At 41.8% G+C, this 115,343-nt stretch carries 103 protein-coding genes and 3 pseudogenes (2 of these 106 only partly in view); 53 read left to right on the plus strand and 53 right to left on the minus strand.

Annotation, left to right across the window (positions count from 1 at the left end; all coding sequences use genetic code 11):
- Positions 1-818 carry the 5' portion of an endonuclease/exonuclease/phosphatase family protein gene (locus tag MCT08_RS15675; protein WP_274678829.1) on the minus strand. Its footprint begins 85 nt before the window's first position, so only the first 818 of its 903 coding nucleotides appear in the window; its start codon is at positions 816-818; the stop codon falls past the left edge of the window.
- Positions 819-1,111: 293 nt separating this feature from the next.
- On the opposite strand from MCT08_RS15675, the gene nrdD reads away from it, so the two are divergent.
- From nrdD to MCT08_RS15695, 4 genes are all read left to right on the plus strand, one after another.
- Positions 1,112-3,232, plus strand: coding sequence for an anaerobic ribonucleoside-triphosphate reductase (gene nrdD, locus MCT08_RS15680; protein ID WP_168787026.1), 2,121 nt, complete (start codon positions 1,112-1,114; stop codon positions 3,230-3,232).
- A 21-nt stretch (positions 3,233-3,253) separates the two neighbouring features.
- The gene (gene nrdG, locus MCT08_RS15685; RefSeq protein WP_053310637.1) at positions 3,254-3,721 is read left to right on the plus strand and encodes an anaerobic ribonucleoside-triphosphate reductase-activating protein; all 468 of its coding nucleotides are present in this window, start codon (positions 3,254-3,256) and stop codon (positions 3,719-3,721) included.
- A 62-nt stretch (positions 3,722-3,783) separates the two neighbouring features.
- Entirely contained in the window at positions 3,784-4,965 is a 1,182-nt protein-coding gene (locus tag MCT08_RS15690) for an amino acid aminotransferase (protein WP_053310638.1), read from the plus strand.
- 28 nt (positions 4,966-4,993) lie between these two features.
- Positions 4,994-5,617, plus strand: a complete 624-nt coding sequence (locus MCT08_RS15695) for an ATP-dependent zinc protease family protein (protein ID WP_053310639.1) — start codon at positions 4,994-4,996, stop codon at positions 5,615-5,617.
- A 193-nt stretch (positions 5,618-5,810) separates the two neighbouring features.
- Here the strand turns inward: MCT08_RS15695 and fruA are convergent, their stop codons facing one another.
- The 3 genes from fruA to fruB are packed head-to-tail and all read right to left on the minus strand — an operon-like array spanning position 5,811 to position 9,681.
- The gene (fruA, locus tag MCT08_RS15700) at positions 5,811-7,562 is read right to left on the minus strand and encodes a PTS fructose transporter subunit IIBC (RefSeq protein WP_274678830.1); all 1,752 of its coding nucleotides are present in this window, start codon (positions 7,560-7,562) and stop codon (positions 5,811-5,813) included.
- A gap of 18 nt (positions 7,563-7,580) precedes the next feature.
- Positions 7,581-8,534, minus strand: a complete 954-nt coding sequence (gene pfkB, locus MCT08_RS15705; protein WP_274678831.1) for a 1-phosphofructokinase — start codon at positions 8,532-8,534, stop codon at positions 7,581-7,583.
- Positions 8,535-8,544: 10 nt separating this feature from the next.
- On the minus strand, positions 8,545-9,681 hold the full coding sequence (gene fruB, locus MCT08_RS15710) for a fused PTS fructose transporter subunit IIA/HPr protein (protein WP_171980491.1): 1,137 nt from the start codon (positions 9,679-9,681) through the stop codon (positions 8,545-8,547).
- 162 nt (positions 9,682-9,843) lie between these two features.
- Here fruB and cra point away from each other — a divergent pair, with 162 nt between their 5' ends.
- From cra to MCT08_RS15730, 4 genes are all read left to right on the plus strand, one after another.
- On the plus strand, positions 9,844-10,977 hold the full coding sequence (gene cra / locus MCT08_RS15715; protein ID WP_274678832.1) for a catabolite repressor/activator: 1,134 nt from the start codon (positions 9,844-9,846) through the stop codon (positions 10,975-10,977).
- A 106-nt stretch (positions 10,978-11,083) separates the two neighbouring features.
- Complete coding sequence (locus MCT08_RS15720) at positions 11,084-12,226, plus strand: exonuclease SbcCD subunit D (RefSeq protein WP_274678833.1); 1,143 nt, start codon at positions 11,084-11,086, stop codon at positions 12,224-12,226.
- Positions 12,226-15,267, plus strand: a complete 3,042-nt coding sequence (locus tag MCT08_RS15725) for an AAA family ATPase (RefSeq protein ID WP_274678834.1) — start codon at positions 12,226-12,228, stop codon at positions 15,265-15,267. Before MCT08_RS15720 ends, MCT08_RS15725 begins: the two co-directional genes overlap by 1 nt.
- A gap of 141 nt (positions 15,268-15,408) precedes the next feature.
- Positions 15,409-17,460, plus strand: a complete 2,052-nt coding sequence (locus MCT08_RS15730) for a hybrid sensor histidine kinase/response regulator (RefSeq protein ID WP_274678835.1) — start codon at positions 15,409-15,411, stop codon at positions 17,458-17,460.
- Between the two features lie 59 nt (positions 17,461-17,519).
- Here the strand turns inward: MCT08_RS15730 and cqsA are convergent, their stop codons facing one another.
- The 3 genes from cqsA to clcA all read right to left on the minus strand — a co-directional run bounded on the left by cqsA (position 17,520) and on the right by clcA (position 21,423).
- Positions 17,520-18,707, minus strand: coding sequence for an alpha-hydroxyketone-type quorum-sensing autoinducer synthase (gene cqsA / locus MCT08_RS15735; protein ID WP_338062591.1), 1,188 nt, complete (start codon positions 18,705-18,707; stop codon positions 17,520-17,522).
- A 199-nt stretch (positions 18,708-18,906) separates the two neighbouring features.
- Entirely contained in the window at positions 18,907-19,860 is a 954-nt protein-coding gene (locus MCT08_RS15740) for a TDT family transporter (protein ID WP_274675650.1), read from the minus strand.
- Between the two features lie 165 nt (positions 19,861-20,025).
- Positions 20,026-21,423 carry a H(+)/Cl(-) exchange transporter ClcA gene (gene clcA, locus MCT08_RS15745; RefSeq protein ID WP_274675649.1) on the minus strand — a complete coding sequence of 466 codons (1,398 nt, stop codon included), beginning with the start codon at positions 21,421-21,423 and terminating at the stop codon, positions 20,026-20,028.
- 472 nt (positions 21,424-21,895) lie between these two features.
- On the opposite strand from clcA, the gene MCT08_RS15750 reads away from it, so the two are divergent.
- Positions 21,896-22,882 (plus strand): CobW family GTP-binding protein, encoded by a 987-nt coding sequence (locus tag MCT08_RS15750; RefSeq protein WP_274678837.1) that lies wholly within the window; start codon positions 21,896-21,898, stop codon positions 22,880-22,882.
- A 70-nt stretch (positions 22,883-22,952) separates the two neighbouring features.
- Here MCT08_RS15750 and ylqF read toward each other — a convergent pair whose 3' ends face one another.
- Entirely contained in the window at positions 22,953-23,897 is a 945-nt protein-coding gene (gene ylqF / locus MCT08_RS15755; RefSeq protein ID WP_053310650.1) for a ribosome biogenesis GTPase YlqF, read from the minus strand.
- 503 nt (positions 23,898-24,400) lie between these two features.
- Between ylqF and MCT08_RS18710 the strand changes: the two are divergent.
- From MCT08_RS18710 to MCT08_RS15775, 4 genes and pseudogenes are all read left to right on the plus strand, one after another.
- Positions 24,401-24,559: pseudogene (locus MCT08_RS18710) on the plus strand (DUF4123 domain-containing protein); the annotation flags it as partial.
- Positions 24,549-24,842 (plus strand): annotated as a pseudogene (locus MCT08_RS15765) (lipase); the annotation flags it as partial. The pseudogenes MCT08_RS18710 and MCT08_RS15765, both read left to right, overlap by 11 nt.
- A complete protein-coding gene (locus MCT08_RS15770) occupies positions 24,839-25,561 on the plus strand; it encodes a hypothetical protein (protein ID WP_274678839.1) in 723 nt (240 codons plus the stop codon). The pseudogene MCT08_RS15765 and the gene MCT08_RS15770, both read left to right, overlap by 4 nt.
- A gap of 408 nt (positions 25,562-25,969) precedes the next feature.
- A complete protein-coding gene (locus tag MCT08_RS15775) occupies positions 25,970-27,085 on the plus strand; it encodes a carbohydrate porin (protein ID WP_274678840.1) in 1,116 nt (371 codons plus the stop codon).
- Positions 27,086-27,189: 104 nt separating this feature from the next.
- Here the strand turns inward: MCT08_RS15775 and MCT08_RS15780 are convergent, their stop codons facing one another.
- Entirely contained in the window at positions 27,190-27,921 is a 732-nt protein-coding gene (locus MCT08_RS15780; protein ID WP_274678841.1) for a dienelactone hydrolase family protein, read from the minus strand.
- A gap of 285 nt (positions 27,922-28,206) precedes the next feature.
- Here MCT08_RS15780 and MCT08_RS15785 point away from each other — a divergent pair, with 285 nt between their 5' ends.
- The 6 genes from MCT08_RS15785 to MCT08_RS15810 all read left to right on the plus strand — a co-directional run bounded on the left by MCT08_RS15785 (position 28,207) and on the right by MCT08_RS15810 (position 35,158).
- Positions 28,207-28,866 carry an SH3 domain-containing protein gene (locus MCT08_RS15785; RefSeq protein WP_274678842.1) on the plus strand — a complete coding sequence of 220 codons (660 nt, stop codon included), beginning with the start codon at positions 28,207-28,209 and terminating at the stop codon, positions 28,864-28,866.
- Positions 28,867-28,980: 114 nt separating this feature from the next.
- On the plus strand, positions 28,981-29,526 hold the full coding sequence (locus MCT08_RS15790) for a hypothetical protein (RefSeq protein ID WP_274678843.1): 546 nt from the start codon (positions 28,981-28,983) through the stop codon (positions 29,524-29,526).
- 194 nt (positions 29,527-29,720) lie between these two features.
- Positions 29,721-31,559 carry a protein translocase subunit SecD gene (secD, locus tag MCT08_RS15795; RefSeq protein ID WP_274675457.1) on the plus strand — a complete coding sequence of 613 codons (1,839 nt, stop codon included), beginning with the start codon at positions 29,721-29,723 and terminating at the stop codon, positions 31,557-31,559.
- Between the two features lie 2 nt (positions 31,560-31,561).
- Entirely contained in the window at positions 31,562-32,464 is a 903-nt protein-coding gene (secF, locus tag MCT08_RS15800) for a protein translocase subunit SecF (protein ID WP_172533563.1), read from the plus strand.
- 347 nt (positions 32,465-32,811) lie between these two features.
- Positions 32,812-33,420 carry an outer membrane beta-barrel protein gene (locus MCT08_RS15805; protein ID WP_274678844.1) on the plus strand — a complete coding sequence of 203 codons (609 nt, stop codon included), beginning with the start codon at positions 32,812-32,814 and terminating at the stop codon, positions 33,418-33,420.
- Positions 33,421-33,505: 85 nt separating this feature from the next.
- Positions 33,506-35,158 (plus strand): ABC transporter substrate-binding protein, encoded by a 1,653-nt coding sequence (locus MCT08_RS15810; RefSeq protein WP_274678845.1) that lies wholly within the window; start codon positions 33,506-33,508, stop codon positions 35,156-35,158.
- A 54-nt stretch (positions 35,159-35,212) separates the two neighbouring features.
- On the opposite strand, the gene MCT08_RS15815 is transcribed toward MCT08_RS15810, so the two are convergent.
- The 6 genes from MCT08_RS15815 to napF form a co-directional block, all read right to left on the minus strand.
- Complete coding sequence (locus MCT08_RS15815) at positions 35,213-35,341, minus strand: TIGR02808 family protein (protein WP_071233051.1); 129 nt, start codon at positions 35,339-35,341, stop codon at positions 35,213-35,215.
- 12 nt (positions 35,342-35,353) lie between these two features.
- Complete coding sequence (locus tag MCT08_RS15820) at positions 35,354-35,932, minus strand: NapC/NirT family cytochrome c (protein WP_053310660.1); 579 nt, start codon at positions 35,930-35,932, stop codon at positions 35,354-35,356.
- Between the two features lie 33 nt (positions 35,933-35,965).
- Positions 35,966-36,421, minus strand: coding sequence for a nitrate reductase cytochrome c-type subunit (locus tag MCT08_RS15825; RefSeq protein ID WP_053310661.1), 456 nt, complete (start codon positions 36,419-36,421; stop codon positions 35,966-35,968).
- A 73-nt stretch (positions 36,422-36,494) separates the two neighbouring features.
- A complete protein-coding gene (gene napA / locus MCT08_RS15830; RefSeq protein ID WP_274678846.1) occupies positions 36,495-38,984 on the minus strand; it encodes a periplasmic nitrate reductase subunit alpha in 2,490 nt (829 codons plus the stop codon).
- Complete coding sequence (locus tag MCT08_RS15835) at positions 38,981-39,286, minus strand: chaperone NapD (protein WP_168524595.1); 306 nt, start codon at positions 39,284-39,286, stop codon at positions 38,981-38,983. The genes napA and MCT08_RS15835 overlap by 4 nt, the downstream gene beginning before the upstream one ends.
- 2 nt (positions 39,287-39,288) lie before the next feature.
- Complete coding sequence (gene napF, locus MCT08_RS15840) at positions 39,289-39,783, minus strand: ferredoxin-type protein NapF (protein ID WP_274678847.1); 495 nt, start codon at positions 39,781-39,783, stop codon at positions 39,289-39,291.
- 250 nt (positions 39,784-40,033) lie between these two features.
- Here napF and narQ point away from each other — a divergent pair, with 250 nt between their 5' ends.
- Together narQ and MCT08_RS15850 are read left to right on the plus strand one after the other, a co-directional pair.
- Entirely contained in the window at positions 40,034-41,752 is a 1,719-nt protein-coding gene (narQ, locus tag MCT08_RS15845) for a nitrate/nitrite two-component system sensor histidine kinase NarQ (RefSeq protein WP_168524597.1), read from the plus strand.
- On the plus strand, positions 41,739-42,371 hold the full coding sequence (locus MCT08_RS15850; protein ID WP_168780678.1) for a response regulator: 633 nt from the start codon (positions 41,739-41,741) through the stop codon (positions 42,369-42,371). The genes narQ and MCT08_RS15850 overlap by 14 nt, the downstream gene beginning before the upstream one ends.
- 59 nt (positions 42,372-42,430) lie before the next feature.
- Here MCT08_RS15850 and dcuC read toward each other — a convergent pair whose 3' ends face one another.
- Positions 42,431-43,798 carry an anaerobic C4-dicarboxylate transporter DcuC gene (gene dcuC, locus MCT08_RS15855; RefSeq protein WP_261916281.1) on the minus strand — a complete coding sequence of 456 codons (1,368 nt, stop codon included), beginning with the start codon at positions 43,796-43,798 and terminating at the stop codon, positions 42,431-42,433.
- A 296-nt stretch (positions 43,799-44,094) separates the two neighbouring features.
- Positions 44,095-45,222, minus strand: coding sequence for an acyl-CoA desaturase (locus tag MCT08_RS15860; protein ID WP_053310668.1), 1,128 nt, complete (start codon positions 45,220-45,222; stop codon positions 44,095-44,097).
- Between the two features lie 176 nt (positions 45,223-45,398).
- On the opposite strand from MCT08_RS15860, the gene MCT08_RS15865 reads away from it, so the two are divergent.
- A complete protein-coding gene (locus tag MCT08_RS15865) occupies positions 45,399-45,932 on the plus strand; it encodes a GNAT family N-acetyltransferase (RefSeq protein WP_053310669.1) in 534 nt (177 codons plus the stop codon).
- A gap of 125 nt (positions 45,933-46,057) precedes the next feature.
- On the opposite strand, the gene MCT08_RS15870 is transcribed toward MCT08_RS15865, so the two are convergent.
- Positions 46,058-46,324, minus strand: a complete 267-nt coding sequence (locus MCT08_RS15870; protein WP_053310696.1) for a putative hemolysin — start codon at positions 46,322-46,324, stop codon at positions 46,058-46,060.
- Between the two features lie 227 nt (positions 46,325-46,551).
- On the opposite strand from MCT08_RS15870, the gene MCT08_RS15875 reads away from it, so the two are divergent.
- Both MCT08_RS15875 and MCT08_RS15880 read left to right on the plus strand, forming a co-directional pair.
- Positions 46,552-47,499, plus strand: a complete 948-nt coding sequence (locus tag MCT08_RS15875) for a DHH family phosphoesterase (RefSeq protein ID WP_053310670.1) — start codon at positions 46,552-46,554, stop codon at positions 47,497-47,499.
- Between the two features lie 105 nt (positions 47,500-47,604).
- Positions 47,605-48,123 carry an NUDIX hydrolase gene (locus MCT08_RS15880; protein WP_168787038.1) on the plus strand — a complete coding sequence of 173 codons (519 nt, stop codon included), beginning with the start codon at positions 47,605-47,607 and terminating at the stop codon, positions 48,121-48,123.
- A gap of 64 nt (positions 48,124-48,187) precedes the next feature.
- Here MCT08_RS15880 and MCT08_RS15885 read toward each other — a convergent pair.
- Together MCT08_RS15885 and MCT08_RS15890 are read right to left on the minus strand one after the other, a co-directional pair.
- Positions 48,188-48,331 (minus strand): annotated as a pseudogene (locus tag MCT08_RS15885) (site-specific integrase); the annotation flags it as partial.
- Positions 48,332-48,494: 163 nt separating this feature from the next.
- Positions 48,495-48,722, minus strand: coding sequence for a hypothetical protein (locus tag MCT08_RS15890; protein WP_274678849.1), 228 nt, complete (start codon positions 48,720-48,722; stop codon positions 48,495-48,497).
- Between the two features lie 122 nt (positions 48,723-48,844).
- Between MCT08_RS15890 and MCT08_RS15895 the strand changes: the two genes are divergently transcribed.
- Positions 48,845-49,684 (plus strand): alpha/beta fold hydrolase, encoded by an 840-nt coding sequence (locus MCT08_RS15895; protein ID WP_168524605.1) that lies wholly within the window; start codon positions 48,845-48,847, stop codon positions 49,682-49,684.
- Between the two features lie 95 nt (positions 49,685-49,779).
- On the opposite strand, the gene MCT08_RS15900 is transcribed toward MCT08_RS15895, so the two are convergent.
- Positions 49,780-50,664, minus strand: a complete 885-nt coding sequence (locus MCT08_RS15900) for a helix-turn-helix transcriptional regulator (RefSeq protein ID WP_168780424.1) — start codon at positions 50,662-50,664, stop codon at positions 49,780-49,782.
- Between the two features lie 303 nt (positions 50,665-50,967).
- On the opposite strand from MCT08_RS15900, the gene MCT08_RS15905 reads away from it, so the two are divergent.
- The 4 genes from MCT08_RS15905 to MCT08_RS15920 are packed head-to-tail and all read left to right on the plus strand — an operon-like array spanning position 50,968 to position 56,515.
- Positions 50,968-52,785 (plus strand): extracellular solute-binding protein, encoded by a 1,818-nt coding sequence (locus tag MCT08_RS15905; RefSeq protein WP_168787039.1) that lies wholly within the window; start codon positions 50,968-50,970, stop codon positions 52,783-52,785.
- A 9-nt stretch (positions 52,786-52,794) separates the two neighbouring features.
- A complete protein-coding gene (locus tag MCT08_RS15910) occupies positions 52,795-53,880 on the plus strand; it encodes a microcin C ABC transporter permease YejB (RefSeq protein WP_274678850.1) in 1,086 nt (361 codons plus the stop codon).
- Entirely contained in the window at positions 53,880-54,923 is a 1,044-nt protein-coding gene (locus MCT08_RS15915) for an ABC transporter permease (protein WP_168787041.1), read from the plus strand. Before MCT08_RS15910 ends, MCT08_RS15915 begins: the two co-directional genes overlap by 1 nt.
- Positions 54,920-56,515, plus strand: a complete 1,596-nt coding sequence (locus MCT08_RS15920) for an ABC transporter ATP-binding protein (RefSeq protein ID WP_176313650.1) — start codon at positions 54,920-54,922, stop codon at positions 56,513-56,515. Before MCT08_RS15915 ends, MCT08_RS15920 begins: the two co-directional genes overlap by 4 nt.
- An 18-nt stretch (positions 56,516-56,533) precedes the next feature.
- Here the strand turns inward: MCT08_RS15920 and MCT08_RS15925 are convergent, their stop codons facing one another.
- Entirely contained in the window at positions 56,534-57,325 is a 792-nt protein-coding gene (locus MCT08_RS15925; protein WP_168524610.1) for an EAL domain-containing protein, read from the minus strand.
- 419 nt (positions 57,326-57,744) lie between these two features.
- Positions 57,745-58,380, minus strand: coding sequence for a hypothetical protein (locus tag MCT08_RS15930; RefSeq protein WP_053310677.1), 636 nt, complete (start codon positions 58,378-58,380; stop codon positions 57,745-57,747).
- Between the two features lie 161 nt (positions 58,381-58,541).
- Between MCT08_RS15930 and MCT08_RS15935 the strand changes: the two genes are divergently transcribed.
- The 3 genes from MCT08_RS15935 to MCT08_RS15945 all read left to right on the plus strand — a co-directional run bounded on the left by MCT08_RS15935 (position 58,542) and on the right by MCT08_RS15945 (position 60,046).
- Positions 58,542-58,787 carry a DUF2164 domain-containing protein gene (locus MCT08_RS15935; protein ID WP_053310678.1) on the plus strand — a complete coding sequence of 82 codons (246 nt, stop codon included), beginning with the start codon at positions 58,542-58,544 and terminating at the stop codon, positions 58,785-58,787.
- A gap of 153 nt (positions 58,788-58,940) precedes the next feature.
- Positions 58,941-59,480: a cytochrome b gene (locus MCT08_RS15940; RefSeq protein ID WP_053310679.1), complete on the plus strand. Its 540-nt coding sequence runs from the start codon at positions 58,941-58,943 to the stop codon at positions 59,478-59,480.
- Complete coding sequence (locus MCT08_RS15945) at positions 59,477-60,046, plus strand: YceI family protein (protein ID WP_053310680.1); 570 nt, start codon at positions 59,477-59,479, stop codon at positions 60,044-60,046. The genes MCT08_RS15940 and MCT08_RS15945 overlap by 4 nt, the downstream gene beginning before the upstream one ends.
- Before the next feature lie 155 nt (positions 60,047-60,201).
- Here MCT08_RS15945 and MCT08_RS15950 read toward each other — a convergent pair whose 3' ends face one another.
- On the minus strand, positions 60,202-61,980 hold the full coding sequence (locus MCT08_RS15950) for a methyl-accepting chemotaxis protein (RefSeq protein WP_274678851.1): 1,779 nt from the start codon (positions 61,978-61,980) through the stop codon (positions 60,202-60,204).
- Positions 61,981-62,150: 170 nt separating this feature from the next.
- Here MCT08_RS15950 and MCT08_RS15955 point away from each other — a divergent pair, with 170 nt between their 5' ends.
- Positions 62,151-62,753 carry a beta-phosphoglucomutase family hydrolase gene (locus tag MCT08_RS15955; RefSeq protein WP_274678852.1) on the plus strand — a complete coding sequence of 201 codons (603 nt, stop codon included), beginning with the start codon at positions 62,151-62,153 and terminating at the stop codon, positions 62,751-62,753.
- A gap of 31 nt (positions 62,754-62,784) precedes the next feature.
- Here MCT08_RS15955 and bamJ read toward each other — a convergent pair whose 3' ends face one another.
- Positions 62,785-63,258, minus strand: coding sequence for a BamJ family beta-barrel-assembly machinery protein (gene bamJ, locus MCT08_RS15960; protein WP_168524613.1), 474 nt, complete (start codon positions 63,256-63,258; stop codon positions 62,785-62,787).
- 16 nt (positions 63,259-63,274) lie between these two features.
- On the minus strand, positions 63,275-63,901 hold the full coding sequence (locus tag MCT08_RS15965; RefSeq protein WP_274675368.1) for a thiol:disulfide interchange protein DsbA/DsbL: 627 nt from the start codon (positions 63,899-63,901) through the stop codon (positions 63,275-63,277).
- 154 nt (positions 63,902-64,055) lie between these two features.
- Here MCT08_RS15965 and MCT08_RS15970 point away from each other — a divergent pair, with 154 nt between their 5' ends.
- Positions 64,056-64,670, plus strand: coding sequence for an OmpA family protein (locus tag MCT08_RS15970; protein ID WP_274672732.1), 615 nt, complete (start codon positions 64,056-64,058; stop codon positions 64,668-64,670).
- Positions 64,671-64,761: 91 nt separating this feature from the next.
- Here MCT08_RS15970 and tkt read toward each other — a convergent pair whose 3' ends face one another.
- Together tkt and tal are read right to left on the minus strand one after the other, a co-directional pair.
- Positions 64,762-66,756: a transketolase gene (tkt, locus tag MCT08_RS15975; RefSeq protein WP_274678853.1), complete on the minus strand. Its 1,995-nt coding sequence runs from the start codon at positions 66,754-66,756 to the stop codon at positions 64,762-64,764.
- Positions 66,757-66,833: 77 nt separating this feature from the next.
- The gene (gene tal / locus MCT08_RS15980) at positions 66,834-67,784 is read right to left on the minus strand and encodes a transaldolase (protein WP_053312033.1); all 951 of its coding nucleotides are present in this window, start codon (positions 67,782-67,784) and stop codon (positions 66,834-66,836) included.
- A gap of 457 nt (positions 67,785-68,241) precedes the next feature.
- On the opposite strand from tal, the gene MCT08_RS15985 reads away from it, so the two are divergent.
- Positions 68,242-69,240: a sugar-binding transcriptional regulator gene (locus tag MCT08_RS15985; RefSeq protein WP_168524617.1), complete on the plus strand. Its 999-nt coding sequence runs from the start codon at positions 68,242-68,244 to the stop codon at positions 69,238-69,240.
- Between the two features lie 73 nt (positions 69,241-69,313).
- Here the strand turns inward: MCT08_RS15985 and MCT08_RS15990 are convergent, their stop codons facing one another.
- The 3 genes from MCT08_RS15990 to moeA form a co-directional block, all read right to left on the minus strand.
- Positions 69,314-70,144 (minus strand): sulfurtransferase, encoded by an 831-nt coding sequence (locus tag MCT08_RS15990; RefSeq protein ID WP_274679076.1) that lies wholly within the window; start codon positions 70,142-70,144, stop codon positions 69,314-69,316.
- A 139-nt stretch (positions 70,145-70,283) separates the two neighbouring features.
- Positions 70,284-71,045 carry a molybdopterin-synthase adenylyltransferase MoeB gene (moeB, locus tag MCT08_RS15995; RefSeq protein WP_053312035.1) on the minus strand — a complete coding sequence of 254 codons (762 nt, stop codon included), beginning with the start codon at positions 71,043-71,045 and terminating at the stop codon, positions 70,284-70,286.
- Between the two features lie 8 nt (positions 71,046-71,053).
- Positions 71,054-72,289, minus strand: coding sequence for a molybdopterin molybdotransferase MoeA (gene moeA / locus MCT08_RS16000; RefSeq protein ID WP_274678854.1), 1,236 nt, complete (start codon positions 72,287-72,289; stop codon positions 71,054-71,056).
- 152 nt (positions 72,290-72,441) lie between these two features.
- Between moeA and folE the strand changes: the two genes are divergently transcribed.
- A complete protein-coding gene (gene folE / locus MCT08_RS16005; RefSeq protein ID WP_053312037.1) occupies positions 72,442-73,095 on the plus strand; it encodes a GTP cyclohydrolase I FolE in 654 nt (217 codons plus the stop codon).
- Positions 73,096-73,176: 81 nt separating this feature from the next.
- Here the strand turns inward: folE and msrB are convergent, their stop codons facing one another.
- On the minus strand, positions 73,177-74,310 hold the full coding sequence (gene msrB, locus MCT08_RS16010; protein WP_274678855.1) for a peptide-methionine (R)-S-oxide reductase MsrB: 1,134 nt from the start codon (positions 74,308-74,310) through the stop codon (positions 73,177-73,179).
- 136 nt (positions 74,311-74,446) lie between these two features.
- Positions 74,447-76,195, minus strand: coding sequence for a formate--tetrahydrofolate ligase (locus tag MCT08_RS16015; protein WP_274678856.1), 1,749 nt, complete (start codon positions 76,193-76,195; stop codon positions 74,447-74,449).
- A 254-nt stretch (positions 76,196-76,449) separates the two neighbouring features.
- Here MCT08_RS16015 and yjjG point away from each other — a divergent pair, with 254 nt between their 5' ends.
- Both yjjG and phnR read left to right on the plus strand, forming a co-directional pair.
- On the plus strand, positions 76,450-77,124 hold the full coding sequence (gene yjjG / locus MCT08_RS16020; protein ID WP_168524621.1) for a pyrimidine 5'-nucleotidase: 675 nt from the start codon (positions 76,450-76,452) through the stop codon (positions 77,122-77,124).
- A 135-nt stretch (positions 77,125-77,259) separates the two neighbouring features.
- Complete coding sequence (gene phnR / locus MCT08_RS16025; RefSeq protein ID WP_176246483.1) at positions 77,260-77,964, plus strand: phosphonate utilization transcriptional regulator PhnR; 705 nt, start codon at positions 77,260-77,262, stop codon at positions 77,962-77,964.
- Between the two features lie 34 nt (positions 77,965-77,998).
- Here the strand turns inward: phnR and MCT08_RS16030 are convergent, their stop codons facing one another.
- The 5 genes from MCT08_RS16030 to MCT08_RS16050 form a co-directional block, all read right to left on the minus strand.
- Positions 77,999-78,793 (minus strand): siderophore-interacting protein, encoded by a 795-nt coding sequence (locus tag MCT08_RS16030; protein WP_274678857.1) that lies wholly within the window; start codon positions 78,791-78,793, stop codon positions 77,999-78,001.
- 302 nt (positions 78,794-79,095) lie between these two features.
- Positions 79,096-79,806, minus strand: coding sequence for a YrhK family protein (locus MCT08_RS16035; RefSeq protein WP_274675358.1), 711 nt, complete (start codon positions 79,804-79,806; stop codon positions 79,096-79,098).
- A 420-nt stretch (positions 79,807-80,226) separates the two neighbouring features.
- Positions 80,227-83,106: an aminomethyl-transferring glycine dehydrogenase gene (gene gcvP, locus MCT08_RS16040; protein WP_274678858.1), complete on the minus strand. Its 2,880-nt coding sequence runs from the start codon at positions 83,104-83,106 to the stop codon at positions 80,227-80,229.
- An 82-nt stretch (positions 83,107-83,188) separates the two neighbouring features.
- A complete protein-coding gene (gene gcvH / locus MCT08_RS16045) occupies positions 83,189-83,569 on the minus strand; it encodes a glycine cleavage system protein GcvH (RefSeq protein WP_053312046.1) in 381 nt (126 codons plus the stop codon).
- Positions 83,570-83,622: 53 nt separating this feature from the next.
- Positions 83,623-84,930 carry a serine hydroxymethyltransferase gene (locus tag MCT08_RS16050; protein ID WP_274678859.1) on the minus strand — a complete coding sequence of 436 codons (1,308 nt, stop codon included), beginning with the start codon at positions 84,928-84,930 and terminating at the stop codon, positions 83,623-83,625.
- A gap of 396 nt (positions 84,931-85,326) precedes the next feature.
- Here MCT08_RS16050 and MCT08_RS16055 point away from each other — a divergent pair, with 396 nt between their 5' ends.
- The 4 genes from MCT08_RS16055 to MCT08_RS16070 all read left to right on the plus strand — a co-directional run bounded on the left by MCT08_RS16055 (position 85,327) and on the right by MCT08_RS16070 (position 91,895).
- On the plus strand, positions 85,327-85,950 hold the full coding sequence (locus MCT08_RS16055; protein ID WP_168780690.1) for a helix-turn-helix domain-containing protein: 624 nt from the start codon (positions 85,327-85,329) through the stop codon (positions 85,948-85,950).
- Positions 85,951-86,239: 289 nt separating this feature from the next.
- Positions 86,240-87,373 (plus strand): glycine cleavage system aminomethyltransferase GcvT, encoded by a 1,134-nt coding sequence (gcvT, locus tag MCT08_RS16060; RefSeq protein ID WP_274678860.1) that lies wholly within the window; start codon positions 86,240-86,242, stop codon positions 87,371-87,373.
- A 76-nt stretch (positions 87,374-87,449) separates the two neighbouring features.
- Positions 87,450-88,451 (plus strand): S1 family peptidase, encoded by a 1,002-nt coding sequence (locus MCT08_RS16065; protein ID WP_171981313.1) that lies wholly within the window; start codon positions 87,450-87,452, stop codon positions 88,449-88,451.
- 288 nt (positions 88,452-88,739) lie between these two features.
- A complete protein-coding gene (locus MCT08_RS16070) occupies positions 88,740-91,895 on the plus strand; it encodes a chitinase C-terminal domain-containing protein (protein ID WP_274678861.1) in 3,156 nt (1,051 codons plus the stop codon).
- Positions 91,896-91,967: 72 nt separating this feature from the next.
- On the opposite strand, the gene glgC is transcribed toward MCT08_RS16070, so the two are convergent.
- The 4 genes from glgC to MCT08_RS16090 all read right to left on the minus strand — a co-directional run bounded on the left by glgC (position 91,968) and on the right by MCT08_RS16090 (position 96,475).
- Complete coding sequence (gene glgC / locus MCT08_RS16075) at positions 91,968-93,212, minus strand: glucose-1-phosphate adenylyltransferase (protein WP_274678862.1); 1,245 nt, start codon at positions 93,210-93,212, stop codon at positions 91,968-91,970.
- Between the two features lie 144 nt (positions 93,213-93,356).
- Positions 93,357-95,261 carry a sensor domain-containing diguanylate cyclase gene (locus MCT08_RS16080; protein WP_274678863.1) on the minus strand — a complete coding sequence of 635 codons (1,905 nt, stop codon included), beginning with the start codon at positions 95,259-95,261 and terminating at the stop codon, positions 93,357-93,359.
- Positions 95,262-95,437: 176 nt separating this feature from the next.
- Positions 95,438-95,962 carry a hypothetical protein gene (locus MCT08_RS16085; RefSeq protein WP_168787074.1) on the minus strand — a complete coding sequence of 175 codons (525 nt, stop codon included), beginning with the start codon at positions 95,960-95,962 and terminating at the stop codon, positions 95,438-95,440.
- Between the two features lie 135 nt (positions 95,963-96,097).
- Positions 96,098-96,475, minus strand: a complete 378-nt coding sequence (locus tag MCT08_RS16090) for a YgiW/YdeI family stress tolerance OB fold protein (RefSeq protein ID WP_274678865.1) — start codon at positions 96,473-96,475, stop codon at positions 96,098-96,100.
- A 157-nt stretch (positions 96,476-96,632) separates the two neighbouring features.
- Here MCT08_RS16090 and MCT08_RS16095 point away from each other — a divergent pair, with 157 nt between their 5' ends.
- From MCT08_RS16095 to modC, 4 genes are read left to right on the plus strand one after another with little or no spacing between them, the layout of a single operon-like run.
- Entirely contained in the window at positions 96,633-98,099 is a 1,467-nt protein-coding gene (locus MCT08_RS16095) for a cobyric acid synthase (RefSeq protein ID WP_261916355.1), read from the plus strand.
- Positions 98,100-98,127: 28 nt separating this feature from the next.
- Positions 98,128-98,901 carry a molybdate ABC transporter substrate-binding protein gene (modA, locus tag MCT08_RS16100; RefSeq protein ID WP_274678866.1) on the plus strand — a complete coding sequence of 258 codons (774 nt, stop codon included), beginning with the start codon at positions 98,128-98,130 and terminating at the stop codon, positions 98,899-98,901.
- Complete coding sequence (gene modB, locus MCT08_RS16105; protein WP_274678867.1) at positions 98,882-99,580, plus strand: molybdate ABC transporter permease subunit; 699 nt, start codon at positions 98,882-98,884, stop codon at positions 99,578-99,580. Before modA ends, modB begins: the two co-directional genes overlap by 20 nt.
- Positions 99,577-100,686, plus strand: a complete 1,110-nt coding sequence (modC, locus tag MCT08_RS16110) for a molybdenum ABC transporter ATP-binding protein ModC (RefSeq protein ID WP_425609366.1) — start codon at positions 99,577-99,579, stop codon at positions 100,684-100,686. The genes modB and modC overlap by 4 nt, the downstream gene beginning before the upstream one ends.
- A 95-nt stretch (positions 100,687-100,781) precedes the next feature.
- On the opposite strand, the gene MCT08_RS16115 is transcribed toward modC, so the two are convergent.
- The gene (locus tag MCT08_RS16115; protein ID WP_168524698.1) at positions 100,782-101,219 is read right to left on the minus strand and encodes a DUF3069 domain-containing protein; all 438 of its coding nucleotides are present in this window, start codon (positions 101,217-101,219) and stop codon (positions 100,782-100,784) included.
- Between the two features lie 136 nt (positions 101,220-101,355).
- Between MCT08_RS16115 and MCT08_RS16120 the strand changes: the two genes are divergently transcribed.
- Complete coding sequence (locus tag MCT08_RS16120; RefSeq protein ID WP_274679077.1) at positions 101,356-102,342, plus strand: GGDEF domain-containing response regulator; 987 nt, start codon at positions 101,356-101,358, stop codon at positions 102,340-102,342.
- 73 nt (positions 102,343-102,415) lie between these two features.
- Here the strand turns inward: MCT08_RS16120 and MCT08_RS16125 are convergent, their stop codons facing one another.
- On the minus strand, positions 102,416-103,489 hold the full coding sequence (locus MCT08_RS16125) for a GGDEF domain-containing protein (protein WP_274678869.1): 1,074 nt from the start codon (positions 103,487-103,489) through the stop codon (positions 102,416-102,418).
- 326 nt (positions 103,490-103,815) lie between these two features.
- Between MCT08_RS16125 and MCT08_RS16130 the strand changes: the two genes are divergently transcribed.
- Positions 103,816-104,064 (plus strand): DUF3297 family protein, encoded by a 249-nt coding sequence (locus tag MCT08_RS16130; RefSeq protein WP_053312061.1) that lies wholly within the window; start codon positions 103,816-103,818, stop codon positions 104,062-104,064.
- A 275-nt stretch (positions 104,065-104,339) separates the two neighbouring features.
- Here the strand turns inward: MCT08_RS16130 and MCT08_RS16135 are convergent, their stop codons facing one another.
- The 5 genes from MCT08_RS16135 to ohr form a co-directional block, all read right to left on the minus strand.
- Positions 104,340-104,672, minus strand: coding sequence for a PBPRA1643 family SWIM/SEC-C metal-binding motif protein (locus tag MCT08_RS16135; protein ID WP_172532702.1), 333 nt, complete (start codon positions 104,670-104,672; stop codon positions 104,340-104,342).
- 158 nt (positions 104,673-104,830) lie between these two features.
- Positions 104,831-106,435: an ABC-F family ATPase gene (locus MCT08_RS16140; RefSeq protein ID WP_420918601.1), complete on the minus strand. Its 1,605-nt coding sequence runs from the start codon at positions 106,433-106,435 to the stop codon at positions 104,831-104,833.
- A 202-nt stretch (positions 106,436-106,637) separates the two neighbouring features.
- On the minus strand, positions 106,638-106,937 hold the full coding sequence (locus MCT08_RS16145; protein WP_274678870.1) for a hypothetical protein: 300 nt from the start codon (positions 106,935-106,937) through the stop codon (positions 106,638-106,640).
- 3 nt (positions 106,938-106,940) lie between these two features.
- Positions 106,941-107,234: a hypothetical protein gene (locus MCT08_RS16150; RefSeq protein WP_274678871.1), complete on the minus strand. Its 294-nt coding sequence runs from the start codon at positions 107,232-107,234 to the stop codon at positions 106,941-106,943.
- Positions 107,235-107,514: 280 nt separating this feature from the next.
- Positions 107,515-107,937: an organic hydroperoxide reductase Ohr gene (gene ohr / locus MCT08_RS16155; RefSeq protein ID WP_053312065.1), complete on the minus strand. Its 423-nt coding sequence runs from the start codon at positions 107,935-107,937 to the stop codon at positions 107,515-107,517.
- Between the two features lie 145 nt (positions 107,938-108,082).
- Between ohr and ohrR the strand changes: the two genes are divergently transcribed.
- The 3 genes from ohrR (at position 108,083) to MCT08_RS16170 (ending at position 110,075) form a co-directional block, all read left to right on the plus strand.
- Positions 108,083-108,526 (plus strand): transcriptional regulator OhrR, encoded by a 444-nt coding sequence (gene ohrR, locus MCT08_RS16160; RefSeq protein ID WP_274671862.1) that lies wholly within the window; start codon positions 108,083-108,085, stop codon positions 108,524-108,526.
- 129 nt (positions 108,527-108,655) lie between these two features.
- Positions 108,656-109,171: a lipocalin family protein gene (locus MCT08_RS16165; protein ID WP_053312067.1), complete on the plus strand. Its 516-nt coding sequence runs from the start codon at positions 108,656-108,658 to the stop codon at positions 109,169-109,171.
- Positions 109,172-109,313: 142 nt separating this feature from the next.
- Positions 109,314-110,075, plus strand: a complete 762-nt coding sequence (locus MCT08_RS16170) for an EAL domain-containing protein (RefSeq protein WP_053312068.1) — start codon at positions 109,314-109,316, stop codon at positions 110,073-110,075.
- Between the two features lie 400 nt (positions 110,076-110,475).
- Here the strand turns inward: MCT08_RS16170 and MCT08_RS16175 are convergent, their stop codons facing one another.
- Together MCT08_RS16175 and MCT08_RS16180 are read right to left on the minus strand one after the other, a co-directional pair.
- Positions 110,476-110,868 (minus strand): PPC domain-containing DNA-binding protein, encoded by a 393-nt coding sequence (locus tag MCT08_RS16175; protein WP_274678872.1) that lies wholly within the window; start codon positions 110,866-110,868, stop codon positions 110,476-110,478.
- Positions 110,862-111,449 (minus strand): TetR/AcrR family transcriptional regulator, encoded by a 588-nt coding sequence (locus tag MCT08_RS16180; protein ID WP_274678873.1) that lies wholly within the window; start codon positions 111,447-111,449, stop codon positions 110,862-110,864. Before MCT08_RS16180 ends, MCT08_RS16175 begins: the two co-directional genes overlap by 7 nt.
- Before the next feature lie 105 nt (positions 111,450-111,554).
- Here MCT08_RS16180 and MCT08_RS16185 point away from each other — a divergent pair, with 105 nt between their 5' ends.
- Positions 111,555-112,166, plus strand: coding sequence for a glutathione S-transferase family protein (locus MCT08_RS16185; protein ID WP_274678874.1), 612 nt, complete (start codon positions 111,555-111,557; stop codon positions 112,164-112,166).
- A gap of 187 nt (positions 112,167-112,353) precedes the next feature.
- Complete coding sequence (locus MCT08_RS16190) at positions 112,354-112,797, plus strand: RNA-binding S4 domain-containing protein (RefSeq protein WP_274679078.1); 444 nt, start codon at positions 112,354-112,356, stop codon at positions 112,795-112,797.
- Between the two features lie 92 nt (positions 112,798-112,889).
- Here the strand turns inward: MCT08_RS16190 and MCT08_RS16195 are convergent, their stop codons facing one another.
- Both MCT08_RS16195 and MCT08_RS16200 read right to left on the minus strand, forming a co-directional pair.
- Entirely contained in the window at positions 112,890-113,060 is a 171-nt protein-coding gene (locus MCT08_RS16195) for a hypothetical protein (RefSeq protein ID WP_168524685.1), read from the minus strand.
- Positions 113,061-113,094: 34 nt separating this feature from the next.
- Positions 113,095-115,343 carry the 3' portion of a fatty acid cis/trans isomerase gene (locus MCT08_RS16200; RefSeq protein ID WP_274678875.1) on the minus strand. The gene runs 106 nt beyond the window's last position, so only the last 2,249 of its 2,355 coding nucleotides appear in the window; its start codon lies beyond the right edge, outside the window; the stop codon is at positions 113,095-113,097.

Genomic DNA, 115,343 nt, shown 5'->3' on the forward strand with positions numbered 1-115,343 from the left:
GTTTGTGATGTTTCTAATGCGCGACTGACAATCACATGATCAATCAGAGAACGAAACTGATGAGTTTGTTGTGGGTTTTTGTTAGAGCGTACCTTACAAACCGCGGCTGTATGTTGACTAGCCAGTAGTGGGGATTGAGCTGTCCCCTCGGTTATTACCTGCCATAACCAGTCGTTGGAGTAGGCCAAGTTGTGATTGAAATCGCCGAGGATGACATAGGCTTGATTCAATCGCTCTTTTTCTAATAGCCATTGATTGAGCACTAGGCCTTGTGCTTTCAAGGTTGTGCAGTTGGCTGAGTTCGCTCGGTATTTTCCGCTACAACCTGCTTTGAGGTGTACCGATAGCAAATGAATCTGTCGTGGAGTGTTTGGATAAAGAACCACATAGCTCGCAAAGCGAAGCTTATGCTTGTTGTTGGGCGTGAGGTTGAGATCGTCAGGATCAGAAAAAGGAATGCCTTGGCGTATAGCAAAACCTGTGTATTGATTCTGGTCGTTAAACTGATAATGGCGGTTGTCTTTGCTTGAGCGATCAGAGATAAGCACATCATATTCCATCCCTACCACGCGCTGTATTGCTTCTTGGCTATCGACTTCCTGAAATGCCAGCACATCGGGTGCAACATGTTGAAAATGGTGGTTTAGAGCCGATAAATCTTGTTCAGTTCGTTGTGACTCGGTAATTTTTGCCGACGGTGTCAGCGACAACCACTCTATATTCCATGTCGCTAATTTGAGATTTTGTGCCCATCCACAAAAAGAGATCGTAAAAAGTATTCCTGCCGTTAAAACACGTCGAATTTTTGATTTTTTCATACGAATATTTTGCCTGCCTCATCTAAGCCTTTAGCCTAGCAGGTTTTGTGAAAATTCAAGAAAAAAATCACCCAAAATTGCAATTTTCATCGTTTCTTTTCTAAGTGAGAAGTAACACTCTAAGATCGAATTGATCTTGTACGATGCTTGTTATTTGTTGATCTAAATCAATACGCTGGAGTAGTCGTTCTCGTTAAATACGCCACAACATATTGTGTCAGTCGGATAATAAACTGCTCTATATAGTGTATTTGTGGATAAGTCTGTGGGTATGCTCGGGGTAAGGAGAAATGGTGAAACCTATCGTAATCAAACGTGACGGATCGAGAGCCCCGTTCAACCGTGATCGCATTCAATCTGCTGTTGAAAGTGCTGCTGAGCATGTCGACCAAGAGATCGCTATTTATGCGTTAAATGTTGCTCTGGCGGTTGAAATAAAGCTGAAAGATTACGATGAAGTCCATATCGCTGAAATTCAAACTCTGGTAGAGAACGAGCTAATGCAAGGTCCTTATAAAGCATTAGCTCGTTCATACATTGAATACCGCCATGACCGTGATATCGCACGTGAAAAACAGAGTGCTTTAACACAAGAAATTGAAGGCTTAATTGAAGAAAGCAACGCAGATTTGCTCAATGAGAATGCCAACAAAGACGGTAAAGTGATCCCTACACAACGTGATTTATTAGCGGGTATTGTGGCTAAGCACTATGCAAAAACGCGCATTTTACCTCGCGATATTGTGCAGGCTCATGACGAAGGTGATATTCATTATCACGACCTTGACTACGCTCCATTTTTCCCGATGTTCAACTGCATGCTGATCGATTTGAAAGGGATGCTAACCCACGGCTTTAAAATGGGTAATGCAGAAATTGACACCCCAAAATCGATTTCGACGGCAACGGCGGTGACTGCGCAAATTATTGCTCAAGTGGCGAGTCACATTTATGGTGGCACGACCATCAACCGTATTGATGAAGTGCTTGAACCGTATGTGATCACCAGTTACGAAAAACATTTAGAAATCGCCAAAGAGTGGGATATCCATAATCCTGAAGATTTTGCTATTTCACGTACTGAAAAAGAGTGTTACGACGCGTTCCAATCGCTTGAGTACGAAGTCAATACACTGCATACCGCGAATGGGCAAACACCGTTTGTTACTTTCGGTTTTGGTTTAGGGACGAGCTGGGCATCAAAACTGATCCAGCAATCGATTCTTAAAAATCGCATTGCGGGTTTAGGCAAAAATCGCAAAACCGCAGTGTTCCCTAAATTGGTCTTTGCTATCAAAGACGGCTTAAACCACAAAGCGGAAGATCCAAATTACGACATCAAACAATTAGCTCTAGAGTGCGCGACTAAGCGTATGTACCCAGATATTTTAAACTACGATAAAGTGGTTGAAGTGACAGGTTCATTCAAAACCCCAATGGGTTGTCGCAGTTTCTTGAATACTTACGAAGAAAATGGTGAGTTACTCCACGAAGGGCGCAACAACTTAGGCGTGGTTAGCATGAACTTACCACGTATCGCGTTAAAAGCGGGTGGCGATGTGACCAAATTCTACGCATTGTTGGATGAAAAACTAAAACTTGCTCGTCGTGCACTCGAAACGCGTATTAGCCGTCTTGAAAAAGTGAAAGCACGAGTTGCGCCAATCCTATATATGGAAGGGGCGTGTGGTGTGCGCTTGAAAGCTGATGATTCTATTGCGGATATTTTCAAAAATGGTCGCGCTTCAATCTCACTAGGTTATATCGGTGTTCATGAAACTATCACCGCATTGTTTGGTCAGCAGAAGCATGTGTATGACGATAGTGAATTGCGCGAGCAGGCGTTAAATATCATTAAACACTTAAAAGATGCCGTAGAGTTGTGGACTGAAGAAACCGGTTATGCATTTAGCTTGTACGGCACGCCTAGTGAAAACCTTTGTAGCCGTTTCTGCCGTATTGATGCTAAAGAGTTTGGTGTTATTGAAGGGGTCACAGACAAAGGCTATTACACCAACAGCTTCCACTTAGATGTTCAGAAGAAAGTAAACCCGTACGATAAAATTGACTTTGAGATGCCTTACCCAGACATTTCTAGTGGTGGATTTATCTGTTATGGCGAGTTTCCAAACATGCAGAGAAACGTGGAAGCGTTGGAAAATGTGTGGGATTACAGCTATAGCCGCGTGCCTTATTACGGTACAAATACGCCTATCGATGAATGCTATGAATGTGGTTATACCGGTGAGTTTGAATGTACAAGCAAAGGTTTTACTTGCCCTAAATGTGGTAACCATGATTCCTCTAAAGTATCGGTGACTCGTCGAGTGTGCGGCTACTTGGGTAGCCCAGATGCACGCCCATTTAACTTCGGTAAGCAAGAAGAAGTTAAACGACGCGTGAAGCATCTGTAATACTGGGTCAGTGAGATTTCAATGCATTATCATCAATATCACCCGATTGACGTAGTCAATGGCCCAGGGACACGCTGCACGCTGTTTGTCTCTGGGTGTGAACATCAATGTAAGGGGTGTTATAACCAAGGAACGTGGTCTTTGCGATCTGGTCATGCTTATTGTGCGGCATTAGAAGATCAAATCATTGCTGATCTCAACGATACTCGCATTAGACGTCGCGGGTTGTCATTGTCTGGCGGAGACCCACTGCATCCACAAAATGTCGCTTCCATCTTACACTTGGTTAAGCGAGTTAAAGCTGAATGTCAGGGTAAAGATATCTGGCTATGGACCGGCTACACGTTAAATGAACTCAGTAATGAACAGCAGCAAGTCATTGAATATATTGATGTGTTAGTCGATGGTAAATTTGAACAAGATAAAGCCGATCCAAGCTTGGAATGGCGTGGTAGTTCCAATCAAATAATCCATCAATTTAGACTGTAAAAATTCTGTATCTAGTGTTAACGTGAAGGTCATTGCTTGAATTTCAAAGGGTTGTGACTTTCATGTTTTCACACTTACCAACACCAACACTTGATCCAATACTTTCATTATCCGTTGCATATCGTAACGATCCTCGCGCTGAAAAGGTTGACCTAGGCATTGGCGTTTACCGCAATAGCCAAGGTGAAACGCCAATCATGCGCTCAATCGCTAAAGCGCAAGACATTGTTGTCGCTACACAAACCACCAAAGCTTATGTTGGACTTGCTGGCTGCGAAGAGTTTAACCAAAGCATGGTTAATTTACTGCTTTCAGGAACATCAGCGATGGATCGCGTAGCTGCAATTCAAACTCCTGGTGCCAGTGGTGCGCTGAGAATGCTTGGCGATCTCATGCGTATTGCTCAACCTGAAACTACAATATGGATCACCGATCCTAGCTATGTGAACCACAAACCTGTAATGGAAGCCGCTGGCCTGAAAGTGAGATACTATGCTTACTTCAGCCGTGATACTAAACAAGTAGATACCGCACGTATGCTTGAAGATTTAGCACAAGCAGGGCCAAAAGATGTGGTGCTTTTACATGGTTGTTGCCATAACCCAACAGGTGCTGATATCGATTTTGCTGCATGGCAAGAAATTACTAAGCTTGCGCAAAAGAACGGATTTATTCCGTTTGTTGATATTGCATACCAAGGTTTTGGCGATGGTTTAGAAGAAGATGCTCAAGGTCTTCGCTATATGGCTGATAACATAGAAGAAATGTTGATTACTACTTCATGTTCGAAAAACTTTGGCCTGTATCGTGAACGGACGGGAGCGGCCATTGTTGTGGGTAAAAATGCGCAAGATGTGGCGAATGCAAAAGGCAAACTTCTGACGCTAGCGCGTTCCACGTACACCATGCCACCTGACCATGGCGCAGCATTGGTGAAAACGATTTTGCAAAATCAAGAGTTAACTGCAATTTGGAAGCAAGAGTTAAGTGAAATGCAGCAGCGTTTGTTAAACCTGCGTAAAACCTTGTGTAATCAATTGAGAAATCAACATAATACTTCACAATTCGACTTTATCGAAAGTCACAAGGGCATGTTTACTGTGCTAGGCTTTACTGTAGACCAGATGACTCAGCTACGTGAGCAATATGGTATTTATGGGGTGGGGGATGGTCGAATTAATATTGCAGGTCTATCTGAAAAACACATTCCTTATGTAGCAGAAGCGATAGTAAACATCTCTTAAATTTTTATCAGTTTGATTAGGTGAATGAATGAAACAGCAATGGAAAGTTATTGTTCCTTTAATGCTCAGTGGCAGTTTAATGGCGTGTAGTACTACCAGCCAAATACCCGTTGAACCGGAGCAAAAACCTAAAGTTGAACAACCCAAACCAGAAACTGAACAGCAAACGAAACCGGCTGAAAAGCCGGTCGAAAAACCAGCGATTGTCCTCAAGGCGAAAAAAACGTCAGATGGCAAGTTGATTCTGGGTGAAAAAGAGTGGGTGTATGTCCCCGGCTTAAACGAAAATTTCAGAGCGCGTGTTGATACAGGCGCGACGACTTCTTCAATCAGTGCGGTTGATGTTGTTAACTTTGAGCGCGACGGGAAAGATTGGGTTAAGTTCAGAATTGAGCATGATAATGTTAAAAGTGACGAGATCAGCTTACCAGTTGAGCGTTGGGTGAATATCCGTCAATCTAGTGCTGAAGGTACACAACAGCGTGCCGTGGTAGTGGCATGGATAGAAATCGGTGATCTTAAAGAGAGAACGGAATTTACGTTGGCCGACCGCACTCACTTAACATTTCCGTTGTTATTGGGGCGCAGCTTCTTTAAAGATGTTGCCGTTGTTGATGTGAGCCGTAAATACGTCCAGGACAAGCATAAGTAACGACTTATTTTCTGTCTTATTAATGCATTAAATAGACCAGCACTCTGTTGCTGGTTTTTTTATTACGTAATTAAAGGGAGTTACAGACATAAAAAAGCCAGTGAAAGGAGCCATTCACTGGCAAGTTAGTCGAGGGGGACTAAGAAAAAAATAAGTGAGCAGCATGCTGCTCACTGGTTCAATCTCATCGCTTTTAAGCGGTTGCAGCAGACTTATCATCCGCTTTAGCACGGTTTTTCAAGAAAGCGTAACCAAAGCCTGTCACTGCGGTACCTGCTGCAATGGCAACTAGGTACATCAATACTGGTGTGATTGCATTTGGGATTAGTAGTACAAACAGACCGCCATGTGGAGCCATCAATTTAGCACCAAACAGCATAGACAGCGCACCTGTTAATGCCCCACCCGCCATACATGCAGGGATGACTCGCATTGGGTCTTTCGCTGCAAATGGGATAGCACCTTCAGAGATAAAGCATAAGCCAAGAACAAATGAGGCTTTACCTGCTTCACGTTCACCCGCTTCAAATTTATCTTTCGCTAGGAAGGTTGCTAAACCCATACCCAATGCAGGTACCATACCGGCGGCCATGATGGCAGCCATCGGGGCGTAAGTTTGTGAAGCCAATAGACCAACACCAAAAGTGTAAGCCGCTTTGTTGATTGGGCCACCGAGGTCGAAACACATCATCGCACCAAGAATAACACCGAGTAAGACCGCGTTAGCAGAACCCATGTTGTTCAGGAACTCTGTCATTGCTGTCATGATACCAGCTACAGGACCACCGACGACGTAAATCATTACCAAGCCAGTAATCAAAGTCGCAATAAATGGAATGATTAGAATTGGTTTCAATGCTTCCATTGATTGAGGTAATGAGACTTTATCAGCAATAAATTTGGCTGAGTAACCGGCAATGAAACCGGCTGCAATACCGCCAAGGAAACCAGCGCCAGTAGAGCTTGCCAACATACCGCCAATCAAACCAGGAGCAAGGCCAGGGCGGTCTGCAATAGAAAACGCAATGAAACCCGCAAGTACAGGGATCATCAAAGCAAAGGCAGAACCACCACCAATAGTCATTAACGCGGCGGCTAATGTGCCTTCTTCTTTAAACGCTTCTATACCGAAAACAAAGGATAGCGCGATGATCAAACCACCTGCGACCACGACTGGAAGCATGTGTGAAACACCAGTCATCAAGTGTTTGTAAACACCTTTTTTCTCTTCAGTTTGATTACTATTGGCTGATGAAGAGTGCGTGTAAGTAGCCGCTTGATTAAAGGCATTAGTAATTTCTTGCTCGGTTTTCTTCAGTGCAAGGCTGGTGCTGGTTTTGTACAATTTTTTGCCATTAAAGCGTTCAAGTGGTACTTCAATGTCTGCTGCAATGATAACCAGATCAGCATCAGCAATTTCTTCGGTTGTTAATTGATTTTTTGCACCGACTGAACCGCGGGTTTCAACCTTAATTTGGTGGCCAAGGCGCTTACCGTGTTCTTCCAAAGCCTCTGCAGCCATAAATGTATGAGCGACACCTGTTGGGCAAGCCGTAATTGCAACAATCTTTTTAATGGCATTGGCTGCAGTATTTGTCGCAACAGGAGCCGATAAAGTGGTAGCAGTTTGCGCGGTTAGTTCAGTCGCTTCGTTTACCGCTTTGTTCAAAAAAGCACTAGGATCTGAGGTACAAGCGGAAATCTCACTTTGATACACTTTTTTGCCGATGAAGCGAGTAGTATCTAGCGGTGTGTTTGCCGCAATAATAACGACGTCTGCGTTAGTAATGTCACTATCGGAGAGCGTATTACCTTGAATGACACTTGAATGACATTCAACGTTAGCAGTCCAATTAAGGGATTTTGCTGCTTGTTCAAGTAATCCGGCAGCGATAATGCTGTTTGCGACGCCACTAGGGCATGCAGTGATAATGGCAATATTCATAGTTACGACCTTCTGTCCTTATGAGTTAGCACTTTGACTAACGGGTTGTAATTGGATTTGTTGTTGTAGGGTTTCTAATTGTTCAGGGTTTGACATACCAACGCCCACTTGAGTGACAGCAAGTGCAGAAAGTGCTGTAGCGAATGTGAGTAGCTGAGTTTTTTCCATGTTTTGCATGTGTCCCCAGCAAAGTCCGGCGACGAGTGTATCTCCCGCACCCACAGTGCTGACTACTTGCATGCGGGGTGGTTTCGCATGTAGCCATTGGTTTTGATTGAGCCACATCACACCATTAGCGCCCATGGAAACCACAATATTGTCGATACCTTTCTCAGCGAGTTGCGCGGCAGCCTGTTGACATTGTTCTGGTGAGTGAAGATCTCGTCCGACAAATTGAGACAACTCTTCATCATTCGGTTTGATAAGCCAAGGATGTGCATCTAGGCCTGCTTTGAGGGCTTCACGGCTGCTATCAAACAGCACTTTTTTACCCATAGAGTGCAGTTTTTCAATCCATGATGCACAAAGCGCAGGTGAGATGCCTTGTGGTAAACTACCCGCTAACACAAAGAAATCATGATCCTCGGCAAGTCTTAGTAGTGTTCGTTCAAACTGTTCAATAGCAACTGGTGTGACAGCAACACCAGGGAAATTGATATCACTCACTTCACCGGAGGCTTCTACCAATTTAACGTTGATTCGAGTTGAACCATCAACACGGACAAACTCATCTTTTGCGCCTATTTCTTCAAATAACTGACAGAACATTTCTTGATTATCACTGCCAAGAAAGCCCGTGACGGTCACTTGAGCACCTAAATCACTCAGTACTTTTGCAACGTTTACGCCTTTACCTGCGGCATGAAGTGAACCTTGCTCAACCAAGCTAACAGAGCCGGTATTGAGTGTGTTCAGGCTACCAGTTAAATCAAGTGCTGGGTTGAGAGTGATAGTGACAACTTTATTGGTCATAATTATGCCCTCAACCTTCACCTAAGCCAGAAGCAATCGCTTTACCGATGGATTCTAAGGCCAGAGCCGCGTCTGGACCTTCTGCTGAGAATTGAAGTTGATGGCCATGCTTGACACCAAGCGCAATCACTTTCATCAAACTTTTTGCGTTCACAACTTTACCGTCACCATCAAGATTGGAGACCTTAATGGCCGACTCAAATTTTTTCGCTTCTGCAACCAACATTGCACCGGGGCGAGCATGCAGACCGTGAGCATTCTTAATTTTGAATACCGCTACGTTTCCAGAGTTGCTTTCTTCAGCAGTAGCTGTTTCTTCATTGTTGAAGAACGCTAAAAGTTGCTCAGTCGTTGCATTGAGTAAAGTATCTTGCTGTTGTTGGAAGATCAGTTGTGAAATTTTACTCAGTATATTTTGGTGAGCACTGTTACATGCCGCAAGTGCAATCAATGCTTTAACTGGAATTTGGTTGTATTCGCAAGCATTAGCTGTGGAGACAAAAGCCATCGCCGTACGCTTCACGGACTTATCACTGCTGACTAGCCATAAACCTTTGCCTAAATGTGTCGGTTCTTTAGTCACCAGTTCCGCAACAAAGTCATTTTCAGCGCAACCGGTGTTGCGCAGCAAGCCACCAGCAACCGCGCTCAGTTGCACCATATCACTGGCAGGGAAAAGTAGTTGAATAAGAGATGCATCAAAATCAGTCTCAAATTGAACTTCACCATTAAGTAAAGCGATAACGTCGTTTTCGGTTCTTGCTTGCTTTAGTTTTTCTTCCACGCCATCGGCTGAAAGTACTTTGGTAAGTTGTTTAAGAATACCTAAATGTTCGTCTGATTTTGCTGCGATACCGATAGCAACATAAACCGTATTACCATCCCCCCAATCAACACCTGAAGGAAAATGATGAACAGCCACACCTGTCTGTTTAACCAATGAACGTGTGTCAGTAGTTCCGTGTGGAATAGCGATACCATTGCCAAGGAACGTAGAATTCTGTGCTTCGCGGTTGAGCATTCCTTCAACATAGCCAGAATCGACCAGTCCTTTTTCAGCAAGATCGGCAGCGATAGCTCGAATCGCATCTTGTTTATTGGCTTGCGATTGGCTCAATTTAATATTATTTGAGGTGAGTTGCAGCATGTTGGCCCCTTGTTGCCTTGCGGCTTATTCGTTATCACTAATAGAAATAAAATCAGTAATAGTTTAATAATCGTATTTCATCAGGCTGAATCGATTCAGCTTTCAGTCCAAAAAAATTCAGCAAACGCATTTATTATCAAAAAAATGGTGCTGTTGATTGAAATGAGTACTAAATGTCGTGCTGTTTATCATTTCTTTGTTTTGCTGAATCCTTTCAGCTTTAATACTGAATCGATTCAGCGTATAATTCAACCTCATCAGAGAACGAATGATTGTTTCTATGATCAGACGCACATAATAAGAGTAGTTGATATGACACTAGATGAAATAGCCAAGTTGGCTGGTGTTTCTAAAACCACGGCCAGTTATGTAATTAATGGCAAAGCTCAGAAGTATCGAATTAGTGAAAAAACACAGCAAAAAGTGATGGACGTGGTCAATGCTCATAACTATCGCCCAGATCATGCTGCCTCTGCATTAAGAGCTGGCAATAGCCGATCGTTTGGGTTGATTATTCCTGATCTCGAAAACACCAGTTACGCTCGTTTAGCTAAATTGCTTGAGCAAAACTCTCGCCAGGCGGGCTACCAAATTTTGATCGCCTGTTCTGATGATGACGTTCAAACTGAAATGTCGGTTGCGGATGCCTTAGTTTCTCGTCGAATTGAGGCGCTTTTTGTTGCTAGCGCAATTCCTAATGCCAGTGATTTTTATCAAAAATTACAAAATGCAGGTACGCCAGTCATTGCAATTGACCGCCCGTTAGATGATGAATTTTTTGCTTGTGTTATCAGCGAAGATTTTAGCGCTGCTTATGAATTGACCCATTCTTTACTTAACCAAGAGATAAAAACCGTAGGACTGGTTGGCGCATTGCCAGAACTTAATATTTCTCAAGAACGTCAATTAGGCTTTGAGTCGGCGCTACGTAGCCAAAATATTGCAAGCATTGTAGGTTATGGCGAACACTTTAACCGTGAAGAAGGCAAAAAAGTGGTATTGAATTGGCTAGAGAACGATCAAATGCCAGATGCTATTGTTGCGACCTCTTATACTTTGTTAGAGGGAATCCTCGATGTGTTACTCGAGCAACCTCAATTGGTCAATAAAGTTAAGTTGTCTACTTTTGGTGACAATCGATTACTTGATTTTCTACCGTTCAAAATTAACTCATTGCCACAGCAATTTGAACTCATTGCAGACAGCGCATTAGCCCTTGCATTAAACGCTTCAGCAAAGCGTTATCAATCGGGCATTGAATTAATACCTCGAAAATTGAAGGTGCGATCTGCGTAACGACAAACAATGCCTCTAGCGGACAAGTTTTGAGAGCTGTTAGATCGCATTTCTTTGCTAATCGGGTATCATAGAGCGACGCGTACCACTGTATTTTAGGGTTGGAATGAAGTTTCTTCACACCTCTGACTGGCATCTCGGCCGACAATTCCATAATGTGTCTCTATTAGACGATCAACGAGACGTACTCAACCAATTGATTACGTACTTACAAGATAACCCGGTCGATGCTTTGGTCGTGGCGGGGGATATCTATGATCGTTCTGTGCCGCCAACCTCTGCGATTGAATTGTTAGATGACGTGGTGACGCGTGTATGTCATGACTTAAGTATCCCGATGATTCTCATCCCTGGCAACCATGACGGTGCGAAACGGCTTGGTTTTGCGGCTAAGCAGATGCAGCATTCCGGCCTACACATCATCAGTAATTTTGAGCAGATGATGCACCCTGTGGTGTTGCGAACAGCATTGTCAGGCGAAGTCGCTTTTTACGGAATACCGTATAACGACCCCGAATCGGTTCGTCACCATTTTTCAGTGTCAGTGGCTGATCACAACGAAGCCCATCAATATCTTGCTACACAAATCACCGAACAATGGGACACAACACAACGCCATGTTTTGATCAGTCATTGCTTCGTCGACGGAGCAATCGAGTCTGAATCTGAACGTCCTTTATCAATTGGTGGTTCGGATCGCGTCAGCCATGAACATTTCACGCCATTTGATTATGTTGCTCTTGGACATTTACATCAGCCACAGAAAAAAGGTGAAGAGTACATTCGTTATTCTGGCTCGTTGATGAAATACAGTTTTTCCGAGCAACACCAAAAGAAAGGTGCAACACTGGTTGAATTGGATAGCAACGGTTTTGTAAGTGCAACCCACGTCCCGCTGAGTGCTCCTCATAGTATGCGAATTATTGAAGGCGAACTGGATGAGGTGATTGAACAGGGTAAGACCGATCCAAACAGCCATGATTATGTATTGGTTCGTTTAACGGATAAACACGCGATACTTGACCCTATGGAGAAACTTCGTAAGTCATACCCCAATGTATTGCATCTTGAAAAACCGGGTATGCTGATTGGTGTGGATCAGGAGATGAGGCGTGCTCGTCTTGCACGTGGTGAAGTTGATATGTTTCGAGATTTCTTTTTAGAAGCGAAACAAGAGGCATTGACACCTGCTCAAGAACAAGCTGTGGTTGAAGTTATCCAAGCATTAAAACCAGGAGTTGAACGGTAATGCGTCCATTGAAGTTGACTTTGCAAGCTTTCGGCCCTTTTGCTAAACAAGAAATCGTTGATTTTACCGTTTTGGGAGCATCTCCATTATTTCTGATCAATGGGCCTACCGGGGCAGGAAAGAGCTCGTTGCTGGACGCTATTTGCTATGCGTTATACGGCGAAACGACGGGCAGTGAACGTACGGGTGACCAGATGCGTTGTGACTATGCTGACCCTCATACTTTTACCGAAATTATTTATCGCTTTGAATTGGGTGGTCGAACTTTCCAAGTGGTGCGTTCTCCTGACCAAGAGGTGCCCAAAAAGCGCGGTGAAGGTACAACGAAAAAAGCACATGCTGCCTCGTTATACGAACTGGTTGATGATGAGCTAAAACTGCTGGCCAATCGCCCGAATCCGGTGGCTAAAGCAATGGTCGATCTGATTGGCTTGGATGTTAAACAGTTTCGACAAGTGATGGTTATTCCACAAGGAAAATTTCGCGAACTATTGACGGCAAATTCTAAAGAACGTGAGCAAATTTTCGGTCAATTATTCCAAACCCATATTTACAGCCAAATTGAGCGTGCGCTTTTTGATAAAGCAGCAGGTATTCGTAAAGAGAAAGAAGAATTTGATAACCAAATCAAAGGTGCTCTGGACGTTGCTAATGTGGATAGCGAACAGCAACTGCAAGAGAGTATTGAATCGCTCAAGCCTGAACTAGAAAGCGCTCAGTTGGCCTACCAAAACAGTCAAAAAGCACTTGAGGTCATCAGAGCCGAGCAAAAAAGTGCTCAAGTTTTAGCACAACAATTTCAGATGCAGCATACATTGCTAGAGCAGCAAGCGGTTCATCTTTCGCAAACAGAGGAGATAGATAGGTTACGATTGCAGCGCCAAAATGCGTTGAAAGCGACTCACCTAGACTCGCTCTACAACACTTTTCTTGCTTCTCAACGCCAATTGGAAGAAGCCAATGGTGTATTGATCGAAAAAGAAAAAGCGTTTTCAGCGGCAAAGCAGTATTTGCTTGAAGCGAAAACAGAGCAACAACGTGTCACCGAACAAATAAAAGTCATTCCAAGTCTGACAAAGAAAATATACGACTTGAATGTGATCAAAACAAAGCTAATTGAACGCGATAGTCATCAGCAAGCATTACAGAGAGCGCTGCGCGATGTTGATATTGCGACCCAAAATAAGCATAACCTGCAAGCTGCGCTCACTCAGTTTGAGCAACAAATAGTTGATAAACGCAAAGAGCTAGAGCATGTTGGTCAACAATTGGCAGAGTTAAGCACCAAGCGTTTAGAGCTTAGCAATATCAATGTATTGATTGATGTTCACCACAAAATAGAACAAACAACACAAAAGCTGAGTGCTGAAAATGCGCAGCTAAAGCAAATCTTGTTACAAGTTGAACAAGCGCAACAAATGACACAACAAGCGAAAAGGCATGCCGATAGGCTGGAGATGATTTGGCATACTAATCAAGCTGCGGAATTGGCTCGTAATCTAGAACAAGGAGATGCTTGTCCTGTGTGTGGCAGTTGCGAGCATCCTCATCTCGCCAGTTTTTCCGAAGATACGGTGACTAAAGATCAAGTTCAACAAGCAAGAGAAGCTCAACAACAGCAACTGATTAATGAGCAAGCAATCCTTAAACGTCAGCAGCACAGTGAAACGCAAGTGGCTTTGCTAGAGCAGCAGCTGCAAGGGTTTGTGGCACAATTAACGGTGAAGGAACAAAGTTTAGAGCAATTGCTTCAATATCAGAACCAATTACAGCAGCAAATTATTCAACTTGAGCAGCTCAATCCAGACCAATTAGCACAGCACATCAATGCGCTCGAGCAGCAACAGATAAAAGCGAAACAGAATTTTGATGAACAACAGCAGAAAGTGGAAGGCGCTAAGATCGCGGTAGCGAAAGAGCAAACTGAAGTCGATAGCTGTAACCAAAGCATTCCTCAACAATACCTTGATAAGTCATATTTAGATGGTGTTGTGTTGCAGTCCGAGCTGCAATTAGAAAATCTACACCGCTTAGATGTTGAAACTAAAGAAAATTACACTCAAGCTAGCGCACAATTTTCTGGTACGGAGTCGGCGCAGAGTAGTGCTGCTGAACAACGACAAAAATGCCAACAATCACTGAGTAAGGCTCAGTCGGAGTGGCTGCTCGCTCTTGAGGACAGCAGTTTTGATCATGAAGCACATTACTTACAAGCTCGTTTAGCACCTGCGCAGCTTGAGCAACTTGATCGTCGAATCAAACAATTTGATGATGCGAGTGCAACGTTCAAAGGGCAACTACAAGCCTTAGCCAATGAGTTACGAGATAAAAAGCAGCCTAATGTAGAAGATTATACCTTGGTTGTTGAGCAAGCTGTACAACAGCAGCAAATGGCATTCAACACGTTAGCTGAATTACGTTCAAAAATGGACAGTTACCAAGGTGTCAAAGAAAGAATCGCTATTTTGTACGCGAAAAACGAGGCACTAGAAAAGTCATATCAAGTGGTTGGTACCTTAAGTGATATCGCTAATGGCAAAACGGGTGCTAAAGTTAGTTTACATCGTTTTGTTCTTGGTGTGTTGTTAGATGATGTGCTCATCCAAGCCTCAATGAGGCTGCAGATCATGAGTAAAGGGCGCTATCTATTGAAGCGCAAAGAAGAAAGAGCCAAAGGTAATGCAGGCTCTGGGCTCGATTTAATGGTCGAAGATGGCTACACAGGGAAATGGCGTGATGTTGCCACGTTGTCAGGAGGTGAATCATTTATGGCTGCATTATGTTTAGCGCTTGGTTTATCTGATGTGGTTCAGTCGTACAGCGGTGGTATCAAACTGGATACGTTATTTATCGATGAAGGCTTTGGCAGTTTGGATCCCGAATCGTTGGATCTAGCGATCCAAACACTCGTCGATTTACAACAAGGCGGTCGCACGATAGGTATTATTTCTCATGTTAGCGAATTAAAAGAGCAAATTGCGCTGCGCATCGATGTTGATGTGACAAGAAACACAGGTAGCTCGATAAAACTTGTTGCATAATGTGTGTGGTATTAACTATCTTGATACAAGATAGTGCTAAATAGAGATCGTTAAACCACGTGTCACTTATCCATAGGCTAGATAGATAGGGAGACACAAATGATGATTTTGAAAATAGACAGGCCAACTTGGTAAGGTTATATGGAAGTTGTTAAAAAAATATACCAATATGCTGAACCTAATTTGACCCTCGTTGGTTGGATGGGGTTTGTTGGCTTCCCAATTTATTATTTCGTTTGGACCTATTTATTCCCGCAACCTTACGAAAGTATTCTTCTGCGTGGTGTTTGTTCGATCTTATTTGCAAGTATTGCTTTTCGAAATGTATTTCCCAAGCATATTCAACGTTATGCGCCTTATCATTACTTGTTCGTTATAGGTTTTTGTCTGCCATTCTTTTTTGGCTATATGATGTTAATGAATGATTGGTCGACCATTTGGGCAATGTCGTTTATGGCCTCAATCTTTTTGCATATTTTGTTAGTACATGAAACTAAAGTGATGCTAATACAAGCCGTTATTGCCTTAGTGTGCGCTTATTTTACCGTGTATAAAATAATGCTAGTTCAACCAACTGTGATCGTTGAATGGCCTTACATTCCTATCTTCTTATTCACTTACGTATTTGGCAATTTATTCTACTTCCGCAATCAAATCGAGCATGAAGCGAAAGTTTCCATTGCTAAATCATTTGGTGCTGGGATTGCCCATGAAATGAGAAACCCTCTCAGTGCGTTAAAAACCTCAATGGAAGTGCTAAGTTCTGTTTTGCCTAATTCGAATGAATCAAAAAAGGAAGTGTATCCGTTACCAGCTAAAGATCTGACTCTTATCAGAGAGCTATTGAATGATGCAGATGAAGTGATTCGTTCAGGCAATGATACGATCGATTTGTTGTTGACTTCGATAGATAAAAATAGAGTTTCAGCATCTACTTTTAAAAAGATCTCTGCACAAATTGTGGTAGAAGAAGCATTACACAGTTTTTCTTATAAAAAAGCTGAAGATAAGCAATCGGTCACTCTTGAAGTGATTGATGATTTTGAATTTTTTGGCAGTAGTACGCTTTTAAAATACACCCTATATAATTTGTTAAAAAATGCATTTTATTATCAGAATGGTGATTCATTTAGCATCCATATCACTTTAAAAAATCAAGGTGATCAGCATACTATTTTATTCAAAGATAATGGGATCGGTATTGAAGAACACTTGTTAGAAGATATTTTTAAAGACTTCTATACTTTTGGTAAAAATGGCAGTTATGGATTAGGCTTGCCATTTTGCCGTAAAGTAATGAAAGCTTTTGGAGGTAGTATTAGTTGTCGCTCGATATTAGGGGAGTGGACTGAGTTTACCTTAACCTTCCCACGTTATACTTCAGAAAAAGTTGCACATATTAAATTAGATCTCATGAAGTCTAAGACGTTATTGTATATTGGAAGAACCAGCATGGTGAACCGATATTTGAGTGAAAAATCATTTTATCTTGGGTTTCGTTTGAATAATATTGAGCCAGATGACGCCTTGGAAAAAGAGGAATTCGAGTTTGAGTTTGATTTAATCATCGTAGATTTGGAAATACTCAACGAGTCTCCAGAGTACCTGACAAAACTAGAGTCAAAATTGCACTTCACAGAAGCGAAAATTTGTTATTTGTACGATCAAAATCAAGACTATGCTTTAAATATGGATCGCCATTTAACTATTTACCCCGTTGAAAAGCACAAGTTATTACTGGGTGGTGCTGCAATCATTGAACAGTTGATGTTTGAAAGCTCAGAGTTAATGATGGACAAAAATCAGATACCAGCTAAGCGGTATGATTATGAAAAGCGCATACTACTTGTCGACGATAATCATTCTTTGCGCAGCTTCACCGCTTTATTACTAGAAAAGCAAGGATTTGAAGTATTGCAAGCCAGTGACGGTAAAAATGCAATGGCTATGCTTGAGAGTAATCCTATAGATTTAATCTTTATGGATATAGAAATGCCAATTATGGATGGTATTGAAGCTACCTCATTGATTCGTTCTGGATCTACGCCATATAAAAATATCCCTATTATCGGATATACAGGGGATACTAGCTCAGCAACACTTGATAAAATTCGCACGTCAGGTATGAATGATCATATATTAAAGCCTGCAGATAAAGATTTATTACTTAGTAAATTAGGTCGATGGATATAACCCCAAGAGTATTCTAGGGGTTAGGATTATTAAGGTTAGCTTATATTTAAATTATAATATTATTTGAAATATAAATTATCATCATTTTTTACCAACGCACAAATAGTCAAAATTCTATCAATTTGTTTATCAGTTATGTTACTATTCAATGATAATCGAATTACATTATTATTCTTTGATATTGCTGGACGACAAAATACAGCACCAAATATTCCATTGTTCTCTAAATAATCTCTGACTTTTTCAGTATTTCTTTCATCTCCAGTTTCTAGTGCAATGATTTGCGATTGACTCCTGATATTCAATCCAATTTCATTTAATCCTGAGCGTAGTTTTTTCGCGATGCGATGTAGATGCTCTCTTTTAGCGTTGGCTGCTTTAATGATCTCTAATGTCGCATGTAATGCTTCGACTTCGTAAGGTAATATTGTTGAGCTAAAAATAGCAGGGTAACCGACAAATGGTATACACAGGTTAACATTATTATTTGCCCAAATTGCTCCCGCTCGATAGGCAAAAGTTTTAGCAAGGCTGGCTGTAATAAAATCAACTTTCTCCGTTAACCCAAGTTGACTGACAAGCCCTGAACCTTGCTCTCCATGAGTACCTAGCGAATGTGATTCATCGACTAAAATGGCACAATCGTTTTGCTTAGCGATTGCAACTAACTCTTCTAGTGGTGCAACGGTACCAATGGCACTATATATGGAATCCACCGCAATCAGTCCTGGGCCATGACGAGCAATCAATTTCGCTAAGTGTGCACAGTTGTTATGCATAAAAGGGTGAATGTTAGCATTTGCGTAACGAGCACCTTCCCACATCGACATATGCGCGAAAAAATCAATATAAACATTACCTTGTGGTGCACATATGGCTTGTAAAAGCCCGATATTAGCATTCCACCCTGACTGAGATAACAAGCAGCTATCAAATCCAATAAATTGGGCTAGTTGAGTCTCTAGATAAGGTTTCGTCTCTTCATCTTGAAGATAAATAGCAGACATAAAAATGCTATCATGACTTTTGTCAATTGCATTCTTTAACCGTGCTTTAATCAATGGATGATCAGCAAGGCTTAAATAGTCGTTACTTTGCAATATGATGTCATTCTTAATAGGACGCTTCCCTAGGACGAGATGTTTGCCATTATCATTGCTATTTATCAAATCATTGATAAAATAGTTAATTCTAGACTGGATAAATGTGGGCAGGTTGCATTTCCACTTGTTTGTGTTCATTGTTATATCCTTTGTATGATTTTAAATTTAATGCCAGCTGACAAAGGATATATTGACTTTGGTTTTTAATTTGTCACTATCGAATGTTTATTGTTTTGTTTGTTATTACAATATAAGATATAGTGTCTTTTATATCGTGCTTAATTAATTAGGCTTATCAAGCCTTGAATTAATATATTCATATGGATTTATTAATTCAAGGCTGTTATTTTTTAGGCTGAATTTCAGGCCAGTACATTTTAATATAGCCAATGGATACCCATACCACCAAAATGCTAGCAATACTTAATTCAAATAATCCAAATCTGTGTAGCCAATACCACTGAGGATATTCAGCTTGGAAAAAAGTGGTTAGGCGATGCATGGCAATTGCACTGATTACTGATGGAAATGTTACTGCCGCAATCGATGGTTGGAATTTCAGCCTTAACAACCGAATATAGCAAAGATAAATAAGTAGGGTCATTGTGATAGCAATACCAGCAAGTGCTCCGGTTAATATTGGGTCTGGTGCAGGAAAATTAACTAAATAGGTTGCAAGCGTGAGATTGATTGGGGCCGCCATTATAGCGAGCGTTGGTCGTGCCCGCTTAGGCAGCATTCCTGCGAATACAAGACGGTAAAGGATAAGTGGTAGCATGAAAAAATAGATAGCAATACAGACAGTTACCAATGTTTCGGAGAATAAAGTATGCCCAAACTGAGTGCCAGCTAAAGAACTACTGATTACCCCAACGGGGTAAAGAAACCAACTTGGGACAATATTGGATATTTTGAAGTTAACTATCTGAAAACTAAAAAATAGTATCATCATTGTTAAATGAAGCAACAGGGCAGAGAACCAAATAGGATAGGCAATGAGTGGCGATATCAGAGCTAGGTAGTCACACAGAATAAGTAATGTCATACTCATTGGGGCCATCAAGCTGCCGGATAGCGGGTGGCGAATATCCGTAATGAAGGTTCTAAAACTACTAAAATATTTCACTAATACAGGCAGTAAAAGCAATGCCCCAATAGCTGCCAAGTATGGACGAATGCTTATGCCAATTTGTGGAATGTACAATGCCCATGCTTGCCCAAGGCTGACCACGCCCAAAGCAAGGGCGGCTTGTGAAGGTGGGGTGTTTTGTACCTGGACTAACCTTTTCCAATTCAACGATAAACTCCATATCTTAATTTGTTCTAAAACGACCTATGTTTTAGACGACAACAAACTAAGACATTATTAAGTTTATCGTTAAGTTGTGCAACATAACGCGACTGTTTTGTAACGTTAGTAACGCTTTGGTTGCAAATGACTTTCTATCCTTAAAGTCGGTTATCACTCTTTTGGTGGCAGATCTTGCTGCTGTAATTTCGCGTTTTTCAATGTTCGGTGCAGTAACTGGCTATAGATTGGTTGTCCACCGAGCATTTGCGCAAAAATTACAGCTCCAAGGCTGGTGATGATTAACGGTAAAATTAAGTAGTAATTGTTGGTCATTTCTATTACTAGCAAAATACCTGTGATTGGCGCACGGACTGTGGCTGCAAACAACGCTCCCATACCGGCAATGGCGAACATACCTGGGTCTATAGACAGTTCAGGCAGTAGACCTTGGGCAATCAAGCCAAATGCGTAGCCAAATAGAGTTCCAAGTGCCAACATTGGCGCGAAAATACCTCCAGGTGCTCCAGAGCCAAAGCAAATTAAGGTAGTAAAAATACGACCAATGAATAGTAAGAGGAGTAACATTGCGCCGTAGTCACCGTTGGTGATATTAGGGATCAACGCGATACCGCCTCCAGTCAATTCTGGGATATAAAGTAATGTAAGCCCAAAACAACCGCCCAATAAAGAACCGGTAAGTAAATACCGTTTGCGATCGTTTTTATGTATTTTGGTGAACATATCTTGCGAGAGAGTAATCAGCTTATTGAAAAGAACGCCAAATATCCCAAATAGTCCACCTAGAAGTAAAAACAACCATAATGCTGCTAATTCTGGCGCTTGGTACTGAGGCATATAAATAACAGCGGCTTGACCATTGATCATACGAAATACGATGTTAGCCGCAACGGCTGAGATAATGACCGCACGTACTGAAATTAGCGTATAGCGAAACTGTGGACGCATTTCTTCAATAACAAACATAATACCAGCAAGTGGTGCGTTGAAAGCGGCAGCTAGACCTCCCGCAGCACCTGAAGCCAGCAATGAATGGCGAGTGTCGTCATTCTTGATGCGGAAAATATCGGAGACCATACGACCAATTGCACCACCCATCTGCACGGTTGGCCCTTCACGACCTAAAACCATCCCCGAGCCGAGAGCTCCCATACCACCGAAAAATTTAACTGGAAGAACACGCCACCATCTTACTGGGCGCATACCATCCATTGCTCCTTCAATTTCAGGAATACCAGACCCTGCAGCCTCTGGAGCAAAGCGGTGAACAAGAAAATAGCCTATGAATGCCAGTGCAGCACTAATGAGAAATGCAGCTAACCAAAGTGGTAAAATATTGCCAATTTCACTTCTTAACCATTCGGTTCGTGTTTCAGAAACTAAATGCACCGCTGCCTCAAAATAGGTGCCAACAATGCCAGCGAGTATCCCGACGATGAGAGAGAGAAAAAGAACAGAAAATGGTGTTTTTTCCTTAGAGAGAAATTGGTTAATGGTATCTTTAGGAACTTTAGCAAGTAGTGACTGCTTTAACTTCTCTCTTTTGGTCATTTAAAATGGGCCTCGGGTATCGTTGATATATGGATGTCGCAGAATTATACGCTCGAATGTGATCAACTATAGCGTCAAAGCTGGAATGTTGATTTTCATATATGGAAAACTGATAGCTTACTTGTCCAAAATGAGATCTAAACGGTAAAAAAAATCGGTCTACAACTTGCTATGTACCAAAAATGAACCATATTTAAAGCGTAAGGCAGATTCAATATCGTACACGGAGGAAGAAAGCCTTACCTACAATTTGGATGGAATCAATATTCAATTCTATTTCCTCGTAAATGATTGGGTTGCATCTATAGCCTCCCCAATTCGCAAACTCACGATTGAGTAACGAGGTAAAGGGCGCGCTCCTGCAGTGCGCCTTTTGTCATTCTGACATGCTAGTTTCAAGCTTAGCGCATACTCTTCAAACGCTGCACCTTGTCATTATTTCAGTATATACTCCGTCAAAAGGAGTGCTGACATGACAAAAAAAGTACCAACTAACATTATTACTGGTTTTCTTGGTGTTGGAAAAACCACGGCAATTTTAAGCCTATTGAAAAATAAACCTGCCGATGAAAAGTGGGCGGTGCTCGTCAATGAATTTGGAGAAATTGGCATTGATGGGGCGATTATGTCTAACCAAGGCGCGTTGATCAAAGAAGTACCGGGCGGCTGTATGTGTTGCACCGCAGGTGTCCCTATGTCGGTTGGCATCAATGCGCTGCTTAGACAAAGACCTGACCGATTATTGATCGAGCCGACAGGTTTGGGACACCCAAAGCAAGTTGTCGCGACATTAACCTCAGAGCAATATCAAGCCTATGTTGATTTGAAAGCAACAATTGCGTTAGTTGACCCGCGAAATCTACGTGATGAAAAATATACATCCAATCAAAATTTTAATGATCAATTGGCGAGTGCTGATGTGGTCATTGGTAATAAAGTCGATCAATGCACCAGTGATGATATTGACGCTTTTAATGATTGGGTTACGGATCAAATACCTGCTAAGGTATTTAGCAAATTAGTAAAGCAAGGACAATTGCCATTAGAGTTGCTTGATATTGAACGCCTTCATGGTAGTGCATCGACTTATATTGAATCTCACCACCATCATCATGCAGCATTAGAACCCCAGTTTGAGCTAGAGCCGGGCAAAGCGTTCGTTCGTAAAGAAAATCGAGGACAAGGCTACTTTAGTTGTGGTTGGTTATTTGGTGCAGAGTACCATTTTGACTTTGATGAGCTATTTTCAATGCTGAGTGCATTAACGGCAGAGCGAGTTAAAGCTGTCGTAAATACCGATAAAGGTTGCTACGCATTTAATGTCGCTAATGGTGTGGTTTCGGTCAATGAAATGAGTTTGGAAGGGTTTGAGTCACGGTTAGAAGTGATCGATTCTCAATTAATGCCTTGGGATCAGCTCGAAGCGATATTATTGAAATTGGCCAATATTGAAGCATAATCAGGAAAATAAAAGGGCAATGTGATATTGCCCTTAGTCAGCTTAAACTGTCGATGTATTGTCCGCTTTACTATCGTTTATTTCGCAAGTAGCGTTTACGTCTTTCTTCTTTTCGCTTCGCTTTTTCTTCAGCATCGCGCGCGGCACGTTCTTCAACTTCGATAAGCTCCTGCGTGATCATTTCTGGTCGTTCCAATGTGATTTGCCCGAGAGTACCTTGACGAAGTTCATGCAAAAGAATTTCAGAAGCTTTATGTAAATCGATACGTCCACCTGAGCGTAAAGCGCCCCGCTTGCGACCAATCTCTTCCATCCATTCGACATCTGATTGCGGCAATTCTTCTATCTGATAGCGTTCTTGTAAACGTTCAGGATATTCCTTGCTTAAATATTCGACAGTATAGAAAGCGACTTCATCGTATTCCATCGCAGTATCTTTCACAGCACCGGTGGCGGCTAAGCGAAAGCCACTGTGTGGGTTTTCTACTTTAGGCCACAAAATTCCCGGAGTGTCTGAAAGCACGATACCATTTTGCAAATTTATTCGTTGTTGGCGACGAGTGACGGCAGGTTGGTTGCCAGTTTGTGCGATAGTTCGCCCAGCTAATGTATTGATTATCGTCGATTTACCAACATTTGGAATGCCCATAATCATGGTGCGAATATTTTTGCCAATTTCTTCACGGTGTGGGGCTAACTTACGACACAGTTCTAATATCTTATGAACTTCTTGAGGGTTAGCGGTCGTAATTGCCATCGCTTTTACACCTTGCTCTTTTTCAAAATGTTCGATCCAAAGTTCAGTCATTTCTGGGTCAGCTAAATCACGCTTATTGAGCACTTTGACACAAGGTTTATCACCACGTAAATGAGAGATTAATGGATTTTCACTGCTAAACGGAATTCGAGCATCTAACACTTCGATAATCACATCAACTTGTGGAATGACTTCTTCGATTTCCTTGCGTGCTTTATGCATATGTCCCGGAAACCATTGAATTGTGTTGTTAACCATTTGAAAACTGCCTTTTAATGTGAAAATTCTGCTAGTGGGGAAGATAGCATTGATTGATGTTTATCATAATCATCAACAAGGTTTACTGATGACCACCGCAGTTTTAGATGTGACGATGTTAACATTTAATTGGTGAGGCTGGAATCTAAGCTGTGTCGCGCACTTTACATACTCTGTCAATGGTGCAGCGGCTTAGACTTGCGACGCTAGCTCAGTTGCATCTCTTGAGAGTGAGAGTGCACTAAGCCGAGCAAAAATTTGGTCATATCATGCCTAGTTGAGCGGTTTTTTGCTCTGCGGGGCAGCTTATTGCTCAATTTGTTAGATTTAAATCTAACTTGTTGAAATATAGCACCTTAATACTGGTGTTATTTTTGCTTAATGAGGCATTGAATTATGCAATACGACTCACGAAAGGACCAAACTATGTCAGCCACTCTTCGAACCATTTCTTACCAAGCGTTATTAAACGCAGAGCAAGCCCATATGCCAGCCGTAAGATTGTGTTCTACGCAGGGGAAACCGTCATGATCCTCTCTTGGTTTCAACAGCAGCAAAATCATCGCTATTGGTTAGTTGATCGCAAGCTTCACAAGCAGGCCTTACAGCAAAATGGGGGTTTTGGATTTGAAGAAGCCGCGCCTCTGTTTTATGGTTCATTACCAGCAAGCGATATCAGCTCTCGATCAAGAAATTGCTACTTTACAGAATAATTATTTCACCGTTAAACAAACTTGGGCTGAATCATTAAGTGATGGTACACCAGTATTGAGTCTGGGACATTTGAAGACTGAGATGCACTCTATGACTAGACTAATAGAGAACCGTAATCAGATTAGAGGTGAACTAAAGCAGATAGTCTCTGATCCTCAGCGCTTACCTCTAGCGAAGTTATTAATAGCGCAAAAAACATTACCTGATGAAATTAAGGAACAATTACAATGAAGTTATTGAATAACCCCACAAGGAAAAAAAGAATATCAATTATTGTATTGTTCATAGTATTGGTTTTTCTTAGTTATGATTATTACCAGACTTCTCAACCGAATATTTGGGGTGATGAACCAGATGAGCCCTATATTACCATATCAGGCAAAAAGCCTATAGATGCTTATTTAGACGTTTGGACTCATTTTTGGGTGACAGGAGATGAGTGTGAGGCCTATTCCTACGATTTATTTGGTCAAAAAGCCCATAAAGGAGGAAAGATAAGCCAGAAAATTACGCATGATTTTGCTAAAGATGATTCACGTTATGAATTTAGGATCCCTTACCAAACGTATAAGAACTCACAAAATTGTATAGTGGAATTAAGAGACTTTTCCATTCAAGCGTACAATACATTTGATACTGTTGGCTTTGCCCAATTACGAGTCTCACCAGCAGGCAATGAATATTATAATAGATCAATTGAGTTTGGTTCTTCTATTGAAGCAAAAAACTGTAGAGCAAGATATTACGAAGACTTGAAAGAATGGTCTACAGGCTTGGCTTGCAGTTTTTATACTAATGGAAAAATGAGAGATAAAAAAGATTTGCTCGAATTCAACGCTTACACTGTCTACTACAATTTCTCTAAATTCAATAATGACACCGTGATTCATTACGATATTTTAGCCGGTGAAAATTACCGCTCTGAGCCGTTAGATAAAGAGCCACAATAGTAATATTTATCGCGAAAGAAACGCTTGAAGCGGCAACTACTATTGCAGCTTCAAGTTGAACCTATTCCCTTCCTACTTGAAGTTGCAGTGGTGTTGGTTACGTTAGCTCACCGCCTACTTGCAACCTGAACAAGTTGCTTGATTATATAATATAATCCTCATGGTTTATTAATATATTTTAACTACTAGTTATTACCATGGGTGAAAAATAATGAAATATTATTTATTGTTGTTACTTTTTCTTATTTAATTTTTTTTGTTAATTGAAAATTGTGATTCTGGCATTGAAAAAAATATAATTAAGATTGTTTGTATAGCTTTGGTGATCAAAGATTTCGATAGACTCGGCCATTATCTGAAAATAGTGGTTGATATATAAAAGCTAAAATAAACACATATGGGGCTAATATGAACAATACATTTAAATTATCATTTGCTGCTGCTTTAATTGCCGCAACCATGACAGCCAATGCTGGCATTAGCATTGTCAATAATGAAATGGGGCGCTTCTCTATCGCGGGTAACGTAGAGCTTAATTTTAATTATCAACATCGTGAATCAAATGCGTCTGGCGATAATGAACTTAATCAAGATGGCCGTGTATTGATGGAGTTTTCTGGTCAAAAGTACACTTCAAACGGTCATTATGTCGGTGTGAAAGCGCAACCACTATTCGAAAGCACGGGTAATATCGCGCTGGATGATGCTTATTTTGAATTTGGCAAACAAGAAGGTTGGGCAGTCAAAGCAGGGCGTTTCGAAGCCTACAATATGTTCCCTGTTGGGGCGGACGTATTCCTTGATTATTCAGGTGATACAGCCAACGACTTATATACCGATGGTGCGGTGTACACTTATCAAATGAAGGAAGCACGTGGACGTGGTTCTGACGGGCAAATTATGTACAGCCAATCATTTGATAACCTGTATGTTGAGTTTGGTGCCATGATGGGTAACCGTTCTGATCTATTCAATGGTGGTGTGGGCAGTAGCTACCATGGAAAAACAATCGATGATTCAAAAGATTCATTACTTATTCGCCCTGTCGTGGCTTACCAATCGGGGAACTTTACTCTTGCTGGGTCATTAGAAACGAACTTAGTTTCTAATGCTGTTACAGCCAATGGTGTCGATATATCTGATCGCACGGGCTATGGCCTAACAGGAAATTGGTCTAATGATGAGCTTTCAATTAATGCCAATATGGCGTATTTGGATGCGGTAGATGAAAACAATCTATCAGTTGGCCTAAATGCTGTATGGAATGGGTTTGGTGTGGGTTATGTTTACTCGACCAATGAATATGAAAATAAAGTATTTTCATGGGCTGAAGGTAACGTGAATATCTCAGCTTGGTATGCATCTTACGAATTTAACAATGTGTTAGAAGTGAAAGATTTCTCTGTTCTTCTTGGCACATATTTCACGTCGGTATCAAATCAATTAGATACGCAGGTTCAACAAGAAGCATTTGCAGAAGACGACGATTTCGGAGCTCGAGTTCGTTTGTATTATCAGTTCTAATTTAATTGCGCAGCGTCAGTTTCATTATTGAAATAAGATGTTCTGAAACAAGAGAAGGGGAGAGTGAAATAATGCTCTCCCTTTTTAATTAATACGACTAACTGTTACATCGTTTGCTCAGCTAGGAAGGTTGTGAAGCTTGCCCATGATTTCTCATCGGCATCTTTTCTATAACGATCTGAACCAAAAACAGTAAAGGCATGAGGTGCACCGCCATACGTTGTCATTTCGTGAGGCACTTTTTGTGTTTCTAGCTCAGTGGCTAAGTTAGCAAATTGCTCCATGGTAATGGCTGTATCTGCTGTGCCGTGAAAAACAACAATTGGCGATTTTGTGTCAGCATACGATTGGCCTGCTGGCGTTTCAAGACCACCGTGAAAGGTAACAAAGCCTTTCGCTATCATGCCTGCTCTGGCAGACTCAAGCACTGCTGCACCACCAAAACAGTACCCCACCACAACTAGATTGTTCGCATTGCCACCCAATGTAGTTGCGAAGTCAACTCCGCCTTGCATTAGTGCCCTTAGTTTTGCTCTGTCTTTATAGAGCTCACCGGTGTGCTGGCGGCGGTCTTCGACCTTTTCAGGGCGTATACCTTTACCAAAAAGATCGACAGCGAAAACGTTGTAACCTAGCTCACGTAACATATCAGCTCGTTTCATTTCGTAATCTGTCAATCCATCCCAATCATGAACCAATAACACCAATGGCGCTGAATCTGACGCTTTCGCCCAATAGCCTTGGTAGTCATTTCCATTTACATTGTAAATTTTGCTTTCTCCCGCATAAAGATGAGTAGAGAAAATCGAGATTAAGAAAAAATAGATGTATTTCATTATTAGCTCCTTGCTATTAACTAAATTTAGTACGAAAAAAAGGCAATGTGTGATCATTTTCTATAAAGATTTATCTCATCAAGTGAATTAGGCGTAGTAGCAATATGAGCGCTTTATTCCATTTATGGTGTTAAGAGAGAAAAACATAAGGTAATCAATCAAGTTAATGACAAACTTGCCGTTACCATACTATCGACATTGGCAGAAAATTTACTTGGGGAGATCTCTACTATAATTAATGAACGAGTAAAGAGTGCAGTCCGAAAAAAAGGAATGAGCACCAAAATGAAAAAGATTCTGATGCTAGTATTATTGCTGCTTGGCCTTGCTGGTGCGGGGGCGGGATACTATTTTCTTTATTTCATTCCTCAGCAAGAATTACTTAATGTGCTTCCAGATGAAGAACCTCAAAAGCCTATAGTGGAAGCGGTTGCAGAACTTCCACCTTCCCTTAAACCTGAACTAATTGACTTTTATGTGAACTCTCCCAAATTGGGTGTGCGAGAGAAGGCAGAGAGTGAAGCTTTTGTGGAAAGAGTGCTTTACCGCGGCGATAAAGTGAAAATCCTTGAAAAAAGTGATGGTTGGGGAAGAATAACAGACTATTTTGTTTATGAAGACGGGGGGCCAGAAGTCGCTGAATGGATCCCGATGGATGGATTAGTTGAGCAACCACCTGTGATCACCAAACAAGAAAGACGTGCCACATTGACTGAATATGTGAGCAAATCGGATGACTTTAAGCTTCATGAAGAAGTGTTTTTGATGAAAACCGATGAGCTAATCAAAGAGAAAATCTGCGCTCCGCACGATTTTGAAGAGTTAGGCGGGTGGGTTAAGTCGGTTAAGTACCAAGATCGCGAGGTCTACTTTGTCTATTGCGGTGGGCAAAAATTAGCCAACAAGATTTATTTGGATGTTCAAAGCAAACAAATTTTTTATTAGTGGCGATATGCAACTCCAATTTAAGCCATGCTGCGAACTTAAGGATATTCCACGCTAAAACCGAATGTTGCTAAATTTAGATTTTTTTACTTGAGGCTAGTGAGCCTTAACAATATGATGCAGTATCAAATCAATGGTGATAACTCATTAATGCATTGGCAGTTTATTAAATACGTATGGTTTATGATTCTTGCGCTGGTTTTACCTTCGCAAGCATTGGCGTGTTTAGGCGAAAGTGATTCCTCAAACCTGCCTTCTCAATATGCCGCGTTAGATGTAAATGCCTTTTTTAATCAAGAGATTATATCGCTTGTTGATATGACTCCCCAAACGTGTGGGGATGTCCAAAACCGTTTATCCATCGCTTATATACCGATTGAAAAACTTCCCCCAACGTCTAAATCTGTTCACAGTGATACGATTCCAGCCATTGTCAGTATGGCGCGTTGGAGTGTCTCATCACGATTCGTTGATGAAGGTGAACCGACTTTCATCGATACACCTGTCATTCAAGAAGCATTAGCCGCTTCGTTTAAACTCCATTTATTTCCGATCGCTAAAATCAGTGGTTGGGAATCTCGTCCAAGTGCTTCTAACCACCGTATTTCAGGGTGGAAAGAAACAAACGCCATGTACGTTGCTCTCAATAGCCAATACTAAAATCCTCACTCCACCCTCGTGACATTGTCACGAAATTAATTTTTGTTATACCCCGACAACTTGAAGTTGCAGATAGGCATACTGTGAGCTCATTCCCATGAACTTAGATAAACTACGTGATTGGAACATAGCTAACACCTCCATAGCTTCAAGTATGAAAAGTACATAACTCAGCTCAAGCTGAGGAGATTGGCATGAGAAAAAATCATCATCAAAAGGCGTCTGTACGTCTGATTAACCATTATTCCTTATGGAAATATGTGGTGTTAGCGGTCACGGTTATCGTCCTTGCATTAAGTGCGATACCAACTTGGTATGGCGAGCAACCGTCGATTCAACTCGACACTGCAACCAATGATACGACGTTAAGTTCAGTCGTAGCACTACATCGTTTGCTGGAAAACAATAGAATTGATGTTCAAAAAATTGATCAACAAGGCACGAAGACAACCTTAGTTTTTCCAGATGAAACGCAGCAAACGAAAGCGCGTGAATTGCTCGATGGCATGATTGAGAAAGGCGATAGTATTAGTTTTTCGTACGTGTCTATGGCTCCGGCTTGGTTATCCCATATGGGATTTAACCCAATAAAGCTTGGTTTAGATTTACGTGGTGGTGTCCAATTTTTATTAAATGTGGACGTAGATAAAGCGTTCCAAGAGCAGCGTGAAAGCATGATTGATACTGTGAGAGATATGTTACGAGAAGAGCATATTCGCGGGGTCAAAATCAGTACAAAAGGAGTAGATGGTTTTAACATTATCAGTGCATCCGCTATTGGTTTAGATAAGGTGAATACTTTTCTCAAGCAGACTTATACGGGCTGGGATATTCAACGATCATCTGATGCAATACTGGTGAAACCTTCAAAACAAAATCGATTAGATTTTCAAACCACCACGCTACAGCAAAACTTAAAAATCATGCGTGATCGCATTGAAGAACTCGGCATCACCGAAGCGATGGTGCAACGTCAAGGTGAACACAGTATTCGTATTGAATTACCAGGAGTGCAAGACCCGTCTCAAGCGAAAAACGTCATCGGTGCCACGGCAAGCTTAGCTTTTTACGAGGCTAAGTCATCCAGTGAAGCATTTACATCGCAAGACATTGTTTTGCAAGACAACAATGGACGTCCTGTTGTTCTTGTTAAGCGTCCGGTATTAACCGGGGATCATATCGTCAATGCCCGAGCTGGACTTGACCAAATGGGCTTTTCGGAAGTGAATATCTCGTTGGATCACGCTGGTGGAAAAGTGATGAGTGACTTTTCTTCTAAACACATTGGTAAGCCCATGGCCACGGTATATCGTGAATACACGACCAATGCGCGAGGAGAAACTCAACGCAGTGAAAAAGTAATCAGTGTAGCGACGATTCAATCGCAGCTTGGTAGCCAATTTAGGATCACTGGTGCGGGATCGATGGAAGAGGCGCAGCAACTTGCTTTGCTACTTCGTGCCGGCTCGTTGACCGCGCCAGTTACTATTGTTGAAGAGCGAACCATTGGCGCTTCACTAGGTGCTGAAAATATCGAGAATGGTTTTGCCGCTTTGGCGTTGGGGATGGGGCTAACCTTGGTCTTTATGGCGCTGTGGTATCGACGTTTAGGCTGGGTCGCAAACCTTGCTTTGCTATTTAATATGGTGTGTTTAATTGGCTTAATTGCATTGTTACCTGGAGCGGTACTGACACTGCCCGGCATTGCAGGCTTAGTATTAACTGTTGGTATGGCCGTTGATACCAATGTGCTTATTTTTGAACGTATTAAAGATAAATTGGCGGAAGGGCGCAGCTTCGCTCAAGCGATTGATAAAGGTTTTTCGAGTGCCTTTAGCACCATTTTAGATGCCAATGTGACGACAATGATTACAGCGGTCATTTTGTATTCAATAGGCAATGGGCCAATTCAAGGTTTTGCACTGACGCTAGGCCTTGGCATTTTAACTAGTATGTTCAGCGGTGTATTTACCTCTCGAGCAATCATTAACCTAGTGTGGGGACGAGATTCTCGTCGTGATGTGAGGGTATAATTATGGTCAGTTTTCTAAAAAAACACATTCGTTCAATTCGCTATATTACCAGTATTTTCTCGGTCGCATTGATGCTTATATCACTGATAGCATTAGGGGCTAAAGGGCTCAATATGGGGCTCGATTTCACCGGTGGTATGGTAACGGAAGTCACGGTAGATAAAACGGTTACAAGCACTGAATTGGTCGATTCCTTGAAACCTTCATTGGGTGAGGCAACGGCCGTAACAAAAGCGGGCGAAGCAGGCCGGTGGCTCATTCGTTACCCTTTACCATCAGCAGATCAAGATTCGCCCAGTATTGTAAAACTATTGGATGGTGTGTCATCGCAAGTTACTGTTGTCAGTAACAGTATGGTTGGATCTCAAGTTGGACAAGACTTGGTTGACCAAGGCAGTTTGGCACTGATGATCTGTTTGCTTTCAATTTTAGGGTACTTATGTTTTCGCTTTGAGTGGCGTCTTGCCAGTGGTTCTCTGCTCGCGTTAGTGCATGATGTTGTTCTGGTTCTAGGTTTTTTTGCCATCACACAAATGGAGTTTAATTTAACCGTGTTTGCTGCGGTGCTGGCTATTTTAGGTTACTCCTTGAACGACTCGATTATCATTGCCGACCGGATCCGTGAGTTATTGGTCGCCAAACAGCACACCCCAACCAAAGAGATTAACGATCAAGCGGTGATTGCGACATTCTCACGAACTATGGTGACATCGGGTACAACCCTCATTACAGTTGCCGCTTTGTGGTTGATGGGGGGCGCACCGCTAGAAGGGTTTGCAACGGCAATGTTTATTGGCATTATCTCGGGTACTTGGTCTTCGATCTCAATTGGCACGGTATTACCTGAGTGGTGTCATTTACAGCCCAAGCATTATTTGCCAGTGGTTGTCGATAGCGCACCTTAGCTAAAACGCAGTAACCAATAGGCCACCGATACAGGTGGCCTTAGTTTTTTATTGCAGATTTTGATTTCCCCTTTTCTTATTGCTCTGAACTGATAGCGAAATGAGCTGTAATCTATTCATTATTCATCAAAGCTCCATCGTATCTTCATTGCGCAACTTGCCATGTTCATGTCTCTCCTTTTGGACTTAATTTCTCTATTTCGAGCAAGAATGAAGAAAACTTGTTCCTGTTTTAACTTAATTGGTTGCTGCATTATGAATAAGTTATCTAAATGGAAGGATAAATATACGGTGTCATGGATGAACAGATAGCACATCGTTACTTTTTATTTAAGGCAGTGTAGAACATGACAAAACGAATTATTTCCACAGTATTACTTAGCTTACTATCCGTAGGTGTTCACGCAGAAGGATATTTAGGTGCGACCATAGGTCAAGCCAAATTTGACAATATTCATTTTGTTAAAGAAGTCTTTGGGTCATCACAAGTTGAAGGTTTCGATCTAGATGAAGATAGCTTAGCAGGCAGCATTTACGGTGGTTACAACTTTAATCGTTACATCGCGATTGAAGTAACGTTGGGTGGTTTTGATGCCATTGATAAAGAGTTAATGTCTGTCGGTGATATGGTCTATTTATCAGTACAACCTAAAGTCTCTCTACCGATTACTTCAAATTTCAACATCTTTGCGAAAGCAGGGCTTGCTTACTTTAATGCTGAAACTATTATCAGTAATTCAGTAGTTGGTGTATCAGGTAACACAACGATCAGTGATAGTGTAGTGACTGGTATGCTTGGTTTAGGGGCTGAGTATGCGTTTAGTGATCACTGGCGAGTGAGAGTAACATGGGATTACATGCGTCCAGAACTGGAACTTGCAAAATTTCCAGGTGTATCGGTTATGGCTGAACCTGACATTCATATTATGTCAGCAGGTATGAGCTACCACTTTTAGTCCTAATTTGTGGAAAGAGCACTCTGCCTTTAGAGTGCTTTATGCTATTTTGTTCAGTAGCAAATAATTAGTTATAGGACTCCTTGTGAACGAAGCGAATATTCGGCGACTTCAGCATCTCCTTAATAAATATCACTTATACCAAACTTACTCTGTTGTTATTGATGAACTAGAAGATGTACTGGCTACATCTCGTCGAAATACATCGACCATCATGAAATCATTATCTGATTTGGATTGGATCGAGTGGCTTCCCGCTGTTGGTCGAAGTAAAAGCAGCCAGTTAACGGTTAAACGTTCACTGCAAGATGTGATTCTACAAGTCTCTCGAACGGAATTAGCGCAAGGTCGATTTACCCTAATCACTAAACTTTTAGAAACCTATGGGCATACAACAGTAAAAGCGTTGGCACTTGCAACAGAGCAACAAAATCAGTGGAATGAAAAAAATAACCAACTGCTTGTGACACAGTACCCTTGGGTTAGTGAATTGGATCCAAGCAAAACTTTCCGCATGGCAGAACTTCAGGTCATCAAAAGTGTTTATGATACTTTGATCAAACAAGATCAAGAAGGCCATCTTCAAGCTAATATCGCTCATACTTGGGAAATGAAAGAGAATCGGTTTACCTTTTGGATTAGGCCTGATATTCGTTGTCATGATGGGCGCTTACTTTCCATTGATGATGTTATCGATAGTATCAAACGTTTAGTGGATAGTGCTGGTCCCGTCGAGCATTTATTCCGGCAGGTAGTTGATGTTGTGCGTCTCTCTTCTCAAAGTTTTCAGATAATCTTGCAATCAACCAATCCATTGTTTCTTTATGCGTTATCGATACCCAACGCTTCTATTGTCGTTAAAGATAAAATAAAGTTTGGAGTGAAGCGAAAAGTTTTTATTGGAACTGGGCCTTTTCGTATTCAATCGTGGGGTACAGAATCAATCATATTACAGCGTCATGATGATTATTTTTCTCCTAAAGCGTTATTACGACAAATTACTATTTCAACGCGTGGAGAAGCCTTGCTTGAACAGATGAGCTTTAACCAAAAAGAAGGGGCTAAAGAAGTACACGCTATTGATGCTTTTTCTTATCTTTGTTTTCGTCATCGACAAAACGCAGCTATTGACCGCAACACATTAGCACAGCTTGCTTGCTATATTGATAAACACAAGCATGGGTATAATTCAGCAGTTGCCGTCAGTGGGATTCATCTGCAACTTGCCATGCCGGAACCTTATGAAAAACCAACGCTGCAAGGTTCGGTGGTTCTCGCGGAGCCAACATGGACAATTCCTTATTTGAAAGATATATCCAATTGGTTACATCAAACGATTCGCTCGACGGGCATCAACCTAGAGGTGCTCACGTTAGATGATATCAATGATCCTAGTTCGGTTAGTGAATACGCTGATATTCTTTTTCTGGAAGAGACCATAGAGCAGCCTAAGGAATATGGGGTATATGAGTGGTTATTAACTAGCTCTGGCTTACGTTTTTTATTCTCACACCAAGATTTCAAGGTACACTCGGCACGCATTGATCAAGCGCTGTGCTCAACCGAACCGCTGAATGGGCTGCTTGGAATTGAACAAGAGTTGTACCTTTCTCATCACTATGTTCCTCTATTTTGGGGGAAAGATGAGATAACTCGTACTCAACAAGTTCAGGGGATACAAGTGCGTAAAACGGGTTACAGTGATTTTTGCAAATTATGGATTGCGCAACCTGAATAAAAAAAGCCACCGAAAATCGGTGGCTTAATATTATAATATCTCTTTCTTTGATCGCTATTTGTCTTTACCTAATGATAGTAACCATATCGAAAAAGCGGCAACAACTGCAAAACCGCTGAAGATAATAACGGGCATAGCGCTGTAACCTAGGATATGCCAAATAACCGATTCTAATGTACTCATGGGTTAATCCTTCTATTGCCAGCCTTCAACACCTTGCATGTCTGGTAGTTTATGAGCGATGCCTTTGTGGCAATCTACACACGTTTTTTCACCAGAAGCAAGTGCTGTCGAGTGTTGCTCAACACTACGTGGACCCTGTTCAGAGAAGTCCATGAACTCAAACTCATGGCAGTTACGACATTCAAGCGAGTCATTACTTTTCAAGCGCGACCACTCTCGTTCCGCTAAATGAGCGCGACGTGCTTGGAATTTTTCTGGTGTGCTAATTGTTCCTAATACGTAATGAGCAAACAGTTCTTTTGAAGCTTGTACTTTACGTACAATTTTGTCTGTCCATTCATGTGGTACGTGGCAATCAGAGCAGATAGCTCTCACTCCTGAACGGTTTGAATAGTGTATGGTTTCTTGGATTTCAGCGACGATAGGAGCGTGGCAACCTGAGCAAAACTCTTCAGTGTTGGTGGCTTCCATACCAGTGTTGAATGCCCCCCAGAATAGAAGCCCGCCCGCAAAGCCCATAAACAAGACAATGCCTACGGCAGCCTTGCTCGGGCTTGTTAGTCGCTTCCAAAACGCTTTCAGTAATTTCATATATAGCCTCTTATGCTGTATTTATGGCTATGATTAGCGTAGCGAATCAACAGGTTTAAATTCGTTCTCAACCAATGGTTTTGCATCGGCTTGGGGAACGTGGCACTGCAAACAGAAGTAACGGCGCGGTGACACGTCCGCTAATACGGCATCATCACGGTTCACATAGTGAGTGACGCTGATTTTTGTCGCTCCCATCTCTTTTGCGTTTTTCCAGCTATGGCAAGAGAGACATTTATTAGCATTTAATGACACTTCATAGCCGCGAATATTGTGCGGAATGAGTGGTGGCTGGTACACGTATTCACTCTCTAACGCGTGGTCACGAGGGTAGTGCTTAAAATCGTCCGCAGGGCGAGTATCTTCCAGTTGTGTTGCGCCTCGTAAAGATTCAAGCCCACCGGTGCCGCCAGGGTTTTCAAGCTGAGCTTGAGCTACCCCAACAAGTAATGCACTGACAGATAAAAGCGCGATTAGTAGTTTTTTCATCTTAAAATTCTCCGCCTAATGGCTCATTCTTTGAGCGGCTGCGCTGTGGCAGCCGATACATTCGTTAACGGGTTTATGCCACTTTGGTGATCTTAACTGGACACTTTTTGAAGTCAGTTTGCTTCGATAGTGGATCCGTCGCGTCTAAGATCAGCTTGTTAATAAGAATGCGAGCATCAAAGAACGGTACAAATACTAAGCCTTGAGGTGGGCGGTTACGACCACGAGTTTCAACTCGTACTCGAACCTCACCGCGTTTGTTTGAAATCAGTACTTCATCACCACGGCGAAGACCTCGTGATTTTGCATCTTCAGGATGGAGATAACACAATGCATCTGGTACGGCTTTATACAGCTCAGGTACACGACGAGTCATGGTGCCAGTGTGCCAATGTTCCAGTACACGACCGGTACATAACCACAAGTCGAATTCAGCATCAGGCGTTTCTGGTGGTGCTTCGTAAGGGGCTGAAATGATCCACGCTTTACCGTCAGGTTTACCATAGAAATCCCAGTCAGAGCCTTTCTTCGCGTAAGGATCCGAGCCTTCTTTAAAGCGCCATAGTGTTTCTTTACCATCAACCACAGGCCAGCGTAGTCCACGCACTTTGTGATAGGTATCGTAAGGTGCTAAATCGTGACCGTGACCACGTCCAAAGCTAGCGTATTCTTCAAATAGCCCTTTTTGTACGTAGAAACCAAAGTGATGGGCATCGTCATTCAATTCACGAGCTTCTTCAATTGGGAATTGGTCAACTTGTCCGTTTTTGAATAGTATATCAAACAGAGTTTTACCTCGGTATTCTGGCGCTTTGGCGAGCAGTTCTTCTGGCCACACTTCTTCTACTTTGAAGCGTTTAGAGAACTCCATAACTTGCCATGAGTCAGATTTAGCTTCACCGACCGTGCCCACTTGTTGATACCAAGCTTGAGTACGACGCTCAGCATTACCGTAAGCGCCTTCTTTTTCTATCCACATTGCAGTTGGAAGAATAAGGTCAGCTGCTTGCGCGGTTGCTGTTGGATACGGGTCAGAAACGACAATAAAGTTCTCTGGGTTACGATAACCTGGCAAACGTTCTTCGTTGATGTTTGGGCCAGCTTGCATGTTGTTGTTACATTGGACCCAATAAGCGTTGAGCTTGCCATCTTTCAACATGCGATCTTGCAGTACAGCATGGAAGCCTGGCTTTGGTGGAATGGTGCCTTCCGGTAGTTTCCATGTTTTTTCAGCAATAGCACGGTGTTTTGGGTTGGCGACCACCATGTCAGCAGGCAGGCGGTGAGCAAAGGTACCCACTTCACGCGCAGTACCGCAAGCTGAAGGTTGACCCGTTAACGAGAATGGACTGTTGCCTGGAGTCGCGATTTTGCCTGTTAATAAGTGGATATTGTACACAAGGCTATTCATCCAAACACCGCGGGTGTGCTGATTCATACCCATGGTCCACAGCGACATAACTTTAAGGTTTGGATCTGCATATTGCTTGGCGAGTGCAATCAACTTATCTGGCGCAACGCCAGATAATTCTGATGCTTTTTCGACGGTATAAGGGGCAACAGAAGCTTTGTACTCTTCAAAATTGATGGCTGTCATATCGCCAGAGTTAGCATTTTTTGCTGCTTTTTGAAGTGGATGCTCATCACGCAGACCATAACCGATGTCTGTAGTCGCTTGCTTGAAGTTGGTGTGCTTATTGACGAAATCCCAGTTTACCGCATCGTTTTGAATGATGTAGTTGGCAATAAAATTGGCAATAGCAAGGTCAGATTGAGGGTGGAAAATGTAACCGTTATCAGCCAATTCGAAAGAACGATGGTAGTAAGTCGATAGAACGTTAACTTTAACATGTGGGTGACTTAAACGGCGATCAGTGATACGAGTCCAAAGCACAGGGTGCATTTCTGCCATGTTTGAACCCCAAAGCACGAATGCGTCAGCATGTTCGAAGTCGTCATAACAGCCCATTGGTTCATCAATACCGAAGCTACGCATAAAACCGACAACGGCCGATGCCATACAGTGACGTGCGTTCGGGTCGATATTGTTGGAACGAAAACCGGCTTTCATCAGTTTAACGGCAGCGTAACCTTCCATAACGGTCCATTGACCAGAGCCAAACATACCAACGCTGGTTGGCCCTTTATCTTTCAGTGCCTGTTTCCATTTATCAGCCATTACATCGAAAGCTTGATCCCATGAAACGGGAGTGAAGTCGCCATCTTTGTGGTATTGACCATCTTTCATGCGTAGTAGCGGCTGTTCAAGGCGATCTTTCCCATACATGATTTTTGAAAGGAAATAGCCCTTTATACAATTCAACCCTTTGTTTACTGGTGCTTCTGGGTCACCTTGCGTGGCCACTACTTTACCATTTTGGGTACCGACCAACACAGAGCAACCTGTACCGCAGAAACGACAAGGAGCTTTATCCCAAGTGATTTTGGTTTGGTCTGTACTGGCAATCAGGTTAGTTGCAGAGGCAGGTAAGCTAATTCCTGCAACGGCAGCAGCTGATGCGGCCGCGTTTGCTTTCACAAACGCACGTCTTGTCATTTTCATACTTCACCCTCAATTTGGGAATGTTGTTTTCCATTGTCAGTATTCATTTCGTCTAGATCCGTCTCAATTTGGTGATACACCAAAACGGTACTGAGAACGTGCGGTAAATTGCCAATCGCATCGATCGTGTCAGTGACAAAACCTTGGTTTTCGGTTTCCAACACCACGACCATTTTTCCTTCTGGACTTTCACCATAAATTTCAGCGTTATCAAACGATTCAATTTGCGCTTTTATAGCGGCTAAGTGTTCGGGGACAACATGAACGACTAAGCTTGAAATGTGCACTTCGTTGAGCGACATACTTATCTCTCATTATTATTAATATGGTTTACACTGATGGCAGCGGTAGGGCAGAGAGAAACACAGGCTCCACATCCATTGCAGTCATCGATGTTTATAATGGGTTGTGCGACCTTGCCAATTTGTAATTTGAAGCTTATCGCCATTAATTCACAGGCTTCGCTACAACTGCGACATTCGACATTTTGTTCCGCTAAGCAAGCTTGGCTTATTGTGGCTTTAGCTAACCAAGGTGTTTCTGTTCTTGGTTTGAAAATAGGCTCAGGACAGGCATCGGCACATTGATAGCAAAAAGTGCATTCATCAATACGGAAATCAACCGTGGGAAACCCTCCATCACCATGTGTGATAATACGAGCTTCACAAGCCGCTAAGCAGCGTCCGCAGCGGGTACAGTCATCAGTGAATGTATTTGGTTTTGCAATCCAAGGCAGGCGGACGATATTGTCGTCAACATGATGCTTTGCAAAGAAACGTCTTTTGGATAGGTCGACCAAAATTATACACCCTGAATTTAATGTAACGATTAGTAATAAAAGCTTAGCTTGTGCTTAACAAATTTTCATTTATCTATATATAAATTGTAGTTTTTGTCATATTTGTATAAATACCTATAAGGGGGTAATTGGCGGGGTATGTTGTTTTAGATCAACAAATTCTGACGCGAGTGATCACATATTGGATGGTTTTCACGGCTTGCGTATAAATCGGATACAATATTTATAGCCATGAACTGGGAGTCATTTTTTGATACAAAATACGGGAAAATCGGTTACAAGTACGATTGCTAAAGCAATGTCGTTGATCTTGTTGCTATCGGTTGCGATCACCGGTTATGCAATTATTACTTTGGCCTCGTCGCTAAATGATGCGGAAGCGGTGAATGTGGCGGGGTCAATGCGCATGCAAAGCTATCGATTAGCGCATGATATTCACAGTAACTCGGCAGATTATCCTTCGCACATTTATTTATTTGAGCAATCTTTGTATTCATCTTCGATGAAAGCGTTGCAGCGTTGGCCTGTCCCTAAAGAGATCACTCAAGATTACTATCAGTTAATCATTCGCTGGCATCAGTTAAAAAAGGTCTTAAATAGCGAAAACAAAGCGCAATATCTTGATGAAGTCGCTCAATTTGTGGCTCAGGTTGATGGTTTCGTTTTCAAGTTACAGCATTTCTCTGAACAAAAACTGATTAAACTTGCTTGGGTTGGCGGCATTGGCTTAGGTGGTGTTTTGGGGATATCACTGTTTGTCGTTCACTTTATTCGCAAAGAAGTGGTGGTTCCGCTAAGGTCATTGGTCACTGCCAGTGAACAGATTCAAAACCGCTCTTTTGATGTTGAACTGAATGTGACTAGCCACAATGAGATGGGGATTTTAACGCGTACTTTTAACCGAATGGCAAAAGATCTTGGGCAGTTATATCGAGGGCTTGAGCAGGCGGTTAACGAAAAAACTCATAAGTTAGAAAATGCAAACCAGTCGCTTCAAGTGCTATATAATTCTTCACAAGAATTAACAGCATCGCGTATTAGCCAAGATAATTTTCAGGCAATTTTAAGACACATAGTCAGTTTGGAAGGTGTGGTTTCTGCTCGGTTGGAGGTGCATGATGAAGAGGGGAAAAGCACTGTGTTGTCTCAAGGTGAGTGCAGCAGTGAGTCACCGTTGCCATTGACCCTTGGTGGAAAACAACTCGGTAACTTATATATCCAATACGGTTTGCCTTGCCCGAATAAAACATTGATTGATAACTTCGTGCAAATTTTGTCGCGGGCTATTTATTACAATCAAACTCAAAAGCAAACCGAGCAACTGATTTTAATGGAAGAACGTGCCACGATTGCTCGCGAACTGCATGATTCTTTAGCTCAGTCACTATCGTATCTAAAAATACAAGTATCCTTATTAAAACGAGTCATCGGTCGACAGAATCAACACAGAGATGAAGCCAGCACTAAACAAATCATTGTTGATATCGACCAAGGTTTGTCGGGGGCTTATACCCAACTGCGTGAGTTATTAACCACGTTCAGATTAACCATACGCGAAGGTAATTTTGGTCAGGCTTTAAAAGAGATGCTGGAACAGCTTGGTTCACAAACTACAGCGCAGATAGTGCTGAGTAATAACTTATCTTCAATGGGATTAGACGCACATCAACAGGTGCATTTATTGCAGTTAATCCGCGAAGCAACGATGAATGCCATTAAACATGCCAGTGCCAATTCAATTACTATCTTTTGCGATCAATCCGATGAGGATGTGGTAGTTATGATTAAGGATGATGGTGTTGGTTTTGATAAACATGATGCTAAGTTGAACCACTATGGTTTAACAATTATGCAAGAAAGAGCCGCTCGATTACATGGTGACTTATCGGTAACATCTTCACCAAATTCGGGGTGTGAGGTTGTATTAAAATTTAAGAATTCAAAGGGTACACATTGTGACGATATGTAGAGTAATGCTAGTGGATGATCATCCTTTGATGAGACGCGGTATAAACCAGCTACTGAGTTTTGAAGATGATTTTGAAATCGTGGCTGAAGTTAGTAATGGTATGGATGCGATCGCATTGGCTCATGAAACTGAGCCAGACTTAATTTTGCTCGATTTGAATATGAAGGGCATGTCAGGGTTAGACACGCTCAAAGCTCTGCGAGCCGATGAGTCGAATGCCATTATTGTCATTCTAACGGTTTCAGACAATGCGTCAGATATTGAAGCGATCGTTAAACAAGGCGCTGATGGTTATCTTTTAAAAGATACTGAGCCTGACGAACTGATTGAGTTATTGAGAGATGCTGCGCGCGGTGAAAAGGCGTACTCGCAATTTGTAAGTCGCTACTTAAGTGAACGTGATGATCATGAAAATGTGTTTGATGCCTTAACAAGCCGAGAAATGCAGATATTAAAAGAAGTGGCAAAAGGGTATCGTAATAAACAAATTGCAGATCGTTTGTTTATTTCAGAGTCAACAGTAAAAGTCCACATGAAAAGTTTGCTGAAAAAGCTGAAAGTACCTTCGAGAACTGCTGCAACGATACTTTATCTAGAGTATTTTGGCGATAATCAATAGCAATTAAACAGTTATAAAAAGGGCGTTCAATTGAACGCCCTTAGTTTTTGGTGGCGGTGCTATGCCGTCATTGGTACAAGTATTACCGTACCGATAATAACGGTAATCAAGCCTAATAACACTGGCACAGAAGTACGTTTTACCACTTCAAATGGGCTGATATGCCCCATGCCAGCTGTTGCTACTACCACCCCAGAAACTGGTGAAATAGTACGGCCTAGGTTTGAAGCTTGAAGCATTGGGATAATCAGAAACGCTGGGTTGATGCCTAATTTAGCTGCTAACGAAGGCGCAAGTTCTACGAACGCATAGAATGGTGCGTTACCTGAACCGGTTGCAATAGCGGCTGCGACAGTCAAACCAGTTAAAATGAGCATTAATGCAACACCACCAGCACCGGCAGATTCAGCAAGATGAAGCAGGTTATCAATTGCGCCTATAGACATCAGACCTTGTGCAAATACACCAGCTGCGACTAACAGCATTACTACACCTTTAAAGGCTTCAGCCATGCCTTCGTAACATGATTCAAGATCTTGCAGGGTTTCTTTACCATTAAAACGTTTAGTCACGAAATCAATCAGTGCACCGAGGAAGATAGAGCCGACAACAATGGTGTAAATATCGAGGCTTAATCCTTCAATAGTCTCGCCGTTAAACAAGAACACACCGATAATGGGTAGAAAAGGTAGTGCAGCATAATAGGCTGGGGCATTGACCTCGATAGCTGACACATCAATTTTTTCCATTGGTGTATTGTCTTTCTTATCTAGGTATTTATTCCAGAAAAACGCTGCCGCAGCCATGACGATGATGGCACAAATCGATACAGGTAAAACGGTTTCTACGGCAAATACGTGTAACGGTAAGCCTGATTTTTCAGCCGCAATAACAACGTCGCCAGAAGTAGGAGAAAGGATGATCGCTGCAGGCGACGCACAAACGGCAACTGCTGCCGGGCGTGAAATACCCATTGCGGTCATCATTGGGAATAACGTCGCCATTAATAACACGCCAAGACCCGTTGCAGAACTGACAGCCAATGACATTAGACACGCTACAATATAAGCCGCAACAAGTAATACGTATGGAGATTTGATCACTGAAAGAGGCTTAGAAAATTGTTTTACAACGACATTATTGGCACCAATGTGAGTCATATACGACGCAAAACCACACAACAGCATGATTTGCATACCTAGGCCACCCCCACGGTATTGCAGCATATATTTCACGTACTCAAGCGAGTCGGTCACCATGTTGCCAGTAGAAGCAATTTTGGCAGGCAAAATTTTATAGCCCAATAATCCTGTTAATAAAAGCAGTGAGATACCAGCGGTCAATAATACGCCCGCAGGTTTGTATCCTTTTACAATGAAGTAACCAACGGCAACCGTTACCACTAAGCCAATGAGAAGCTCCAGCATTTAACTCTCCTGAAATTATGAAAATGTTCAACAATGTGTATCAATTTATGACAAGGAATTTACAGAAAAGAGTGTTGTAGCACGAGAGTAACTTGAACATTAGATGATCTAAAACAAGAAAAATATCACTTAGAAGCTTGGTTTAAAATTCTGGGATAGTGTTATGGATTTAGATGTTAAAACTATTGATGATATCAATAGTAAGGTTATATCTCGTGTGTTGTCATTTATGGAAAAGATGACAAAAGTCAGTGCAACAGGGCTGCCCCTGTTACACTAAAATATCATGATAGAATTTAAGAGTACTGACGAACGATAAGCTGCCAATTGGCTCTTTGTTGCTCTAATTGCTGTTTTACTTGTAGGTAACGTAGCTTAAGCAACGAATGCTCATATTTGCGTACCATATTGTGTTTTTTACTTTCTAAGATCTGTTTTTTTAACTCGTAGTACTCATGCAATTGCTGAGTGAGGGAGTCAAATTCACGTTGAATATTCGCCATTACATGTTGATGGTTAGGTAATGCCTCGATTTTCTTTTGCGTATTTTTGAGCGCCATTAAGGCCTTCGCTTTTTCTACTTTAAATTGAGGAGAAACGCGCAATTTACGAGCTAACCCAAACCAAGCACAAACTTTAATCAACCACTTTGTCGGATCATACTGCCACCAATAAATACCATTCCGGTAGTCATTTTCAAAAATATGGTGGTAGTTGTGGTAGCCTTCTCCGAAAGTGAAAAACGCTAAAATTCCATTGTCTTTCGCAGTGTTTTTATCAGTGTACGGTTGAGTTCCCCAAATGTGGGCCAACGAATTGATAAAAAATGTGGTGTGGTGGTTAAGAACCAAGCGTAGCGCGCCGACGACTAGAATCATGCCAATCACATCGTTATAAATCAGCCCTAACGCAATAGGCACGCCAAAGTTCATAATGATAGCTAACGGGACGTAGTACTTATGTTGCCACATCACGATTTTATCTTTCTGCAAATCGCGGCAATTGCTGTAATCGGCATAGCTGTCATTATGATAATCACGAAGCATCCAGCCAATATGTGAAAACCAAAACCCCCGTTTTGCTGAATAAGGGTCTTTATCATTATTGTCGACATGCTTATGGTGTACACGATGATCAGAAGACCAATGTAGCGCACTATTTTGTAGTGCAAATGCACCACCTAAAGCAAACAATATCCGCAAAGACCAGTGTGCTTCATAGGCTTTATGAGACCAAAGTCGGTGGTAACCAGCGGTGATGGAAAGATTACAAAATGAGAAACAAACGACCAACCACAACCAATGCTCGAGACCATAGCCAAATTGCCATCCATATAAAGGTGCAGCGATAGCAGCCAACAAAAAGCTCGAGCTAAACACAAAAATATTTAACCATATCAGTGGTGGTTTTGAATTTGATTCCATAACAAAAAAGTCCTTGGGCTTACATGTGTTCGCTAGAATATCAGCGCACACATGTAAGTCAAATAAGTTTAGCTAATCTTTATGTAAAATGTGAACAGTATGTTTTGCTTTTTCCTTTGAAGCGAATAGTATAAAAGGCGACAATAATCCTTACAGGAAGTAATAAGGACTAGGATATGGAAATTAAAGTAGCTGAATATTGCGATTATGAACGAATTGCACAGCTTCATGCACAGAGTTGGCGCACCCACTACCAAGGTATTTTGGGCAAAGAATACCTCGACAATGATGTACTCGAAGACCGTTTATTGATCTGGCAAACACGCCTTATCAACCCACCATTTAATCAACACGTATTATTGATTGAAGAGGGCGGGTTATTGTGTGGTTTTATATGCGCTTTTGGTAATCATGATTTTGAAAAAGGGAGCATTATTGAATCCCTTCATATTGACGAAAACTACCGAGGTCGAGGTATCGGTCGTAAGCTCATTCAAGAGATGGTATCTTGGATTAATCACTACTTTCCTGACAGCGGTGTCTATTTGGAAGTGATGGCTGATAATAAGCAAGCCATTGATTTTTATGATTACCTTGAAAGTCAGCCTAAAAGCGAGCGTTTATGGCATTCACCCTGCGGAAATGACATCAAAGAGTGGGTTTATTCTTGGAAAAGCCCCAACGATTTACTGACTGCGGTTTCAGCTTGATTCTACTTCGAAAGACGTTGTGCGCATCATCTTATGTTATTCAATCTTTTCATCTCTAAAAACAGTTTAACCTAGAAATACGAGATACAGTAAATACGGCCAGCATACGCTGGCCGTATTGCAGATTACTGGTTTGCTTTATCTTGATGGTGATCGCGATAGTATTGCCACTGTTCTACTTTGTTGCCTTCTGACAATACACAATAAGTGACACGCATACCATTCTCAGTCACGGTTTCCAGCATACCGTTTTGCTGCACACAATATACTGCTGCTGGGTTAGAAATTGACGTGTATTTTTTTACTTTATATTGCTCTGAGTTGTTGGAAGAACAACCCATCAGCGCAATAGAAGCAATAATGGCACCTAAAAATAAACCGCTTTTTTTCATGATTTGACCTCGAGTATATTCAATGAGTGGCTTAGTGATATTGTAGAATAACTTTTTAAAAACCATTGTGTTAAGTTTGTCAAAAGATCGATGTCGTCTAGAATTAAAGCGTATAGCTGATAGGAAAGCATGAATTTAGTCTCATTACTCATCCACTTGTCTTAGAAATGCCAATGAAGGTGGGCTAGTGGTGAATAGAGAATAGCGCTTTTGTAAGGAAACGAACTATGTCTGAAACGCAGCAAGAACAACGTAAATTTCGATTGGTGACACGCAGTGATTTTGATGGTTTAGTGTGTGCCGTTTTGTTAAAACGGCTTGATCTTATTGATGATATTTTATTTGTACACCCCAAAGATATGCAAGATGGCAAAGTGGAAACAACCGAGCGTGATATTGTTACCAACCTACCTTATGTTGCCAATGCTCATTTAATTTTTGATCACCATTTGTCAGAAACGATCCGCAACGAAGGTGAACGTCCTAATCACATTATTGACCCACACGCTCCTTCTGCGGCTCATGTTGTATGGGAATATTATGATGGTAACAACACTTTCCCCCAAGAGTGGCAGGAAATGCTCATTGCTGTTGATAAAGGTGACTCAGCCCAGTTTAGCCGTGATGAAGTATTAGATTCGACTGGATGGAATTTGTTGAACTTCTTAATGGATGCCAGAACAGGGTTAGGGCGTTTTCGTGAGTTCCGTATCTCAAACTACAATTTGATGATGGATTTGATTGAATATTGCGCAAGTCATTCTATCGACGACATACTTGCCTTGCCGGATGTACAAGAACGTATTGCTTTGTACCGTGAGCATGAAACGTTGTTCAAACAACAAATCCAAAGGTGTGCCAAAGTTTACGCTAACTTGGTATTCCTAGATCTCACTGCGGAAGAGACGATCTATGCGGGGAACCGTTTCATCATTTATGCGTTGTTCCCACAGTGTAATATCTCGATCCATAAAATGTGGGGATTCCAAAAGCAGAATATTGTGTTTGCAACTGGCAAGTCGATTTTTGATCGCAGTTCAAAAACTAATATTGGCGCACTGATGCTTAAATATGGTGGAGGTGGGCATCAAGCGGCGGGAACGTGTCAAATTGCGATAGAGCAAGCCGAGCAAGTTGAAAAAGAGCTAATCAAACAGATAACTACAGATGGTTAGTTTTTTTACTATTCGTACAGTAAAGCGCTTAACAGGCCCTGCCAGTCAGGGCTTTTGCGTATCTGGTATGTTAGTCTTTAGCAAAATTCAAAATGACTAAATGCTATGAGACACCTTAACACCCTAATTCATGCTGATATTGAGCACCTTGATAACAAAATTATTTTCCAACGAAATGCGGCAAGAGCAATAGTCTTAGATGGTGAAGATATATTGATGCTTTACACTGAACGCTACCATGACTACACCATTCCAGGTGGTGGTGTGGATGAAGGTGAAGATATTATCGCGGCTATGGTTCGCGAACTCCAAGAAGAAACTGGCGCTCAAAATATTCATTCAATTAAACCATTTGGCCTGTTTGAAGAGTTTCGCCCTTGGTTTAAAGATAATGCCGATGTCGTGCATATGCTCTCTTATTGCTACACCTGCAAAATTAATCGCCAATTAGGCAAAACCAATTACGAAGACTATGAGCAGAAAAATGGTATGAAGCCGGTTTGGATTAATATTCACGATGCTATTGCTCACAATGAGAAGACCATGGCAGAAAGCCCGAAAAAGGGTATGAGCATTGAGCGAGAAACGTTTCTGCTGCATTTGATTGCAAAAGAGCTGCTGTAGGTTAAAAACGTTTTAATGTCTTTTAAAACGCTAGATAGCATCCTCTGCTACCACTTTGTCGCCATTCTTTGGCGGCAAAGAATTCAAAGACTTTAGCTTCTCCCTTGGTAGTGAATTTCTTGCGAACACGCTTATCACTTCGCTCATTTGGATAGCATTCGCAGATCCAAGATTTAGTAGAACCATCTTTTAAATTACCGATAGACATAGAACACTAACACCAAGCTGTATAATTAGGGGGAAGTGGTTAAACAATGTTTTAAAATGTTGTGAGTGCAAAAATGTCAAGTTTTAGGATAGGGGCTCTTTTATTGAAAAAAAGAGCCTCATAATTTTGATGCTATTTATGATCTAACTTTTGAAAATGAGGTTCAGCTTTTAGATAACTTCGTGCATTGCGGGTTATCTTTGGATGGGTCGTACACTCCTTCGAAAGCGAGTAATCGTACTTCCATTAGCGCCCCAAAATATTCAAGCTGAACGAGTGGAGCATCTTCTTTTTTGATTTGATTGCTAAACGCATCCAGTAGAGAAGCAATAAAGTTTTTAACGGATTGGTCTGCGTCGTCGAGGTAGTGGGATAAGTTGTCTTGTTTCATTATTATTAAGCCTGCCAACATTGATATCAGTATTCATGAGGTCACAGCAACAGCGTTACTTAGCCTCCCTTTTTTATGAATGATTTATATTGAGCTCTCCAAATTTATCAAAGGAGAAATCAATGGAAATCAATCAAATTATCTTAAATGACAATCAATTTAGATTTTCTTTATATAAGAAGAATCAGTCGGAACAGTATGTCATTTTTTTACTCGGAGCTTTGCAGGATATCGAATCTGTTGACTCGTTTTCTCGAGCATTTTCTCAAGAGATAAACTGTTTAACTGTTGAAGTTCCGGGTACTGGTCGCACCAAGCCATTGGACTCAACAATCAGTATTAGAGAACAAACTTTAATGCTGTTAGATTTGATCCAGTATATGGATCTCAAAAAAGCGCACATCATCGCTTTTTCTTATGCGACCGCTATTTCTGTCGAGCTTTGTAATATCTGGCCGTATGTTACCAGTCTGTCAATTTGCGGCGGTGTCCCTGGTATACCTAAATCCGGTCGTTATGCCACAAAGCAAATGATTGCTGCTGCAATGCAGGGGCCAGAAGTATTTGCTAAAGTTTTTACTCGTTCTTTATCTGTTGATAATCCAGAAATTCCGAAAAATAAGGCCATACAAAGAGCAACAGAGAGAAGTATATCTAAAATGACACCTGACAGAATTGATGTGTTTTTTGAAAACTCCATTAGGTTATTAGTTCATAAACCATCAAATGTTGAAGATATAAATATCCCTTGTACTATATGTGTAGGAGAACTTGATCCATATGTAACTAAGGAAGTTGCATTTGAATTTTCACGAAAATTAATTAATTGCAATTTTTTAATTATTAAAAACGCAGACCATTTTATTCATTTAGAACATCCGGACAGATTATCTTCAATCTTGATTGCACAGGCAGCTTCATCTGTTGCTATCGAAAAAACCTTAAAAAACTTGTCTAGTTAACAGACATTATTTTTAAACTTATAGCCAATTCGGTCAACTTAAAACTCTGTGCATTTTAAGTTGACCATTTACACTGAAAAGTTTCATATCACATTTTACTTATATATATCTGATAAACTAGTCAAAATTTGAGTCATGGATTGCCGTTCATTTGATTTTAGCTTTCTTAGAGCCTCGACTATCAGTAAGTCTCGAATATGTTGTACTTGTCTGAGTTTGTGAAATTCAGGGAATTGCCTCATCTCACTGGTAAAGTTGACATGAGTATTGAGCTTAAAACCAAGTTTAACCCTAAAGCCAATGGAAACAGGAAAGTGTATGATTTTATTGGGTTTTTCTAACGCCTCATATTGATATCTTGATAATCCTAGAACTCTTGATATTGTATCAATTGAAATGTCGTTTTCTTCTCTGAACCTCTTTACTGTTATTGCAACTGAATGATAGTAATCAATTGCAAATTCATTGATATCTAATACTGCTGGCGGAAATAAGCTACTGTAGTTTTCTATCACACCATACTCTGATTCAATAGCAGCCCTGAACGTGAGGAATTCTCGTCGTGATTCTTCACTTAATGTATAGCAAACCATGTTCAGAAAAGTATTGAATTGTTCTGTTGGTAGACGCCCAATACAGACCAGTGCTTCTACAGCATTGTCATCCATTCCACGGTAAAATTCTTTGAGTTTGAAGCCATAATAAAATGCAGTCATTGGAACCATTGTGACCCATGAATAGGCGGCCACAATATGAATAGGTCGCATAGAATGGTAACTTTGCTGCATATATCTTTTCAAGGTTCCACTATTGATGCCGGAAAAACGTTTATCTAGCGTCTTGAAAGTTAATCCTTGTGCTCGTCTGACGTATGACATAGCGATCGAAATATCTGAATCAATAGTTTTCAGCATTTCATCTAAGCGATCAATTTCTTGATCCGATACAGCTAAAGCTTTTGTGTTATCGAGGTTCGACATATAAATCCTAGGGGGATGTATTTAATCAAAAATTGAAATAAATTGGATAGGCATTGATATTGATGAAGTTCAGAAACACTATCAAGTTCTTTTTATAGAGTTGTTTATATTGTTTCTAAGCGATACAAGAGGAAATTTCTGCATCTCATCGTTCAAGAGATGCTTTAGACCTCGCAACTTGCCTTAGCAAAGCGTTTCGGGCTTTCGTTAATTTGATTTTTCTCTATACTTATCCAAGTGACTGAATTATTGATAATTTAAACTAATGGAAAGTCATAGTTTAATAAGTAGAGGGATTCTAGTATGGGAAAAATCAAACCGATGATATTGGGCATAGCACTCACACTTTTAAGTGGAGTGTCGGCCGCTAAAGTCATTGAAACGACCACCTTGGCTGGCTTTGGGCAAGCAAAATATCCTGCTGATTTTTCTCATTTCGATTACGTTAATCCTAACGCTCCGAAATATGGAAAAGTGACTTATGGGCAAATTGGCACTTATGATAATTTCAACCGCTTTGCATCACGCGGAGCGCCAGCGGCTGGTAGCGGCGAGCTCTATGACTCCTTGATGTTTTCACCCAGTGATGAGATTAACACCTATTATCCTCTTATTGCCTCTAACGTCCGTTATTCCGATGACTATAGTTGGTTAGAGTTAGATATTAACCCGAAAGCTAGGTTTCATGATGGCCATGCCATTACTGCCGAAGATGTGGAATTCACGTTTAATAAATTTATGGCAGAAGGTGTACCGCAGTACCGTTTGTTTTATAAACAAGTCAAGTCGGTGAAAGCGATAAAACCGTTGACGGTTCGCATTGAAATGTCAGAACCGAATCGCGAAAAATTGTTTAGCTTAGCGCAGTCAACTCAAGTTCTGCCAAAGCATTATTGGCAAGATAAAAATCTAGCTGAGCCACTAAATGAACCACCGCTTGGAAGCGGTGCCTACAAAGTGGTGAATTACCAGTCCGGGCAAACTGTGACTTATGGCTTAGTTGAAGACTACTGGGCGGCAAAATTACCAGTCAATATTGGCCGTAATAACTTCAAACAAATTCAGTATGACTATTATCGTGATGATACCGTCATGCTAGAGGCATTTAAGGCTGGAGAATTCGATTTGCGCCAAGAGAACTCTGCGAAATTTTGGGCCAATTCGTACGTGGGTGTAAATTTTGATAAAGGATATATCAAGAAAGAGGAGATTGCCCACGACAGTCCAGCCTCGACTCAAGGTTTTGTATTCAATATTCAACGAGACGTGTTTAAAGATCCTAAAGTTCGTGAAGCACTTAACTACGCGATGGACTTTGAGTGGATGAATAAAAATATGTTTTATGATCAATACACTCGTACTCGCAGTTACTTCCAAAATACCGATTATGAAGCGAAAGGGCTGCCAACTGAGCAAGAGCTTGAAGTACTTGCTGCATTTAAAGATAACATTCCACCCCGTGTATTTACCCAAGAATTTCACCCCCCCGTAACCGATGGGACAGGGCGAATCCGTGCACAATTACGTACAGCGTTCAAATTGTTAAAAGAAGCGGGTTGGGAGCTAAAAGATAAGGTCATGACTAACACCACAACCGGTCAGCCTTTTAGTTTTGAATTGTTGATTTACAGTCCAACGACAGAGCGTATAGCAATACCGGTGCAGAAAAACTTAAAGCTGATGGGTATTGAAATGAAAATTCGCACCGTAGATACCACGCAATACCTCAAGCGGTTGCGTGATCGTGATTTTGACATGTTGTCTTCTGCTTATTCGGCAAACCCATATCCTAGCCCGAACCTGATGATTATTTGGAACTCTCAATATATTGATTCTACTTATAATCGTGCTGGAGTGATGGACCCTGTGGTCGATAAACTCACCGAAGAAATTGCTGAAAATCAAGAAGCCCCAGAGAAACTACTGACATTAGGTCGAGCATTGGATCGCGTATTGCAGTGGAATTTTTACATAATTCCGCAATGGTATTTAAGCCAGTACCGCGTAGCTACATGGGACAAATTTGAACGACCACAGCTTATGCCGAAGTATGACATCGGTATTGATACTTGGTGGGTCTCTGAGCAAAAAGAGCAGCGACTACCAGAAAAACGTCGTTAAGAGGTTGTCATGGCAGCGTATATTTTCCGCCGATTGTTACTGGTTATTCCCACGCTGTGGGCCATCATCACCATCAATTTCTTTATTATTCAAATTGCGCCTGGTGGTCCTGTAGAGCAAGCAATCGCGCAAATGGAAGGTCACAGCGACGGTATCATGGAACGCTTTACTGGCGGCGGCAAAGAGGTGGATACTCCAATTTCTGGTGATTCTGAAGTCGGTTATAAAGGTTCACGTGGGCTTGATCCTGAAGTGGTGGAAGCGATTAAAAAGCAGTTTGGTTTTGATAAGCCCTTACATGTACGCTACGTTGAAATGCTTAAGAATTACATCACTTTTAATTTTGGTGAGAGCTTGTTTAAAGGTGGCAACGTTATTGACTTAATTGTCGAACGTTTGCCCGTTTCCATATCGTTAGGTTTGTGGAGCACTTTAATCATTTACCTTATTTCAATACCATTAGGAATAGTAAAAGCGATTCATCACGGTTCAAGGTTTGATATTTGGTCAAGTGCTGTTGTCATTGTGGGCTACGCGATTCCAGGGTTTCTGTTCGCGATAATATTGATCATCTTATTTGCGAGTGGTAATTATTTTAGTTGGTTTCCACTGCGTGGGTTAGTCTCAAATAACTTTTCAGACTTAACGTGGTATCAACAAATCGCTGATTACTTTTGGCATTTAGCCTTACCAATCTTTGCCATGGTGATTGGTGGTTTTGCGACTTTAAGCATGCTAACTAAAAATTCATTCCTTGATGAAATCAATAAACAATATGTGGTGACAGCAAGAGCTAAGGGGCTTGATGAAAATCGCATCCTTTATAAGCATGTGTTTCGCAATGCAATGCTGATTATTATTGCAGGTTTTCCGAGTGCATTTATCAGCATTTTTTTCACTGGCTCCATGCTTATCGAGGTGATGTTTTCTCTCGAAGGTATTGGTTTGTTGGGTTTTGAATCAACCATTCAACGTGACTATCCTGTTGTCTTTAGTTCTTTATATATCATGACGTTATTAGGACTTATTTTGAGTATCATCTCCGACTTAACCTATATATGGGTCGATCCGAGAATTGATTTTGAGGCGCGCTGATGATGTTAAAGCAAAAAGCCGCTAACCCACTCAACGCTATGCGTTGGCAACGTTTTAAATCAAATCGCCGTGGTTTTTATTCGCTGTGGTTATTTAGCTTGTTATTTATCATTAGCTTATTCGCTGAGTTTATTGCCAATGATAAACCATTGTTTATTGAGTACGAGCAGCAGTGGTATTTCCCCACTTTTAACCAATATTCCGAAATCCAATTTGGTGGTGAATTTGCAACTGAGGCTGATTACACTGACCCGTATGTGACAGAACTGATAGAGGGAAAAGGTTTCATTATCTGGCCATTAGTTCGATTTAGTTACGATACCATAAATTTCAATATCACCAGTTCAGTACCGTCGCCTCCTGATGCTGAGAACTGGCTCGGCACGGATGACAAAGGACGCGATGTGTTAGCGCGGATTATTTATGGGTTTCGTATATCGGTATTGTTTGGTTTTGTGCTGACCATTGTATCTTCTGTGATTGGCGTTGTTGTTGGAGCAACACAAGGGTATTACGGTGGTTGGCTTGATTTACTCGGCCAACGTTTTATTGAAGTGTGGTCAGGAATGCCAACGCTGTTTCTTTTGATTATCTTATCAAGTTTTGTAGAACCCAATTTTTGGTGGTTATTGAGTATCATGGTGTTATTCAGTTGGATGAGCTTGGTCGGTGTGGTAAGAGCAGAGTTTTTACGCTGTCGGAATTTTGATTACGTTCGTGCAGCGCAAGCGATGGGCGTCAGTGATAGCCGCATTATGCTACGTCATATGCTTCCTAACGCAATGGTTGCTTCATTAACCATGATGCCTTTTATTCTCTCTGGCTCTGTGACGACGTTAACATCGTTAGATTTCTTAGGCTTTGGTTTACCGGTTGGCTCGCCATCGTTAGGCGAGTTGCTTGCTCAAGGCAAAGCAAACTTACAAGCTCCTTGGCTTGGTATCTCTGCATTTGTTGTACTTTCATTGATGCTGACTTTATTAGTGTTTATTGGTGAAGCGGTACGCGATGCCTTTGACCCACATCAGAATAGGATTGGATGATGACCCAAACCGTACTATCCATTCAAAATCTATCGGTTGGCTTTGGACGTAAAGAGCAGATAGAAGCAGTGACGCACCATGTTTCACTATCGGTCAAAAAAGGTGAAACCTTAGCATTGGTGGGAGAGAGTGGGTCAGGGAAATCTGTCACAGCGAATGCCATTCTTAAACTATTGCCCAAGGGATCCGCGCACTATTTAGATGGCCAAATTCTCTTCGATGGTGCGGATACTTTAACCTGTAGTGAACGGCAATTAAGAGCGATTCGTGGTGGGCGTATAGGGATGATTTTCCAAGAGCCAATGGTGTCGCTGAACCCATTGCATAAAATAGGAAAACAGCTGGTCGAAATTGTAGAAATTCACCGTGGTTTGAGAAAATCGAAGGCTGAAGCGATGGCCATCCAATGGCTAGAAAAAGTCGGCATTCGTTACCCAGAACTCAAGATAAACGCTTATCCACATGAGCTTTCTGGCGGTGAGCGACAGCGCGTTATGATTGCGATGGCTTTGATTAATGAACCAGAGCTGCTGATTGCCGATGAACCAACAACAGCATTGGATGTTTCGGTTCAAGCACAAGTGCTAGATCTGCTAAAAAACCTTCAGCAAGAACTTGGGATGGCAATGCTATTTATCACTCATGATTTAAGTATTGTGCGACGAATCGCTGATCGCGTTGCAGTGATGCAAAATGGGCAACTTGTTGAGCAGAACGAGTGTAAAACGTTATTTTCAGCGCCAAAGCATCCTTATACTAAGAAATTAATTGATTCAGATCCGCGAGGCTTTCCGGTTGAGGTGAGCGACACTAGTACATCACTACTCACATTAGATCAGCTAAAAGTGTGGTTTCCTATCAAAGGCGGGTTATTTAAACGAACGGTTTCATATATAAAAGCAGTAACCAATATGAAATTTGATTTAAAAAAAGGCTATTCGCTCGGAATTGTTGGTGAGAGTGGATCAGGTAAATCAACCACTGGTATGGCAATTTTGAAGTTGGTCAGTTCCGAAGGATCGATTCGCTATCAAGGTAACGAATTACAGGGTATAGATCGCAAGGAGATGCTGCCTTATCGAAGTAAAATGCAAGTGGTGTTTCAAGACCCCTTTTCTGCACTCAACCCAAGGATGTCAGTGGCGCAAATTATTGGTGAAGGTCTGAAAGTACATTGCAATTATGATGAAGAAACGCTCGATAGATTGATCTGCGAATCAATGCGAGAGGTAGAACTTGACCCTAATACTCGCCATCGTTATCCCAATGAGTTTTCAGGTGGGCAAAGACAGAGAATTGCCATCGCTCGGGCTTTGGTATTAAAACCTGAATTTATTTTGCTTGATGAACCCACATCATCATTAGATAGGACAATTCAAGCACAAGTATTGGATTTATTAAAATTGCTACAACAAAAGTATGGATTAACGTATCTTTTTATTAGTCACGATCTTCATGTCGTCAAATCGTTATGTCATTACACTATCGTAATGAAGCAGGGGGAAGTGGTAGAGCAGGGGGAGACGCAGCAACTCTTCTCTAATCCTCAACATCCTTACACGCAAGAGCTTATTTCATTCTCGCGGCTTTAATTTAATCGAAGGGTGCGATTAAACCGCTATTTGGATTGAAGGAACAATGGATTCCGGTGTAGCAAGGAAAAAACCCTGGAACATATCGATATCAAGCTCTCTCATGGCATCCAATTGTGCCTGCGTTTCTATGCCTTCTATCACTGTGTTTGCGGAGTTTTGTTTTGCTAAAGCGATACCATCGAGCAAAGGTAGAGTATCTCCTCGCATGTACTGTAAAAGTAAGCTTCGGTCGAACTTAATGATTTCAGGCGCAATTAGGTTTACGCGCTCTGGCGTTGACGCATAAGTACCAAAATCATCGATAGCAATCGCAAAACCGTTATCAGCTAAGCGCTGAGTTGCTTGTTTTAGCATTGCTTCATTTTCAGAATCTATTTCGATAAGCTCCATAACCAATTGTTTGTGTTCAATATGTAGATCCTTCAGCCTCGTAATGAGTAATCCAGTATTTATATCACTCATGGCAAACAGCTCACTAGCAGCAGGCAGAACATTAAGGAATAAACGGCATTGTCGATAGGGAGATACAGCATAGTTACGTAAATGTATAGCACGACACAGCCTTTCAACATTCAGTTTGTCGATTGGGTTAATAGCATCCGAATGAAAAAAATGGCTAGGACGAATATTGGTATTATCTTGGGTACTTATTCTTGCTAGTGCTTCAACGCCCACGACAAGATCGCTTCGAGAAAAAATCGGTTGGAAAACACTGCGTAATAATAGGCCTTGGTAATGAGCGATGTATTGGCCATCAGCATTTAAAGAGATACATTTTGAAAATTGGTTCTTGGTGGTGAACAGCATACAATTTATGACATCCTATAGTTCATAACAGCTCAATTATCGTCCTAGCATCAATATGCCATGCCATAATATTGACAGTCTATGACGCTTGTCAACAGTATATTAGGTTTAGATAATTAATCGATTAATGTCAAAACTATGTCACAAATGAAGATTTTTAATGATTTTTTCATAAAATCTCATAAATGAAAATGGAATTAAGTAAATAATTTTGTTATTTAACAAGCTGTTATATTTGATGGGGGAGTGGTAATAAAATGGGTAAATTAAACATTGTTAGATTACTACAAACGTCTAAAGGTCGATTAAATTGTTGAATTAGGTCTTCTTGAGGTTTTTTTGAACCAGTGTCGCATTTTTATGGTTTTTCATAAGAGAGGCTTTTAAAACTCAGCAACGCTTTATTTTGTGTTTAACATTTATGCCCACTGAAGAACAGCATAAAGTTGGATATACTTTCTAACCAGTTGTTGGTTTTTAGAATGTTTCAGCGGATGACCGAATTTGATATAGCAAGGGCTGATTTGAAAGCGAGTTTCGAGAGATTGGGTGAGCCAAGAATCACTTTCATAAAGTGTGATTCCCTGCGCGTTATATTGATCGATTTCATCAGGTAGTTGACCTGTCCACCAGTGGAGTAGTTCACGGCTTTTTTGGCTACGGCTTATCCAGTGGTCGGTGAGCAGTAATAGTAAATCATTAGGTTGAATGGCGTAAGCGTATTCATACTTCCACTGCGCGATATCTTGCATGAGTTTCTCGCGGCACGTTTTTCCTGCACTAACTAAATGATGAGTCAATATCCAAACCGTGCCAGCATCGCAACTTACCCGATAGTGATGAGGTTGGTCACGATGAGGGTTTGATTCTATTGGAAAATAGTCGCAAGGGTGTCCAAATTCACTCAGCGTTCTTGCTAACCGGCGCGCAAAGGCCAGGCCTAGGTGATGCTCACTCATTCCTTGATTATGAATCGTTGGGTAGTGCTTTTCACAAAGCTTTAGGCAGTCAGATTGAAATTCATTGACGCTTTGAGTGAGTATATCCAGTAGCAACTCGTTGTTCTCCTTTAATAAAGCTAAGCAAGATTACCACAGTTACGATGAACGACGAGCGACAAATAACCAGTTCTTGATCTTTCACACTCTTCTTTCTAAATAATTGGTTTGTCGTGTGTTTATCACCTAAAATTTCAATTGTCACTTGGGGGAATCAAATGAAAGAACTTGTGCTCGATGAAGAACAAAAAACAGCGCTGACTCAAGCGCTACAACGTTATATGGAAGAGGAACTTGATACGGAAATTGGTCAATTTGATGCCTTATTTTTACTCGATTTCGTGGCAAGCAAAATAGGACCTGCTTTTTATAACAAAGGGTTGTCAGATGCTCATGATGTTATGCAAAGAAGGATGCTTGATGTAGCAGATGATTTATATGCGATAGAGCAACCAATAACTTAGGCTTTTTAAGTTCCTTCAGTTTTTCTGAACAACTCCATCAACTTGGCGATATGTCCACAATGTAAAGAATGGTAAATACTATGTAAAACGTAAGCATTAATGTGTAGCTTTAATCTATCTGATTGGCATTCTCACTTATCTTTAGAGACTTTTATGACTTCAAACGTAAAAAATTACAATCTCGTTTCCCGCTTAGTGCACTGGGTATCGGCTTTGGTCGTATTCGGTATGTTCGCGGTAGGCTTGTGGATGGTCGATCTTACCTACTATAGCCAATGGTATAAGACGGCGCCCCACTGGCATAAATCAATTGGATTATTGCTTGCTGCATTAACACTGTTTCGCCTGCTATGGAAACAAATAAGCTCAACCCCTTCGATTGAAGGAAGTCGTGTTGAGCGTCTAGGCGCTAAGGCTGCCCATGGCTTCATGTATTTATTGTTAATCACGCTATTTGTTTCCGGTTACCTAATTTCAACCGAAGATGGTCGTGGGATTGATGTATTTAACTGGTTGACAGTACCTGGTATGGGCGCTTTGTTTGAAGGACAGGCTGACCTTTCAGGAACTATTCACTTTTACGCCGCTTGGACGTTAATTATTATCGCGGTAATTCATGCCGCAGCAGCGCTTAAGCACCACTTTATCAACAAAGATAATACTCTACGAAAAATGACAGGAGCTTCGAAATGAAGAAAACATTACTTGCTGCAGGACTAGCTTTCGCAACGTTAATGCCATTGAGTGCTAGTGCAGCGGATTACGTTATTGATAGTAAAGGGGCTCATGCTTCTATTAACTTCAAGGTTAGCCACCTTGGTTACAGCTTCATTAAAGGACGTTTTAACAAGTTCGATGGCGAGTTTTCTTATGATGCTAAAGACTTGGCCAGCTCTAAAGTGCAGGTAAATGTGGATACACGTAGTTTAGATAGTAATCATGCTGAGCGTGATAAACATATCCGTAGTACTGATTTTATTGATGCTTCGAAATTCCCTCAAGCTACTTTTACGAGTACTAAAGTGATAGATAAAGGAAATGGTCAATTGGAAGTCATGGGCGACTTGACGCTTCATGGGCAAACAAAACCTATTACGATCAATGCTGAATTTATTGGTGCAGGCCAAGACCCATGGGGAGGACAACGTGCTGGCTTTATGGGCACGACTCGTCTAGAACTGGCCGATTTTAATATCGCGGTAATGGGTTCATCAAGTTATGTTGATATGGAACTGCATATCGAAGGTGTTCAAAAATAAGTTTTATATTGCAGCCCGTTTTGTTGTGTAGCACTAACTAGTGCTTGAAACACCTAAATACTGACGATGATAAATAAAAGGGACTACATTTTGAGTAGTCCCTTTTTGATACATGATGTTGATACTTATTAGAGTGAGCTTTGGTTCATATCCTATTAGCTGGCTGCTGTTTTTTCAGTTTGGAATTCAGCCACAGCGCTATCCATTTCATGGGCTTGTTTGGATACAATATCAACCTCAGCCAGGCACTGTTTAGCAGAGTGCATGTTGTTGTCTGAAATTGAATTGAGTTCGGTTATGGATTCGCTCACTTGATTCATGACGATCCCTTGCTCTTCAATAGCTGAAGCGATACGTTCAGAATTACTTTGGATCATCTCCATATCAGTAATAATTTGCCGCAAGCTTTGATCAAGCTTACTAGAGGCATCTAAAGTTTCGTGGCCTTGTGTATTACACTGCGCTATATCAGTTACTACTGTGCTCATTTGCGTTTGAATGGCAGAAACAACATTAGTTATCTCTTCTGTTGATTGATGCGTTCTACTTGCTAAGGCTCGAACTTCATCTGCGACTACTGCAAATCCTCGTCCTTGTTCACCCGCGCGCGCTGCCTCGATTGCGGCATTAAGAGCCAGTAGATTGGTCTGCTCAGCAATGGCTTGAATAATGGTTACCGCTCCACCAATCTGTTCTACGTGTTTATTGAGCGAGGAAATAGAGTGCTGACTCTTTTCTAAGGTGCGGGACAACTGATCAACATTTTTGACGGTGGATTCAACAACAGTTCTGCCACTCTGGGCATTTTTGGCTGCTTGGTGCACTCCTTCAACGGCAATGCTGGTGCTTTCTGATATCTCCCCAATGGTTGCTACCATTTCTTGTACAGCGGTTGCCATTGTGGTGGTGTGATCGGCTTGCACATGGAATTGTTCAATGACATCTTCCAGTTCGTTATGCATACTTGATGTACTGCTCGAAAGCTGTTGCGATTTAGTTTGAGAGCTAGCGATGAGCAGTTCAAATTTATCGAGTAATGTATTGAAATAATTGCCAATCGAAACTAATTCATTTTTACCTTCTAATTTAACGCGCAAGCTGATGTTGTTGGTGCTTGAAATCATCTGCATCACAGTCAACAACTTGCTAACTTGAATGTTAATGGAGCGTGAAATTTGTAATATAAAAACGAGAATAAAGGCAATAACTAATAATGTAACACCATTTTTAATGTAGTTGAGCTCCCCCTGTATGCGATCTACTTCGGTACTAAGAGTCTCAGAAAAGCTTGAAAACTGTGTTTCCACTGCATGAGATAAATTACGAGCCTCACCTAACAAACCTTGATTATATTGAAGCCCGACAATTTTTTTCTGTTCAATTAATTGCAGTGCAGTTTGTTTTAAATTTGGAAAGATCGAGTCAATCGATTCCGTTGGAGCATACTTGCCACTTTGCGCCATTTTATCAAAAGCAATTAATGCCACTAATTGCTGATCATCGGAATTCATTTTGGCCAGTTCCAAAGCTTGCAAGTAGCGTCCCCGAATTCCTGCCTTATCATTCAGTCCATATTGGATATATGCTTGAGCAAGTTTTTCAAAGCCTTGTTTGTAAGCGATGAGATCTTGACGCAGTTGAGAACTTGATGGCAGGCTACGATTAAATAGAATAGGTGAGAGTTGCTTTTCCAGTGTTAAGAAAAGATCACTATTTTTTTTAAAAGTTTCGAGATATTTTAAATCTTCCCTTAGTAGAAAATCTTTTTCATTACGCCGCAAATTGAGCAGCCTAATTTCAAGTTTAGCGACTAAATTAATGGCTTGATTGAGTTCATCGGTTGTTTTAGCAAAGTGTGAGCTTGTTAACAATATTGATATCACACCCGCAATAGCAACGACACCCAGTGAATATAATTTCTGCTTAATATTCATGAGATTACTTACCTACGTGAAATAAACTTAAGTTTAATTGTTGTCTTTGTTATTAGAATGTTAGGTTTAAACTCGAAGCATAGCAATTAATAGATATGGAAAAGTTACATTCAATCCAATTTTTATGCATAACATTCTGATTTTTAATTATTATTTTTATGGTGGAAGATTTGCAATACATTGATTTGGAACGTTATCAAGGTTTGATTTTTGATATGGATGGCACGCTACTTGATACCATGCCAGCCCATTTGCAAGCGTGGTCGCAAACGGCGCAACACTTTAAATTTCCTTTTTCGCATCAATGGTTACATAGCTTAGGTGGTATGCCGAGTTTTAAAATTGTTGCGGAAATTAATAAACAGCACCACCTTGGACTTGATCCGCAGCTTGTGGCCAACTTTAAAATGACCGTATTTTCAGAAATAGAAAGCTATGGCGAGGTCATTCCTTGTACTCATGATGTAGTTAAGCATTTTTATGGCCATAAAAAAATGGCGGTAGGGACGGGCAGCCAAAGACAAAGTGCAATCAAGCTTCTTACAAAATCAGGATTGTTAGACAAATTTGATGCTGTAGTAACGGCGTCAGACGTAGAGAGCCATAAACCTAATCCAGACACTTTTCTACAAGCTGCAAGTTTGTTGGGGTTGCAAGCGAATCAGTGTGTGGTGTTTGAAGATACCGATTTAGGTAAACAGGCCGCTCATTCTGGTGGTATGGATTGCGTAATGGTAGAAAATGGCAGGTTGGTTTTTTATCCCTATTTATAATCGAAAATGAGCCGCTTTCGCGGCTCATTTATTATTGAATTTCAATTAGTTCAACGTCAAAAATCAGTACTGCTGCTGGTGGGATAGGACCACTGCCACCTTTGCCATAGCCTAAGTTACTAGGAATGAACAGGCGCATTTTTTGTCCTTCGACCATAAGTTGTAAACCTTCCTGCCAGCCTTTAATCACTTGGTTTAAACCAAAAGTAATGGGGTCGTTGCGCTCAACCGAGCTATCGAATACGGTACCATCCGTCAACGTACCATGGTAATGAACTTTAACTCGGCTGTTGGATTTAGGATGAACGGTGCCAGTGCCTTCTTGCAGTACTTTATACTGAAGGCCACTTTCCGTGATCATCACTCCTTCTTGTTTCGCGTTTTCTGTGAGGAACGCTTGTCCTAGGGTGAAGTTTTCATCCGCTGCTTTATGGTTGGTCCATGTGCGGTAGATAAAGAAACCAGCCAGTATGAAAATAATAAGTGGGAATACAAATTTAGACATAATCTTTAAGCCTATATTAAGGTTGAGTCAGTAGATAAGAGATGGTATTGGCGATACCATCTGCGTCGTTATGGCCAGAGGTCATAACAAGGTATTTGCCTTTTACGATAAAAGTAGGAACGGAGTTAATTTGTCCTTTCACCGAAACTTCTTCTGCCATCATCATTGTTTGAAGCAGTTGTTTTTGTTGTTCTGCATCCAAAGCATAAGGGCTAACTAAGTTGCGCTCTGAGAATACAAGCTCAATAGCTTTTTTACGCTCAGTTGAGGTGGCCTCTTCTCCCATTTGCACTACAGAAAAAAGCGCTTCCATCATCTGGTGATCTGGTACTGAATTTAATTGCATTACGGCTGTGTAATAAATCATTGCGCCAATTTGAGCACCTTCATTAAATGTAACATGCAATTTACCGAAAGTTTCTCCAGTCGCTTTTTCTAGTTGAGGGATAACACTTTCCATTTTACGGCAATGGCCGCAAGTTAAGGCGAAAACTTCCGTCACAGCAGGTAAACGATAAGTTGATAGGTTAACTGGCAGTTGCTGATATTGCTTACCTTCTTGTGGGGTATTGCTATCACTGCAACCGACGATAGCGAGTAAAGCTGCAACTAAGCCCAAGTATTGGAAGATGATTTTTTTCATATAAGATTTCTTGTCGAAGAATAAGAGCCACATTCTAACGGCTTCAGATAACAAGAAAAACAGAAACCATCAGTAAATTACCATCAAATAGTTATAAAGTTTTACGCTGTTGGCCGATATAGTCTTTGTTGTGAGTTTATGGAGTGGTATTCGGATGAAGTATTTAGCTTTGCCATTATTAATGTTGTTGACGGGTTGTGGAAGTTTGGTCACTGATCGTATGTTTAGTGACAATCTATTAAATGAAGCACCTAAAGGTGATTTTGATGTGCTTTATCCCGAGTGGGGAAACGCTCCTAAGCTAGCCTCGACTGGTGTTCAAGGGCCAATGGGTCAACAACGTACAGGTAGCTATGACTCATTACAAAATTTCTTATTGAGAAATGGTGTGGATTATGAAGTATTGCCGGGTAATCACATTATGGTGAAATTAAAAGATACCGTTAAGTTTGAAACGGGTTCTTCGCAGGTTTCGTCTAATTCGCAGCAATGGTTGAGTATGATGGGTAGTTATCTTGCCTCAGAGCCAAGTATTGATATTGTTATTGATGGCCATGCCGATAGTACAGGTGTCGCAAATTTTAATGACCGTTTATCAATGAATCGAGCAAAAGCGGTCAAAAACACACTGGTGAAGAATAATGTTGCAATGGATTCCATTTTTACCCGTGGTTATGGTGAATATGTTCCTGCTTGTACCAATCAAACCAAAGTAGGCAAAGCATGCAATCGTCGTGTTGAAGTACTGTTTATTGTATCAAACAATTAATTTACTTGGTTCTCACACATCCTAAGCATTACATGAAAAAGCCCCACTTATTGCAAGCGGGGCTTTTTTGTTTTTGTATGCCTAAAGTCAATTAAGCAAGCAGCTCATTTGCTGTTTTCACCACGTTTTCAGTGGTGAAGCCAAACATCTCGAACAACTGATCAGCAGGCGCTGACTCACCAAAGGTGGTCATACCGATGATCTTGCCGCCAAAGCCAACGTACTTGTACCAGAAATCCGCAATGCCCGCTTCAATCACGATACGTTTAGTCACGTCTGCTGGTAATACTGCTTCGCGGTAAGCGGCATCTTGCTTGTCAAATGCATCAGTAGCAGGCATGGATACCACGCGTACTTTCTTACCTTCTGCGGTTAGTTGCTCTGCGGCTTTCACTGCTAGCTCAACTTCTGAACCTGTCGCAATTAGGATTAGCTCAGGCTTACCATCGCTGTCTTTCAGGATGTAACCACCCTTAGCAATGTTAGCCACTTGCTCAGCGGTACGCTCTTGCTGTGCTAGGTTTTGACGAGAGAAGATAAGCGCAGATGGGCCATCTTTACGCTCAATCGCCAGTTTCCAAGCTACCGCTGATTCCACCTGGTCACATGGACGCCATGTGCTCATGTTTGGTGTTAAACGCAGTGAAGCAATTTGTTCAACTGGTTGGTGGGTAGGGCCATCTTCACCCAAGCCGATAGAGTCGTGCGTGTACACTTGAATGTTCTGAATTTTCATCAGAGCGGCCATGCGCATTGCATTACGTGCGTATTCCATAAACATTAGGAACGTTGCGCCGTAAGGAACGAAACCGCCATGAAGTGCAATACCGTTCATGATGGCAGTCATACCGAATTCACGCACACCGTAGTGAATGTAGTTACCTGAGAAATCTTCCGCAGTCAGTGATTTAGAACCAGACCACATAGTAAGGTTAGAAGGTGCTAAGTCAGCAGAGCCGCCCATAAATTCTGGTAGCATTGCACCAAAGGCTTCAAGCGCATTTTGTGACGCTTTACGTGATGCAATATTGGCAGGGTTAGCTTGCAAGTCGGCAATAATTGCGCTGGCTTTTTCTTCCCACTGCGCTGGTAATTCACCATTTACGCGGCGTTTAAATTCAGCGGCAAGCTCTGGGTATGCTGCTTCATAAGCTGCAAATTTCTCATCCCACGCTGCTTCCTTAGTTGTGCCAGCTTCTTTCGCTGACCATTCTGAGTAGATTTCTTGCGGAATTTCGAACGCACCGTGTTCCCAACCTAAAAATTCTTTTGCTGCTTTGATTTCATCATGGCCTAGTGGTGCACCGTGACAGTCGTGTGAACCTGATTTGTTTGGCGAACCAAAACCGATAATCGTTTTAGTACAAATCAAAGTTGGGCGACCAGTTTCAGCCTTCGCCGCTTCAATCGCCGCATTGATAGCCTCTGCATCGTGGCCATCAACCGCAGGAATAACGTGCCAACCATACGCTTCAAAACGTTTAGGTGTATCGTCAGAGAACCAACCTTCAACGTGACCATCAATAGAAATGCCGTTGTCATCCCAGAAAGCAACCAGCTTGCCAAGACCTAACGTACCCGCTAAGGAACAAGCTTCATGAGAAATACCTTCCATCAAGCAGCCATCACCCATGAATACATAAGTGAAGTGGTCAACGATGTCGTGGCCTTCTTTATTAAATTGTGCAGCTAGCGCTTTTTCAGCCATTGCCATACCAACGGCGTTAGTAATACCTTGGCCTAGTGGACCCGTAGTCGTTTCAATGCCTGGTGCGTAACCATATTCAGGGTGGCCTGGGGTTTTTGAATGCAACTGACGGAAGTTTTTCAGATCATCAATCGATAACTCGTAACCGCTTAGATGCAGCAAAGAGTAAATCAACATTGAGCCATGGCCGTTAGAAAGAACGAAACGGTCACGGTCTGCCCATTGTGGGTTTTGTGGGTTGTGGTTTAGGTGAGAGCGCCAAAGCACTTCAGCAATGTCCGCCATCCCCATCGGTGCGCCAGGGTGGCCAGAATTAGCTTGCTGTACACCATCCATGCTAAGGGCACGAATTGCATTTGCCAGTTGTTTACGATCCATAATATTTACCAAAATAGTCGATTTAGAAATGAGAGGGGAACGTTAATCGTTCCCCTAATTTTAATTCTTATAACTGATTACAGTTTAGCCGCAATCATAGTTTCAAGCTTGCCTTGGTCAATGGCGAAGTTGCGAATACCTTCCGCTAGTTTTTCTACGGCCATTGCATCTTGGTTGTGTTCCCATAGGAACTCAGCGTGAGTCATTGCTGCTGGGCGCTCTTTAGAACCTTTAGAGTCAACTAGTTTCTCAACCACTTCGCCTTCGGCCGCTTCAAGCTCTGCAAGTAGAGCAGGGGCGATAGTTAGACGGTCACAGCCAGCAAGCTCTAGGATTTCGCCAATGTTACGGAAGCTAGCACCCATTACCACTGTGTTGTAGCCGTGCTCTTTGTAGTAGTTGTAGATATCAGTTACAGAGATTACGCCTGGATCTTCTTGAGCTTCAAAATCACGGCCTTCTTTTGCTTTGTACCAGTCCATGATGCGACCAACGAATGGAGAAATAAGGAACACGCCAGCTTCAGCACATGCACGCGCTTGAGCGAAAGAGAAAAGAAGCGTTAAGTTACAGTTGATGCCTTCTTTCTCAAGAATTTCTGCTGCGCGGATGCCTTCCCAAGTAGAAGCCAGTTTGATCAAGATACGGTCGTTGGTGATACCTGCATCATTGTACATTTTGATCAATTGACGTGCTTTAGCAACACTGCCTTCCATATCGTAAGATAGGCGAGCATCTACCTCAGTAGAAATACGGCCAGGAATGGTTTTTAGGATTTCTTTACCGATGTTAACGGCAAGCATGTCACAAGTGTCTTGAACTTGTTGTGCTTTGTCTGAACTTTGGCTTTTTGCGTATTCGATAGAGGCATCGATTAATGGTGCATACTCGGCAATTTGAGCGGCTTTAAGAATTAGAGATGGGTTCGTTGTTGCGTCTTCTGGTTGGTATTTTTTTATTGCGTCAATTTCGCCAGTGTCAGCGACAACAGTAGTCAGTTTACGAAGTTGCTCTAATTTATTGCTCATATCGATCATCCTATGTCTTTGGGCTTCGCCAGCATTTTGATTAGCTGGGCATTTGCAAGCGGGTCGGTGGATAGTTTAGTCACGCTTTTACGTAAAACCTTTCCACAAACTCAATTAATTTCAGCGACCGAACATTTGCTTTGAACATTTGATCGTTCGTTGAGTAAATGATGTGCCCATATTTATCTGATCTACGAGGAAAGTCAATCGATCTTCTAGGGTTATGGTGATGTCAATCAACTATTTTTTTGCGGCTGAAGTGAGGTGTAGTGAAATAAACGTTTGCTTAGGTTAGAGCAAGCTTTGCTTAGTCATAAATAACATTTATTTGGGTGTGAGAAAATGTAATGGCGATGAGCAAAAGTTGCAATGTGGGTGCGCTGTAACATATGCTAGGTCAATGAGCGGATGCTCAAATTTTTGTATTCTGCTGGCAATGTTGATTACGAGAACGATTATGACAACTTCAAACCAAGATATTTCGATAGAAAACACCGATCTACTCACTGAAATATCCGTTGCTTATTACCAAGATGGCGCGACTCAAGAAGAGATCTCGAAAAAATTTGCGATTTCACGTGCCAAAGTAGGGCGGATGCTGAAACAAGCCCGAGATGAAGGCATTGTTGAAATTACCGTAAAATATCACCCAGTGTTTAGCGCAAAGATAGAGCAACGTTTGATTGAACGATTCGGCGTTAAACGCGCCTTGGTTGCATTAGATCAACCTAGTGAAGAGCAGCAACGTCAGCAAGTATCGGGGTTAGTATCGAATTATCTCACTAACACATTAAAAAATGGCATGGTAGTTACCGTTGGCCAAGGACGAAATGTTTCCGCTGTCGCGCATCATATTGGTGTTATTACACCTAGAGACTGCAAATTTGTTTGCAGTATTGGCGGTATCCATCCGCGAGGCGGTATGTTCAACGCGGACCACATTTGTCGTCAGTTGGCGAAAAAATATGGCGGTAGTTCTGAAACATTGTATGCGCCAGCTTATGCTGAAAATCGAGAACAAAAATTAGCCTTTATGCAAAATGCAACTGTTAAGCAAACGCTTGATTTAGCACGTAAAGCGGATATTGCGTTGGTCGGAATTGGTGATATGAGTGAAAACAGCTACATGGTTGATTTAGGTTGGTTTACGGCAGATGAAGTCGTTCAATCGCGCCTACAGCAAGGAGTCGTTGGAGATTTTGCAGGATACGATTTCTTTGATATTCATGGTAAGGCCGCTAATACCGTAATGAGCGACCGCGTGATTGGCTTGGGTATTGACGAGTTTCGTCCTATTGCAGAAGTGATCGCTATTGCCGCTGAAAACAGTAAACCACTGGCGTTACTTGGCGCACTACGTACTGGTGCCATTGATGTGATTGCTACCAGTGTTAGCAATGCGCTCACCGTTTTAAACCTAGATGAACAAATGCAACTTGGTGTAGGGAAAAGTTAGTTTGTCTGAAAGTGATACGCTTGGTTTATAAAAAGTGATATTCCCCCGAATTTTTCCGGGGGAAACGATTTTTTTATTGGCTAATCGGTAGTGCTTCGTTTTGCCCCCATTCAGTCCATGAACCATCATAGACAGCTAAATGCTCATAACCACAAACGTAGGCGGCAAGCAAAACGATACAAGCAGTGACACCTGAGCCGCAGCTGAAAAGATATTCAGAACGTTCACTTTTCAGCACCTGTTTTAAAATGGGTTCCAGTTCATTGATGCATTTCATTTTGTGTTCAATCATCAACTCAGCAAAAGGTAGGCAGGCTGAATTTGGGATGTGTCCACTTCGAATGCCAGCGCGAGGTTCAGCCACTTGGGCATTAAAACGGGCTTTAGAGCGTGCATCAATTGTTTGACTGGTTTCATTATCTATCTGTTGCAACACATAATCGGCGTCGACAAAATAGTGTTGATTCAGTTTCCCCGAAAAGTTACCGGTAATTTTAGGTTGTGAGTATTCCATTGCCAGCGGAAGACCACACATTTTCCATTCCGTCAGCCCGCCATCGAGTACGTAAACCTCTTGATGACCCATCGCTTTTAGCATCCACCACGCTCGTGGAGAGGCAAATGTCCCGCTATTATCATAAACAACAATGATCGAATCGTTATTGATCCCTAATGCTTGCGATTGTGAATTGAAATGTTCTTCGTTAGGCATCATGTGTGGCAGTGTTGCGCTGAGGTCACAAAATACTTTGTCATAATCAAAACGTCGCGCATTGGGAATAGTGTGTACGGTGTCTTTTTCAGTTTCACTGGGAATTTGAAAATCAATACTTGCATCTAGAATTACGATGCGTTCATCGGCTAAACGTTGATTTAACCAGCTTGGGGAAACCAATGGAGACATATTGCGCTCATCCTGACCTGTTGTTTGAAGAAGCTTTAACTTACTCATTAATTTGCAGAAAAGAAATGCTATTTGGAAGGGATGATAAAATAAAATGCTCAACACCTTGTAGTTAACAGGCGTCGAGCATGTTTAATCGTTATTGTTCAGAGTTCTGACACACGCTGCATGTCGCTAATTTCATCAGTTTCATCTCGCGCCAGCTCATAGAGAGCGCATCGAACATCAATATTTTACCTTGTTTAGGTTGTCCATAGTGCGCGATAACTTTAATCGCTTCCATCGCTTGTACTGCGCCAATGATTCCCACTACAGGTGCCATGACGCCAGCTTCTACACAAGTAAGTGCCGTATTGCCAAACAAAGCACTCAAACATTGATAACAAGGTTCGTCAGCGTGTTCGTATGTAAATACACTGACTTGTCCTTCCATTCGAATTGCGGCACCAGAAACCAACGGTGTTCGAGTTCGGTAACAAAGGCGATTGAGTTGGTTGCGAGTCTCTACATTATCAGAGGCATCCAACACCAGAGTGTGCTGCCCAATAAGTGTGTCAAGCTGCTCGTCATTTAAGCGTTGATCAACGGTATTTACCGCCAAAAATGGATTGAGAGTTCGTAATGAATCTGCAGCGGAATCGACCTTTTTTCGGCCAATGTCGTTGTCTGTATGCAACACTTGTCGTTGTAGATTAGAGAGTTCCACGACGTCATCATCGACGAGGGTTATACTGCCAACGCCAGCCGTTGCTAAATATTGGCTTGATGCGCAGCCCAAACCTCCAGCACCAACAATGAGCACAGAACTTTGTTTCAATGCTTCTTGGCCTTCAAAATCAAATTGCTTGAGAATGATCTGTCGGTTGTAACGCAACATTTCTGCATCAGATAAAATATCCACAAACGCTCCTAATACAAGCTGGAATTAAAAAGTTGGATATTCACGCTTTCACCCACTTCCACTCGTCCACGTTCGCGTTCTAATACTACAAAGCAATTGGCTAAACTCATGGAGCGAAATGCACCAGAGCTCTGATTACCGGTTGTTTCAACAACGAATTTGCCATTTTCAATCGAGTAGATACCACGCTGGTAATCTGTGCGGCCTGGCGCTTTTTTGAATGCCGTTTTCGTGATGGCTGGGATAGATTCAGGTGCTTGCCATTTGCTATGTCCCGCCAATTTAGCGAGCATCGGTTGTACTAATACGTACATAGTTAGTACTGCTGACACCGGGTTACCTGGAAGACCACAAAACCAAGCATTACTAAGCTCACCAAACGCAAATGGTTTGCCCGGCTTAATCGCTAGTTTCCAGAAGCCTATCTCGCCAAGTTCCTGCAAAATATCTTTGGTGTAATCGGCTTCGCCGACACTCACACCACCAGATGTGACGACCACATCCGCTAAGTTTTGGGCTTTTTCGAACGTTGCTTTTAATGTTGCAGGGCAATCGGGGATGATGCCAAGGTCAATCGCTTCACAACCAAAGTTCTCAATTAGAGGTTTAATCCCGTAGCGATTACTGTCGTATATTTGTCCGTCAATTAAAGACTCCCCTAGCGGTTTGAGCTCATCACCAGTTGAGAAAAAGGCAACTCTGGGTTTGCGAAAAACGGTAATGTGGCTAATGCCGAGTGTGGCGATCATGGGAATATCACGTGGTGTTAAGCGAGCGCCTTTCGCTAAAACAAGATCACCTTGTTTAATGTCATCACCGGTCGGGCGAATATTGTTTTGTGGCTTGATGTCCGACTGTTTAAAGACAATACCAGCATCAGTGACATCGGTATTTTCTTGCATAACCACAGCATCGCATCCAAGTGGGATCTTCGCTCCTGTCATGATTCTGATGCACGTATTAGCAGGCCACTCACCTTCAAAGGGAGCGCCAGCAAAAGATTTTCCTGCCAATGGTAGTATTTGATTTTTTGCTAAATCACTCAAGCGTATCGCATACCCATCCATGGCTGAATTATCAAAAGGCGGGACAAAAATAGGCGAAAGCACATCTTCTGCCAATACGTAGCCAAGAGCTTCAGCTAATGGAAGTTGCAGTGTCACTTGAATTGGTTTGATTCGCGCTAACATTGTGTCCATCGCGTCTTCGATAGGCATTAAGCCCGGAGCATCACAGCAGCCCATTTTAGAATCCTATTGTCGTTTTTCTTTTCAATAACCTTATCATAGATTGTCTTTTGGTAAGAATGACCATCCATAAAATATGGGTGTAATTATTCAAAATTCCGAGTATCCTTGTCTGCCATCCGAAAGGGGTAAAAGTAAGAGGAATCGGAATGTTAGGTCTTAGCGAATCAGCAAAGTTGGTTAAAGATGCGCTAGAGAGCCGCGGTTTAGAGACGCCAATGTGTCCTAATGCGGTAACTCGTGAAGAGAAGAAAGAAAAAATTGAACACCATATGCGTGAGATCCTGACACTGCTTGGTCTTGACCTGACTGATGATAGCCTCGAAGAAACCCCGCATCGCATTGCAAAAATGTATGTTGATGAAGTCTTTTCTGGTTTGGATTACCAAAACTTTCCCAAAATTACTGTCATTGAAAACAAGATGAATGTAAGTGAAATGGTTCGCGTGAAAGATATCACCGTAACCAGCACTTGTGAGCATCACCTGGTAACGATCGATGGTAAAGCTGCTGTTGCTTACATTCCGCGCGGCAAGATTATTGGACTTTCAAAAATCAATCGTATTGTGCGTTTTTTTGCTCAACGTCCACAAGTTCAAGAGCGAATGACACAACAAATTCTGGTGGCACTGCAAACCTTACTTGAATCTGATGATGTAGCGGTAACTATTGATGCAACGCATTACTGCGTTAAATCACGCGGTGTTATGGACGCAACCAGTGAAACGACGACGACGGCATTGGGTGGTATTTTTAAGTCTAATCCTGCTACTCGTGCGGAATTTCTTCACGGCTTACGATAAGTGTCCCATTGATTTCAATAAAAAGCCCCGAAATAGTTTTCGGGGCTTTTTACGTATCTGACCAATATTGAATTTCAACGTTTATTCAAACAAAGCAAGATACTCACTATAACCTTGAGCTTGCATGTCATTTTTTGCAACAAAGCGCATTGCCGCAGAATTCATACAATAGCGTAACCCGGTTGGGGCAGGACCATCGTCAAATACGTGCCCTAAATGAGAATCACCAAAACGGCTTCTGACTTCTGTTCTTGAATAAACTAAGCGGAAATCAGTCTTCGTTGCAATATATGCTTCATTTATTGGTTTAGTAAAACTCGGCCAACCAGTGCCAGATTTGTATTTGTCGGTTGAAGAAAACAGCGGTTCACCAGTGACAATATCAACATAAATACCCTCGGCTTTGTTATCCCAATACTCATTATTAAAAGCGCGCTCGGTGCCTTCTTCTTGGGTGACGTAGTATTGAAGGTCAGTCAGTTTGGCGCGAATCTCCTTGTCAGAAGGTTTGGTATAGACTTTAAGGCTTGCCTCCGATTTATTTGCATCAATTAATTGACGTAATGTCTTTGGATTTTCATTACGATCTTCACCAAAGATTTCATCTAAATATTGGTCACGCCCAGATGCGTAGCGATAGTAGTTGTACCGCACTTTGCTCTTTTTATAAAAATCTTGGTGGTAATCTTCTGCCGGCCAGAATGTAGTATATTGGATGAGTTCTGTTTTCAGCGGTTTTTTATAGATACCGAGCTTATCGATGTCAGCCATGAAGGTTTCTGCTGTCAGCTTCTGCATTGCATTGTGATAGAAAATCGCAGGGCGATATTGTGGGCCTCTATCGACAAATGACCCTTTGTCATCGGTCGGATCAATATGACGGAAAAAATGATCCAACACCTGCTCATAGCTGACAATTTGAGGATCAAACGTTACTTGCACCACTTCAATATGGCCGGATTTACCCGATGAAACTTGTTTATAGGTCGGGTTTTCCATCGATCCGCCGGCATAACCTGATACGACATTGATCACGCCGTTGAGTTTCTCAAGATCAGATTCTGTACACCAAAAACACCCGCCAGCGAGTGTGGCGACATCGACGTTACCAATGCTGGGCATTTTCTGTGGTTTAGTCTCTGCCTGACTAAACAGTGAAAAAACGATAGGAACGAATAACGCTATCGAGATAAAGATGGGAGTAAAACGTTTCATAACCGACCTTACTTTTTTTTATTGATATACGTAAAGAACGGTAAAAAGTGCAAAAACTTACAGCACAGAGATAAAAATAGTTAATTTTATTGAAAGCTTCTGCAAATGGGTGACTTTCCAGAAGCTAACTTAGTGATTAATTAAGACCGATGATATTGCCGTGCTGATCAATATCCAATGCCATAAAGGCGGGTTTGTCAGGGAGTCCTGGCATGGTCATAACATTGCCGCATAGTGCATAAATAAAACCAGCACCTGCGCATAATCTAAGTTCTCGAATAGGAACATCAAACTCTTTTGGAGCACCTTTAATGGCTGCATTGGTAGAAATAGATAAAGGAGTTTTGGCCAAACAAACCGCTAAATGACCATAACCGTGAGCTTGGAATGCACGCATTTGTGCTTTGGCTACCTCACTTAATGTAATTCCCGCTGCACCATACCCTTTTTGAGCCACTGCGTTGAGTTTGGTTTCAATCGAATCTTGCGAGCAATAGAGAGGAGTAAATTGATTGGGCTTGTGACATTGGGCGATCACTTTGTTTGCAAGATCTGTTGTACCTTCTCCACCGAGCGCAAAACCTTCGCTCAATGCTACTTCAACGTTGTTCGGTAAGGCTTGAATCAGAGCGGTTAGTTGTTCGATTTCTTCCAGAGTATCTTGTGGAAAGCGATTGATAGCCACCACCGCAGGAACACCATATTTATTGACGTTGTTGATATGCCATTTGAGATTATCAAAACCAGCCATGAGTGCAGCTTGATCTGGTTCAAATAGCGAGTCAGGAACAGCTTGTCCGGGGCGAAGTTCATACAAACCAGAGTTAGCTTTTAGCCCACGTAATGTCGCCACAATGACTGCGCAATCAGGCGCTTTCCCTGATGTTGCCGCTTTAATATTACACGCTTTCTCAAAGCCCATGTCTGAACCAAAGCCACCTTCAGTGACGGTGAATTCGGCAAGTCGCGTAGCAATGTCATCCGCAATAATTGACGAATTGCCATGGGCGATATTGGCGAAAGGACCAGCATGAATAAGGGTAGGGACACCTTCTAAAGTCTGCATGAGCGTTGGTTCAATCGCTTCTTTCATACTAACGGTCATTGCGCCAGCTACTTGCAAGTCTTCTGTGGTTACAGGGTCACCATTTAAATTATAAGCAACCACGATGCGTCCAATACGTTGGCGTAAATCACGCAAGTCTTCCGCTAAGGCGAGAATGGCCATCAGCTCTGATGCGGCAGAGATATCAAACCCATCTTGCCGCTCATAACCATTGATGGTTTTACCGCTTTCATTTTGACCGACTGTGACCATCCTAAGTGCACGATCATTATGATCCATGACGCGTTTCCAGACGACCTTGTTTGCGTCAATCTTCAGTGCGTTCATGCCCGTACGTTGTTCAAAATCTTCATAACCTAATCGCTGCTCGTGATAAATCCGTGCATCTATAGCGGCAGCGGCGAGGTTATGCGCAGCCGTAACTGCGTGAATGTCACCGGTTAGATGTAAATTTAACTCTTCCATTGGGGCAACTTGAGAATAACCACCGCCAGCGGCTCCGCCTTTCACACCAAAGATTGGCCCCATAGAAGGTTGGCGAATACATGCCATGACAGAGTGATCTAATTTCGCGATCCCTTGTGATAGACCAATAGTGGTGACTGTTTTACCTTCGCCCAAGGGGGTTGGAGTGATGGCGGTAACAACAACCAATTTACCTTCAGGATGAGTGTGAAGTCTATCTAAGCAAGAAAGAGAAACTTTAGCCTTAAAACGTCCTTGGCTATGGAATTCAGTCGGATCTAGGCCTGCCTTAGCGGCAATAGCATCAATCTGTGTCAATTTTGTTGCACGGCAAATTTCAATGTCTGGCAGCATAAAACCCTCATCGGAAGTCATTAATAGGTGAGGAAAACGTTTGCGTCGCGATAATAACGTCAAAATGTTTGTTGTAAAGTATTATGGGTGGTCGAATATTCGATTGATGCTAAATTCTAACGCAATGCTGATTTTGATCAACTTAAGCTTCTGGTTTTACGTATCTATTGATATCCGAAGTAACGGAGTATTGTTCAGTTTGTCGTAGATTCAAAAACAATTTACACTGCGCGCAAGTTACTGAGGGATATACCATGAAATACGATTGGATTTTATTTGACGCTGACGAGACTTTGTTTCATTTCGACGCCTTCAAAGGTATGCAGCTAATGTTTGAACGCAAGGGAGTGATTTTTGATGAAATTGACTTTGCCAAGTACCAAGAGGTAAATAAACCTCTCTGGGTTGATTATCAAAATGGAGTGATTAATGCAGCCGATCTCAAGCATATTCGCTTTCAAGCTTGGGCCGAAAAACTGCAAACCACGACAGCTGATCTTAATAGTGCATTTCTTGAAGCTATGGCAGATATTTGCACGCCATTACCTGGTGCTAAAGAGCTACTAGAAGCACTAACAGGTAAGGCTAAACTTGGTATCATCACCAATGGTTTTACAGAGTTACAAGCGATTCGTTTGCAGAGAACAGGCATGACTGATTACTTTGAACATGTAATTATTTCCGAAGAAGTGGGTATAGCCAAACCTGATAACGGAATTTTTGCTCATGCGTTAGAAAAAATGGGTAACCCTTGCAAGAGTAAAGTACTGATGGTGGGGGATAACCCGCATTCCGATATTCTTGGTGGCCTTAAATTTGGCATTGAAACCTGTTGGCTCAATACCGTTGGCCATTCTGATATTGATGGTATAGAACCACATTATAATGTGCGCTCATTGCATGAGCTTAAAGAAATTCTTATCGCGTAATAGCACTAAATGATAAGATCGTCTGTTGATGGTATGGCTTAGTTTTCAGGTGGTTGAGCTAATCAAGCACCTTTATTTTGGCAAGTTATGTAATACGACCGGTATAACCGCCGTACATAAAGCAAGGGATTGTTGGTGCAGTACGTAAAAATCAAAGATGTGATTGTTGAGCAAATTGAGACAGGTATGCTGACACCACGTCAGAAGCTTCCTGCGGAACGGAAACTGGCAGAGTCATTTGATACTACCCGCGTAACCTTACGTGAGGCACTGTCATTACTTGAAGCAGAAGGTAAGATTTATCGCGAGGATCGCCGTGGCTGGTTTATCTCACCACAGCCATTGCGTTACGACCCAGCGCAATCTTTAAGCTTTACCAAACTAGCATTAGCACAAAATCGTCAACCCAAAACTCAACTTCTTCATTCGAAAGCGGTACTGGCCAATAAGCAAGCAACAGCGCTATTAGCATTAAAACCTTTTTCAGATATCTATCAGATTGAACGGGTACGCTATCTAGAAGATCGTCCGGTCGCTTACGTAACAAATTACGTTTGTCCTGATAAATTCCCTAATTTGCTAGGCTTAGATTTATCCCCATCACTGACAAGTTTGTATAAAGAAACCTTCGGTGTTGAATATCATAGTATCAGCTACAAGATGACGACAAGTTCATTGCTTGGCAATATCGCCCACGCTTTGCGAGCAACCTCAGGAACACCGGCAATGCTTATTAAGCGAGTCAATTACAACCAACAAGGAGAGGTAATTGATGGCTGTATCGAATATTGGCGACATGATGCTATCTGTATTGAATCATCAGTAAAACTGATTGGCTAACCTTGTATCAATAATTTTAGCTTTTACCATGAGGTTATGACTGAGTTTTGGCATCATCTTGTTTTAGTTGTTTATGCCCATCTTCACTGACGCCTTGTTTCCAATAACTACTAATGTAAATGTTTTCTTTTTCTACTTCTTTCTCATTACGGAAATACTGACGAAGTGAGCGCATGGTATCAAATTCACAAGCACACCAAACCGAAGCGTTGTCGCCGATCCAAGGCTTAGAAATAACGGATTGCGTTAAATTGGATGTTTGATCTTTAACTACCCAATCAATTTCAATCGCTTCGGGGACAGCCAATTCACGCTTGTCATCAATGTGGTCAACCTCAATCACAACATATCCTTTGGCATTATTAGGCAATAATTTAATTTGCGAGGCTAGGGCTGGAATCGCTGTCATATCAGCGACGAGGAAAAACCAATCACCAGCCGTATTAATGCCTTGGCTTTTGCCTGGCCCTGCAATGGATATGGTGTCTCCAACCTTTGTCGTTATCGCCCATCTTGCTGCAAAACCGCATTGTAAGTCTTTAGTAATATGACGAACAAAATCAACCTCAATACTATTATTTTCGGCGTTGAAGTGCTGAATTGTATAAGTACGCATAACTGGACGCTGTTGCGGTGAAATTGAGGAGATATTCGTATCACCATGATCGGTGAACAGTAATTTTATATAGCCGCCTTCGCTTTCGCTACCAAAGTGTGCAATATCATCACTCTGTAAAGTAATGCGTTGCATAGACGGTGAAATTTGTTGAGATTGAATGACTGTGAGTGAGTAGAAGTTTCGAGTTGGCTTTTTTTCTTTCTCTAGCATTGGGCTGATACCATCATTTAGATTAATTATCTTGTCACCATATCCTGAGTTGCACTACTTATCAATGATAATAGATATCATTTACGTTAATTTACTTTTATTAAATGAATCGTCATATATGAATAGAAAAAAGCCTCTAAGAATCAAAGGCTTTTTTCAAGTGGAAACTTGCTAGCTTTCTAAATCAACCATCTAGAATACTCTTTAAAAATAAACAAATTAGGTGCAGAAATTTGTTAGTTAGGAACGTGCGTTCAACTTGTCACTCATCCGCTGCAAGCCCTTTATGTTGCAGCCCAAAGCTAAGCTTTAGTACCCAAGCTTCGCTGGATAAAGTGATACGCTCGCCAGTAGTTAAACACCCCGCCAAAAAAGAACAACAGACTACCAATGAGAAACTGCCATGAAAGGTAACTAGAAAGTTGAGTGACTTCAGTAGGCACGCCACCTTCCCAAAGACCTGGAAATGAACCCACTGCGAATAGTACGCTACCAACAATAAATGTGATTGCTGTCAAATTGGTTAACTGGCCTTCTGTCGCTACGCTGTTTTTGGTATCGGCGAGGATGTTCACGCTAGCACCAATGACAAATAATGCACTGCCGATAGTAAACATTAACGCACTATGTGCCGAGTAGTTGTTATCAACAAACACCACCACTCTGCCCATTACGAACAGCAATGTTCCTACAAAATAGATATATGCGGCCGAATACTCCAATCGCTTTCTGGGGTGGTTGCAGTTTTTGCCTTGCCAGTAACGATGAACATCAAAAAGATCATGAACATTGACGATCAGGTAAAACATAGAACCGGTAAAGAATATCCACTGTCCAAGTACAGAGTATGCTTGGAAGGTCGGAAACGATAGCACACTGCCAACTAGGAAGAACAAGCCGCCAAATTTGTAGAGAACGGCATTAAGCGTTTCCCATTTAAATTGCGATCGTGTGTCAGCATTACCAACTGTTAGGTTGTGGATTCGTTTACGATTGGTGAAAAAATGTGGCATTCAGTGAACCTATTCAGAGATAGAGTATGAAAAATCGATTGTTAACAAAAGGGTATCATGAGGCCGTGTTGGACGATTATCACGTTTGTAGGACTACGCCCGTCATAGGATGGATTATCTACAAGAAGTCAGGCGTTGTTGAATGCCAAACACAACAAGAGCCATTCGACCTCTCGCAACGTTTATTGAATAGATTTTGGCCTCGACAGACACCACGGTTTCAGATTTTGGCTGAACGATAAGTATTGGTGTGGTTGAGCGCTAATTTAAATTCAATTTAGTCATAGCTGAGTTCCTAGCATCTCAAGTATGAACTCATACTAGACTAAAAACGGCACACAGACAAAAGGCGAACCAAATGGTTCGCCTTTTGTTATTCAAGTTAGTTTCCAACTTGGTTATCTGTGATCAAACAATCAATTAGTCTTGATAGTTATCAATGCTCGGGCAAGAGCAGATCAAATTACGGTCTCCGTAAACGTTATCGACACGGTTTACGGTTGGCCAGTATTTTGATGCTTTTGTTTGACGAGAAGGGAAACAAGCTACTTCTCGTGAATATGGATGTGCCCATTCATCACTAGAAAGATCCGCTTGTGTGTGAGGTGCATTGACTAGTGGGTTGTCTTCCAACGGCCATTCACCCGACTTCACTTTATTCATTTCTTCACGAATGGCGATCATCGCGTCACAGAAGCGATCAAGCTCTGCTAGGTCTTCTGACTCCGTTGGCTCTACCATCAATGTACCCGCGACTGGGAATGACATCGTTGGGGCGTGGAAGCCGTAGTCCATTAAACGTTTTGCAATGTCTTCTTCGCTAATACCGGTTTCTTCTTTCAGTGGGCGAATATCAATGATGCATTCGTGCGCTACGCGTCCATTGGTTCCACGGTAAAGCACAGGGTAGTGAGGACGTAATCTTTCCATCACATAGTTAGCATTCAAAATCGCAACTTTGGTGGCTTCAGTTAAACCTTCAGCACCCATCATGGCAATATACGCCCATGAGATCGGTAAAATAGAAGCACTACCGAGATCCGCGGCTGACACTGCGTGATCTTCACCTTCGACACCACCTTCAATATGACCAGGAAGGAAAGGGGCTAGGTGAGCTTTAACACCAATAGGTCCCATGCCAGGGCCGCCGCCGCCGTGAGGAATGCAGAAGGTTTTATGTAGGTTAAGGTGAGAAACATCAGAACCAATGAAACCTGGGTTGGTGAGACCAACCTGCGCGTTCATGTTAGCGCCGTCTAGGTAAACCTGACCGCCAGCAGCATGAACCATTTCACACACTTCTTTCACTTTCTCTTCATAAACGCCGTGCGTAGAAGGGTAAGTGATCATAATGCTTGATAGGTTGTCTCTGTGCTTCTCGATTTTCGCTGCTAGGTCGTCGATGTCGATGTTGCCTTCTTCATCACACTTAACCACAACCACTTTCATTGACACCATAGAAGCTGTCGCAGGGTTAGTACCGTGTGCAGAACTTGGAATTAAGCAGACGTTACGGTGACCTTCGCCGCGGCTTTGGTGGTAGCGTTGAATTGCAATTAGACCTGCGTACTCACCAGATGCGCCAGAGTTTGGTTGCAATGAGAAAGCGTCGTAACCGGTAATTTCACACAGTTTTTCTTTCAGATCTTTTGCCAGTGCGGCATAACCAGCTGCTTGATCTTTCGGAGCAAATGGGTGGATGTCTCCAAATTCTGGCCATGTCACTGGAATCATTTCTGCCGCCGCATTCAGCTTCATGGTGCAACTGCCGAGTGGGATCATACCGTGTGTCAGTGAAAAGTCTTTATTTTCAAGCTGTTTTAGATAACGCATCATTTGTGTTTCGCTGTGATGCGTATTAAAAACAGGATGAGTGAGAAACTCAGAGTGGCGACGGCAACCTTCAGGGATCGCTGCAAATTCGTTAGCCGCAATTTCGGTTGATAAGGCATTAACGGCCTCTTCAACGTTAAAGATTGCAAATAGTGCATCAATATCTGCGATGGTTGTGGTTTCATCTAAGCTGATACCTAACTTACCGTTCAATTTGCGAAGGTTAATATCGGTTTGTTGAGCTTTGATATAAAGCGTTTCAGTATTATCACCCGTGTTGATGGTGATGGTATCAAAAAAGCTGTTGTTAGTGAGTTCATAACCTGTTTTGGTTAGGCCGGCTGCAAGAATTGCTGTCATATGATGGGTACGACGAGCAATAGTACGTAGCCCTTCAGCGCCGTGATACACCGCGTAGAATGACGCCATATTGGCCAGTAGTGCTTGTGCCGTACAGATGTTCGAGGTCGCTTTTTCGCGTCGAATATGCTGTTCACGAGTTTGCATTGCCATGCGCAAAGCTTGGTTGCCTTTTGCATCAATCGAAACACCAATCACGCGGCCTGGCATGGTACGTTTGTGTGCTTCACGTGTTGCCATAAATGCAGCGTGTGGGCCGCCGTAGCCCATTGGCACGCCAAAACGTTGTGCTGAGCCAATCACGACATCAGCGCCCATCTCACCTGCTGGTTTCAATAGTGTGCTTGCCAGTAGGTCTGTAGCAACGGTGACCAGCGTCTTGTTTGCTTGTGCTTTGGCAATGATATCGGTTAAGTCGCGCACTTCTCCGGTGGTATTTGGGTATTGTAGTAGTGCGCCGAACACATCTTGTTCAGGTAGTGAATCGAGATCACCAATTTGTACTTCAAAGCCAATAAATTCAGCGCGCGTTTTCACCACCTCAATGGTTTGAGGGTGAACATCGTTGGCAACAAAAAAGACATTGCTTTTACTTTTGCCTGCACGCTTACAGAGTGTCATGGCTTCTGCTGCCGCAGTTGCTTCGTCGAGCAGTGAGGCGTTGGCAATATCCATGGCCGTTAAATCCATCACCATTTGCTGGTAATTGAGTAGCGATTCTAAACGACCTTGGGAGATTTCTGGTTGGTATGGCGTATAGGCGGTGTACCAACCTGGGTTTTCCAGCACATTGCGTAAAATAACGTTAGGCGTAAATGCGTTGTAGTAGCCTTGACCAATGAACGTACGTTTGACTTGGTTTTGCTTAGCAAATACTTTCATGGCTGTCAGCATGTCTGCTTCACTTTGTGGAGCGGCAAGCGACATTGGTGCTTCTAAACGAATTTGTTTAGGAACGGTTTGCGTAATTAATGCATCAAGGCTTTCGGCATTAATTGTGTTGAGCATTTTTTGTTGATCATCAGCGTTCGGTCCGTTGTGGCGTGCAACAAACTCATTTTGGGTACTCAATTCATTAAGTAGTGTGCTGTGAAGTAATTCAGTCATTTCCTTTACCTTCTCATAAGGTCTGTTGTGACCTTAAAAAAAAGCCACCCATACTGGGCAGCTTTGATTTGTGATGGGCTGTTTAGTCTTCTTCGATAGAGCTTAAGTACTCTTCTGCATCTTTTAGATCGTCAAGTTCAGAAGGGTCAGACATTTTCACTTTTACAATCCAGCCACCTTCATATGGTTCTTCGTTGATCAGTTCAGGGCTATCTCCTAGCTCTTCATTGATTTCAACGATAACACCGGTAATAGGCGCATAAATGTCTGAAGCGGCTTTCACTGATTCGACAAGAGAAAAGCTGTCGCCAGCGTCAATCTCAGCATCCACTTCTGGTAGGTCAACAAACACAACATCGCCAAGCATTTCTTGTGCATGCTCAGAAATACCGATTGTTACTGTGCCGTCACCGTTGTCGCGCACCCATTCGTGGCTTTCTGCAAACTTCAGTGTATTGTCCATTGCTTAATCTCCAAAAAAGTATTGATTTGAAACTTGTGTTTAATTTGAAAGTGTTACTGGTAAAGTGGGAAGCGTTGGCACAACATTTTCACTTGCTTGCGAACCTGTTGTTCCACTTGTGCATTACCTTCTGGACTCTCAACAAGACCATCTAGCACATCGCCAATCCACTGCCCAATGAGTTTGAATTCTTCACGACCAAAACCACGGCTGGTTCCTGCTGGTGTACCTAAACGAATACCCGAAGTAATCATAGGCTTTTCAGTATCAAAGGGAATGCCGTTTTTGTTACATGTGATCCCTGCACGCTCAAGAGCTTGCTCTGCCACGTTACCTTTCAAGCCTTTAGGACGTAGGTCTACGAGCATCAAGTGCGTATCAGTTCCGCCAGTCACAATGTCACAACCGCGAGTTTGCAACACTTCAGCGAGAACTTTTGCGTTGTCGATCACTGAATCGATATAGCTGTTAAATTCAGGTCCCAATGCTTCACCAAAAGCGACTGCTTTAGCGGCGATAACGTGCATTAGTGGACCACCTTGCAGACCTGGAAAAACGGCTGAATTGATTTTTTTGATGATCTCTTCGCTGTTGGTGAGGATCATCCCACCACGTGGGCCGCGCATTGTTTTATGGGTTGTGGTGGTGACAACGTGAGCATGAGGTAATGGGCTAGGGTGTGCACCGGTTGCAACTAAACCTGCAATGTGCGCCATATCGACCATTAAGATGGCATCGACTTCATCGGCAATGTCGCGGAATTTAGCAAAATCGATAACACGAGGAATGGCCGAACCACCTGCAATGATCATTTTAGGTTTATGCTGTTGTGCCAGTGCACGTACGTCTTCGTAATTGATTTCTAGCGTTTCACGATCAACTCCGTATTGAATGGCATTAAACCATTTACCCGACAAAGCAGGTCTAGCACCATGCGTTAAGTGGCCACCTGCATCCAAAGACATGCCCATAATAGTGTCACCCGGCTGGAGCAGTGCAAGTTTTACGGCCCCGTTAGCTTGAGCGCCAGAATGGGGTTGAACGTTTGCGTATTGGCAATTAAAAAGCGATTTAGCGCGTTCGATAGCAATTGTCTCTACGGTATCAACATGTTCACAGCCACCATAGTAACGGCGGCCAGGGTAGCCTTCCGCGTATTTATTGGTAAGGCATGTTCCTTGGGCTTGCATAACCGCTTTTGAAACAATGTTTTCAGAAGCGATAAGCTCAATTTGTTCATTCTGGCGTGTGTATTCGGCTTGAATACCGGCAAAAACGGCATCATCGGTTGCCGCTAAGTTGGTTGAGAAGAAACTCTCAAGGCTGTGATTTTGGTAAGTTTTATTCGTGTTTGCATTCATGGTAGATGACCTTCCAATAATCCAACGAATAGTTATTGTATTCGTTGTTCCTTTTTGATGGCTGCTTTACTCAACGGCTGTGTAGGGTGGTGAGAAAACAGGGTGTTTAGTTATCCCTAAACTCTTATTACGTTCCCCAATTATTCGGGGTAAAAACCACTCAAATATTGTTAAGTCCTTCACGATAGCGAGCGGTAAATAGCATCTCTTCATCTAACAAGTCAGTAACATACTCTCTGAGTTATGAACAATCAATGAAAAATTTCCTATAGGAAACTCGGTTTCTTATTTTGTTAGCGAGAGCACGCTTTATTTTGATGTAGTCCTTTAACCGGATGGCTGCTTCATGCCACAATGATTTTCGTGATCAGGAAGAAATGATAATCGAGGGAAAGCATGTCTGAAGACATTTATGATGAGTACCCATCACTCACACTTGCCAAAGAAAACGGTGAGCAAACCATAGAGCCATTAAAGCTTGGTCAGCGAATCAAAGACATTCGCGCCAAACTGGGTATTACCTTAGAAGAGGCTAGCCAGCGCACCGGGCTTGCCCGTTCAACATTAAGCAAGATCGAAAACGAACAGATATCACCAACCTTTCAAGCGATGCAAAAACTTGCGCATGGTTTGCAAATAGACATGCCTCAACTCTTTGAACCACCTAAGAAAATCCTTGCTACAGGGCGGAGGGATATTTCTCGTTGCGGTGAAGGTAAGCCTCATCCTACGCCCACTTACGAACATGAATTGTTGGCAACGCAGCTTTCGAATAAAAAGATGATGCCGTTCAAAAGTCGAGTGCGAGCAAGAGCATTTGAAGAATACAGTGACTGGGTTCGACACGACGGTGAGGAGTTTTTACTCATTCTCTCTGGCGACGTTTTATTTTACAGTGAATTTTATGAACCAGTGCGTTTAGCCGAAGGTGACAGTGTTTATTATGATGCCAACATGGGGCACATGTTGGTCTCTATCAGTGACGATGATGCGCTAATTTTGTGGGTAACAGCTAAATAACTAAGAAAAGATTAAGTTTCCTATAATAAAGGCAAACGGTTGCTTTTGCGCTCATCTGCTAAAAAAGGCGTTTCGTGGAGCAACTATTGCTCAATGAAGCGCCTTTCTTTTTTCTTATAAATTGTGATTAAGTTGTTAATTTTGCCAATTGGCCCAGTTTTGAACTTGTGAATCCCATCAATCGAGCGCATTCTTGTTCACTATTGGAAACAGAGTTTCTTTCATGTGGAGCAGTTTGCCTTGATGAGGCGTAAAACTCCCCGCAGGGTCGGCTGAAATGGAGACAAAAATGACTCAAGATAATGCAAATCAAACATTACTTACTACACCGTTACATGCTCTGCACAATGAAGTCGGCGCAAAAATGGTGCCATTTGCTGGCTATGATATGCCTGTGCAATATCCGCTTGGTGTTAAAAAAGAGCATTTGCATACGCGTGAAGCGGCTGGTTTGTTTGATGTCTCTCATATGGGCCAGTTGCGTTTACGTGGTGCTGATTCAGCAAAAGCCTTAGAAGCATTGGTACCGGTTGATATTATTGACCTGCCAGCGGGCAAGCAGCGTTATGCTTTTTTTACTAATGAACAAGGCGGGATCATGGATGACTTGATGGTGGCTAATTTAGGCGACCATCTGTTTGTTGTGGTGAATGCCGCCTGTAAAGAGCAAGACATTGCTCATTTACAAGCTAATTTACCTCAAGGTGTAGAACTGGAAATTATTGAAGATCGTGCTCTTTTAGCGCTTCAAGGTCCGAAAGCGGCTGAAGTGTTAGCACGTATTCAGCCGCAAGTTGCCTCTATGCTATTTATGGATGTGAAAATTTTGGATTTAGACGGTGTTGAATGCATTGTTAGCCGTAGTGGTTATACCGGTGAAGATGGCTACGAGATCTCTGTTCCAGCTGAGCAAGCGCAGCGTCTTGCTCGTCAATTAACGGCTTATGACGAAGTTGAGTGGATCGGCCTTGGTGCACGTGATTCACTACGCCTTGAATGTGGTCTCTGCCTTTACGGGCATGATCTCGACACAACCACCACACCTGTTGAGGCAAGCTTATTGTGGGGTATCAGTAAAGTTCGCCGCGCCGATGGTGAACGCGCTGGTGGCTTCCCTGGGGCTGATATCATATTAAAGCAGATTGAAACTAAAGATGTTTCGCGTAAACGCGTTGGGTTAATCGGTCTAACCAAAGCCCCTGTACGTGAAGGTGCAGAGCTATTTGACGCTGATAACAATAAAATCGGTATTGTGACCAGCGGTACTGCTGGCCCAACGGCGGGTAAACCTGTTTCAATGGCTTATTTGCGCGCTGATTTAGCAGCAATTGGTACGCAGGTATTTGCTCAAGTACGTGGTAAAATGCTGCCAATGGCCGTAGAAAAAATGCCGTTTGTTCCACAGCGTTATTACCGAGGTTAACGCATACAGAATTTAAATAGTCGCGTAATAAAAATCTGTGCTATTTATGGAATCTTAAGTACTATCTAAATTCTTAATGATAAGGAATGACATTATGAATAAGTGGGTAGTACTTTTTTCTTCACTCGCCGTTTCGAGCAATGTTTGCGCTGTTGATGTAAAGCCTTATATCGTTAATGGCTCGTATGCAGATGTGACAACCTTTCCATCCATGGCAAGTCTGTTTTTTGATCAAATTGATTATACTCAGGTTTATGGAATCGCTAGTTACTGTGGCGCTTCATTACTGAGCAATCAATATGTATTAACGGCTGCACATTGTATTTACGGCAATGAGAAAGCCCAGCTTTTTACATCCGTCGTGCCACAACTGCAAGATGAACGTGATTTCCCCAATAATATATTGGAAAAAGGCAAAGTCGCTGCGATTTATTATCCGTCAACGTATAACAATACGACGCTATTAGATGATATTGCGATTCTAAAACTGGAAACACCACTGACAACCGTTTCATCTGTTAACTATTTAAAACGCCCTGATGCTGGCGCTGATGCAACTTACCGCTCATCTAGTGAACAATTTGTCGCGGTAGGGCACGGCGATACTTCTTCTAATGTTGATAATAATACATTACTGCTACAAACCAGCTTAACCTTTGTACCGAATAATTTGTGTAATTATGAATCGACCACTGCCACCAATTTATGCATGCAAGGTGTGATCAGTGGTTTGACTGGTCTTGAAAACGCCACTTGCCAAGGTGATTCAGGTGGTCCTTTATTTTGGTCACATGGCAGCGAATACATCCAAGTTGGACTAACCAGTTTTGGTCCTGCGACTCGATGTGGTGACCCATCATCTTCGATTGGCGCGACATCGGTGTTTACTGAAATTCATGATTATGCTGATTGGATTGATAGTGTGATGAATGGTAGTGAATCACCGAAGTTCGTTGCTACTGAAGCCAAACGACAAGCTTATTTAAATCCACCAAGTTCAGATTCTGGTGGTGGATCTTTAGGTTGGTGGTCATTGCTGTTGGTGTTCAGCACATTATTGCGTCGACGTTGGTTTTAGATATTGTTTGAACCAGAGAAGATAGAATAATAGTCTCTATTTTTTTTGAGCGGCCTAGGCCGCTTTATTTATATGTTTAATTCATCAATTATTAGTTGTTGATGCAAAATAACTATGTTTTATTTGCGGTGTAGTGGCGACTTATTGCGAGTGATTTTGGATATTTGAACAAATTCGAGTGCTTAATTAGCAAGCTATTCTAGAGTTGTTTTACATGAGAATTTAAGTCCATATTTAATTTTTTTATGGATTTTTCCAATGAAACAATAAATTAAGGAAAGAATAGCGATGAACCTACCAAAGAGAAAAGTGACATCGAGAGTGTTTACTCTTAGCACTTTGACCGCCTCTTGTTTAATGGCCTTCAATAGCTACGCAGCGATTGATTGCGACCTCATTGCGGCGTGGGATGCCAGTACGATATACACCGGTGGCAAGCAAGTTCAACACCAAGGTGTGGCCTACCAAGCAAATTACTGGACACAAGGTAATGATCCAGCCAATTTTTCGGGGGACTATGCGCAATGGAAAGTGCTAGGTAGTTGTGCAACTTCCGGTGGTGATGTCAATAAATTACCAACGACCAACTTAACCTCTCCACTAGCTAGCGATATAGTGACTAACGGTGATGTCGTTTTACTTAGCGCTGATGCAACTGACAGTGATGGTAGCATTGCGCACGTTGAATTTTCTGTTGATGGGGCGATAGTTGCTATCGTAACTTCGGCACCTTACCGCACGTCTTGGACAGCCATCGCTGGATCTCATGAGGTCAGCGTGATCGCCGTAGATGATAAAGGGGAGGCGAGCGCGAAAAGTGCGGTGACACTAACGGTGGAAGAATCACAACTACCGGGTAATCAACCGCCAAGCGTTGATATGATCATTTCAGCAACGTCAGTTGATGTTGGGGGCGCTGTTACTTTAACTGCAACGGCTGCTGACATTGATGGTAGCGTTGATAAAGTTGATTTCTTTGTTGCAGGGACTCTAGTCGGTAGCGCAGCAACAGCGCCTTATTCGTTAGATTACGTTACAACTAAAGCGGGAAGCTTGGCAGTATTTGCCCGCGCTACAGATAATTTAGGCGCAACCACGGATTCAAATTCAACCACACTCACGGTCAAAGGTGCACCAACAGCCAGCAATTGTCGCCCTGATGGGTTATATCAAACTGAAGGGGTCAATGTTCCTTATTGCTCTGTCTACGACGAAGAGGGTAGAGAAAAAATGGGCGCTGATCACCCTCGTCGTGTGATTGGCTATTTCACCAGTTGGCGCGCTGGTGATAATGAGCAAACCTCTTACTTGGTGAAAGATATCCCATGGGAGCAACTGACCCACATTAATTATGCGTTTGTTAGCATTGGCTCGGATGGCAAAGTGAATGTTGGTGATGTGAATGACCCCAATAATGCCGCGGTGGGTAAAGAATGGCCTGGCGTTGAAATTGACCCAAGTTTAGGTTTCAAAGGACACTTTGGGGCGTTAGCGACCGCCAAAAAGAAACACGATGTGAAAACACTGATTTCAATTGGCGGCTGGGCTGAAACTGGTGGTCATTTCGATACGGATGGTAGTCGTATTGCGGATGGTGGTTTCTATGCTATGACAACTAATGCAGACGGTTCTATCAACCATGCAGGTATTGAAAAGTTTGCCACTTCGGCTGTTGAGATGATCCGCAAATATCAATTTGATGGCGTAGACATCGATTACGAATACCCAACTTCAATGGCTGGCGCAGGTAATCCTGACGATAAAGCGATAATGGAACCTCGCCGAGCCTATTTGTGGGCGTCCTACCAAGAGTTGATGAAAGTATTACGTCAAAAATTAGATGAAGCTTCAGCGTTAGATGATCACCATTATATGTTAACCATTGCAGCGCCTTCTTCTGGTTACCTATTACGTGGTATGGAAACCTTTGATGTAACTAAATATTTAGATTACGTGAACATCATGTCTTACGACTTACATGGTGCGTGGAATGATCACGTAGGCCATAACGCTGCACTGTATGACACAGGTAAAGACTCTGAACTGACGCAGTGGAACGTTTACGGTACGGCTCAGTATGGTGGTATTGGTTATCTGAATACTGATTGGGCTTATCACTATTTCCGCGGTTCAATGCCAGCTGGTCGTATTAATATTGGTGTTCCTTATTATACCCGAGGTTGGCAAGGCGTGACGGGCGGGGATAATGGTCTTTGGGGACGTGCGGCATTACCAAATCAAGCAGAGTGTGCACCAGGTACCGGTGAAGGTGAGAAAAACAACTGCGGACACGGAGCGGTTGGTATTGACAATATGTGGCATGACACAGACCCGAAAGGTAATGAAATGGGCGCAGGTTCGAACCCGATGTGGCATGCAAAAAACCTAGAAAAAGGAATTTGGGGTTCTTATGCTGAAGCTTACAAGCTTGACCCAGTTAACGACCCTGATGATAAATTTGTTGGTTCTTATGCGCGTCACTATGACAGTGTTGCCATTGCTCCTTGGTTGTGGAATGCAGAAAAAGGTGTGTTCTTGTCAACGGAGGATAAAGAATCGATTAACGTTAAGGCCGATTACGTTATTGACAAAGAGATTGGCGGTATTATGTTCTGGGAGTTGGCGGGAGATTATAGCTGTTACATGCTTGATGCTAACGGTAATAGAACCAGTATCGATACAACGGAGCAAGCGTGTACCTCGGGCAATGGTGAATATCATATGGGTAATACCATGACCAAAGCCATTTATGAGAAGTTTAAGTCAGCAACACCATATGGAAATCAATTGGCGACCACGGCTATTGCCAACGAAAGCGTTGATATCACGGTTGCGATTGGTGGGTTTAAAGTTGGCGATCAAAATTATCCCATTAATCCTAAAATCACCTTCACCAATAATACCGGACAAGAGATACCTGGTGGCACTGAATTCCAATTTGATATCCCGGTTTCTGCTCCTGATAATGCTAAAGACCAATCTGGTGGTGGTTTGAAAGTAATAGCGTCAGGGCATACTCGTGCCAATAACATTGGTGGTTTAGATGGAACTATGCACCGTGTAGCGTTTAGTTTACCAAATTGGAAATCGTTGCCTGCCGGTGGCGTATACGAGCTTGATATGGTGTATTACTTGCCAATCTCTGGCCCTGCAAATTACAGCGTGAATATTAGCGGTGTTGATTACGCCTTTAAATTTGAACAACCGGATTTACCTGTCGCTGATCTTTCTTCAGGTGGAACTGGTGGCGAAACGGGAGGAGAGACTGGTGGTGGCAGTACTGATCCTAGCAATGTCATCGAATGGATTCCAGGTTCAACGCAAGTGAAGTCGGGAGATGTGGTCATTTATGACGGCAAATGTTTTATTGCGAAAAACAACCCAGGAGTATGGGAGTCACCAACGCAATCAAACTGGTTCTGGGATGAAACAACCTGCCCTTAAATTTTATGATATAGAGTAAAGTAATAATAAAGCCTTAGTATTTGCTAAGGCTTTGCTTTTTAGTTGGTTTTGTCAGAACTGATAACTTTCCGGTACTACTACGATACCTTTCTCCGAGATATGAAAACGCTGTGCATCTTCTGCGCGGTTCAGTCCTATTTTTGTATTCGGTGGCACTTTTACATGCTTATCAATAATGCAGTTGGTCAGCTCACATCCAGCTCCTACTTGTACATCATCGAATAAAATGCTGTCAACAACAGTCGCACCATCATCAATTATTACATTAGAAGATACAATAGAGTGCTGGACTGAACCGCCAGAGTTGACTACACCGTTGGCAATAATGGAGTTGATAAAAATACCCTCGTTACCGGTGGCAGAAGATACAGTACGAGCGGGGGGGTATTGTGCTTCGTAGGTGCGAATTGCCCAGTTCTTTTGATACAAGTTCATCGGTGGAACGGGTTCAAGTAAATCCATATTGGCATCGTAAAAGGAATCAATTGTGCCTACGTCACGCCAATAGCAGTCTTTCGCCACTCGGCCATGATCCCCACAAAATTCATAGGCATAAACAGAGCCAGTTTCAATTAATTTCGGGATTATGTCTTTACCAAAATCATGGCTAGAGTGTTCTAGTTCAGAGTCATAGTGTAAGGCGCTTTTTAATGTTTCCATGTCGAAGATGTATATCCCCATTGAAACCAAACTGCGATTTGGGTTATTGGGCATTGGCGGAGGATCGCTCGGTTTTTCGAAAAATGAAGTGATCTTGAGTTCTTCATTGACACTCATGACACCGAAAGCCGAAGCTTCATGTCTTGGTACATCCATACAAGCAATGGTCAATGCTGCTCCAGATTTCTTATGCTCCTCTAACATCGCTGCGTAATCCATGCGGTAAATATGGTCACCAGAAAGAACCACAACGTGCTTAGCATCACTACGTGAGAGCAACCACATATTGTGGTATATCGCGTCAGCTGTTCCTTCGTACCATTTCCCTCCTTTACGCATTTGTGGGGGAACCACCGTAATGAATTCGCCAAGTTCTGGGTTGAAGATTGACCAACCATCACGCAAATGCTTTTGTAATGAGTGAGATTTGTATTGGGTGAGAACTAATATTTGGCGTAATCCGGAATGGAGGCAATTAGTGAGTGTGAAATCAATAATTCTATATTTTCCACCAAAGGGTACTGCAGGTTTTGCTCGATCATCGGTGAGGGGGGATAGTCGTGAGCCCATACCACCTGCTAACACGACTGTTAATGTGTCTTGCATCTTATTTCTCCCTAAATATGTGCAATTCATATTCCATCATAGAGAGTAGTACAATTTTCGAGCCACAATGGAAAGCGAGTCTAAACAATAGGTTAAAAATCTAATAACGTATTATTGCACAAAATTAGAGCAATGTTTTTTTTAGGCGCACTATTTTGAGGTGCGCTGAGTATGCTAAGCGAATTGATCCATTTCAATGCTTGCTAAAACGGATACGAGGTTACGCCCTGACGTTTTCGACTCATATAAAGCAATGTCTGCTCGTTTATACACATCTTCGGGTTTCTCGGTAATGTCTGTCACCCCGACGCTGATTGACACATCTCTTTTATGGTTTAAGTGAACGGCAACGCGCAAACGATGCATGACCAATTCAGCTTCTGTGAGAAGCGTATGCGGCATAATAATGGCAAATTCTTCTCCGCCGATTCGAGCAAGAAAATCGGTTTCTCTTAAATATTCTTTCAGTTGCCAAGCAACGGAACGTATGATTTTATCGCCTTCAGCATGCCCGAGCTTGTCATTGATTCTTTTGAAGTGATCGATATCGATAATAGCGAGGCATGACTGCTCACAATTGGGATAACGTTTGACGCGCATGCATTCCGAACGAATTTTTTGGTCGAATTTTCGGCGATTCCAAATGTTGGTTAATGAATCTTTTTCACTAAGCTCGCGCAGTCTATCTTCTAACTCTTTGCGATGGCTGATATCGACAAACGAGGCAACGTAAAATTGAATAATGCCAAGCGTATCTCGAATAGTTTGAATCCGAAGGATTTCCGTTTGCAAAGAACCATCTTTACGTTTGTTAACGACTTCGCCTTCCCATATTCCTTCATCTTGAAGAACTTTCCACATATTCATGTAGAACTCTTGGTTGTGTCTACCAGAAGAAAAAACGGAAGGTTGTTTTCCTCTTACCTCTGCTAATGTATAGCCACTAATTCGTGTAAATTCGTGGTTAACTTTAATGATTCGGTTATTGCGATCAGTAATGACCACAGCTGACATACCATTCATCGCTGCTCTAGCTAATTTACTTTCAATACTGTTTTTATCGTGGTGCGCATTCCAACGAACACACAAGCCAGAGATAAACATCACCAATAGTGCCACAACGATCGATTGGAACCGTATTGTCATGTGTTGTTCATTAACTAACTGGTTTATGGTTTGTACGTCTAATGTACGGAGTAAATAGAGAGAATCCATGCCGGGAAATACACTTTGCAGTGGAACTGAAATAAAGCTGTATCCAGTACCGTTATCGGTGATGTTGCCGGAATGGTAAAGTTGCATTGTCCGCCATAATTTCGGTGCTAGTTCACTTATATTGGTGGAATGAAAATCGACAGAATCATCACTTAATAGCAGCGTTGGATCTTCTGTGTGTATATAAGTACCATCTCGCGCAATAATGTCAGGACGCACTAATGTATCGAAATTATAAGCCAGTCTTTTATAAAGATGTTCAATACTTAAATTGGCAGTGAAATAGCCTTGCCTTTTGCCATCAAAATCAATGGGCGCAATAATTCTAAAGACAAGCTGCTTGGGAGAGACTAATTGACTATTCTCCATCTTTTGGCTAATGCCAAATACACTGATTTGATTTGGCGGCAGACTTTGCGCATATTGGAAATAGTCACGATGTGATTTGTTTTGTAGGCGGTCATGGGGTACAACTTCGGTAACATTGTTTTGCTGATTGACTCGAACCAGCTCGTTACCTGATGCATCAAAAAGCCTTAAGCATGAGTATAGATTTTGTACTCTAGTGGTGAGCACCCAGAGATCTTGCAAGGCTTCAATATTGAGTTCTGTTGGATCACGCAATGCATTGTATAGCATGCCATTGGTAGAAAGGACTTCAGTCGATTTATAAACGTCGCTGATCGCAGCAAGTAATTCGTGCTTATGGTATTCCAATTGGGAATGGTTTTTTTGTTCGATCAGCTGCAAAGTCTGTTGTTGGGTTTTGTCGAATTCATGCACAAAGTAAAGCAGAGGCACAATCCCTAATACCGCACAGACAAGTAACCATTGGGCTAAATATTTATATAATGAACGAAACATAATGGCACGCATAAGTTATTGAGTGCATAGTATAGCGTTGCTATTTGAGATGTCGCTTCCATATTTCTCAGTTCGTGGAGTAGGTCAAATTTGGCGGCCAGTAATTGACAGTAAAATGAGTGAGCTTGAAGCAATAAAAAACTAGCGCACCAAATATAAAGTGCACCAGTTTGGATTTAAAATTGGAAACGGACACTCATGGTGATTTGAGGGCCATAAACGCCATTGTTTTTGGTTTCTGCACTGAGTGATAATTGTTCGGTAGAATGGAAACGTACACCCGCACCAAATACGGAACGTTCATCATTCTTCCCAAGTTTAAAACTAGCTTCGAGTTGGTTTGATAACCAGATACGACTGCCAATATTAAATTCCATTTGGGTTCCGCTATCTCCACCTTCTTCATCGGTTTGTTTTATATGGTGAACAAGCAACTGTCCGAAGACATCGGCAAATTGATTGATTGGGCCATTAAAACCGATACCACCTGCGGCATCCCAATCGCCGTCAAACCGAGAATCATAACGAGCGATAATGTGTGTATTTTCAGTCAATAAGGTACTGAATTCGACGCCAGAAGATTCAGGGTTTACTGCGGTTCTTACTTCAAAAAAGTTGTAACTAAAATTATTTGCTTGCGCTGAAAAAGAAAGAACAGATGCTAACCCGACTAGGCTCAGTAAGTACGCTTTTGTATACATGTACGCTTCGTCCTGAATGATGTAAAACAAAGGAATTAAGATACAGCAATGGCCTGCAAATTACAGGCCATTTTGTTAAAAATTAGCACCTTATTGTTATTTATCAAACACGAGAAGCGGTGAATCTAAGAGGTTCTAGAGTATTTGCACTTTATCAACTTCGATTTCAGGGGTACGACCGCCTTCATACTCACCAAACAGACGCACTTTTGTTTTCGCATTGATGGGAGCTGCCAAGTGAATATCATCATCCAATTCGACTTGAATCTCTCCTTTGCCATCACTGAAGATAAACTTGTCGTGCCGAATTTGACGAATTAACTGCCCTTCAACCACAACGTGTTTTTCGGTAAACATGCTGGTGTCTTGAAGTAATGATTCTACTGAAGTTAATTCAATGGGCCCACTGTAGTTAATGGCGGTGTTATTTTGGTTTTTATGGTGACCACCTGCGAAAGCAAAAATGGGAGCAATCATCATCGAAGCGGCTAAAGCTAGAGTTGTACGTTTCATTATCAATTCCTTTATCGGTTTACTGTTTTGATGATGTGATTAGAACATGTTGATTTTGAATGAGAACTGAGGGCGGTATTAATATTCCATTCATATTATTGAGTGCAGTGTGACTGTGAAGGTATGATTGATACCAAATTTATTGATTAGAGCTCGTATGGAATCGACATTAAAGTCTTTAATGGTTCAAGGCACAACGTCAGATGCTGGTAAAAGTGTGTTGGTGGCAGGTTTGTGCCGTGTATTGTTACGTAAAGGGGTAAAGGTTGCCCCATTCAAGCCACAAAACATGGCATTAAACAGCGCCGTAACGCCTGACGGTGGTGAAATCGGTCGAGCTCAAGCGGTTCAAGCCCAAGCATGCGGAATTGAGCCTTCGGTACATATGAATCCTGTGCTGCTTAAGCCTAACTCGGATACTGGTGCACAAGTCATTTTGCAAGGTCGAGCTCTATCTAATATGGAGGCGACCAGCTACCACGATTATAAAAAAGTGGCTATGGACACCGTTTTAGATTCTTTTGCACGGCTACGTCATGAGTACCAAAGTGTCATGATTGAAGGTGCAGGTAGCCCGGCAGAAATTAATCTACGCGAAAATGACATTGCGAATATGGGGTTTGCAGAAGCTGCTGATGTGCCGGTGATTATTGTTGCTGATATTGATAGAGGTGGCGTCTTTGCCCATCTATACGGCACATTGGCTCTTTTATCTGAATCGGAACAAAACCGCGTACAAGGTTTTGTGATTAACCGCTTTCGTGGCGACCTTGCCTTACTCCAATCAGGCCTGGATTGGCTCGAAGAAAAAACAGGTAAACCGGTCATTGGCGTGTTGCCATATTTGCACGGGTTTGACTTAGAAGCTGAAGATGCAATCACCAATAGCCAAGTCTTAAATGAGGATGTAAAACTGCGTGTGGTGGTGCCTGTCTTCACTCGCATCAGTAACCATACCGATTTTGATGCGCTGCGTTTAAACTCAGATATTGATTTACGCTATGTCGGAAAAGGGGAGCGACTAGACAAGGCGGATTTGATCATCCTGCCGGGAAGTAAGTCGGTGCGCGCGGATCTTGATTACCTTCGTACACAAGGTTGGGATGTTGATATAAAGCGTCATTTAAGGTTTGGCGGCAAAGTACTAGGTATTTGTGGCGGCTATCAAATGCTTGGCCATACGATTAGTGACCCATTCGGTGTTGAAGGTCTACCAGGAGAAAGTAAAGCGCTCGGGTTATTAGATATGACCACGGAATTGACCGCTGAAAAGCAGCTCACCAATGTGCAAGGTGAACTAATTTTGCCGCAAGGAAAAGCACAGGTGTCGGGTTATGAAATCCACGTTGGACGCTCCACTCCTATTGCTGCGCCTTCGTCAGCCATCATAAACTTGAGTTCAGGAAAAACCGATGGTTTGCACAGTGACTGCCAGCAAGTGATGGGCACTTATTTACATGGTATTTTCGATAGTTTTGACGCCACAGATCTGATTTGTCGCTGGGCGGGGGCACGAAGTATCCAGTATTATGATCATGTTGCACAAAAAGAGCAGGCGATTGACCGTATTGCAGATGCAATTGAAGAGCATTTAGATTTAGCACTATTGTGGCCAGATTTGTGAATGTAATCAGATAAATAGGCACACTAAAATGAGAAAAATAATCGCGTTAGCGGCGGCACTTTTTTGCTGCGCCAATGTACTAGCGCAAGAAAAAATCACGATTTACGCTGCTTCGTCGATGACTAATGCTGTGAATGAACTGATTGACTCTTATCAAATGCAATCGGATGTAGAATTAGTTCCTGTTTATGCTGGTTCTGCGGCATTGGCGCGTCAAATTGAACAAGGTGCTCCCGCTGATATTTTTATCTCAGCTAACGATAAATGGGTGACACATTTGATTAAAAAGAACGTGATTGATCACCGTGATGTGTCTTTACTGGCGGGGAACCAGTTGGTGTTGATCGCGTCCAATTCATCGCCACTGAGTACATTGGCTGCTCATGATGTCAATGCTTGGTTGGGCGCGCTTGACGGCTCTCGCTTGGCTGTGGGTAACGTAATGTCGGTTCCTGCAGGCATGTATGCTAAAGAAGCGTTAACCGAGTTGAATGTCTGGTCGGCATTGTCGTCAAAGTTAGCCCAAACCAATAATGTGCGACTCGTTCTTGCTCTAGTGGAACGGCAAGAAGCTGATTTAGGAATCGTTTATAAAACCGATGCACTAATGAGTAACAAAGTAAAAGTGATTCATGAATTTGCCCCACAATTGCACAGCGCTATTCATTATCCTCTAGTCAGAATCACCAACAAAGAGGGCGTCGATATGCTTGTACGGTATCTGCAAAGCGATGAAGTAAAACAAATACTGCAAAAGCATGGCTTTCGCGTAGCGATAGGAAATGAAAAGTTTGCTCTCTGAATATGAATGGCTCGCCTTACAATTAAGCTTAAAAGTGGCGCTTTACAGCGTGGTTTGGTTATTGCCTCTGGGTTTATTGTTGGCGTGGATACTCGCGAGAAAGCAATTCTGGGGTAGAAGTGCGCTAGACAGCTTAGTTCATTTACCACTAGTTTTACCGCCTGTCGTCATTGGCTATTTATTGCTGATGAGCATGGGGAAGCAAGGAGTTATCGGGCAATGGCTCGATAAATGGTTTGGTATTAGCTTTAGTTTTAGTTGGCGAGGAGCTGTATTGGCTTGTGTTGTGGTCGCATTGCCGTTAATGGTTAGAGCAATTCGACTCAGTTTAGAAAGTGTTGACCCTAAATTAGAGCAAGCGGCACGAACGCTTGGCGCCTCACCGTTTAAAGTTTTTGTCACCATTACTTTACCATTGACGTTACCGGGAATAATAACGGGTACCATGCTCTCTTTTGCCCGTAGTTTAGGGGAATTTGGTGCCACTATTAGCTTCGTTTCTAATATTCCTGGTGAGACACAAACCCTACCATTGGCTATGTATAACTTTCTAGAAACTCCAGGAGCAGAAATGGAAGCGGCGAGATTGTGCATGATATCGATAGCGATCGCTTTAGCATCTTTGTCTGTTTCAGAGTGGATTAGTCGCAAAATGAAACTGCGTTTGGGAGCACCATAGTGAGTCAACTAAAGATTCGATTTAACAAGTGCTTAGGTGAAATTCAGTTAAATGTTGACCTCATCCTTCCCGGGTCAGGAATTTGCGCTATTTTTGGCCGTTCAGGAGCCGGTAAAACATCGTTAATCAATGCCATCAGTGGCTTGGTTGAACCAGATGATGGTGAAATTGAGATCAATGGACACTTAGTTTATAGCAGTAATAAGAGCATTAACCTTCCCGTTGAACAGCGTAAAATTGGTTATGTGTTCCAAGAGGCGCGTTTGTTTCCACACTATAGCGTCAAAGGTAACTTAAACTATGGCGTCAAAGTGAATGATGCTGGCTATTTCGCCGTTATCACCAAACTGTTGGCATTAGACAATTTGCTTGAGCGTTACCCGCATGATCTCTCCGGGGGAGAAAAACAACGCGTGGCAATAGGCCGTGCATTGCTATCTAAGCCGGATGTGTTGCTGATGGATGAGCCACTGGCCTCGCTTGATCTTCCGCGTAAAAGAGAGGTGATGCCGTTCTTGGAAGAGTTGGCGCAAAAAGTAAAACTGCCCATTCTTTATGTCACCCATAGTATGAATGAAATTTTACGTTTGGCGGATCACCTGGTAGTTATTGAACAAGGTAAGGTGGTGACAAGTGGGGATATTGAACAAGTGTGGTCATCAAGTCACATGCGGCCATGGCAATCATTCTCTGAACAAAGTAGTTTGTTTTCCGCGTATATTTGCCAGCAAAATCAGCACTATGCACTCACACAAGTTGAATTGGCTGACACGGTTAATCTGTGGGTTCAGCATGTTGAAGGCGAAATTGGTTCCTCAGTTCGGCTGCAAATACGTGCCAATGATGTTTCAGTAACGCTTGATAAGCCCAGTCGTTCTTCTATTCGTAATATTCTATCTGCGAAGGTGAGTCAAATTGAAAAGCAGCAACAAGGTGCTAGTAAAAAAAGTATCGCAATACAACTAGAGTTGGCCGAACAATGCTATTTATGGGCCACAATAACGGAGTGGGCACTCGATGAACTGCAACTGGAAATTGGAACTGATGTTTTTGTGCAAATTAAGGGGGTGAGTGTATCTCAACGCGATATTGTCTTTACTCACTAAGTGTAATCTCACATAGATGTCCTTACCTACAGGACAAAGTAAAAAGCCGTCAATATGAATGACGGCTTTGGTTCATTGAATTAAACTTCAAGTACTTATTTTGCAAATACTTCTTTAAAGTCACGCTTTAGGATTGGATCTCGGCGTGCTTTCTTGATCTGCTTAACCATGTCTTTAACGCAGTTGTGCAGCACTTGGTCAAGAAGTTGCGTGCGGTATTCTTCTTTGTCCTGGTCACTCATCTCTTTTGGTAAGTTCAGTGTTGGAAATTCTTCCATCACATTAACACCAGCAAAAGCTTGGCTGACAGAAATTAACGCATGGAATTGTTCAAAATTATCCAATACGTTTTGGGCACTGGCAGGTAGAGAATTCCAAGATTCACGTACTGCTTCTTCAGATACTTCATGTATAGACGTCACCATGTAGTACATCGCTTCTGGTACTTGGTCAAATTCGATTACTTGACGCAGTTCTGGTGAAATGGTTTCTAAGTCCACTACAGGTTGCTCGGTTTGGGTTACTTCAGACATGAAGGTATCTCTTTAGGGTAAAATGACATGCTAAAAATTTATGGCGAAAAGTCAATATTGTGCGCAAAATTAATCGATAAAAGCAGATAAATCTGTGTTATACGTAGGCATATAGATGAAAACAGGTGGAGTTGTGATGAAAAGTTCGGGTTCTTCAATGAGGATCTTGCTGGTTGATGATGTGCAACTCGATAGAATGCAGCTCGCTATTCGTCTTAAGCAACTTGGTCATTGCGTCGAAGCTGTGAGTAGTGGTCAAGAGGCTTTGGATATCTATTCTCAATTTGATCCCGAGTTAGTGTTGCTTGATATCTCAATGCCAGAGATGGATGGTTTTGAAGTCTCGCAAAAAATTCGCAAGCAATATCATGAATGGGTGCCAATCATTTTCCTTAGTGGCCATGATGAGCCGTCGATAATCGCCAAAGCTATCGACGTTGGTGGCGATGATTACCTCATCAAACCGGTGGATAAATTGGTGCTCAATTCTAAATTGATCGCTATGCAGCGTATAGCAAATATGCGACGAGAATTGAAGCATGCGACAGTGAAACTCGAAGAGCTCAACAAAGTATTGCAACAGCAAGCAAATGAGGATGGGCTAACTCAAGTTTTTAACCGACGTTTTATGGATGACAAGCTTAAAGAGATGATTAGCCTACATGGTCGATACCACTTTCCTATCACGATGATTTTGTTAGATGTTGACCATTTTAAACCGTTTAACGATAACTATGGTCACATTGAGGGTGATAAGTGCCTTATTACCCTAGCACAAATGGTGAATGAGTTATTTTCCCGTACCGGTGAATATGTGGGGCGCTATGGCGGTGAAGAGTTTGTGGTATTAATTGGTCATGCAGACATTGAGCAGGCCCAAATTGCCGCTCAGCGTATTCAACAGGAAATTGAAAATATCCATTATCCTCACGCTTATAGTCAAACAACAGATCATGTCACGGTTTCACAGGGTGTTATAACGTTCATCCCGAAGGGAAATGAATCAATTGTATCGATTTATTGCTTAGCCGATGAAGCTTTATACCAAGCTAAACATCAAGGAAGAAACCGCTTTATCGTCGCTGATGTTACCGACAAATTGCTAAGTCTATCGGCAACGTAATCTTTACCCACCGATGGGCTCTATTCTTGAATGACAAATGGTGCACAGCAGTGTTCTTGAACATTAAACAGAGTTAATTAGGTTTTATGTCATTTAGACCAATAGCAACGCGAAAACAGTTTTTTCCTGATTTTTTCGCTTGATACAGCGCTTCATCTGCACGACGAAAAGTAGTGGTTTTTAGCGCCTCTTGATGAAGTGCTATTCCGCTGCTTACTGTAACTGAGCGTCTAATACCGAAGTTGTGCTGTGCAATAGATTGGTGAAGTTTTTGAATATGATGCTCTACCGTCTTGTAGTCAGTGATGGTGAAGGCAATTAAAAACTCTTCTCCACCCCAACGGCCTACTTGAGCAACGTCTTTAATATTCTCCTCCAGTAAACGAGCCGTTTTCACCAATACTTGATCTCCAATATCGTGCCCGCATTGATCATTAATCCATTTAAAATCATCAATATCGACAATCGCAATCCACTGAATATGCTGCTTTTGCAGCAATGCTTCCATATGGCGACGGTTAAATAATTGGGTCAACACGTCGGTATGAGAGAGGATATATAATTGACGATTAGACTCTTCTAACTGTGCCATGGTCTGTTTTCGACCAGAATCGTAGAAATAAGCAATTGAAAATAGGAATAAATAGATAATCGTTAAATGAATAAAACTGATGGTATCAAATGAAACAGGGAGCCAGTGATGCATCTCGGTCAGGCAAATGTAGGCAACAATAACAAAATTAACGAGACTGAATACTGAACCAATTTTGTAGCCAAGAACAAAAATCGCCACAATGGGTGTTAAAAAAGAGAAAGCCAAAGCAAATTCACTGTGGCCTGTGCCAACAATGAATAACAGACTTATCGTCGTCATCACCGAGACCATAATGGTTGCAGCAATTTTAGAATTTCGACTCTGCCATAAGAAAAAATAGCTTAGAAAGCACAAGCCTATTCCTATCGATTGAATGATGGCTAACAATTGGTTTGGCACAATAATCGTATTGTAGTAAACAAAAAAAGCCAAGATCGATGTTAATACAGTAAGAGAAATAAAAACAAATGAACTTTCTCTAAAGTCTTTATCGGTATGGCTTATTCCAAGCCATTTTTCTAATCCATAACTAAGCACAATGGTTTTCGTCACCTTTATTCATACTGGAGACACTATACCTTAAGGTAAAAGATAAAAACCATAGCCAACGATAAAGCTCATAGCTAGAAAAAGCACCGAGGTCTGCACATTGGCACGGTCATAGGAGTACTCAAGGCGGTCTATGGATACCAGAATGGCAACCAAGCGATCTTCGAGTGCATAGAGGTTGATTCTAATCGAACTAGAAGACACAGTGCTCTTGGGTTTCTAAGCCCAGTCAACTTTGAACAACAAAATATCGCTTAGTTAAGTGTCTAGTATTGCTGGTGCAGTTCAGTCTACAATAGCGCACTTTTTACATACTTCAGGTTATGAATATGAGCGACAATAACGCTAAACCAGCTTTACCAGATCACCTTGCTGGCAACCCTCGCAGTCCATATCATGTGGCAGAGTGCTTTGAGCACCATATTGGTATTCGTCTTAACGGTAAAGAACGTACAGACGTTGAAGAATACTGCATCAGTGAAGGTTGGGTAAAAATCCCTTCACCTAAAGCGAAAGATCGTTTCGGTCAACCAATGTTGATCAAACTGAAAGGTGAAGTGGAAGCTTTCTATAAATAAGTAGAATTTACGGCTATCTATACCCAAACCACTTGGAGTTGCAGGTAGGCGGCAAGTGAGTGAATCCCCATGAGCATAGATAAACTATACGAGTGGGGTGAGCAAACGTAGCCAACACCGCTGCGGCTTCAAGTAGAAAGGGGATATATGCAATACATGGGCTTTTTGTACATCATGTATTGCATTTTTAGAGCGGAAAATATCTGCTATTAATGGAAGTTTGAGCAAAGGTAGCCAGCAAACACCGCAGCCGATTCAAATAGGAAAGGTATAATTTAAGCGCAGCATTTCTTATATTTTTTGCCACTACCACAAATACATGGATCATTACGGTTAGGGGTCTTTTCAAACGTAATCGTTTTGGGTTTATTAAGCAGTGTATCTAGCTCAACGGTATTTTCCTCTCTCCCAGTATCAACAACAATATTGGCAATAATTGAATGTTCAGAGACTAGTTTTTCAATTTCAGCTTTTCGTTCTTCAGTCTTTACTACTACAGAAATCGGAGATTCTTCAGTTCCAGCTTTAATGTCACGGTTTACATTGTAGCCAGAAAGAACATGGTTTTGACGCGTTTCTATACGACCTTTGAAAAATAATTTAGACATTGTTTACTCATTAATATTTAAGGCGATTGGCCTGATATGATGATTATATACAGTCATAGTGAGTACAGATATAAAGCATCGTACAAGATATAAGAAACGCCATTGATCTTTTATGTGGTCAATGGCGTTTTGTTAATGTTTTTAGTTAAATAGGTTACTTAGGCTACCGTCAACATTTTTAATTGATGAGAAAGGTATTCATCATATGTACCTTGAAAATGAACCAGTTGCTTGTCTTTTACATCAATAATTGAGGTAGCAAGAGATGAAACAAATTCACGGTCATGGCTGACAAAAATCAGTGTGCCTTTGTAAACTTTAAGCGCGTTATTTAGCGCTTCAATGGCTTCAATATCCATGTGGTTGGTCGGTTCATCCATGACTAGCACATTGATATCTTGCATCATTAACTTGCCAAACAATAAGCGGTTCTTTTCACCACCGGAGCAGTTCTTTGCTTTTTTATTAGCATCGTCAGCGGTGAATAGTAAGCGGCCTAAAATGCCTCGCACCATCAAGTCATCATGTTTGGCTGTGCGCCATTGTGAGATCCAATCGAAGATGCTTAAATCATTATCGAAATCAGCTGTACTATCTTGAGGACAGTAACCGATAGACGCATTGTCAGACCATTTAACTGTACCATGAGTTTGTTCTAATTCTTTAACAAGACAGCGTAACAAGGTGGTTTTACCAACACCATTTTCGCCAATTACCGCTAAACGAGTGCCAGCCTCAAGCAATAAATTTCCGTTTTCAAATAATAATTCGTCACCAAATGCATGGCCTAAATCTCGCAGTTCTAGAGCTTGGCGATACAACTTTTTACCTTCACCAAAATCGATCGATGGGCTAATTCTGCTACTTGATTTGACTTCATCGAGTTTGATTTTATCCATCTTCTTAGCACGAGAACTTGCTTGTTTTGCTTTTGATGCGTTCGCACCAAAGCGGTTGACGAAATCCTGTAGTTCATTAATTTCTGCTGTTTTTTTCGCATTGCTCGCTAACAATTGCTCACGAATCAGGCCCGATGCTTCAAGGAAATATTCGTAGTTACCAGGGTAGATACGTAACTCACCGTAATCGATATCTGCCATATGAGTGCAAACTGAATTCAAGAAGTGGCGATCGTGCGAAATAATGATCATTGTACATTTACGCTGATTTAGCTCTTCTTCCAGCCAATTGATGGTATGAATATCCAAGTTGTTGGTCGGTTCATCTAACAGCAGGATATCTGGATTGGCAAAAAGTGCTTGAGCAAGCAGTACGCGCAGTTTCCAACCAGGAGCAACTTGCTGCATCAGGCCAAAATGGAACTCTTCTTCAATGCCAGCTTGCAGCAAAATATCACCCGCGCGACTTTCTGCTGTGTAGCCGTCCATTTCAGCAAATTCGCTTTCTAGTTCGGCGACTTTCATGCCATCAGCTTCACTCATTTCAGGCAGAGAGTAAATTCTGTCACGCTCTTGTTTGATTTCCCAAAGCTTACGGTCCCCCATGATCACTACATCGATTACGTTGTATTGCTCAAATGCAAACTGATCTTGGCTTAACACGCCCAATTTTAGTCCAGGAGTAATAGAAACGTTACCTGAACTTGGCGCTAACGCGCCACTAAGAATTTTCATGAACGTTGATTTACCACATCCATTGGCTCCAATTAAACCGTAACGGTTACCGTTACCAAATTTAGCAGAAATGTTTTCAAATAAAGGCTCGGCGCCGAATTGCATGGTGATGTTAGCGGTAGATATCAACGAAATATTCCTAGGCATTAAGATTGGTCTATCACGGTTTGTGTGATGCCAAATCAACAAAATTTAAAGAAAGAATGAATAGCTGGCGGATTATACAGACTTATTAAACAAATGACAGATGTGAGATGCGGGTCACGAAAAAGTAACGACTCAAATCTTCTGCATTTGACTTAGTTAGATCAATTTAGAGAGGGGTTGTAAATCAATGGTCAATTCTTTCCATTGGTATAGAGAGTGGAGCGTCTTGATCCCTTGAACTAAGCAGCGCTATCTCTTCCTGCTTATAGATCATTTTAAGTGTGTCGATTTTGCTGATTAGCGTTTCAATATCTGTTTTTAGGGATTGGTTTGATACAACGTAACGCATACTTGAATGAGCATTTATTTTTGAACCTGATTGCGCGCAGTGTTCATTCAATGAGCGCCATTGTTGTTCCTGCTGAGTAACGGCTGCATAGCCTTTTTCTAACTCTAAGTGTTCCTTCGTAAGAGAGAGTTGCATATTCTACGTAGCCAAAATATGGCTTTCAAGCTTTTCATTGAATACGATTTTTGATGGGTGCCAAAGGGCATGTAGTTCATCTTGTGTAAACTCTTTATGCAAGAAGATGTGCTGCTTGTAAATCAGCAATAAATCATTAAATGATTCAGCATGTCGATTATACCAATCATCCACTCTGTGTTGTGAACTTATCGTCTGGTTCCAAACCTGTTCGCTACATAACTCACCTCTAGCATCGAAAGATATGACTAAAACGACAAACATTGACGTTATTACATAGGTGGTTTCCCGTTGCATAAAAATTGGCTCATTACTAACCCCAAAATGAGTATATACCCAAACAACTTGAAGTTGCAGCCAGGGAAAACTATAGGTGATGATTTGTTAACGCTTATATGTAAAGCAATGAAATTAAGCGCATAAAAGCGAGTGGGGCTATTAGTAAAAAATCCGATAAACAAGGTCTATCGGATTTTTACATAAAGGTAGGATCATTCAACTGATCTGCCGATTAAAGTCTTAACTGATCGGCATTAGAACAATATTCGGAGCCTTCTTTCTACGTGTTCTCATTTAATCAAAGTGTTACGCCGTTCACCGTTAGCTGTACATCGATATTTCCACGTACCGCGTTTGAGTAAGGACAAACCTGATGAGCGGTATTAACTAAAGCGATAGCTTGTTCTTGATCTAATTCCAATTCGACAGATAGGCTAACTGTTAAGGCGAACCCCCCCTTATCGTTTGGACCAATACCAATAGTTGCGGTTGTTGGTGCTGATTTAATGGCTACTTTCATTTCACGTGCAACATGCAAGATCGCGTTTGAAAAACACGCTGAGTAACCAGCAGCAAATAACTGTTCTGGGTTAGTAGCTTCTCCAGTTCCCCCCATTTCTTTCGGGTAGCTCAAGGCCAAAGATAATTTATTGTCATCGGTAGTAACTTGGCCGTTACGACCTGCTAATGCGGTTGCTGAGGTGGTGTAAAGTGCTGCCATGATTGTTCTTCCTTTTGTAATATTGATATATTTAAAATTGCTAGCAATTATATTGCGCGCAATCTTTGTTGGGATGATACTAATTGAAAGTTTGAGAGCGCGCAAGTATATTGTGCACAATTAATGTTTTTTGTGAGTAGTAGAGATGGAAAAATCAACACAAAACGAGTATCTAAGATTGGATAATCAAGTCTGTTTTGCGCTTTACAGTGCTTCTAATGCAATGGGAAGGGCATATCAACCGCTACTGAAAACACTTGATCTGACATACTTGCAGTACATAGTGATGATGGTGCTCTGGGAAGAACAGTCAATCAATGTAAAACAGCTAGGTCGTAGGATACACCTAGATTCAGGGACTTTGACGCCATTGCTAAAACGTTTGGAAACTAAAGGGTATGTAAGCCGAACTCGTAGCCAAGAAGACGAACGGATTAGAATTATCTCAGTCACTGAGCTGGGTACTGAATTACGTGAAAAAGCAAAAACAATACCTGTAGAGATGATGGGGATGTCTAAGATGAATATTGAAGAACTTATAAAACTGAAAAGCGACTGCGAAAAATTACTTGCAAATCTCACTGCTTGATCTCACTTACTCACTCGTTTTCATAGTAAGTTGTTATAATCAAAAATCAAACCATCGGTAGTGTGGCAATGCAGTGGTATGTATTTAATGTTTGCTCGCTGTCAATGATACTTAATAGGAGATGGTAGCTTGAAGAAAATATTATTAATGATTAGTACACTAGTACTTAGTGGCTGCTTAGGTATGCCAGACTCGGTAAAGCCGGTGGCCAATTTTGAGCTCGATAACTATTTAGGTAAATGGTATGAGATTGCTAGGCTTGATCACTCTTTTGAAAGGGGACTGACTCAGGTAACAGCAGAGTACAGTCTTAGACGCGATGGTGGTGTCCTGGTACTGAATCGTGGATTTTCTCAAGCTAATAACGAATGGCAAGAGGCTGAAGGTAAAGCCTATTTTGTGAATAGCGATTCAGAAGGCTACCTAAAAGTCTCTTTTTTTGGACCATTTTATGGTTCATATGTTGTATTTGAATTGGATGAGAAGGATTATCAATATGCGTTCATTTCTGGACCGAATACAGATTATTTGTGGCTTTTGGCAAGAACACCATCTGTAGAACCTGAAGTGATTGAGAAATTTATCGATATGTCTCAAGAGCGTGGTTTTGATACTTCAAGCATCATTTTTGTTGAGCATAAATAGGTGAGTTTGCTCTTAAATGAGCGATGTGAAGGCTATGATAAACGGAAAGTTAAATGATTTTCTCTAAATATATCTGTTAGTTGAATAAATTATCAGCGCCTACTAGGCTTTATTCTAATAACATAACTATAAGGTCAGTATAATGGATGAACAGCAAGTGGAATGTGAAAGAGCGTTTTGCAGTAATTGTTCTGAAGCAAGCCATTTAGGCTTTGATTTTACGATGGCTTTTCAACCAATAGTAAATTGTAGAACTCAAGCCATTTTTGGCTATGAGGCTCTGGTACGTGGATTAAATAACGAATCAGCTTATTCGGTTATTTCTCAAGTGAATGATGATAATCGCTATGTGTTTGATCAACAATGCCGAATTAAAGCGATAGCACTGGCGTCAAAGCTGGGTATTGATTCAATACTTAGTATTAATTTTCTGCCCAACGCTATCTACAAGCCTGAACGCTGTATTCGCACAACGTTGGAAGCAGCTAAACGGTATAATTTCCCAACTGAAAAAATCATGTTTGAGTTCACCGAAGTGGAAAAAATCGAAGACAGTTCTCATGTCAAACGAGTGGTAGAATACTATCAAACGCTTGGTTTTAAAACAGCGACTGATGATTTTGGCTCTGGTTATTCTGGACTTAATCTACTTGCTGATTTCCAAACGGATATTATTAAATTAGACATGGGACTGGTGCGCGATATACATCAAGATAAAACACGTCAATCCATTGTTAAGCATTGCTTAGCAATATTCAGCGATCTAAATATAACCCCACTGGCCGAAGGTATTGAAAAAAGAGAAGAATTCGTTTGGTTAATGGAAGCTGGCGTAGATTTAATGCAAGGGTACTTTTTTGCTAAACCAGGTTTTGAATCGTTACCTGAGGTAACATTTGCTTGAATTATAAAGAGAGTACGATGGTTGATGTTGCTCTCTATCATTGATGAGAAAGAACGTAGCTTACATTGTTGTTTGATTCATGCAGAAAAAAGCCCAGTTGCCACCAATAGGATTGGGCTTTTTTGTCGATAAGAGAAAGTTAGTTTGTCGATGGATGAATATTCACAGCCGTTTGTGGTTACCACACTTTATAAAACGCATCGTAGATATCAAATTCATTCAAATGGGCAATGTATCCAATTCACTCTAAGGGCTGATGTACGCTTGCTGCATATGAATAGTCATAACGATACGGTCAGTTTTGCGAGCTGCATAATTTGTTTGATATGAGGAAGTCATCGCTTGTAACTCTTGTTGATAATGTGTCAATGATTGGTTATTTCCCTCATCAATTATTCTGTCACCTTATCACCAACTCACTGTAGTGTGTTGAGGGATCGAACTCTCTATCGAATACGAGGTTGGGATATGAATGTAATATCAATTCTGCCGTTGTATTTACAACACAACCATCTAAAAGATGACCTCCAATCATTTTTCCTTTGCTGTCTGATACCGCAATGTGCAGATGCAAATGCTCATTGGTTAGAGTGCCGCCTAATGAGATGATCTCAAATGGCTCTGCTAGATACAGGGTCGATTGGCCATCAGCTAGCCGAATTTTTAACTCAGATAAACATCCTACACATGAAGCAATATTACCTGCCTGGATCTTATGCTCTTTCACCAATGTAGCAATAGACTGCTTGAGATCATGCCCTCGAGTTAGTCGTGATGCTGTCACTTTTAACATGCTGTATTTCCTCTCAATAGCGCTAACAACGCATCTAAAGCGTTTTCCAAATCCTCATGACGTTGCGCTTTGCCCATAACCCGCATACCTTGCATTTGTACCAGTATTAAATGCGCGATGTGTTTCGCGGGTAAGGAATGGGGGAGTTGTTGTTCATTTTGCGCATTTTTCAGGGCATTGGTAATAACCACAAGTAAGCCATCAAACAGTTCTTTGCTTTTTTGCAAAACATAATCGTCTTCGCCTGCATGCTCAATCACGGCATTTTGCATAAAGCATCCGCAGCTATTTAGCCTTTGTAAATGAGCAAAGTTTTTTAAAAACAGCTCAAGTTCTGGCATTGATGCCGTGGTTTGATTGAGCACATTGATTGGGGGAAGAGATACTGATTCTAGATACTTATCGATCGCCTCGTAATAGAGTTTTTGTTTATCTCCGTAAGTATTGTAGAGGCTAAACCGATTAATTTTCAGCGTGTCTACTAAGTCTGAAATCGCAGTATTAGCATAACCTTTTTGCCAAAACAGATGCATTGCCGCGAGCAGTTTCTCATCTCTATCAAAATTACTTTTACGTGCCATATACCACACTTCTTAAAACAAAAAACATTCTTGACTGATCGTTTATAAAACGAGTAGAGTCTAACCTAAACGAACGTTCTGAAAAAGTAATTAAAAGGATATTAGATGAAACTGTATGAGTTTGCGCCAACACCAAGCTGTCGACGAGTAAGCATATTTCTTAAAGAATTAGGCTTAGACGTCCCTCGAGAGCAGGTGAATGTCAGAGAAGGAGATAACTTGTCTGCAGAATTCTTACAGAAGAGTGCAAACGGTAAGGTGCCATTATTAGAGCTAGATAGTGGTGAGACTATTTGCGAAAGCGTGGCAATTTGTCGATATTTTGATTCGATTAAAGAAAATGATTCATCCTTATTTGGCGACAGCGCATTAGATAAAGCCCAAGTAGAAATGTGGCACCGAGTTGTTGAATTTCAAGGCCTGTACGCAGCATTTCAAGCATTCCGTAATATATCGGGAATTTATCAAGACCGTGAAACTTGCGTATCCGAGTGGGGGTATGAAAGTAAGCATCGAGTTGCGTCATTTTTACCTATTTTAGACCAGCGTTTGTCTGATTCAGATTATGTAGCGACTGAAAGATTTACTATCGTGGATATAACGGCATTTATATTCGTAGGTTTTGCAGAAAAAGCACTGGAACTTAATGTGTTAGAGACCTACCCAAACATTGCCCGTTGGTTTGAAGCGTTGAATCAGCGTCCATCCTTTCAGTAAGCGATAGAGTAATTGGGTTGAGTGACAATGTCACCTTTGTGTGCGAAGGAACTTATAATCACAAGTGGTTTGGGTATGGCATATACACTACATTATTGCTCTCAGTGCACTTGCAAGCTGATAACAATAGTTTCTAATTTTTGGATTTACCATTACACTTTGCGAAAAACATGATTAAGAAGTTATGATGAACGAAGAGATAGAAACTTTCGATGAAGAAGAAATCGAAATAGAAGCTATTGGTATTGATGTTTCAGTGCAACCAATAGAGCTTTACAAAGTGCTTAAAATCGCCAACTTGGTCGATGGTGGAGGCCAAGCAAAGCACCTTATTAGTGATGGCTATGTCGCGGTAAATGGTGAATTGGAAACAAGAAAGCGTCGTAAAATGTACGATGGAGACTTTTTTGAATTTAACCAAGAATACTATGTTGTGATTTGTGACCAACCTGTATCAGAGCGACCATCGGAAAAAGCTGAATCAGTAGTAAGTGAAGTGCCTAAAAAGAAAACCAAATCGAAGTCAAAAAAAGAACAGAAATCAACAGTAAGCCGTAAAAAAGAGCAAAAAGAATCATCCCCAATCCATAGAGATAAAGAGAGCGGACGCAATTCAATTGATTTCTTTTGATTGGTATTACTTCAAGCTGTAGTGTCTAATTGGAAAGGTGCGCTTACTGTGGCGTATATAGTAAAGGGAGCAAATGCTCCCTTTATTAATTTTCAACGCCATTTATCATCATCTAATGGTGACTCGTCGTCGAAAGGGTGATCAGCTTTACTTAGTAGCACTTCCAATTGGTACTCTAACTGGTTAACCGTTTCGTAGTCACCTTCTGAGCATGCAACATAAATTTGCTGTTCAAGTGCTTCAATGCTATCTCGTATTGCCATCGCGCACCTCCTGTATCCACTGATTAAGCGATTTTTATCTATTCTCAAATCTATTGTAGTCAAGTAAACCAAATTCGATAGGTTGATTTTTCTTATACCAAGCATGAACTTTATCGCTAAATGGCCAAAAGTCTGGTGAGCTACGACGAATTGCAAATCTATCTAATAGCTTAACGTAATCTTCTTCACTTCGCATATTGGTTAGGCGTTCAACCAATTCAGGAATATTTTTTTCTTCCATTGACAGATAAGCCTCGGGATAACTACCTAGAACACCTCTGACTATGGTCAAATCATCATTTTTCGGGTCGCGGTTACTTTTTTCATCGAATAAGCTCGAAATGTTAGTGTGCGCATTGTTATGTAGCAGTGTAAATAACTGTTCTTGCCCTTGTTTTGATTTGATCATTATCATGGTGACCTGGGGTATTGAAAGTAAGCCTTCTCCCTTTATCTTATTGATCCCCGAAAGTAACCATTCATTTTGTTGAGAAAAACCAGTGTTGACGATATCAAAACGATCAGACAGTACAGGTTCTAGTTTTTCTTTGAGCATATCAAACAGTTCAGATTTCTGGTTTTCAGAGTGATATACAACACCAGTAGGCTGATCAAATGGAGCAACATTTCGTAGTAAGTAATCGCTTAAATGCTTACTTTGATTTTGATACCAATCTGAGTGCTCTTTGTGTCTCACGTCGCGAGGTAAAAGTGAGAGAAAATTACTTTCCCCTTCAAGTCGCAGAAAATCCATGAACATTCGTGTTACGAGCTGATGACCAAAGTTACCGTAAACATCAAACCCTGCCACTAATAAATAATGAATTCGTTCGAGCAGCGCATAATCTAAAATCCAAGCCGTTTTGGGCTTTTCCCCAACTAGGCCTTGTACAACCGAGGCACTATCGAAATGACGGAACACCGTGAGTGCGGCATTAGGGTTTACACCATCGCCGGTCCATAGAATATCGGTTGTGAGGTTTTCACCATTTTTGAACCACTGATTACTCGCCTCAGATTTTGCTTGTAAGTAACGTGCTTGCTGTTTGGAGAAATGTATCCAACTATGAATTGGTAAGGTATTACTTTCAAGCTCACCTGGCAGCTCTAAATTGTTTTTTTGTGAACGATAAAAATTGTTAACTTCCGGTAAATCGGCTTTTTCTGGGTCAATAAAGAAAACCCAAAAGCGGTCGTTAATTACGTTGAGTGCTAATTGCCCCCGGCATACAGGACCTTTTATGTAGGCCATGACCGTATTTTGAGCGTTATCCAACATAAATTTGAAGCGAGCTTTAACGGGAAGCGCATCAAAAGCCGTCATTGGGTTTGCCGAAACTTTAACATCATAGCTCGGTAGCTCAGTTACCTGATAATCGGCATCAATGAACCACGTTTTCCAATCTTCAATCCGTTTTTTGTTTAGAGCATAGGGCATATGTGTTTTATCAACAATGCTGTCCTGTTCTGGTATTAAGCGATAATAAACTCGGTCTACCCCTGGGTCATCATAAGGTCTGCGAGTACTAATACGCTTGACTGGTTCACCAGGGGGAGTCGCTGAACGGACTAATGAGAAGAACCTAGGTTGCTCTGCAAGCTCAGAGAAATAGAGGTGTGAGAGAAATAGATGCTCATAAATGTAGCGAGCCGTCAGCTGATTTTTTCTGGCACTGTAGTTCAACAGTTTTTCATATTGATCGACAAGTGTGGATTGTTCTGCCGTTAGCGGTATGTGCGCGTTCATCAATGCGCCATCTTTTAGCCAAGCCAGCAATGTATTGTATTCATGATCACTTAGGTTTGGCATACCATAAGGCATTCCCCACGTTGGGTAGTCTTTTTCGTATTTTGAATATTCTTCAATAGTTGGGCAAATCTGTTCTCTATCTATTGAAAAATCAAACCCTTCTAACTGAGCTTGTGAAGGGAGCGGGTGAGTTTCTTTTTGCATTAGTAGCTTTGCCACTAAACCAGCTTCCATATTGGCGGTAGGGGTTTGGTCCCGTTCGTTCAGCACAGGGTGAAAGCCAAAGTCTCGCCATTGTTGAGTAAATTCAGCATCTTCAAACAAGCGGGTCGGCTTCGATGCGGTTAGGCGAGTGCCTTGGTAAACGAGATCTTTACTCGCGCCGCGATCGATACCTTCCACGGAAGACATTTTCAATTGGCAAGGCGCATCATAACAGGCGTGACAAACAACACAGCGATTATCAATAATCGGTTTAACTTGATTTAAGAAGAATTCTGCGTGTTGAGAATCCAGAGGCGTTTGCCTAGCTT

The sequence above is a fragment of the Vibrio aestuarianus genome (genome assembly GCF_028858425.1).
Lineage (GTDB): Bacteria > Pseudomonadota > Gammaproteobacteria > Enterobacterales > Vibrionaceae > Vibrio > Vibrio aestuarianus.

Excerpts from the sequence above, each read along its gene's own strand:
- secF (WP_172533563.1), top strand. The coding sequence starts at position 31,562 with ATGGTCAGTTTTCTAAAAAAACACATTCGTTCAATTCGCTATATTACC.
- MCT08_RS15725 (WP_274678834.1), top strand. The coding sequence starts at position 12,226 with ATGCGTCCATTGAAGTTGACTTTGCAAGCTTTCGGCCCTTTTGCTAAA.
- MCT08_RS15895 (WP_168524605.1), top strand. The coding sequence starts at position 48,845 with ATGGAAATCAATCAAATTATCTTAAATGACAATCAATTTAGATTTTCT.
- MCT08_RS15860 (WP_053310668.1), bottom strand. The coding sequence starts at position 45,222 with ATGGAATCAAATTCAAAACCACCACTGATATGGTTAAATATTTTTGTG.
- napA (WP_274678846.1), bottom strand. The coding sequence starts at position 38,984 with ATGAAAATGACAAGACGTGCGTTTGTGAAAGCAAACGCGGCCGCATCA.
- MCT08_RS15945 (WP_053310680.1), top strand. The coding sequence starts at position 59,477 with ATGAAGAAAACATTACTTGCTGCAGGACTAGCTTTCGCAACGTTAATG.
- MCT08_RS16135 (WP_172532702.1), bottom strand. The coding sequence starts at position 104,672 with ATGTCTAAATTATTTTTCAAAGGTCGTATAGAAACGCGTCAAAACCAT.
- MCT08_RS15695 (WP_053310639.1), top strand. The coding sequence starts at position 4,994 with ATGAAACAGCAATGGAAAGTTATTGTTCCTTTAATGCTCAGTGGCAGT.
- MCT08_RS16150 (WP_274678871.1), bottom strand. The coding sequence starts at position 107,234 with ATGCAACGGGAAACCACCTATGTAATAACGTCAATGTTTGTCGTTTTA.
- MCT08_RS16190 (WP_274679078.1), top strand. The coding sequence starts at position 112,354 with ATGAACGAAGAGATAGAAACTTTCGATGAAGAAGAAATCGAAATAGAA.
- MCT08_RS15880 (WP_168787038.1), top strand. The coding sequence starts at position 47,605 with ATGAGACACCTTAACACCCTAATTCATGCTGATATTGAGCACCTTGAT.
- msrB (WP_274678855.1), bottom strand. The coding sequence starts at position 74,310 with ATGAAACGTTTTACTCCCATCTTTATCTCGATAGCGTTATTCGTTCCT.
- pfkB (WP_274678831.1), bottom strand. The coding sequence starts at position 8,534 with ATGACCAATAAAGTTGTCACTATCACTCTCAACCCAGCACTTGATTTA.
- MCT08_RS16170 (WP_053312068.1), top strand. The coding sequence starts at position 109,314 with ATGGATGAACAGCAAGTGGAATGTGAAAGAGCGTTTTGCAGTAATTGT.
- modB (WP_274678867.1), top strand. The coding sequence starts at position 98,882 with ATGAAAAGTTTGCTCTCTGAATATGAATGGCTCGCCTTACAATTAAGC.
- cra (WP_274678832.1), top strand. The coding sequence starts at position 9,844 with ATGAGTACTAAATGTCGTGCTGTTTATCATTTCTTTGTTTTGCTGAAT.
- clcA (WP_274675649.1), bottom strand. The coding sequence starts at position 21,423 with ATGACCAAAAGAGAGAAGTTAAAGCAGTCACTACTTGCTAAAGTTCCT.
- MCT08_RS15935 (WP_053310678.1), top strand. The coding sequence starts at position 58,542 with ATGAAAGAACTTGTGCTCGATGAAGAACAAAAAACAGCGCTGACTCAA.
- MCT08_RS15820 (WP_053310660.1), bottom strand. The coding sequence starts at position 35,932 with ATGAAATTACTGAAAGCGTTTTGGAAGCGACTAACAAGCCCGAGCAAG.
- fruB (WP_171980491.1), bottom strand. The coding sequence starts at position 9,681 with ATGCTGCAACTCACCTCAAATAATATTAAATTGAGCCAATCGCAAGCC.
- gcvT (WP_274678860.1), top strand. The coding sequence starts at position 86,240 with ATGACTCAAGATAATGCAAATCAAACATTACTTACTACACCGTTACAT.
- MCT08_RS15825 (WP_053310661.1), bottom strand. The coding sequence starts at position 36,421 with ATGAAAAAACTACTAATCGCGCTTTTATCTGTCAGTGCATTACTTGTT.
- MCT08_RS16035 (WP_274675358.1), bottom strand. The coding sequence starts at position 79,806 with ATGCCACATTTTTTCACCAATCGTAAACGAATCCACAACCTAACAGTT.
- MCT08_RS15775 (WP_274678840.1), top strand. The coding sequence starts at position 25,970 with ATGAACAATACATTTAAATTATCATTTGCTGCTGCTTTAATTGCCGCA.
- MCT08_RS15870 (WP_053310696.1), bottom strand. The coding sequence starts at position 46,324 with ATGAAAAAAAGCGGTTTATTTTTAGGTGCCATTATTGCTTCTATTGCG.
- MCT08_RS16095 (WP_261916355.1), top strand. The coding sequence starts at position 96,633 with ATGGAATCGACATTAAAGTCTTTAATGGTTCAAGGCACAACGTCAGAT.
- moeA (WP_274678854.1), bottom strand. The coding sequence starts at position 72,289 with ATGGGCTGCTGTGATGCTCCGGGCTTAATGCCTATCGAAGACGCGATG.
- MCT08_RS15785 (WP_274678842.1), top strand. The coding sequence starts at position 28,207 with ATGAAAAAGATTCTGATGCTAGTATTATTGCTGCTTGGCCTTGCTGGT.
- MCT08_RS15865 (WP_053310669.1), top strand. The coding sequence starts at position 45,399 with ATGGAAATTAAAGTAGCTGAATATTGCGATTATGAACGAATTGCACAG.
- MCT08_RS15910 (WP_274678850.1), top strand. The coding sequence starts at position 52,795 with ATGGCAGCGTATATTTTCCGCCGATTGTTACTGGTTATTCCCACGCTG.
- MCT08_RS16030 (WP_274678857.1), bottom strand. The coding sequence starts at position 78,793 with ATGCTAGAGAAAGAAAAAAAGCCAACTCGAAACTTCTACTCACTCACA.
- MCT08_RS15805 (WP_274678844.1), top strand. The coding sequence starts at position 32,812 with ATGACAAAACGAATTATTTCCACAGTATTACTTAGCTTACTATCCGTA.
- MCT08_RS15950 (WP_274678851.1), bottom strand. The coding sequence starts at position 61,980 with ATGAATATTAAGCAGAAATTATATTCACTGGGTGTCGTTGCTATTGCG.
- MCT08_RS16130 (WP_053312061.1), top strand. The coding sequence starts at position 103,816 with ATGAGCGACAATAACGCTAAACCAGCTTTACCAGATCACCTTGCTGGC.
- MCT08_RS15835 (WP_168524595.1), bottom strand. The coding sequence starts at position 39,286 with ATGTCGCTCAACGAAGTGCACATTTCAAGCTTAGTCGTTCATGTTGTC.
- MCT08_RS16080 (WP_274678863.1), bottom strand. The coding sequence starts at position 95,261 with ATGTTTCGTTCATTATATAAATATTTAGCCCAATGGTTACTTGTCTGT.
- bamJ (WP_168524613.1), bottom strand. The coding sequence starts at position 63,258 with ATGTCTAAATTTGTATTCCCACTTATTATTTTCATACTGGCTGGTTTC.
- MCT08_RS16070 (WP_274678861.1), top strand. The coding sequence starts at position 88,740 with ATGAACCTACCAAAGAGAAAAGTGACATCGAGAGTGTTTACTCTTAGC.
- MCT08_RS15965 (WP_274675368.1), bottom strand. The coding sequence starts at position 63,901 with ATGAAAAAAATCATCTTCCAATACTTGGGCTTAGTTGCAGCTTTACTC.
- tal (WP_053312033.1), bottom strand. The coding sequence starts at position 67,784 with ATGAGCAATAAATTAGAGCAACTTCGTAAACTGACTACTGTTGTCGCT.
- MCT08_RS15990 (WP_274679076.1), bottom strand. The coding sequence starts at position 70,144 with ATGTCTCCATTGGTTTCCCCAAGCTGGTTAAATCAACGTTTAGCCGAT.
- MCT08_RS15770 (WP_274678839.1), top strand. The coding sequence starts at position 24,839 with ATGAAGTTATTGAATAACCCCACAAGGAAAAAAAGAATATCAATTATT.
- MCT08_RS15730 (WP_274678835.1), top strand. The coding sequence starts at position 15,409 with ATGGAAGTTGTTAAAAAAATATACCAATATGCTGAACCTAATTTGACC.
- MCT08_RS16180 (WP_274678873.1), bottom strand. The coding sequence starts at position 111,449 with ATGGCACGTAAAAGTAATTTTGATAGAGATGAGAAACTGCTCGCGGCA.
- MCT08_RS16145 (WP_274678870.1), bottom strand. The coding sequence starts at position 106,937 with ATGCAACTCTCTCTTACGAAGGAACACTTAGAGTTAGAAAAAGGCTAT.
- MCT08_RS15690 (WP_053310638.1), top strand. The coding sequence starts at position 3,784 with ATGTTTTCACACTTACCAACACCAACACTTGATCCAATACTTTCATTA.
- MCT08_RS15905 (WP_168787039.1), top strand. The coding sequence starts at position 50,968 with ATGGGAAAAATCAAACCGATGATATTGGGCATAGCACTCACACTTTTA.
- MCT08_RS15890 (WP_274678849.1), bottom strand. The coding sequence starts at position 48,722 with ATGAAACAAGACAACTTATCCCACTACCTCGACGACGCAGACCAATCC.
- dcuC (WP_261916281.1), bottom strand. The coding sequence starts at position 43,798 with ATGCTGGAGCTTCTCATTGGCTTAGTGGTAACGGTTGCCGTTGGTTAC.
- MCT08_RS15940 (WP_053310679.1), top strand. The coding sequence starts at position 58,941 with ATGACTTCAAACGTAAAAAATTACAATCTCGTTTCCCGCTTAGTGCAC.
- MCT08_RS16085 (WP_168787074.1), bottom strand. The coding sequence starts at position 95,962 with ATGTATACAAAAGCGTACTTACTGAGCCTAGTCGGGTTAGCATCTGTT.
- fruA (WP_274678830.1), bottom strand. The coding sequence starts at position 7,562 with ATGAATATTGCCATTATCACTGCATGCCCTAGTGGCGTCGCAAACAGC.
- nrdG (WP_053310637.1), top strand. The coding sequence starts at position 3,254 with ATGCATTATCATCAATATCACCCGATTGACGTAGTCAATGGCCCAGGG.
- MCT08_RS15915 (WP_168787041.1), top strand. The coding sequence starts at position 53,880 with ATGATGTTAAAGCAAAAAGCCGCTAACCCACTCAACGCTATGCGTTGG.
- MCT08_RS15900 (WP_168780424.1), bottom strand. The coding sequence starts at position 50,664 with ATGTCGAACCTCGATAACACAAAAGCTTTAGCTGTATCGGATCAAGAA.
- MCT08_RS16015 (WP_274678856.1), bottom strand. The coding sequence starts at position 76,195 with ATGCTGCCAGACATTGAAATTTGCCGTGCAACAAAATTGACACAGATT.
- MCT08_RS15925 (WP_168524610.1), bottom strand. The coding sequence starts at position 57,325 with ATGCTGTTCACCACCAAGAACCAATTTTCAAAATGTATCTCTTTAAAT.
- MCT08_RS16055 (WP_168780690.1), top strand. The coding sequence starts at position 85,327 with ATGTCTGAAGACATTTATGATGAGTACCCATCACTCACACTTGCCAAA.
- MCT08_RS16185 (WP_274678874.1), top strand. The coding sequence starts at position 111,555 with ATGAAACTGTATGAGTTTGCGCCAACACCAAGCTGTCGACGAGTAAGC.
- folE (WP_053312037.1), top strand. The coding sequence starts at position 72,442 with ATGTTAGGTCTTAGCGAATCAGCAAAGTTGGTTAAAGATGCGCTAGAG.
- MCT08_RS15750 (WP_274678837.1), top strand. The coding sequence starts at position 21,896 with ATGACAAAAAAAGTACCAACTAACATTATTACTGGTTTTCTTGGTGTT.
- MCT08_RS15970 (WP_274672732.1), top strand. The coding sequence starts at position 64,056 with ATGAAGTATTTAGCTTTGCCATTATTAATGTTGTTGACGGGTTGTGGA.
- modA (WP_274678866.1), top strand. The coding sequence starts at position 98,128 with ATGAGAAAAATAATCGCGTTAGCGGCGGCACTTTTTTGCTGCGCCAAT.
- MCT08_RS15920 (WP_176313650.1), top strand. The coding sequence starts at position 54,920 with ATGATGACCCAAACCGTACTATCCATTCAAAATCTATCGGTTGGCTTT.
- MCT08_RS16175 (WP_274678872.1), bottom strand. The coding sequence starts at position 110,868 with ATGTTAAAAGTGACAGCATCACGACTAACTCGAGGGCATGATCTCAAG.
- MCT08_RS16120 (WP_274679077.1), top strand. The coding sequence starts at position 101,356 with ATGAAAAGTTCGGGTTCTTCAATGAGGATCTTGCTGGTTGATGATGTG.
- ohr (WP_053312065.1), bottom strand. The coding sequence starts at position 107,937 with ATGGCAGCACTTTACACCACCTCAGCAACCGCATTAGCAGGTCGTAAC.
- MCT08_RS16115 (WP_168524698.1), bottom strand. The coding sequence starts at position 101,219 with ATGTCTGAAGTAACCCAAACCGAGCAACCTGTAGTGGACTTAGAAACC.
- MCT08_RS15790 (WP_274678843.1), top strand. The coding sequence starts at position 28,981 with ATGATGCAGTATCAAATCAATGGTGATAACTCATTAATGCATTGGCAG.
- yjjG (WP_168524621.1), top strand. The coding sequence starts at position 76,450 with ATGAAATACGATTGGATTTTATTTGACGCTGACGAGACTTTGTTTCAT.
- ylqF (WP_053310650.1), bottom strand. The coding sequence starts at position 23,897 with ATGGTTAACAACACAATTCAATGGTTTCCGGGACATATGCATAAAGCA.
- MCT08_RS16195 (WP_168524685.1), bottom strand. The coding sequence starts at position 113,060 with ATGGCAATACGAGATAGCATTGAAGCACTTGAACAGCAAATTTATGTT.
- MCT08_RS15720 (WP_274678833.1), top strand. The coding sequence starts at position 11,084 with ATGAAGTTTCTTCACACCTCTGACTGGCATCTCGGCCGACAATTCCAT.
- gcvH (WP_053312046.1), bottom strand. The coding sequence starts at position 83,569 with ATGGACAATACACTGAAGTTTGCAGAAAGCCACGAATGGGTGCGCGAC.
- MCT08_RS16090 (WP_274678865.1), bottom strand. The coding sequence starts at position 96,475 with ATGAAACGTACAACTCTAGCTTTAGCCGCTTCGATGATGATTGCTCCC.
- MCT08_RS15780 (WP_274678841.1), bottom strand. The coding sequence starts at position 27,921 with ATGAAATACATCTATTTTTTCTTAATCTCGATTTTCTCTACTCATCTT.
- secD (WP_274675457.1), top strand. The coding sequence starts at position 29,721 with ATGAGAAAAAATCATCATCAAAAGGCGTCTGTACGTCTGATTAACCAT.
- ohrR (WP_274671862.1), top strand. The coding sequence starts at position 108,083 with ATGGAAAAATCAACACAAAACGAGTATCTAAGATTGGATAATCAAGTC.
- MCT08_RS16065 (WP_171981313.1), top strand. The coding sequence starts at position 87,450 with ATGATAAGGAATGACATTATGAATAAGTGGGTAGTACTTTTTTCTTCA.
- gcvP (WP_274678858.1), bottom strand. The coding sequence starts at position 83,106 with ATGACTGAATTACTTCACAGCACACTACTTAATGAATTGAGTACCCAA.
- tkt (WP_274678853.1), bottom strand. The coding sequence starts at position 66,756 with ATGGATCGTAAACAACTGGCAAATGCAATTCGTGCCCTTAGCATGGAT.
- MCT08_RS15875 (WP_053310670.1), top strand. The coding sequence starts at position 46,552 with ATGTCTGAAACGCAGCAAGAACAACGTAAATTTCGATTGGTGACACGC.
- glgC (WP_274678862.1), bottom strand. The coding sequence starts at position 93,212 with ATGAATTGCACATATTTAGGGAGAAATAAGATGCAAGACACATTAACA.
- MCT08_RS15815 (WP_071233051.1), bottom strand. The coding sequence starts at position 35,341 with ATGAGTACATTAGAATCGGTTATTTGGCATATCCTAGGTTACAGCGCT.
- MCT08_RS15985 (WP_168524617.1), top strand. The coding sequence starts at position 68,242 with ATGACAACTTCAAACCAAGATATTTCGATAGAAAACACCGATCTACTC.
- MCT08_RS16050 (WP_274678859.1), bottom strand. The coding sequence starts at position 84,930 with ATGAATGCAAACACGAATAAAACTTACCAAAATCACAGCCTTGAGAGT.